112 protein-coding genes and 2 pseudogenes (1 of these 114 cut by a window edge) are annotated in these 115,343 nt (G+C 39.5%); 93 read left to right on the plus strand and 21 right to left on the minus strand.

Features of this window, described 5'->3' with window-relative positions:
* The 35 genes from dpaB to NST24_RS08615 all read left to right on the plus strand — a co-directional run.
* Positions 1 to 558, plus strand: partial view of a dipicolinate synthase subunit B gene (gene dpaB / locus NST24_RS08445; RefSeq protein WP_017367267.1) — the 3' portion only. Its footprint begins 36 nt before the window's first position; the window shows 558 of its 594 coding nt (coding positions 37-594); the start codon falls outside the window, past its left edge; it ends in the stop codon at positions 556 to 558.
* Positions 559 to 697: 139 nt separating this feature from the next.
* Complete coding sequence (gene asd / locus NST24_RS08450) at positions 698 to 1,717, plus strand: aspartate-semialdehyde dehydrogenase (RefSeq protein ID WP_017359063.1); 1,020 nt, start codon at positions 698 to 700, stop codon at positions 1,715 to 1,717.
* A gap of 92 nt (positions 1,718 to 1,809) precedes the next feature.
* Positions 1,810 to 3,024, plus strand: coding sequence for an aspartate kinase (gene dapG, locus NST24_RS08455; RefSeq protein ID WP_342462535.1), 1,215 nt, complete (start codon positions 1,810 to 1,812; stop codon positions 3,022 to 3,024).
* Positions 3,025 to 3,054: 30 nt separating this feature from the next.
* Positions 3,055 to 3,921, plus strand: coding sequence for a 4-hydroxy-tetrahydrodipicolinate synthase (gene dapA, locus NST24_RS08460; RefSeq protein WP_008344717.1), 867 nt, complete (start codon positions 3,055 to 3,057; stop codon positions 3,919 to 3,921).
* Positions 3,922 to 4,092: 171 nt separating this feature from the next.
* Positions 4,093 to 5,760: a ribonuclease J2 gene (rnjB, locus tag NST24_RS08465; protein ID WP_008344715.1), complete on the plus strand. Its 1,668-nt coding sequence runs from the start codon at positions 4,093 to 4,095 to the stop codon at positions 5,758 to 5,760.
* 121 nt (positions 5,761 to 5,881) lie between these two features.
* On the plus strand, positions 5,882 to 6,610 hold the full coding sequence (locus NST24_RS08470; protein WP_008344713.1) for a ClpP family protease: 729 nt from the start codon (positions 5,882 to 5,884) through the stop codon (positions 6,608 to 6,610).
* Positions 6,607 to 6,843, plus strand: a complete 237-nt coding sequence (locus NST24_RS08475) for a YlzJ-like family protein (protein WP_008344712.1) — start codon at positions 6,607 to 6,609, stop codon at positions 6,841 to 6,843. Before NST24_RS08470 ends, NST24_RS08475 begins: the two co-directional genes overlap by 4 nt.
* A 110-nt stretch (positions 6,844 to 6,953) precedes the next feature.
* Positions 6,954 to 9,329, plus strand: a complete 2,376-nt coding sequence (locus NST24_RS08480) for a DNA translocase FtsK (protein ID WP_342462536.1) — start codon at positions 6,954 to 6,956, stop codon at positions 9,327 to 9,329.
* A 164-nt stretch (positions 9,330 to 9,493) separates the two neighbouring features.
* Positions 9,494 to 10,219: a GntR family transcriptional regulator gene (locus NST24_RS08485; protein WP_008344706.1), complete on the plus strand. Its 726-nt coding sequence runs from the start codon at positions 9,494 to 9,496 to the stop codon at positions 10,217 to 10,219.
* 100 nt (positions 10,220 to 10,319) lie between these two features.
* On the plus strand, positions 10,320 to 11,552 hold the full coding sequence (locus NST24_RS08490; protein ID WP_342462537.1) for an MFS transporter: 1,233 nt from the start codon (positions 10,320 to 10,322) through the stop codon (positions 11,550 to 11,552).
* Positions 11,553 to 11,871: 319 nt separating this feature from the next.
* Complete coding sequence (locus NST24_RS08495; RefSeq protein WP_342462538.1) at positions 11,872 to 14,988, plus strand: MMPL family transporter; 3,117 nt, start codon at positions 11,872 to 11,874, stop codon at positions 14,986 to 14,988.
* A 145-nt stretch (positions 14,989 to 15,133) separates the two neighbouring features.
* Entirely contained in the window at positions 15,134 to 16,414 is a 1,281-nt protein-coding gene (locus NST24_RS08500; protein WP_342462539.1) for a pitrilysin family protein, read from the plus strand.
* The gene (locus NST24_RS08505; protein WP_342462540.1) at positions 16,411 to 17,703 is read left to right on the plus strand and encodes a pitrilysin family protein; all 1,293 of its coding nucleotides are present in this window, start codon (positions 16,411 to 16,413) and stop codon (positions 17,701 to 17,703) included. The genes NST24_RS08500 and NST24_RS08505 overlap by 4 nt, the downstream gene beginning before the upstream one ends.
* 151 nt (positions 17,704 to 17,854) lie before the next feature.
* Positions 17,855 to 18,331 carry a MarR family transcriptional regulator gene (locus NST24_RS08510; RefSeq protein ID WP_024720380.1) on the plus strand — a complete coding sequence of 159 codons (477 nt, stop codon included), beginning with the start codon at positions 17,855 to 17,857 and terminating at the stop codon, positions 18,329 to 18,331.
* A complete protein-coding gene (locus tag NST24_RS08515) occupies positions 18,309 to 21,428 on the plus strand; it encodes an MMPL family transporter (protein ID WP_160757680.1) in 3,120 nt (1,039 codons plus the stop codon). Before NST24_RS08510 ends, NST24_RS08515 begins: the two co-directional genes overlap by 23 nt.
* Positions 21,429 to 21,457: 29 nt before the next feature.
* The gene (locus NST24_RS08520) at positions 21,458 to 22,186 is read left to right on the plus strand and encodes an SDR family oxidoreductase (protein WP_243825291.1); all 729 of its coding nucleotides are present in this window, start codon (positions 21,458 to 21,460) and stop codon (positions 22,184 to 22,186) included.
* 72 nt (positions 22,187 to 22,258) lie between these two features.
* Positions 22,259 to 22,516: a DUF3243 domain-containing protein gene (locus tag NST24_RS08525; RefSeq protein WP_003211590.1), complete on the plus strand. Its 258-nt coding sequence runs from the start codon at positions 22,259 to 22,261 to the stop codon at positions 22,514 to 22,516.
* Between the two features lie 131 nt (positions 22,517 to 22,647).
* Positions 22,648 to 23,439: a DUF3388 domain-containing protein gene (locus NST24_RS08530; protein WP_039166619.1), complete on the plus strand. Its 792-nt coding sequence runs from the start codon at positions 22,648 to 22,650 to the stop codon at positions 23,437 to 23,439.
* Between the two features lie 23 nt (positions 23,440 to 23,462).
* Entirely contained in the window at positions 23,463 to 24,374 is a 912-nt protein-coding gene (locus tag NST24_RS08535; protein ID WP_342462541.1) for a helix-turn-helix domain-containing protein, read from the plus strand.
* Between the two features lie 75 nt (positions 24,375 to 24,449).
* On the plus strand, positions 24,450 to 25,031 hold the full coding sequence (gene pgsA, locus NST24_RS08540; RefSeq protein WP_008358030.1) for a CDP-diacylglycerol--glycerol-3-phosphate 3-phosphatidyltransferase: 582 nt from the start codon (positions 24,450 to 24,452) through the stop codon (positions 25,029 to 25,031).
* A gap of 16 nt (positions 25,032 to 25,047) precedes the next feature.
* Entirely contained in the window at positions 25,048 to 26,298 is a 1,251-nt protein-coding gene (locus NST24_RS08545) for a competence/damage-inducible protein A (RefSeq protein WP_159159630.1), read from the plus strand.
* Positions 26,299 to 26,475: 177 nt separating this feature from the next.
* Positions 26,476 to 27,519 carry a recombinase RecA gene (gene recA, locus NST24_RS08550; protein WP_007499478.1) on the plus strand — a complete coding sequence of 348 codons (1,044 nt, stop codon included), beginning with the start codon at positions 26,476 to 26,478 and terminating at the stop codon, positions 27,517 to 27,519.
* A 300-nt stretch (positions 27,520 to 27,819) separates the two neighbouring features.
* Entirely contained in the window at positions 27,820 to 29,382 is a 1,563-nt protein-coding gene (rny, locus tag NST24_RS08555) for a ribonuclease Y (RefSeq protein WP_003211958.1), read from the plus strand.
* Between the two features lie 89 nt (positions 29,383 to 29,471).
* Positions 29,472 to 30,266 (plus strand): TIGR00282 family metallophosphoesterase, encoded by a 795-nt coding sequence (locus tag NST24_RS08560; RefSeq protein WP_019744184.1) that lies wholly within the window; start codon positions 29,472 to 29,474, stop codon positions 30,264 to 30,266.
* Positions 30,267 to 30,468: 202 nt separating this feature from the next.
* Positions 30,469 to 30,729: a stage V sporulation protein SpoVS gene (gene spoVS, locus NST24_RS08565; RefSeq protein WP_003211281.1), complete on the plus strand. Its 261-nt coding sequence runs from the start codon at positions 30,469 to 30,471 to the stop codon at positions 30,727 to 30,729.
* 203 nt (positions 30,730 to 30,932) lie between these two features.
* Positions 30,933 to 33,977 carry an efflux RND transporter permease subunit gene (locus NST24_RS08570; RefSeq protein WP_342462543.1) on the plus strand — a complete coding sequence of 1,015 codons (3,045 nt, stop codon included), beginning with the start codon at positions 30,933 to 30,935 and terminating at the stop codon, positions 33,975 to 33,977.
* Between the two features lie 176 nt (positions 33,978 to 34,153).
* Positions 34,154 to 35,218 (plus strand): L-threonine 3-dehydrogenase, encoded by a 1,065-nt coding sequence (gene tdh / locus NST24_RS08575; protein WP_135008874.1) that lies wholly within the window; start codon positions 34,154 to 34,156, stop codon positions 35,216 to 35,218.
* Complete coding sequence (locus NST24_RS08580; protein WP_007499472.1) at positions 35,215 to 36,396, plus strand: glycine C-acetyltransferase; 1,182 nt, start codon at positions 35,215 to 35,217, stop codon at positions 36,394 to 36,396. The genes tdh and NST24_RS08580 overlap by 4 nt, the downstream gene beginning before the upstream one ends.
* Before the next feature lie 112 nt (positions 36,397 to 36,508).
* The gene (locus NST24_RS08585) at positions 36,509 to 37,615 is read left to right on the plus strand and encodes a DUF3578 domain-containing protein (RefSeq protein ID WP_342462544.1); all 1,107 of its coding nucleotides are present in this window, start codon (positions 36,509 to 36,511) and stop codon (positions 37,613 to 37,615) included.
* 90 nt (positions 37,616 to 37,705) lie between these two features.
* A complete protein-coding gene (gene miaB / locus NST24_RS08590) occupies positions 37,706 to 39,232 on the plus strand; it encodes a tRNA (N6-isopentenyl adenosine(37)-C2)-methylthiotransferase MiaB (protein ID WP_007499471.1) in 1,527 nt (508 codons plus the stop codon).
* A gap of 1 nt (position 39,233) precedes the next feature.
* The gene (locus tag NST24_RS08595; RefSeq protein ID WP_342462545.1) at positions 39,234 to 39,668 is read left to right on the plus strand and encodes a RicAFT regulatory complex protein RicA family protein; all 435 of its coding nucleotides are present in this window, start codon (positions 39,234 to 39,236) and stop codon (positions 39,666 to 39,668) included.
* Positions 39,669 to 39,916: 248 nt separating this feature from the next.
* Positions 39,917 to 40,462, plus strand: coding sequence for an outer spore coat protein CotE (gene cotE / locus NST24_RS08600; protein WP_007499466.1), 546 nt, complete (start codon positions 39,917 to 39,919; stop codon positions 40,460 to 40,462).
* A 124-nt stretch (positions 40,463 to 40,586) separates the two neighbouring features.
* A complete protein-coding gene (gene mutS / locus NST24_RS08605) occupies positions 40,587 to 43,163 on the plus strand; it encodes a DNA mismatch repair protein MutS (protein ID WP_342462546.1) in 2,577 nt (858 codons plus the stop codon).
* Between the two features lie 22 nt (positions 43,164 to 43,185).
* Positions 43,186 to 45,087 (plus strand): DNA mismatch repair endonuclease MutL, encoded by a 1,902-nt coding sequence (gene mutL, locus NST24_RS08610; RefSeq protein ID WP_342462547.1) that lies wholly within the window; start codon positions 43,186 to 43,188, stop codon positions 45,085 to 45,087.
* A gap of 204 nt (positions 45,088 to 45,291) precedes the next feature.
* Positions 45,292 to 45,462 (plus strand): hypothetical protein, encoded by a 171-nt coding sequence (locus NST24_RS08615; protein ID WP_167493203.1) that lies wholly within the window; start codon positions 45,292 to 45,294, stop codon positions 45,460 to 45,462.
* Positions 45,463 to 45,602: 140 nt separating this feature from the next.
* On the opposite strand, the gene bslA is transcribed toward NST24_RS08615, so the two are convergent.
* Together bslA and NST24_RS08625 are read right to left on the minus strand one after the other, a co-directional pair.
* Positions 45,603 to 46,139, minus strand: a complete 537-nt coding sequence (bslA, locus tag NST24_RS08620) for a biofilm surface layer hydrophobin BslA (RefSeq protein ID WP_024720390.1) — start codon at positions 46,137 to 46,139, stop codon at positions 45,603 to 45,605.
* 125 nt (positions 46,140 to 46,264) lie between these two features.
* Positions 46,265 to 46,666 (minus strand): hypothetical protein, encoded by a 402-nt coding sequence (locus tag NST24_RS08625; protein ID WP_201297787.1) that lies wholly within the window; start codon positions 46,664 to 46,666, stop codon positions 46,265 to 46,267.
* Positions 46,667 to 47,257: 591 nt separating this feature from the next.
* Between NST24_RS08625 and NST24_RS08630 the strand changes: the two genes are divergently transcribed.
* From NST24_RS08630 to NST24_RS08640, 3 genes are all read left to right on the plus strand, one after another.
* Positions 47,258 to 47,731, plus strand: a complete 474-nt coding sequence (locus NST24_RS08630) for a CarD family transcriptional regulator (protein ID WP_007499456.1) — start codon at positions 47,258 to 47,260, stop codon at positions 47,729 to 47,731.
* A gap of 314 nt (positions 47,732 to 48,045) precedes the next feature.
* Positions 48,046 to 48,795 carry a poly-gamma-glutamate hydrolase family protein gene (locus NST24_RS08635; protein WP_056704764.1) on the plus strand — a complete coding sequence of 250 codons (750 nt, stop codon included), beginning with the start codon at positions 48,046 to 48,048 and terminating at the stop codon, positions 48,793 to 48,795.
* 165 nt (positions 48,796 to 48,960) lie between these two features.
* Positions 48,961 to 50,109 (plus strand): Rap family tetratricopeptide repeat protein, encoded by a 1,149-nt coding sequence (locus NST24_RS08640; RefSeq protein WP_008344020.1) that lies wholly within the window; start codon positions 48,961 to 48,963, stop codon positions 50,107 to 50,109.
* Positions 50,110 to 50,198: 89 nt separating this feature from the next.
* Here NST24_RS08640 and NST24_RS08645 read toward each other — a convergent pair whose 3' ends face one another.
* Positions 50,199 to 51,524 (minus strand): S8 family peptidase, encoded by a 1,326-nt coding sequence (locus NST24_RS08645; RefSeq protein WP_342462548.1) that lies wholly within the window; start codon positions 51,522 to 51,524, stop codon positions 50,199 to 50,201.
* 583 nt (positions 51,525 to 52,107) lie between these two features.
* On the opposite strand from NST24_RS08645, the gene NST24_RS08650 reads away from it, so the two are divergent.
* Together NST24_RS08650 and NST24_RS08655 are read left to right on the plus strand one after the other, a co-directional pair.
* On the plus strand, positions 52,108 to 52,842 hold the full coding sequence (locus NST24_RS08650; RefSeq protein WP_039166578.1) for a poly-gamma-glutamate hydrolase family protein: 735 nt from the start codon (positions 52,108 to 52,110) through the stop codon (positions 52,840 to 52,842).
* A gap of 77 nt (positions 52,843 to 52,919) precedes the next feature.
* Complete coding sequence (locus NST24_RS08655; RefSeq protein WP_017367284.1) at positions 52,920 to 53,369, plus strand: OsmC family protein; 450 nt, start codon at positions 52,920 to 52,922, stop codon at positions 53,367 to 53,369.
* 45 nt (positions 53,370 to 53,414) lie between these two features.
* Here the strand turns inward: NST24_RS08655 and NST24_RS08660 are convergent, their stop codons facing one another.
* The 4 genes from NST24_RS08660 to NST24_RS08675 all read right to left on the minus strand — a co-directional run bounded on the left by NST24_RS08660 (position 53,415) and on the right by NST24_RS08675 (position 55,031).
* The gene (locus tag NST24_RS08660; protein WP_007499443.1) at positions 53,415 to 53,783 is read right to left on the minus strand and encodes a multidrug efflux SMR transporter; all 369 of its coding nucleotides are present in this window, start codon (positions 53,781 to 53,783) and stop codon (positions 53,415 to 53,417) included.
* Between the two features lie 15 nt (positions 53,784 to 53,798).
* Entirely contained in the window at positions 53,799 to 54,116 is a 318-nt protein-coding gene (locus NST24_RS08665; RefSeq protein WP_017367286.1) for a multidrug efflux SMR transporter, read from the minus strand.
* Positions 54,117 to 54,118: 2 nt separating this feature from the next.
* Positions 54,119 to 54,661 carry a TetR/AcrR family transcriptional regulator gene (locus NST24_RS08670; protein ID WP_041507251.1) on the minus strand — a complete coding sequence of 181 codons (543 nt, stop codon included), beginning with the start codon at positions 54,659 to 54,661 and terminating at the stop codon, positions 54,119 to 54,121.
* A 112-nt stretch (positions 54,662 to 54,773) separates the two neighbouring features.
* Positions 54,774 to 55,031: a hypothetical protein gene (locus NST24_RS08675; protein WP_047945888.1), complete on the minus strand. Its 258-nt coding sequence runs from the start codon at positions 55,029 to 55,031 to the stop codon at positions 54,774 to 54,776.
* A 104-nt stretch (positions 55,032 to 55,135) separates the two neighbouring features.
* Between NST24_RS08675 and NST24_RS08680 the strand changes: the two genes are divergently transcribed.
* The 9 genes from NST24_RS08680 (at position 55,136) to NST24_RS08720 (ending at position 62,009) form a co-directional block, all read left to right on the plus strand.
* A complete protein-coding gene (locus NST24_RS08680; protein ID WP_007499437.1) occupies positions 55,136 to 55,537 on the plus strand; it encodes a YmaF family protein in 402 nt (133 codons plus the stop codon).
* 68 nt (positions 55,538 to 55,605) lie between these two features.
* Positions 55,606 to 56,556, plus strand: coding sequence for a tRNA (adenosine(37)-N6)-dimethylallyltransferase MiaA (miaA, locus tag NST24_RS08685; protein WP_160757673.1), 951 nt, complete (start codon positions 55,606 to 55,608; stop codon positions 56,554 to 56,556).
* Positions 56,557 to 56,581: 25 nt separating this feature from the next.
* The gene (gene hfq, locus NST24_RS08690) at positions 56,582 to 56,803 is read left to right on the plus strand and encodes an RNA chaperone Hfq (RefSeq protein WP_003211269.1); all 222 of its coding nucleotides are present in this window, start codon (positions 56,582 to 56,584) and stop codon (positions 56,801 to 56,803) included.
* A 161-nt stretch (positions 56,804 to 56,964) separates the two neighbouring features.
* On the plus strand, positions 56,965 to 57,297 hold the full coding sequence (locus NST24_RS08695; protein ID WP_025207367.1) for a YmzC family protein: 333 nt from the start codon (positions 56,965 to 56,967) through the stop codon (positions 57,295 to 57,297).
* Positions 57,298 to 57,376: 79 nt separating this feature from the next.
* Positions 57,377 to 57,589 carry a hypothetical protein gene (locus NST24_RS08700; RefSeq protein WP_003212415.1) on the plus strand — a complete coding sequence of 71 codons (213 nt, stop codon included), beginning with the start codon at positions 57,377 to 57,379 and terminating at the stop codon, positions 57,587 to 57,589.
* A 265-nt stretch (positions 57,590 to 57,854) separates the two neighbouring features.
* Complete coding sequence (gene nrdI / locus NST24_RS08705) at positions 57,855 to 58,247, plus strand: class Ib ribonucleoside-diphosphate reductase assembly flavoprotein NrdI (protein ID WP_017359034.1); 393 nt, start codon at positions 57,855 to 57,857, stop codon at positions 58,245 to 58,247.
* The gene (gene nrdE, locus NST24_RS08710; RefSeq protein WP_017359033.1) at positions 58,207 to 60,309 is read left to right on the plus strand and encodes a class 1b ribonucleoside-diphosphate reductase subunit alpha; all 2,103 of its coding nucleotides are present in this window, start codon (positions 58,207 to 58,209) and stop codon (positions 60,307 to 60,309) included. The genes nrdI and nrdE overlap by 41 nt, the downstream gene beginning before the upstream one ends.
* A 17-nt stretch (positions 60,310 to 60,326) precedes the next feature.
* Positions 60,327 to 61,307: a class 1b ribonucleoside-diphosphate reductase subunit beta gene (nrdF, locus tag NST24_RS08715; protein ID WP_024720404.1), complete on the plus strand. Its 981-nt coding sequence runs from the start codon at positions 60,327 to 60,329 to the stop codon at positions 61,305 to 61,307.
* A gap of 84 nt (positions 61,308 to 61,391) precedes the next feature.
* Positions 61,392 to 62,009 (plus strand): hypothetical protein, encoded by a 618-nt coding sequence (locus NST24_RS08720; RefSeq protein WP_007499431.1) that lies wholly within the window; start codon positions 61,392 to 61,394, stop codon positions 62,007 to 62,009.
* Positions 62,010 to 62,064: 55 nt separating this feature from the next.
* On the opposite strand, the gene NST24_RS08725 is transcribed toward NST24_RS08720, so the two are convergent.
* Positions 62,065 to 62,823, minus strand: a complete 759-nt coding sequence (locus tag NST24_RS08725) for an N-acetylmuramoyl-L-alanine amidase (RefSeq protein ID WP_008344009.1) — start codon at positions 62,821 to 62,823, stop codon at positions 62,065 to 62,067.
* A gap of 320 nt (positions 62,824 to 63,143) precedes the next feature.
* Here NST24_RS08725 and spoVK point away from each other — a divergent pair, with 320 nt between their 5' ends.
* The 8 genes and pseudogenes from spoVK to NST24_RS08765 all read left to right on the plus strand — a co-directional run bounded on the left by spoVK (position 63,144) and on the right by NST24_RS08765 (position 71,114).
* Complete coding sequence (gene spoVK, locus NST24_RS08730) at positions 63,144 to 64,103, plus strand: stage V sporulation protein K (RefSeq protein ID WP_008344008.1); 960 nt, start codon at positions 63,144 to 63,146, stop codon at positions 64,101 to 64,103.
* 120 nt (positions 64,104 to 64,223) lie between these two features.
* Positions 64,224 to 65,486: a GTPase HflX gene (hflX, locus tag NST24_RS08735; RefSeq protein WP_041507246.1), complete on the plus strand. Its 1,263-nt coding sequence runs from the start codon at positions 64,224 to 64,226 to the stop codon at positions 65,484 to 65,486.
* An 18-nt stretch (positions 65,487 to 65,504) separates the two neighbouring features.
* The gene (locus NST24_RS08740) at positions 65,505 to 66,785 is read left to right on the plus strand and encodes an aminotransferase class I/II-fold pyridoxal phosphate-dependent enzyme (RefSeq protein ID WP_178896751.1); all 1,281 of its coding nucleotides are present in this window, start codon (positions 65,505 to 65,507) and stop codon (positions 66,783 to 66,785) included.
* Between the two features lie 91 nt (positions 66,786 to 66,876).
* Positions 66,877 to 67,287 (plus strand): MerR family transcriptional regulator, encoded by a 411-nt coding sequence (locus tag NST24_RS08745; RefSeq protein ID WP_216895987.1) that lies wholly within the window; start codon positions 66,877 to 66,879, stop codon positions 67,285 to 67,287.
* A gap of 60 nt (positions 67,288 to 67,347) precedes the next feature.
* A complete protein-coding gene (gene glnA, locus NST24_RS08750) occupies positions 67,348 to 68,682 on the plus strand; it encodes a type I glutamate--ammonia ligase (protein ID WP_007499421.1) in 1,335 nt (444 codons plus the stop codon).
* Positions 68,683 to 68,961: 279 nt separating this feature from the next.
* Positions 68,962 to 69,081: pseudogene (locus NST24_RS08755) on the plus strand (hypothetical protein); the annotation flags it as partial.
* A gap of 70 nt (positions 69,082 to 69,151) precedes the next feature.
* Positions 69,152 to 69,718 (plus strand): annotated as a pseudogene (locus tag NST24_RS08760) (hypothetical protein); the annotation flags it as partial.
* A gap of 160 nt (positions 69,719 to 69,878) precedes the next feature.
* Positions 69,879 to 71,114, plus strand: a complete 1,236-nt coding sequence (locus NST24_RS08765; protein WP_342462549.1) for a hypothetical protein — start codon at positions 69,879 to 69,881, stop codon at positions 71,112 to 71,114.
* A 333-nt stretch (positions 71,115 to 71,447) separates the two neighbouring features.
* Here NST24_RS08765 and NST24_RS08770 read toward each other — a convergent pair whose 3' ends face one another.
* A complete protein-coding gene (locus NST24_RS08770) occupies positions 71,448 to 71,657 on the minus strand; it encodes a hypothetical protein (protein WP_115139272.1) in 210 nt (69 codons plus the stop codon).
* Between the two features lie 149 nt (positions 71,658 to 71,806).
* Entirely contained in the window at positions 71,807 to 71,977 is a 171-nt protein-coding gene (locus tag NST24_RS08775; protein ID WP_202394277.1) for a hypothetical protein, read from the minus strand.
* A gap of 94 nt (positions 71,978 to 72,071) precedes the next feature.
* On the opposite strand from NST24_RS08775, the gene NST24_RS08780 reads away from it, so the two are divergent.
* Positions 72,072 to 72,680 (plus strand): hypothetical protein, encoded by a 609-nt coding sequence (locus NST24_RS08780; protein ID WP_342462550.1) that lies wholly within the window; start codon positions 72,072 to 72,074, stop codon positions 72,678 to 72,680.
* Positions 72,681 to 72,839: 159 nt separating this feature from the next.
* Here the strand turns inward: NST24_RS08780 and NST24_RS08785 are convergent, their stop codons facing one another.
* Positions 72,840 to 72,980: a hypothetical protein gene (locus tag NST24_RS08785; protein WP_342462551.1), complete on the minus strand. Its 141-nt coding sequence runs from the start codon at positions 72,978 to 72,980 to the stop codon at positions 72,840 to 72,842.
* An 83-nt stretch (positions 72,981 to 73,063) separates the two neighbouring features.
* Complete coding sequence (locus NST24_RS08790) at positions 73,064 to 73,231, minus strand: helix-turn-helix transcriptional regulator (RefSeq protein ID WP_342462552.1); 168 nt, start codon at positions 73,229 to 73,231, stop codon at positions 73,064 to 73,066.
* On the opposite strand from NST24_RS08790, the gene NST24_RS08795 reads away from it, so the two are divergent.
* The 7 genes from NST24_RS08795 (at position 73,223) to NST24_RS08825 (ending at position 78,503) form a co-directional block, all read left to right on the plus strand.
* Positions 73,223 to 73,579 (plus strand): hypothetical protein, encoded by a 357-nt coding sequence (locus NST24_RS08795; protein WP_342462553.1) that lies wholly within the window; start codon positions 73,223 to 73,225, stop codon positions 73,577 to 73,579. The two genes, NST24_RS08790 and NST24_RS08795, sit on opposite strands and share 9 nt — an antisense overlap.
* 2 nt (positions 73,580 to 73,581) lie before the next feature.
* A complete protein-coding gene (locus tag NST24_RS08800; protein ID WP_342462554.1) occupies positions 73,582 to 73,764 on the plus strand; it encodes a hypothetical protein in 183 nt (60 codons plus the stop codon).
* A 542-nt stretch (positions 73,765 to 74,306) separates the two neighbouring features.
* Positions 74,307 to 74,960, plus strand: coding sequence for an HIRAN domain-containing protein (locus NST24_RS08805; RefSeq protein ID WP_342462555.1), 654 nt, complete (start codon positions 74,307 to 74,309; stop codon positions 74,958 to 74,960).
* Between the two features lie 202 nt (positions 74,961 to 75,162).
* Complete coding sequence (locus NST24_RS08810; RefSeq protein ID WP_056704509.1) at positions 75,163 to 75,387, plus strand: hypothetical protein; 225 nt, start codon at positions 75,163 to 75,165, stop codon at positions 75,385 to 75,387.
* Between the two features lie 59 nt (positions 75,388 to 75,446).
* Entirely contained in the window at positions 75,447 to 77,177 is a 1,731-nt protein-coding gene (locus NST24_RS08815) for a P-loop NTPase fold protein (protein WP_342462556.1), read from the plus strand.
* Between the two features lie 222 nt (positions 77,178 to 77,399).
* Entirely contained in the window at positions 77,400 to 77,660 is a 261-nt protein-coding gene (locus tag NST24_RS08820; RefSeq protein WP_160757669.1) for a group-specific protein, read from the plus strand.
* 495 nt (positions 77,661 to 78,155) lie between these two features.
* Positions 78,156 to 78,503: a hypothetical protein gene (locus NST24_RS08825; protein ID WP_342462557.1), complete on the plus strand. Its 348-nt coding sequence runs from the start codon at positions 78,156 to 78,158 to the stop codon at positions 78,501 to 78,503.
* Between the two features lie 511 nt (positions 78,504 to 79,014).
* Here NST24_RS08825 and NST24_RS08830 read toward each other — a convergent pair.
* Both NST24_RS08830 and NST24_RS08835 read right to left on the minus strand, forming a co-directional pair.
* Positions 79,015 to 79,275, minus strand: a complete 261-nt coding sequence (locus tag NST24_RS08830) for a YesK family protein (protein WP_342462558.1) — start codon at positions 79,273 to 79,275, stop codon at positions 79,015 to 79,017.
* A 34-nt stretch (positions 79,276 to 79,309) separates the two neighbouring features.
* Positions 79,310 to 79,729 carry a stress protein gene (locus NST24_RS08835; protein ID WP_342462559.1) on the minus strand — a complete coding sequence of 140 codons (420 nt, stop codon included), beginning with the start codon at positions 79,727 to 79,729 and terminating at the stop codon, positions 79,310 to 79,312.
* Between the two features lie 191 nt (positions 79,730 to 79,920).
* Here NST24_RS08835 and NST24_RS08840 point away from each other — a divergent pair, with 191 nt between their 5' ends.
* From NST24_RS08840 to NST24_RS08865, 6 genes are all read left to right on the plus strand, one after another.
* Positions 79,921 to 80,760 (plus strand): SMI1/KNR4 family protein, encoded by an 840-nt coding sequence (locus NST24_RS08840; RefSeq protein WP_342462560.1) that lies wholly within the window; start codon positions 79,921 to 79,923, stop codon positions 80,758 to 80,760.
* A gap of 200 nt (positions 80,761 to 80,960) precedes the next feature.
* Positions 80,961 to 82,067, plus strand: a complete 1,107-nt coding sequence (locus NST24_RS08845; RefSeq protein WP_342462561.1) for a Rap family tetratricopeptide repeat protein — start codon at positions 80,961 to 80,963, stop codon at positions 82,065 to 82,067.
* A 571-nt stretch (positions 82,068 to 82,638) separates the two neighbouring features.
* On the plus strand, positions 82,639 to 82,809 hold the full coding sequence (locus NST24_RS08850; RefSeq protein WP_342462562.1) for a hypothetical protein: 171 nt from the start codon (positions 82,639 to 82,641) through the stop codon (positions 82,807 to 82,809).
* A gap of 670 nt (positions 82,810 to 83,479) precedes the next feature.
* On the plus strand, positions 83,480 to 84,799 hold the full coding sequence (locus NST24_RS08855; protein ID WP_342462563.1) for a collagen-like protein: 1,320 nt from the start codon (positions 83,480 to 83,482) through the stop codon (positions 84,797 to 84,799).
* Between the two features lie 360 nt (positions 84,800 to 85,159).
* Positions 85,160 to 85,513: a hypothetical protein gene (locus tag NST24_RS08860; RefSeq protein WP_342462564.1), complete on the plus strand. Its 354-nt coding sequence runs from the start codon at positions 85,160 to 85,162 to the stop codon at positions 85,511 to 85,513.
* 1,038 nt (positions 85,514 to 86,551) lie between these two features.
* The gene (locus tag NST24_RS08865; RefSeq protein ID WP_281215169.1) at positions 86,552 to 86,782 is read left to right on the plus strand and encodes a hypothetical protein; all 231 of its coding nucleotides are present in this window, start codon (positions 86,552 to 86,554) and stop codon (positions 86,780 to 86,782) included.
* Positions 86,783 to 86,914: 132 nt separating this feature from the next.
* On the opposite strand, the gene NST24_RS08870 is transcribed toward NST24_RS08865, so the two are convergent.
* The gene (locus NST24_RS08870; RefSeq protein ID WP_342462565.1) at positions 86,915 to 87,901 is read right to left on the minus strand and encodes a YhdH/YhfP family quinone oxidoreductase; all 987 of its coding nucleotides are present in this window, start codon (positions 87,899 to 87,901) and stop codon (positions 86,915 to 86,917) included.
* Between the two features lie 112 nt (positions 87,902 to 88,013).
* Here NST24_RS08870 and NST24_RS08875 point away from each other — a divergent pair, with 112 nt between their 5' ends.
* The 3 genes from NST24_RS08875 to NST24_RS08885 all read left to right on the plus strand — a co-directional run bounded on the left by NST24_RS08875 (position 88,014) and on the right by NST24_RS08885 (position 90,990).
* Positions 88,014 to 88,433: a MarR family transcriptional regulator gene (locus NST24_RS08875; RefSeq protein ID WP_317329262.1), complete on the plus strand. Its 420-nt coding sequence runs from the start codon at positions 88,014 to 88,016 to the stop codon at positions 88,431 to 88,433.
* A gap of 143 nt (positions 88,434 to 88,576) precedes the next feature.
* Positions 88,577 to 90,502 (plus strand): T7SS effector LXG polymorphic toxin, encoded by a 1,926-nt coding sequence (locus NST24_RS08880; protein ID WP_342462566.1) that lies wholly within the window; start codon positions 88,577 to 88,579, stop codon positions 90,500 to 90,502.
* A gap of 5 nt (positions 90,503 to 90,507) precedes the next feature.
* Positions 90,508 to 90,990 carry a TIGR01741 family protein gene (locus NST24_RS08885; protein ID WP_008343959.1) on the plus strand — a complete coding sequence of 161 codons (483 nt, stop codon included), beginning with the start codon at positions 90,508 to 90,510 and terminating at the stop codon, positions 90,988 to 90,990.
* A 69-nt stretch (positions 90,991 to 91,059) separates the two neighbouring features.
* On the opposite strand, the gene NST24_RS08890 is transcribed toward NST24_RS08885, so the two are convergent.
* Positions 91,060 to 91,521: a macro domain-containing protein gene (locus NST24_RS08890; protein ID WP_072367228.1), complete on the minus strand. Its 462-nt coding sequence runs from the start codon at positions 91,519 to 91,521 to the stop codon at positions 91,060 to 91,062.
* Between the two features lie 186 nt (positions 91,522 to 91,707).
* On the opposite strand from NST24_RS08890, the gene NST24_RS08895 reads away from it, so the two are divergent.
* Positions 91,708 to 92,250 (plus strand): GNAT family N-acetyltransferase, encoded by a 543-nt coding sequence (locus tag NST24_RS08895; protein ID WP_342462567.1) that lies wholly within the window; start codon positions 91,708 to 91,710, stop codon positions 92,248 to 92,250.
* 140 nt (positions 92,251 to 92,390) lie between these two features.
* On the plus strand, positions 92,391 to 92,861 hold the full coding sequence (locus tag NST24_RS08900) for an undecaprenyl-diphosphatase (protein ID WP_342462568.1): 471 nt from the start codon (positions 92,391 to 92,393) through the stop codon (positions 92,859 to 92,861).
* Between the two features lie 169 nt (positions 92,862 to 93,030).
* Here the strand turns inward: NST24_RS08900 and NST24_RS08905 are convergent, their stop codons facing one another.
* On the minus strand, positions 93,031 to 93,402 hold the full coding sequence (locus NST24_RS08905) for an iron chaperone (protein WP_017357912.1): 372 nt from the start codon (positions 93,400 to 93,402) through the stop codon (positions 93,031 to 93,033).
* A 385-nt stretch (positions 93,403 to 93,787) separates the two neighbouring features.
* On the opposite strand from NST24_RS08905, the gene NST24_RS08910 reads away from it, so the two are divergent.
* The 5 genes from NST24_RS08910 to NST24_RS08930 all read left to right on the plus strand — a co-directional run bounded on the left by NST24_RS08910 (position 93,788) and on the right by NST24_RS08930 (position 97,776).
* A complete protein-coding gene (locus NST24_RS08910; protein ID WP_096881450.1) occupies positions 93,788 to 94,441 on the plus strand; it encodes a CotZ-related putative spore coat protein in 654 nt (217 codons plus the stop codon).
* A gap of 74 nt (positions 94,442 to 94,515) precedes the next feature.
* Entirely contained in the window at positions 94,516 to 94,860 is a 345-nt protein-coding gene (locus tag NST24_RS08915) for an S-Ena type endospore appendage (protein WP_008343952.1), read from the plus strand.
* Between the two features lie 44 nt (positions 94,861 to 94,904).
* Complete coding sequence (locus tag NST24_RS08920; RefSeq protein WP_342462569.1) at positions 94,905 to 95,735, plus strand: collagen-like protein; 831 nt, start codon at positions 94,905 to 94,907, stop codon at positions 95,733 to 95,735.
* 244 nt (positions 95,736 to 95,979) lie between these two features.
* Positions 95,980 to 97,092 carry a tetratricopeptide repeat protein gene (locus NST24_RS08925; protein ID WP_096881452.1) on the plus strand — a complete coding sequence of 371 codons (1,113 nt, stop codon included), beginning with the start codon at positions 95,980 to 95,982 and terminating at the stop codon, positions 97,090 to 97,092.
* A gap of 462 nt (positions 97,093 to 97,554) precedes the next feature.
* On the plus strand, positions 97,555 to 97,776 hold the full coding sequence (locus NST24_RS08930) for a hypothetical protein (RefSeq protein ID WP_024719106.1): 222 nt from the start codon (positions 97,555 to 97,557) through the stop codon (positions 97,774 to 97,776).
* A 39-nt stretch (positions 97,777 to 97,815) separates the two neighbouring features.
* On the opposite strand, the gene NST24_RS08935 is transcribed toward NST24_RS08930, so the two are convergent.
* Both NST24_RS08935 and NST24_RS08940 read right to left on the minus strand, forming a co-directional pair.
* Positions 97,816 to 98,511, minus strand: coding sequence for a YoaK family protein (locus NST24_RS08935; RefSeq protein ID WP_008343947.1), 696 nt, complete (start codon positions 98,509 to 98,511; stop codon positions 97,816 to 97,818).
* Positions 98,512 to 98,545: 34 nt separating this feature from the next.
* The gene (locus NST24_RS08940; RefSeq protein WP_342462570.1) at positions 98,546 to 100,411 is read right to left on the minus strand and encodes a DNA ligase D; all 1,866 of its coding nucleotides are present in this window, start codon (positions 100,409 to 100,411) and stop codon (positions 98,546 to 98,548) included.
* Between the two features lie 115 nt (positions 100,412 to 100,526).
* On the opposite strand from NST24_RS08940, the gene NST24_RS08945 reads away from it, so the two are divergent.
* Complete coding sequence (locus tag NST24_RS08945; RefSeq protein ID WP_035391954.1) at positions 100,527 to 101,375, plus strand: Ku protein; 849 nt, start codon at positions 100,527 to 100,529, stop codon at positions 101,373 to 101,375.
* A 28-nt stretch (positions 101,376 to 101,403) separates the two neighbouring features.
* On the opposite strand, the gene NST24_RS08950 is transcribed toward NST24_RS08945, so the two are convergent.
* Entirely contained in the window at positions 101,404 to 101,847 is a 444-nt protein-coding gene (locus NST24_RS08950; RefSeq protein WP_007499382.1) for a DUF2188 domain-containing protein, read from the minus strand.
* 159 nt (positions 101,848 to 102,006) lie between these two features.
* On the opposite strand from NST24_RS08950, the gene NST24_RS08955 reads away from it, so the two are divergent.
* From NST24_RS08955 to NST24_RS08985, 7 genes are all read left to right on the plus strand, one after another.
* Positions 102,007 to 102,480, plus strand: a complete 474-nt coding sequence (locus NST24_RS08955; protein WP_053215847.1) for a VOC family protein — start codon at positions 102,007 to 102,009, stop codon at positions 102,478 to 102,480.
* A 48-nt stretch (positions 102,481 to 102,528) separates the two neighbouring features.
* Positions 102,529 to 102,942, plus strand: a complete 414-nt coding sequence (locus NST24_RS08960; RefSeq protein ID WP_144678744.1) for an Rrf2 family transcriptional regulator — start codon at positions 102,529 to 102,531, stop codon at positions 102,940 to 102,942.
* A gap of 135 nt (positions 102,943 to 103,077) precedes the next feature.
* On the plus strand, positions 103,078 to 103,929 hold the full coding sequence (locus NST24_RS08965; protein ID WP_342462571.1) for an SDR family oxidoreductase: 852 nt from the start codon (positions 103,078 to 103,080) through the stop codon (positions 103,927 to 103,929).
* A gap of 189 nt (positions 103,930 to 104,118) precedes the next feature.
* A complete protein-coding gene (locus NST24_RS08970) occupies positions 104,119 to 104,835 on the plus strand; it encodes a (Fe-S)-binding protein (protein WP_007499377.1) in 717 nt (238 codons plus the stop codon).
* Positions 104,836 to 104,856: 21 nt separating this feature from the next.
* Positions 104,857 to 106,281, plus strand: coding sequence for a LutB/LldF family L-lactate oxidation iron-sulfur protein (locus NST24_RS08975; RefSeq protein WP_342462572.1), 1,425 nt, complete (start codon positions 104,857 to 104,859; stop codon positions 106,279 to 106,281).
* Positions 106,278 to 107,000: a lactate utilization protein C gene (locus NST24_RS08980; RefSeq protein ID WP_342462573.1), complete on the plus strand. Its 723-nt coding sequence runs from the start codon at positions 106,278 to 106,280 to the stop codon at positions 106,998 to 107,000. The genes NST24_RS08975 and NST24_RS08980 overlap by 4 nt, the downstream gene beginning before the upstream one ends.
* A 132-nt stretch (positions 107,001 to 107,132) precedes the next feature.
* Complete coding sequence (locus NST24_RS08985) at positions 107,133 to 108,041, plus strand: DMT family transporter (protein ID WP_342462574.1); 909 nt, start codon at positions 107,133 to 107,135, stop codon at positions 108,039 to 108,041.
* Positions 108,042 to 108,054: 13 nt separating this feature from the next.
* Here NST24_RS08985 and NST24_RS08990 read toward each other — a convergent pair whose 3' ends face one another.
* A complete protein-coding gene (locus tag NST24_RS08990) occupies positions 108,055 to 108,246 on the minus strand; it encodes a hypothetical protein (protein ID WP_035391946.1) in 192 nt (63 codons plus the stop codon).
* Positions 108,247 to 108,353: 107 nt separating this feature from the next.
* Here NST24_RS08990 and NST24_RS08995 point away from each other — a divergent pair, with 107 nt between their 5' ends.
* The 4 genes from NST24_RS08995 (at position 108,354) to NST24_RS09010 (ending at position 115,320) form a co-directional block, all read left to right on the plus strand.
* Positions 108,354 to 110,570: an RNA ligase gene (locus NST24_RS08995; RefSeq protein WP_342462575.1), complete on the plus strand. Its 2,217-nt coding sequence runs from the start codon at positions 108,354 to 108,356 to the stop codon at positions 110,568 to 110,570.
* A 64-nt stretch (positions 110,571 to 110,634) separates the two neighbouring features.
* On the plus strand, positions 110,635 to 111,345 hold the full coding sequence (locus tag NST24_RS09000; protein ID WP_024719095.1) for a DUF421 domain-containing protein: 711 nt from the start codon (positions 110,635 to 110,637) through the stop codon (positions 111,343 to 111,345).
* Between the two features lie 228 nt (positions 111,346 to 111,573).
* The gene (locus NST24_RS09005; protein WP_007499369.1) at positions 111,574 to 112,155 is read left to right on the plus strand and encodes a TetR/AcrR family transcriptional regulator; all 582 of its coding nucleotides are present in this window, start codon (positions 111,574 to 111,576) and stop codon (positions 112,153 to 112,155) included.
* Positions 112,156 to 112,176: 21 nt separating this feature from the next.
* Positions 112,177 to 115,320, plus strand: coding sequence for a bifunctional cytochrome P450/NADPH--P450 reductase (locus NST24_RS09010; protein ID WP_342462576.1), 3,144 nt, complete (start codon positions 112,177 to 112,179; stop codon positions 115,318 to 115,320).
* Positions 115,321 to 115,343: the final 23 nt, after the last annotated feature.

Genomic DNA, 115,343 nt, shown 5'->3' on the forward strand with positions numbered 1-115,343 from the left:
TTAACAGGTTCTCACTGCACGTACGAAGCCGTTTTTCCGCAAATCGAATCACTCGTGAAAGAAGGGGCAGAAGTGCGTCCTGTCGTGTCATATACGGTGCAAAATACGAATACGAGATTCGGAGAAGGAGCGGACTGGATTGAGCGGATTGAGAAGCTGACAGGATTTCAAGCGATTGACTCAATCGTCAAAGCAGAGCCGCTTGGGCCTAAACTTCCACTTGATTGTATGGTCATTGCGCCTTTAACAGGCAATTCAATGGCGAAATTTGCAAATGCACTAACAGACAGTCCAGTCTTAATGGCTGCTAAGGCGACCATTCGTAATCATCGCCCTGTCGTTTTAGGCATTTCCACCAATGATGCATTAGGTTTAAATGGTACAAATCTCATGAGACTCATGTCGACAAAGAACATTTTCTTTATTCCATTCGGCCAAGATGATCCATTCAAAAAACCGACTTCCATGGTAGCGCATATGGATCTACTGACGAAAACAGTAGAAGAGGCGCTCGAGCATAGACAAATTCAGCCCATTTTAATTGGATCAAACGAATAATAGATTCACTAGAAAATCATGAAAGATTCAAAAAAGGTACTTCAAGCCTTGCTTTTCTATGGTAAAATAAAATGTAAAAAGTCATAGGATGGCCATCCGAAAGAAAAGAATCATGGATGGGTCGGAAGGAGTTTTACTGATGGGAAGAGGATTGCATGTAGCTGTAGTTGGAGCGACTGGAGCTGTCGGTCAACAAATGTTAAAAACACTAGCTGACAGAGATTTTGAAATGGATACACTTACTCTACTATCCTCAAAACGTTCTGCTGGAACAAAAGTGACATTCAGAGGTCAAGAGTATACCGTTCAAGAAGCAACACCTGAAAGCTTTGAAGGGGTCAATATTGCACTATTCAGTGCGGGAGGAAATGTTTCCAAAGCGCTAGCTCCTGAAGCAGTCAAACGAGGTGCAATTGTTGTCGATAATACAAGTGCTTTTCGTATGGACGAAAATACCCCTCTTGTCGTACCAGAGGTAAACGAAAAAGATTTGCATGACCATCAAGGGATCATTGCAAACCCTAACTGTTCAACGATTCAAATGGTGGCGGCGCTAGAACCGCTTCGTCAAGCGTATGGCATGAAAAAAGTCATTGTGTCTACTTACCAAGCAGTATCAGGTGCAGGACATGAAGCCATTGACGAACTGTACAGCCAGTCGCAAGCCATTTTAAATAAAGAAGATGTGAAACCAGAAGTCATGCCTTATCAAATTGCCTTTAATGCGATTCCGCAAATTGATAAATTCCAAGACAATGGCTATACATTTGAAGAAATGAAAATGATCAATGAAACGAAAAAAATCATGCACTTGCCAGAGCTGGAAGTAGCGGCAACATGTGTGAGACTGCCAATTGAAACGGGTCATTCAGAATCGGTTTACGTTGAACTTGAATCAAATGACGCAACGGTTGATGACGTCAAGTCCATCCTAAAAGATGCACCAGGCATCACATTACAAGATGATCCGTCTCAGCAAATTTATCCAATGCCTGCAGATGCTGTTGGTAAAAACGACGTATTTGTCGGCCGCATTCGGAAGGATTTGGATCGTCCAAATGGCTTCCATATGTGGATTGTATCTGATAACCTGCTAAAAGGCGCTGCATGGAACTCCGTTCAAATTGCAGAAAGCTTACGAGCATTAAAATTAGTTTAACATTCAATGGATGATGAGGACGAATAGAAGAGAGTTAGGCATCTTTCGCCTGCTCTCTTCTGTTACGTCAGAATGAACTTGGAGTGAAAACAGTGAAAATAATTGTCCAAAAATTTGGCGGTACATCTGTCAAAGATGATCAAGGGAGAAAAAGGGCACTTGCACATATCCTATCTGCAAAAGAGAAAGGCTATAAATCGGTCGTTGTCGTGTCTGCGATGGGACGAAAAGGCGATCCTTATGCGACAGATACGCTGCTTGGTCTGCTTTACGGCAATGCGCAGCATATGACAAACCGAGAAAAAGATTTACTCGTGTCTTGCGGAGAAAATATTTCAGCTGTTGTTTTTTCAAGTATGCTGAATGAAAACGGGCTAAAGGCTGTAGCGATGACTGGATCACAGGCAGGCTTTGTGACAGATAAAGAACATACAAATGCGAAAATTATTGACATGAAGTGTGAACGTCTTGAGGCGGCACTTTCAGAGCATGATGTGGTTGTCGTTGCTGGATTCCAAGGCGCTGCAAAAAATGGAGACGTGACAACAATCGGACGAGGCGGCAGTGATACGTCAGCTGCTGCGTTAGGCGCTGCATTGCAGGCAGATTTCATCGATATTTTTACAGATGTAGAAGGGGTCATGACAGCAGATCCCCGTATCGTAGAAAATGCAAAACCACTGAGAGTCGTGACATACACAGAAATTTGTAACCTCGCATACCAAGGGGCAAAAGTCATTCACCCTAGAGCTGTTGAAATTGCCATGCAAGCAAAAGTACCAATGAGGGTCCGTTCAACATACTCTGATGATGAGGGCACACTCGTGACATCACACTACTCAGATAAAATGAGTCATGATGTGTACGACCGCCTGATTACGGGTATTGCACATGTCAATGATGTCACACAAATCAAAGTCCCAGCTAAAGAGGGACAGTACAGCGTACAAACAGAAGTCTTTAAAGCAATGGCAAATGCCCAAATCAGTGTCGATTTCTTCAACATTACACCGAGCGAAATCGTCTATACGGTGACAGGTGCAACGACTGAAAAAGCAACGGCGATCCTAAAAGATCTGGGCTATACGCCGATTGTCACGACAAACTGTGCAAAGGTATCAGCTGTTGGAGCAGGCATTATGGGTGTACCAGGTGTCACATCTAAAATTGTATCTGCACTATCTGAGCAAAATATTCCGATCTTACAGTCCGCTGACAGTCATACGACGATTTGGGTGTTAGTGAACGAAGAAAACATGAGAGCGGCTGTTAATGCCCTTCATGAAGTGTTTGAACTTTCAAGATAAATGTGATTGAATCATGATGAGGTGAAAAAAATGAATTTCGGAAATATCGCAACAGCTATGATTACACCTTTTGATAAAAAGGGCAACATTGATTTCCAAAAGCTATCAATTCTCATTGATTACTTGTTAAAAAACGGCAGTGACTCTTTAGTCGTTGCAGGGACAACAGGCGAATCGCCAACTTTATCGACTGAAGAAAAAGTCGCTCTTTTTCAGCAATCGGTGAAATTAGCAAATGGTCGTTGTAAAATCATTGCAGGAACAGGCAGTAATAACACAAATGCGTCTATTAAACTAACGAAAAAAGCAGAAGAAGCGGGCGTTGATGCAGTGATGCTTGTCGTACCTTACTACAACAAGCCATCACAGGAAGGCATGTATGCACACTTTAAAGCAATTGCCGAGTCTACATCTCTTCCTGTCATGCTTTACAATGTACCAGGAAGAACGGTTGCTTCATTAGCACCAGAAACAACGATTAAACTTGCGCAAATACCGAATATTGTCGCAATCAAAGAAGCAAGCGGTGATCTAGATGCCATGACAAAAATCATTGCAGAGACACCAGAAGATTTTGACGTTTATTCTGGTGACGACAGCCTAACGCTTCCTGCGGTTGCGGTTGGTGCAAAAGGAGTCGTCTCTGTGGCTTCTCATATCGTAGGCCTTGATATGCAGCAAATGCTAAAAAGCTACGCTTCAGGACAAACAGCAAACGCAGCATTGATCCATCAAAAGCTGGTGCCGATTATGAACCAGCTGTTCTCAGCGCCAAATCCAACGCCTGTCAAAACAGCTCTTCAGCTGAAAGGATTAGATGTCGGATCTGTTCGACTCCCGCTTTTACCTTTATCAGAAGAAGAGAGACTGAATTTAAGCAGCGTATTAAACAGCTGATCAAAACAAAAAAATTCGTAAGCGGTCATTCTCAGATGTCCCTGAGTATGACCGTTTTTTATACATAAACACTTTCTTAAAATGTGACTTCATCTTGTTTTCTAAAATTAGATTCAGTTATAATAGCATTAAGCGATGATGGACGGGCTTGAGACTAGGAGGATAAGAATTTTGAAAAAGAAAAATACAGAGAACGTAAGAATTATTGCACTGGGAGGCGTTGGAGAAATCGGGAAAAACTTATATGTCATTGAGATTGATTCCGACATATATGTTGTAGATGCAGGACTCATGCATCCAGAAAACGAAATGCTAGGCATTGACGTGGTCATTCCTGATATCTCTTATTTAACAGAACGAGCTGATCGGGTGAAAGCAATTTTTCTTACCCACGGACATGATGAAGCAATCGGAGGCGTATTCCATTGCTTAAGCAAATTGTCTGTACCAGTTTACGGCACGAAGCTGACCCTTGCGTTACTTCGAGAAAAGTTAAAGCAATACGGCTTCAATCAAAAAGCTGATTTGCGAGAGGTTCATGCAAAGTCAGTCATTACATTTGAAACAACAAAGGTATCGTTCTTTAGAACGAATCACAGTATTCCTGATTCAGTCGGAATCAGCTTCAAAACATCTCTTGGTTCAATCGTATGCACAGGTGATTTTAAATTTGATCAAACCCCAGCGCTTAACCAAGCCTGTGACATCGGAGAGATTGCGAAAATTGGAAACAATGGCGTTTTAGCACTTCTTTCAGACAGTGCAAATGCTGAAAAACCAGGCTATACACCTTCTGAGGCGCTCGTCCAAGACGAAATCTCAAATGCGATGTACAATGCTGAAAATCGTGTGATTGTCGCTGTATCTTCATCAAATATTAACCGTGTACAGCAAATCATTAATGCCACAAACCAAAATGGCCGTAAGCTTGCAGTAGCAGGGAAAAATATGATGACAACTCTTCAGCTTGCGATCAAACTTGGTTATGTGACAGCAGACGAAGAATTATTTGTTCCAGTCCAAGAAGTGAAAAAAATGGCGAAAAACAGTGTGGTCATTCTCACAGCAGGAAGCCACGGTGAGCCTCTCGCTGCTTTAACAAAAATGGCGAAACAAAATCACAAACAGCTTCATATTGAAAAAGATGACACGGTTGTGATTGCGTCTACACCTCTTCCAGGACAAGAACTCACCTATTCAAAAACGGTAGATTTCCTTACAAGAAGCGGAGCACAAGTGATTTTTGCTCAAAAACGTGTGCATGTATCTGGACATGGCTGTCAAGAAGAGTTAAAGCTCATGCTGAACTTACTGAAGCCAAAGTATTTAATTCCAGTAAACGGCGAATATCGCATGCAAAAAGCACATTCTCGTATTGCTGAAGAAGTGGGCATGAAACGAAGCGACATTTTCTTAATTGATAAAGGGGATGTTGTGGAATTTAGAGGTCAAAACGTCAAAATCGGTGAAAAAGTACATCAAGGGAACATTTTGATCGACGGTCTTGGTGTTGGTGATATTGGGAATATTGTCTTACGTGATAGACGCCTATTGTCTCAAGATGGCATCTTAATTGTGGTCATTACGCTCGATAAACAAAAGAAACAATTAATTTCAGGACCTGAGATCATCACAAGAGGATTTGTTTATGTAAGAGAATCCGAAGAGCTGATTGTGAAAGCAACAGAAATGGTCAAAGGGATTGTGAAAGAGCAAACGGAAAACTCAATTGTTGAATGGTCAACACTGAAACAATCCATGCGCGATGTACTAAATCAATTCCTATATGAAAAAACAAAACGTAAGCCAATGATCATTCCAATTATTATGGAAGTGTGATGAGAAAAGTCCAAAGAGCACAAGCTCTTTGGGCTTTTTTGATGTGACATGATGAATGCGGATGGAATGTGACGATCTTGTTCATAATAGGAGGAGAGTTTTTAGGAAAGGATGGAGACAAATGGACGAACAGAATGAACAGCAGCCTGAGCGAAAACCAGAAGAAAAAGATAGCATTATGAGCAAAATACAACAGCTTGGTGAAACAGCCGTCCCGCAGTTGTCACAAGATACAAACATACATTGCCTGACTATTATTGGACAAATTGAAGGGCACATGCAGCTGCCGCCACAAAATAAAACAACCAAATACGAACATGTCATTCCACAAATCGTAGCAGTTGAACAAAACCCAAAAATTGAAGGGCTTCTAATCATTTTAAATACAGTGGGCGGCGATGTAGAAGCAGGACTAGCCATTGCAGAAATGCTCGCTTCTTTATCCAAACCGACTGTATCCATTGTGCTTGGCGGCGGCCACTCTATTGGGGTCCCAATCGCCGTATCGTGTGATTATTCATACATTGCCGAAACAGCAACGATGACCATTCACCCTGTACGCTTAACCGGTCTAGTCATCGGTGTTCCGCAAACCTTTGAATACTTAGATAAAATGCAGGAAAGAGTCATAAATTTTGTCACGAGTCACTCAAACATTACAGAAGAAAAATTTAAAGAGCTTATGTTCTCTAAAGGCAATCTAACAAGAGACATTGGGACAAATGTCGTTGGCCATGAGGCGGCGGAATACGGGCTGATGCATGAAGTCGGCGGCGTTGGACAAGCGATTAAAAAGCTGAACGAGCTTATTGGAGAACGGGCTGCACAAAACGAGGGGCTGATCCAATGATTTTATATACACCTATGCCTTATGAAGCCATTTACGCTGAGGAACAAGGAGAACGCAAACTCCAGCAGGTAAACATTCAGGGCGTGCCAGTGATGGTTGAAATGAAAGAAGATGAAGCGGAAATCGTTCAAGTAATGAGTACGAATCCAATGGACTTTTTGAATCAGGAGCTTGCACCAGGTAAGCGATTGAAGTTACATTTAGGCACCAATCAAACCGACTCATATGAATGATTCTATGCTATAATAAAGGGAAAACTTACAACAAGATGCAGCCAAAACCAGGCTGCTTTCTTTCTGATCTTTTCGTAGGTTATATTTTCTTTTGTAGTAAGGTGATGAGTATGGCGAAAAAGAGAAAACGTAAAACAAGAAAAAAACAAAATAAACAGCTAAAACTGAAATATGAACTAAATGGGTTAGTCTGTATTGCCATAGCGATCATTGCCATTTTACAGCTAGGTGTAGTTGGACAAACCTTTGTACATCTATTCCGATTCTTTGCAGGTGAATGGTTTATTCTCTGCCTTATCGGATTATTTCTTTTTGGTGTGACGATCTTTTGGAAAAAACAAATTCCTGATTTACTGACAAGAAGAAAAGCAGGTTTATACTGCATCATTGCGAGCATCTTGCTTTTGTCTCATGTGAAGCTTTTTCAGCATCTTTCAGCTGCAGGCGTGATAGGTTCTCAAAGTGTAATCAGAAATACGTTTGAGTTATTTTTAATGGATATGAAAGGTGAGACAGGCTCGCCCGATTTAGGAGGCGGTATGATCGGTGCCGTATTATTTGCGGCCTCCTATTTCTTGTTTGCACAAGCAGGGTCGCAAATCATGGCCATTGTGCTAATGCTGATCGGCATTGTTCTGATCACAAACCGGTCACTGCAAGAAATGGTCAAAAAAGTGACGCTGCCTGTATCACAATTTTTGGTGAAGCAGTGGAAAGCATTTATTGAAGATATGAAAGGCATAAGGCAGGCGAAAAAGAATGCACCTGCGCAGAGAACAAGTGAAAAGAAAAAACGTTCACGCATACAAGAAGAGGCCGAAGAAGATCATGATCAAATCTTGATCGAGGAAGAAGAGCAGGCTTCTGACAATCGTCAGCCGATTATCTCAAGTTTTGCTGATCGAGATGACATGCTCACACCGCCGGTTCAAAAAGATCAGCCGGTCAATGAGCCAGATCCTCTTCAAGAAACTGTACAAGGCACTCCGTCTCATGATATAGGGGATGAACCGAAAGAAGCTCCGCCTATGACGTTTACGGAGCTTGAAAATAAGGATTATGAGCTGCCATCGCTTGATATTTTAGCTGAGCCGCAGCATTCAGGTCAGCAAACAGATAAGAAGAATATTTATGAAAATGCAAGAAAGCTTGAAAAGACCTTCCAAAGCTTTGGTGTAAAAGCAAAAGTGACACAAGTTCATTTAGGGCCGGCCGTCACAAAATATGAAGTATACCCTGATGTCGGCGTGAAGGTAAGTAAGATCGTCAACTTGAGTGATGATCTAGCCCTTGCATTAGCAGCAAAAGACATTCGAATTGAGGCGCCGATTCCTGGTAAATCAGCCATCGGAATTGAAGTGCCCAACGCAGAAATTGCGATGGTTTCTTTAAAAGAGGTTTTAGAATCGAAACAAAATGACCGCCCAAATGCCAAGCTACTCATCGGACTGGGCCGAAATATTTCTGGTGAAGCTGTGCTGGCTGAAATGAACAAAATGCCGCATTTACTTGTGGCTGGCTCAACAGGAAGCGGAAAAAGCGTATGTATCAATGGCATTATCACAAGTATTCTCATGAGAGCAAAACCTCATGAAGTGAAGATGATGATGATTGACCCGAAAATGGTTGAATTAAATGTTTATAACGGCATCCCGCATCTGTTGGCTCCAGTTGTAACCGATCCTAAAAAAGCCTCACAGGCACTTAAAAAAGTGGTGAGTGAAATGGAGCGCCGTTACGAATTGTTTTCTCATACGGGCACAAGAAATATTGAAGGGTACAATGATTACATTAAACGAATGAATCAATCAGAAGAAGCGAAGCAACCAGAACTCCCTTATATTGTCGTCATTGTAGACGAGCTTGCTGATTTAATGATGGTAGCTTCCTCTGATGTGGAAGATTCCATTACAAGGCTTTCTCAAATGGCACGTGCTGCAGGGATTCATTTAATTATCGCCACACAGAGACCTTCGGTTGATGTCATTACTGGTGTCATTAAAGCCAATATTCCATCCCGTATTGCATTTAGCGTATCGTCACAAACCGATTCAAGGACCATTCTTGATATGGGAGGCGCAGAAAAATTGCTGGGCAGAGGGGATATGTTGTTTTTACCTGTCGGTGCGAACAAACCAGTTCGTGTACAAGGCGCCTTTTTATCAGATGAAGAAGTGGAACATGTCGTTGATCATGTCATCACACAGCAAAAAGCACAATATCAAGAAGAAATGATCCCAAGTGAAGAAACGCAAGATCAGCTTGGGGCTGTGGACGACGACTTATATGATGAAGCAGTTGAACTGATCATTGGTATGCAGACGGCCTCTGTTTCTATGCTGCAAAGGAGGTTCCGCATCGGTTATACCCGTGCTGCACGTCTTATTGACGCAATGGAAGAGCGCGGGGTTGTCGGACCATATGAAGGAAGTAAACCGAGAGAAGTCCTCCTCTCAAAAGAACAACATGACGAGCTCTCTTCATAATTCGAAGAGAGCTTTCCTAACATAAAGTTAACGATATATTGATTATGTTAACTGGATGTCAGACTATTTATTTATTTGCAAAAACATGATATAGTTATGTTCATCTTATCTCGGAATAGAGATTTCTCATCTTATCATTTGCATTGATTAGACGGAGGGAAAACATGTCGACCAAAACAGACAATCGCCATTTATATTTGAAAGTGATTGACCGTATTAAAGAAGATATTCAAACAGGCGTATATGCCGAAAAGGAAAAGCTGCCTTCTGAATTTGAGCTCTCAAAGCTTTTAGGCGTGAGCAGAGCGACACTTCGTGAAGCCCTTCGTATATTAGAAGAAGAGAAATATTTAATAAGAAGGCATGGTGTGGGGACTTTCGTCAACTCAAGACCGCTTTTTTCTACTGGCATTGAACAGCTGACAAGTGTTACAAAAATGATTGAACAGGTCAATATGACACCAGGTACCATCTTTTTGTCCTCACAAGAAGGGGAGCCGACGGAGAATGATGTCATTCGTTTTCAGTGTGATGAATCCGAGAAGGTTTTTTCAATGGAACGCGTTCGAACAGCAGATGGACAGCCAGTCGTCTATTGTTTAGATAAAATTCCGGTCAAACATCTTCCCGCTTCTTTTACTCACGAGGAAGAGTCGCTTTTTGAGCTGTTTGGCAGAGAACCGCACAGCGGAATTAAATATGCAGTGGCAGACATCGAACCGATTGGTTATCACGATCAGGTTTCACCGATACTAGAATGTGACCCAGAAACAGCGTTACTCTTACTGAAACAAATGCACTATGATCAAGATGATCAGCCGGTCTTATACTCGCTCAATTATTTTCGAGCGGATAAATTCAGTTTCCATGTCATACGTAAACGATTTTAACAAAGCAGTCGCTTCCATAGGCGGTTGCTTTTTGTTTGTCTATACATAAAACCCGTGAAACATGCCACACTAATACGTAACAGTATATAGAATTGGGTGAATGATGTTGGGCGAGAAAACAGTCAGTAAAAAGAATATTATTGCATTATCATCAGTGCCTCTAATCATGACGCTTGGGAACTCGATGCTAATACCCGTATTACCAGAGATAGAAAAGAAACTCTCAATCACTTCCTTTCAAGTGTCACTCATTATTACGGTATACTCCGTTGTGGCGATTTTGTGTATTCCGATTGCCGGTTATTTATCTGACCGAATGGGGCGGAAAAAGGTACTTTTGCCGTGTCTTTTAATCGCAGGACTTGGAGGAGCTGTGGCAGCTGTTGCCTCAACCATCATGAAAGAACCGTACATGTGGATTCTATTTGGCAGGGTCCTTCAAGGAGTTGGCTCAGCTGGGGCAGCACCTGTCGTCATGCCGTTTATTGGTGATTTGTTTCACGATGATGAAGAGGTAAGTGCGGGACTTGGAGCAATCGAAACCTCTAACACAGCTGGAAAGGTACTCAGTCCTATTATTGGGGCACTTCTCGCTTCTTGGTTTTGGTTTGTGCCGTTTTGGTTCATTCCATTCTTTTCAATCATCAGCTTTGTGATGGTACTGTTTATGGTTGAATCCGCAAAGAAAGAGGAAGATCCACCTACATTTAAAGAGTTTTTAAAATCAACAAAGACGATTTTTAAGCATGAAGGACGCTGGCTTTATGCCATTTTTGCTATTGGTGGTTTTATTATGTTTCTTCTTTTTGGCGTGCTCTTTTATTTATCAGATAACCTAGAGGCAGCGTATCAAATAACGGGTGTCAAAAAAGGCTTGCTGCTAAGTATCCCGCTCCTTTTCTTATCAATCAGCTCGTATATTGCGGGGAAAACAATCGGGAAAGAAAAGGGGAAAATGAGGATATTTCTCATCGTTGGTATGGCTCTTTTATCACTCTCGTATATATTTTTATGGTGGAATCACAGTTTTTACGTGTTGTTTGTCTGCTTAAGTATTGGCGGCGTAGGAATCGGCATTGTGCTTCCAGCACTTGATGCGTTGATAACAGAAGGTATTGAAAAAGAGCAGTGCGGAACCATTACGTCATTTTATAGCAGTATGCGTTTTATCGGTGTTGCTTTAGGACCTCCAATTTACGCATTTCTTATGGATAAAGGAGACGCCATCGTTTTTATTCTATCGACCATATGTAGTCTCATTTCATTATTTTTGGTCCTCTTTTTCATCCAGCCAGATGAAAAGGATGAAAGTGAACAATTGAAAACGGTTTAAACATAGAAAAAAGACGGTATTTTGCCATCTTTTTTCTTTTTTATAAATTGACATGTAAAATTTTGATAGTTAAACTAATGTATAGTAATATCTTTTAAATTATCCCAAATAGGAGGTGTTCAAAAACATTCATTTTCTGTCTTTGTTTTAAGGCAGAAATTGAGCTCGTGGCTGATGATGGATATGCGTTTCTTCAACACGAAAGGACAATTGAATAGGTCATCCTGCCATTAGCACGTTGAAGGAGACGAAGTCAGCACTTCAGACACGCTCAAAAACAGCAAATTGATTGATGAATTAGAAGGAGCTTGAAGCAGCTATGTTGCAAATAATTAAAGCAAGATGGATTGTATTAATGGTGTGGATAGTAACAGCTGTGATTCTGTTTATTACTGCGCCCAATTTAGAGGAATTAACAAGAGAAAAAGGGCAGTTAAAGGTTCCAGAGGGGACACCAACAGCTGAGGCACTTCACTTATTGGATAAGCTTTCAGATCATAATGGGAAAAAAGATACTGGTGTGATTGTATTCTCCGAACAACATTTGTTCCCTGCCAAAGAGCAGGAATTAAAAAAGGCTTTAGCTGCACTCATGACACATGCCCCAGAACTCCACATTGACGGAATTACTTCGTATTTTCATGTAGATCGTGACATTCAAAAACAACTTTTATCAAAGGATAAAAGTACACTTCTTGTTCCATTCAAATTCGACCACTACGAAACAAAAGCTGTGAAGGTTAAAGAACGAATTGAGGAAGTTTTAAAGCCCTACAACGTTTCATATGAAATGACAGGTCAAAAATTTGTGGACTCAGATGTCATTAAAAGCTCTCAACAAGGTCTGAAGAAAACTGAACTTATCACGATGATTTTTATTTTCTTTATTTTAATAATTGTATTCAGATCGATACTGGCACCTGTTGTTCCGCTCATTACGATTGGCATTTCTTATGCTGTCAGCCGGTGTATTGTGGCTTTTCTCGTAGAATATACACCATTTCCTCTGTCTAATTTCACTCAGATTTTTATGGTAGCTATTATGTTCGGTATAGGAACGGACTATTGTATATTACTTTTAAGCCGTTTTAAAGAGGAGATTGGTCAAGGGCGTGATGTCAAAGAATCGATTATCATCACGTATCAATGTGCAGGGAAAACAGTCTTTTTCAGCGGCTTAGCTGTGTTAGTCGGATTCTCAAGTATTGGTTTCGCAAAATTCCAATTGTATCAATCAGCCGTCAGCGTTGCCGTAGGCGTTGGCATCCTGCTCATTGCACTTGTCACAATCGTTCCCTTTTTTATGTCGGTTTTCGGAAAATCCCTTTTTTGGCCGTCTAAAAGAGAAAACATTCGTCATCCACAAAGTAAGATTTGGGAATGGGCTGGGCGCTTTTCATTTAAAAGACCGCTCATCAGCTTAGGTGTAGTTGCACTCATCACTGTTCCTCCGATTCTGATGTATGACGGCACTCTTTCTTATAATAGTTTAAATGAGATTGGGACAAAGTATGAGTCAGTGTCTGCATTTAATACGATATCTGAGCAATTTGGCTTTGGTGAAGCGCTGCCGCTGAATGTACTTGTCGAAAGTGACAATGAGCTCGATAATCAAGAAAAGATTGTCATGATTGAAAAACTGACCCGTAAGTTAAATGACATTGAGGAAGTGAAAGCGGTTCGCAGTGTCACTCGCCCAGTTGGAGCCGGGTTAAGTCAGCTCTACGTTACCTCTCAAGCGAAAGAGCTGGGAGGAGAGCTTGGGAAAGGTCACGAGGGCATCGGGAAAATTACAGATGGCTTGACCGAAACAAACTTAGCACTTCTCAAACAAAAACCAAAGATTGAAGAATCCGCTAAAGGGATTGATCAATTGATTGATGGGACAAAAGCCATCAAAGGCGGTATCGGAGAAGTGAGGAAATCACTCATTTCTTTAGAGGATGGTGTGAGGCGCAGTAAAGAGGGCGTAGGAACCATTCGCACTGAAATCAAACAAGCGAAAAAAGAATTAGAGCAAGAATATCGCAGAAGTGAAACCATGATTCAAGATCTTGAACGAGTCGTAAGCACACTGGAAGGTCACGCAACATCAAATGAGCAACTGATGACAACGATTAAGAAAGTGAAACAATCCTATGAAAACGTATCATTTGAAGGACTTGAAAACCGGCTTCCAGAAATCAAAGATATGAATGAATATAAAGAAATCAAAAAAGTATTCAAAGACACAAAAGGAATGCTCGATCAAGCTGAAGAGCAAATGAGCGTCTATGAAGAGGAAGCATCTGCCTTTAAACAAAAGATCAAGAAAGCAGATCAAGTCATTCAAACGTTCTCAAGCAAGCAAAAAGAAATCAAACAACAAGTAAAGGCGCTGATGACAGGTCTAGATCAAATTTATGATGGTCTTGATGAAACGAACAAAGGACAAAAACAGCTCATCAAAGAAATGCCTAAAATTGAAGATGGTGCAGATCAGCTGACCAATGGCCAAAAAGCCGTGAAAAAAGGGTTTAACCAGCTATCATCTAAACTCTCACTATTAACAGATGGATTAGATGAAAGTATTTCCGGACTTGAGCAAGTAAAAAGCGGCTTTACCGAGGCGGACAGCTACTTAAAACAGCTTCAGGAAGCACCAGATGAAGAAGTAACGGGCTGGTTTATACCAGAAGAAGTACTGAAACGCCATGAGTTTAAGAAAATATTTAATACGTATATGTCCCCAGATCGTAAATTAACAACTTTTGAAGTGATATTAAACGTAAATCCATACAGCAATGAAGCAATGAAAGGTGTTGCAAAAATCGAGGAAACCCTTGATCAATACTTACCTGTAAGTGGTTTGAAAAATGCCAATTACGGTGTATCTGGTATCTCCAGTTTAAATGTTGACTTAAAAGAAACGTCAGACGGTGACTTTATCAGAACGGTTATTTTCATGTTAATTGGTATCTTTATTATTTTAGTTTTATTACTAAGGTCAATCATCATGCCAATATACTTAACACTTTCACTCATATTAACGTATTTTACATCCATTGGCTTAACAGAATGGATTTTCAAAACATTCTTTGGCTACGATGGTGTCAGCTGGGCTGTTCCATTTTTCAGCTTTGTGATCCTTGTGACCCTCGGCATTGATTATTCGATCTTCCTCATGGATCGTTTTAATGAATGGAAGGGAGAGCATGTTCAAGCATCCATGATATCAGCGATGAGAAATATGGGGTCGGTCATTATTTCAGCAGTTGCTATTTTAGCGGGTACTTTTGCTGCGATGCTGCCCTCGGGTGTATTATCATTAGTTGAAATTGCAACGGTCGTACTCATTGGACTTTTATTATATGCTTTTGTTGTTCTACCACTCTTTATCCCGGTCATGGTTCGCATCTTTGGAAAATGGAATTGGTGGCCGTTTAGAATGAAATAACAACCTGCGTCTCTGCTTTTAGCAGAGGCGTTTTTATTTCCTATCCTTTCCTCTGATTGATATAATGACTATTAAATGGCTGTTTCACGTATATATCAGCTATGTTCTAATACATAATAAATAGGATGAACAAAGGAGGTTTCTCATGACGTACTTACAAGAGAAGACATTTGATACACCTGGTCTTCATACTCATATTGTCAAAACAGAAAAATTTAAAACCGTGACGATCCTTTTTAAAATGCTTGCGCCTTTATCCAAAGATGACGTCACCATGCGTTCCCTTTTCCCGCATGTGCTTTTAAGAGGAACAGAAAAAATGCCGAAAACGGGAGAGCTTCGTGCTTATTTCGACGAGCTCTATGGGGCGACCGTTTCCGCAGACATGGCGAAAAAAGGTGAAAATCACATCATTACCTTCCGTCTAGAAATGGCGAATGAAAAATATTTAAAGGATCAAACCCCTTTACTAGAAAAAGGGATTGCCTTACTTTCTGAACTATTATTCCACCCGTACGTGGAAAACGGAGTATTTCATGAATTGTACGTTGAGCAAGAAAAACGAACATTGAAACAGCGCATTCAAGCCGTTTATGATGACAAAATGCGCTATTCAAACTTAAGACTTGTACAGGAAATGTGTAAAGGTGAGCCATATGCACTGCACGTTAATGGTGAAATGGAAGACGTCCAAGCGATTACGTCAGAAGCGCTCTTTAAAGCATACGAGCATGCACTTCAGTCCAACCAGCTGGATCTCTATGTTGTGGGAGACGTTGATGAACAAGATATCAATCGAATGGTCTCGCAATACTTTAAAACAAGTGAAAGAGAGCCGGTCAAACAAAATACCGAATCATCAAGATCACAAATAGAGCCAAAAGAAGTCATTGATGAAGAGGACGTAAAACAAGGAAAGCTGAACATTGGCTTTCGCACACATACAACGATAGCAGATGAAGATTATCCGGCGCTGCATTTGTTTAATGGCATATTCGGCGGCTTCTCTCATTCAAAGCTATTTATCAATGTGCGGGAAAAAGCAAGTCTTGCGTACTATGCTGTCTCTAGACTTGAGAGCTTTAAAGGTTTGATGATGGTCATGTCAGGAATTGAAGTCGGTAACTATCAGCAGGCAGTAGACATCATCAAAGAACAATTTGATGCCATGCAAAAAGGCGATTTTTCTGATGAAGCAATTGAACAGACAAAGGCTGTCGTCAAAAATCAGCTGCTCGAAACCATTGATACGTCTTATGGAACAGCGGAATACTTATATCAGCATGCCGTCGTGCCAACAGGGGAGAGCCTCGATTCCTTTTTAGAAGCGTTAGACAGAGTGACAAAAGAGGACATCATCAAAGTGGGTCAAAAAATCGAATGGGATACGACCTATTTTCTTAAAGGAACGGAGGGTGCTTCATGACAGTGAAAACAATTCAATTCGACCAGCTGCAAGAAACGGTCTATCACGAAAAAATGGAGAGCGGACTTGACGTCTATGTACTGCCAAAGCAAGGGTTTAACAAAACCTATGCAACCTTTACAACAAAATACGGCTCTGTCGACAATGAATTTGTGCCGCTTGGCAAAGAAGACATGATCCAAGTGCCTGATGGAATTGCCCATTTCTTAGAGCACAAGCTGTTTGAAAAAGAAGATGGAGATGTGTTTCATACATTTAGTAAACAAGGAGCATCCGCAAATGCTTTTACGACATTTACGAGAACAGCTTACTTATTCTCAAGCACCTCAAATGTCGAACAAAACCTTGAGACACTCATTGATTTTGTGCAAGAACCTTATTTTACTGAAAAAACAGTCGAAAAAGAAAAGGGCATCATTGGTCAAGAGATTAACATGTATGATGACAATCCCGACTGGCGTTTATTCTTCGGTTTGATTGAAAACCTATATCAAGAGCATCCTGTGAGAATTGATATAGCTGGAACAGTAGAAAGCATCGCTCCGATTACAAAAGATCATTTGTATGAATGCTATGAAACGTTCTATCACCCAAGCAATATGCTTCTATTTGTTGTCGGTCCCGTTGATCCGAAGCAAATATTAGATCAAGTTCGAGCGAATCAGGCGAAAAAGCCATTTACAGACCAGCCAGAGATCAAACGAAAAGACATCAATGAGCCTGAAGATGTGTACCGAAAAGAATACGAACTTCCAATGAACGTACAAGGCTCAAAATGTATGTTTGGATTAAAAACAAAGAATCCTCATAAAAAAGGCAATGAACTGTTAAAACATGAGCTCGGAATGAATCTCATTTTAGAGACGCTGTTTGGTAAAAGCTCCTTACAATATGAACAGATGTATGAAAAAGGCTTAATTGATGAGACCTTCAGCTACGATTATACGGAAGAAGGCGGTTTTGGCTTCACTTCAGTTGGTGGAGATACAAATGACCCTGATCAACTCGCAGATGAATTAAAAGAAACGCTTCTTCAAGCAAAAAGCCTGATCACAGAAGAAAAGATTGAACTTGCTCGCAAGAAAAAAATTGGCAGCTTTTTAAAAGCAATGAACTCCCCGGAGTACATCGCCAATCAATTCACTCGATACGCATTCTTAGAAATGAGCTTATTTGATGTCGTGCCAGTACTGGAGCAAATCCAATTAACAGATATTCAGCAAATCTTAGACGAAGAAATTGATGAAGAACGAATGTCAGTTTTTAAAGTCGTACCGAAAACAAAATAAAACGAAAAAAGACAAACTCAACATATAAGAGTTTGTCTTTTTTGTGTCCAGCTAAAGAAATCGCTTTATATGCGAAGATATTGATTGACAATTGTTTCGGTAATTAGTTAAACTCTTTAATAGTTAAACAATCAAACTAAAGGAGCAGCATATGGTACAAAATAAAATTGCCCAGCTCATCCAGAGATATGCGGACGTCTATCTCATGATGGAGAAAAAAGTATCGAGTATGATCACGGAAAAGCTCGATAAAGAACTGACACTTGATCAATATTACTCGCTTCGATACATCAATTTACACCCAGGATGTACATCAACAGACCTTGCCATCGAATGTAATGTCAACAAAAGTGCTGTGACATCCATGACCAATCGTCTTTTTAATAAAGATTATATTTATCGAGAGCATGATCAAGCTGATCGAAGAAACGTTCATCTTTATGTGACACCCGAAGGAAAAGAAGTGGTCAGCCGAATGGAAAAGCAGCTTCAGGACCTTGTTCGGTCATATTTAGAAAAGTTTGATGAAAAAGAAATCGAATCATTTATTCAAACATATGAAAAGATTTATCAAATTATCATCGAAGAGGAGGCACAACATAGTAATGAGAGCAATCATAAAGGGTAGATGGCTGATCACGATCCTTTGGGTCGTACTAGCGGCTGTATTATTAATCACCGCCCCTAATATGGCGCAATTAACAAAAGAAAAAGGGCAGATTTCTGTTCCAGATGGTTATCCCTCTTCCTACGCCGATCAATTATTAAAAAACATGTCTGAAAATGGGGATACGGAAAAATCGATCGTCATTGTCTTTCAAGGAAAGGATATCGTCAAAGAAAGAGAAGCCTCTTTAAAGAAAGCGATGGAGATTTTAGAAAAGGATCAAGATCTCCATGTGGAAGACATCACTTCTTATTTTGATGCAAACAAAGATATTAAAAAACAGATGCTCTCTAAAGATCAAACAACACTTCTTGTTCCAGTTACATACGACTCGAACAAAATCAAAGCATCCGATTTTAAAGAAAGAGTCAATGAAAAGCTTAAGAGCCTGAACCTGAAATTTGAAATGACAGGGCAGCCGCTAATCGACGATGATGTCATCACAAGCTCACAAGAAGGTCTGAAAAAAACGGAATTCATTACAATTGGGTTTATTTTAATTGTTCTTGTGCTTGTCTTTAGATCCGCAGTGGCACCGTTCGTTCCTTTAGTGGCCGTGGCGCTTTCCTATTTGGTCAGCCAATCCATTGTGGCTTACCTAGTAAAGTATGTTGATTTTCCGCTCTCGACCTTTACCCAAATTTTTATGGTCGCCATCATGTTTGGGATTGGAACCGACTACTGCATCCTGTTGCTAAGCCGGTTTAAAGAAGAACTATCTCACGGAAAAGATAAGATTGAGGCGATTATTACAACATATAAGACGGCAGGTAAAACCGTTTTATTCAGCGGAATTGCTGTCCTCATTGGTTTTACGTGTATCGGTTTAGCCCAATTCCAACTGTATAAATCAGCTGTCGCCGTGGCGGTTGGTGTCGCCGTGTTAATTGTGGCACTGCTCACTGTCGTTCCATTCTTTATGGCGGTTTTAGGAAAAGTGTTATTTTGGCCGATCAAAGGCGATATTGCCCACCCGCAATCGAAAATGTGGGAAACAGCCGGTCGTTTTTCATTTAAGAAACCACTTCTCAGCTTGCTAATCGTTGCAATTATTACCCTTCCAGCGATTCTTATGTATAAAGGAACACTTTCATATAACAACCTAGACGAAATCGGCAATAAATACGAATCCGTCAATGCATTTAATACGATCTCTGACAAATTTGGACCAGGTGAAGCCCTTCCAGCAACCGTTGTCGTGAAATCATCCGATCTTTTAGACAATAACGAAGGTCTGATTGCTGTTGAAAAACTAAGCCGCGCCATTGAACAAACAGATGGCGTGAGTAAAGTAAGAAGTGCGACACGCCCTGTTGGAAAAGGACTGAATGATCTGTACGTGAAATCTCAAGCCAAAGAGCTAAATAGCGGGCTTGATAAAAGTAACGAAGGGTTGAAAAAGATCCAAGATGCTCTTACAACCATGAGTAAATCCATCGAGGATCAAACACCACAAATTAAATCATCTGGAAAAGGCATTAACAAATTGATTTCTGGAACCGAATCCGTAAAATCAGGTATTCAAAACGTCGAAAAATCGATGAGAGAACTGCAAAACGGAATTGATCAAAACAAAAAAGGTGTTTCTGAAATTAAAGAAAGAATAAAGGGTGCGAAAAAGGAATTAACAGATCAAGTCGCACAAGTGAATCAGCAAGTGGCACTGTATAAAAGCATTTCCAAAGAATTAAAAGCAGCATTGGCACAAGTCGATACGTCATCCTCTGCCGCAGCGGATGTGAAAGCTTTGATCAGTCAAGCGAATAAACAGTTCAGTACACTTGAGCAGCAAATTCCGCAAGTGAAAGAAAACCAATCATATCAAGCCATCAAAGCTTCATATAAGGAACTTTCTACTACCTTGCAAGAAGGAGCCAAACAGGCTGACAGCTATGCAAAACAAGCAAAAGAAGCAAAAAAACAGCTTGAAGCAGCAGATGCTTTTATCGCAAAAGCTTCAGAGCAGCAAAAAGTGTTTACAAATCAAATTGATGAGCTGATTGCTGGCTTAGAAGCTATTGAGAACGGGCTAGATCAAACGTCTAAAGGCCAAGGACAGCTAGCTGATAGTATGCCTAAACTTGCAAATGGAGCCGGCGACATCATTAATGGTCAAAAACAAATGAAAGAAAAAATTGGCGGCTTTGGTGACGATCTGACCAAGCTGACAGATGGTCTAAACAAAAGTGTCGACGGACTTGAGAAAATTTCAAACGGCTTAATGGGTGCAGGAGACTACTTAGATGAACTGAAAAACGCACCAGATCAAGACATGGCCGGTTGGTTTATTCCAAAAGATGTCCTGAAAAATAAAGCTTTCAAGCAAGTGTTCGATTCCTATATGTCTGATGACCGCAAGATGACAAAGATTGACGTCATCTTAGAAGACAATCCATATGGAAACGACGCCATGAAAACGATTAAACAAGTAGAGGCTTCCGTCAAACGTGCACTTCCTGAAACAAACTTAAAAGATGTTTCATTTGGCGTATCTGGTGTATCAAGTATGAACGCTGATTTAAAACAGCTGTCAGACCAAGACTTCAATAAGACGGTTTTTTACATGATGATCGGTATTTTCTTAATACTCGTGATTCTCTTCCGTTCTCTCGTGATGCCGCTTTACTTAGTTGGATCGCTGATTTTAACGTACTTTACCGCCATTGGTGTAACAGAATTTATTTTCACCCATTTCTTCGGATATCCGGGCATCAACTGGGCTGTTCCATTCTTTGGCTTTGTCATCTTAATGGCGCTTGGAGTCGATTATTCGATTTTCTTAATGGAACGTTTCAATGAATACAAAACAAAAGACATTCAGTTTGCCATGACTGAATCAATGAAAAATATGGGATCTGTTATTATGTCTGCTGCCGTCATTTTGGCAGGAACATTTGCAGCGATGCTGCCATCAGGTGTATTGTCACTCTTACAGATTGCAACACTTGTTCTCACAGGGCTTTTATTGTATGCACTCGTTGTGCTACCATTGTTCGTACCTGTGATGGTCAAATTGTTCGGATCAGCGAATTGGTTCCCATTTAAACGAAAAGAATAAGGATTCCATAAAGAAAGTAGGAACAAAGTATGAGTCGTTGGGCACTGATTACTGGTGCCAGTGGCGGAATTGGGCAGGCGACAGCCAAAAAGCTTGCCCAAGAAGGCTGCCATCTGATGCTCCATTATCATCAAAATGAACAAGCGGCTAGTCGTCTTTCCGCTGATCTCAAAGAAACATATCAAGTAGAAACGCACGTCGTTCAAGCTGATTTAGCGAAAACAGGCGGAGCAGCAGAGCTTGTCAGCCGCCTGCCGCTTGATCCAGATATTCTTGTTTTAAATAGCGGAAAGAGTCATGTTGGTTTAGTGACAGATACTGAAAAAGAAATTTTAGCCAGCATGGTGCAGCTTCATGTGACAAGTCCTTATGAGCTTACCCAATCTATTTTGCCTGCCATGATCCAAAAAAAGTCAGGTCATATTATTGCAGTTAGCTCGATATGGGGGGAAACGGGTGCCTCGTGTGAAGTACTGTATAGTATGGTCAAGGGTGCTCAAAATGCTTTCATTAAAGGGCTTGCCAAAGAGCTTGCCCCAAGTGGAATTAGAGCAAATGCAGTCTCACCAGGTGCTGTTCAAACTGATATGATGAAAAGCTTCACACAAGAAGACCTTGCGATGATGGAAGAGGAGATTCCGCTCGGCCGTCTTGCCGCACCTGAAGAGATAGCCGATGTCATTTGGTTTCTCGCCTCCAAGCAGTCAAGTTATATGACAGGTCAAATTTTATCCGTTAATGGCGGCTGGTACTGTTAAAAACGTGTATAATTCGTCACTCCATGACAAAAGCTATGGCTGTAATTCATCTTTTCGAATGGAGGAATCGACATGTCAGTACTTGAGAACTGGGACCATTGGAAAAACTTTTTAGGAGACCGTTTAAATCATGCGCAGGATAAAGGCTTAAAAGATGATACTATCAATAACCTTGCGTATGAAATTGGCGGATACCTGGCTAATGAAGTTGAAGCAAAGAATGAGCAAGAAAGAGTACTTGCTGACCTTTGGAGCGTCGCATCAGAAGATGAGCAGCGCGCAATTGCCAATATGATGGTCAAACTGGTTGAAAATAATAGCTCGCACTAAACAAAAAGAGGGGTCGTTTGTGCCTCTCTTTTTATTTTAACTGTTTCACAACATTGTGCTTTCTAAAAATGTGAAAATGCTTTATGATAAAGGAAGGTAAAAATTTGCCACAATGAAGGGGGTAATATCATTTGGCAAAGCTCGAATGGTATTTTGAATATGAGATACAGGTGAACCGTCCCGGACTTTTAGGAGACATTTCTTCTTTAATGGGGATGCTTTCAATTAATATTGTGACAATTAATGGTGTTGATGTATCAAGACGCGGCATGCTTCTTCGCTGTGACCACACAGAACAAATTAAGCGCCTTGAATCAATTTTAAATACAATGGAAACGATAAAAGTAACGAAACTAAGACAGCCAAAACTTCGTGACCGTTTAGCTGTTCGTCATGGGAGATACATTCAGCGTGATGCGGATGACAAAAAAACGTTCCGTTTTGAAAGGGACGAGCTTGGTCTACTTGTTGATTTTATGGCTGAATTATTTAAAAAAGAAGGACATAAATTGATTGGAATTCGCGGAATGCCGCGGGTTGGAAAAACAGAATCAATTGTTGCTTCAAGTGTATGTGCAAGTAAGAGATGGCTGTTTGTATCGTCGACTCTTTTGAAACAGACCATTCGCAGTCAGCTGATTGCAGATGAATACAGCCCAGATAACGTCTTTATTATTGATGGGATTGTGTCGACAAGAAGAGGTTCTGAAAAGCACTTGCAGCTTTTAAGAGAAATTATGAGACTGCCTGCTACAAAGGTTGTAGAGCATCCAGATATCTTTATTCAAAATTCAGAATATACAATGGATGATTTCGACTACATCATTGAATTGCGTAATAGTGCAGACGAAGAAATTACATACGAGCACGCTGAAGAACCACAAGTGTTTGATCATTCTGGTTTTTCTGGCTTCGATTTTTAATATGGTAATGGTAGGTGTTTGTTTTGACTGAATTGGGAAAACGGCTCGTTGAGGCCAGAGAGGAAAAAGGGATGTCGCTGGAGGATCTGATGGCGGCTACCAAAATCCAAAAGCGCTATTTGCTAGCAATAGAACAAGGAAACTATGATATCATTCCAGGTAAATTTTACGTCAGAGCGTTTATTAAACAATATGCCGAAGCCGTTGGACTGAATCCTGAACAATTGTTCGAAGAGTTTCGTAAAGATGTACCAAGTACGTATAACGATGAAGTGTCTGATAAATTATCAAATATTAAACCGCAAAGAGAGCTGCCAAAGCCTGCCTCAAAGGTACTGGAGCTGCTTCCGACGATTTTAATCATTGGAGGGATCCTTGTGGTGATCGCTATCATTTATGTGATCGTTCAAGCGGTTAATCATGATAGCGGACAGAAAAATAATCAGGCGGCTCCTCAGCAATCAGAATCAAAATACGAAGTGTCTGAGGATTCATCGCTTGCAAAGGATCAAAAGAAAAAGGATAAAGCTTCGTCAGATGATCAAGAAAAATCATCTGAAAAAGACGATTCCTCAAAGGATTCATCTAAAGACGATGAAGATGTTTCTTTGAAGGCGACGGATACAGAGGGTTCTACGACAACGTATGAAGTATCAGGTGCAAAAGAGATGGAGCTAACCATTTCTGCCTCACAAGCTTCATGGCTTCGTGTGAGAGACGAATCTGGAAAAGTGCTGAAGATGGGTGAATTGAAAGATGGCGAATCGTTTAAAACAGACTTAACTGATCTTTCCCAAGTCGATATCCGCTTAGGAAATGCAACAGGAATCGATATCAAAGTCAATGACGAAACGCTGAAGTACGAATTAGACCCTAAAAACACCATGACACAAAACATTGTGATTGTGAATAAAGGAAAGGAAAAGTCATCTTAAGCAAGTAGATGACTTTTCTTTTGTTCCTACTATTATATATACATAAAAAAATGGATTATTGGAGGATTGAAATTCATGTTTAACTTACCGAATAAAATAACTCTTTCTAGGATCGCCTTGATCCCTGTTTTTATGATCATTATGCTTGCTCCATTAGATTGGGGTGTTGCGCGCTTTGGTGACGTCAGCATTGAAGTCACTCACCTTGTTGGAGCGATCTTGTTTATTGTCGCTTCGACAACCGACTGGATTGATGGTTACTATGCACGTAAGCTCAATTTAGTCACAAACTTTGGTAAATTTTTAGATCCGCTTGCAGATAAATTGCTTGTTTCAGCGGCTTTAATTATACTTGTTCAATACAATCTCACACCGGCATGGATGGCAATTGTGATCATTAGCCGTGAATTTGCTGTAACGGGCCTAAGGCTTGTCTTAGCTGGAGGCGGTGAAGTGGTCGCAGCCAATATGCTTGGAAAAGTGAAGACGTGGGCGCAAATCATTGCGATTTCGGCACTTCTTTTGCATAACCTGCCGTTTGAACTTGTATCATTCCCTTTTGGTGATCTTGCCATGTGGGTAGCGGTGTTCTTCACTGTTGTCTCAGGCTGGGATTACTTTGCGAAAAACTGGGAAGCCTTAAAGAATTCTAACTAAAAAGGACGTGTACGCTTTGAAGTCAGAGAGAAAAGCAGAAATTATTGCAGTCGGTTCCGAACTTTTGCTAGGGCAAATTACGAATACGAATGCACAATTCATCAGCAAACAACTAGCTGAAATTGGTGTGAATGTTTATTACCACACAGCTGTTGGTGACAATCCAGAGCGTTTAAAAAGGGCCATTCAAGTGGCACAGGAAAGATCGAATTTTATTATCTTCTCAGGTGGTCTTGGACCAACGAAGGACGATTTAACAAAAGAAACCATTGCGAGTACGCTCGGTAAAGAGCTTGTGCTAAATGAAGAAGCATTTGAGTCTATTCAAGAATACTTCCGTAAAACCGGACGCGATATGTCGCCGAACAACCGTAAACAGGCGCTCGTTCTAGAGGGATCTGATGTGCTCGTAAACCGTTTCGGAATGGCACCTGGTATGTTTATACAAGAGGGAGATACGTTTTACATTCTGCTCCCTGGACCGCCAAGTGAATTGCACCCGATGTTTGAAAACGAAGCGAAGCCGCTTATTTCTGAAAAACTCGGCCTAAAGGAAAAAATCGTGTCTGTTGTCTTGCGTTTCTTTGGCATCGGTGAATCTCAGCTGGAAACAGATCTTGAAGATTTAATTGATGCACAGACCAATCCAACGATTGCACCGCTTGCAGCTGACGGGGAAGTGACGCTAAGGCTGACAGCCAAGCATGAGGATGAAAAAGAAACAGAGCGTCTGTTAAAAGAAACAGAAGCACAAATTTTAGAACGGGTCGGCGAGTACTTCTACGGATATGGTAATACATCTCTTGCCTTTGAAGCTTCAAAGGCCTTGCATGAACACGGGAAAACAGTAGCAGCGGCTGAAAGCCTGACTGGTGGTATGTTTTCAGAGTGGCTGACAGATCTCGAAGGGGCATCATCCATTTTAAACGGCAGTGTGGTTTGTTACACAAATCAAGTCAAGCAGCAAGTGCTGGGCTGTCGTGAAGAAACATTGTCTTCTCATGGTGCTGTCAGCAAAGAGTGTGCGTTAGAGCTCGCCGAAGGCGTTAGAAAACTGACGGGAAGCGATATCGGTATTAGCTTTACAGGTGTGGCAGGTCCTGAACCACACGAAGGACAGCCGGTTGGAAAAGTATTTATCGGGCTATCGACAAAAGACCAGACAGACGTGTTTGAATGGATGTTTACTGGCAGTCGATCAGGCATTCGCAAGCGTGCTGTGAAATATGGTTTGCACCACCTTATCAAATTATTAAAAGATAGTTAATTTTGTTTTTTATGAGGTTTACTCCTTTATAAAAGAGCGTTTTTTCTAATAGAAACAGCTCTTTTCTTAAATAATCTGCCAAGAAAAAATCGAATATGTGTTCGTTTTTTTCTTGGCAAATGACGTAAAACAAGGTATAGTATAGATAGTGGAATTGATAAAGGAGGAAACAATAGAATGAGTGATCGTCAAGCAGCCTTAGATATGGCTCTTAAACAAATAGAAAAACAGTTTGGTAAAGGCTCTATTATGAAACTAGGAGAGCAAACAGATACACGTATTTCAACAGTACCTAGTGGTTCGTTAGCACTTGATACTGCGCTTGGAATAGGTGGATACCCTCGCGGCCGTATTATTGAAGTATATGGTCCAGAGAGTTCTGGTAAAACGACAGTAGCACTTCATGCGATTGCTGAGGTTCAGCAGCAGGGAGGACAAGCTGCATTTATCGATGCGGAGCATGCGCTAGATCCAGTTTACGCTCAAAAATTAGGTGTCAACATTGATGAGTTGTTACTTTCTCAGCCGGATACAGGAGAACAAGCACTTGAAATTGCAGAAGCACTTGTTCGTAGTGGTGCAGTTGATATTGTTGTCATTGACTCAGTAGCTGCTCTTGTACCAAAAGCAGAGATCGAAGGAGACATGGGAGATTCACACGTTGGTCTTCAAGCACGTTTGATGTCTCAAGCACTTCGTAAACTATCTGGTGCTATCAACAAATCAAAAACAATTGCGATCTTTATTAACCAAATTCGTGAAAAAGTAGGGGTTATGTTTGGTAATCCTGAAACAACGCCTGGTGGACGTGCACTTAAGTTCTATTCATCTGTTCGTTTAGAAGTACGCCGTGCTGAACAGTTGAAACAAGGGAACGACATCATGGGGAACAAAACGAGAATTAAAGTTGTGAAAAACAAAGTGGCACCGCCATTCCGTATTGCCGAAGTAGACATTATGTACGGTGAAGGTATCTCGAAAGAGGGAGAAATCATCGACCTTGGAAGCGAACTAGATATCGTACAAAAGAGCGGGGCTTGGTATTCTTATCAAGAGGAACGTCTTGGACAAGGACGTGAAAATGCGAAGCAATTCCTAAAAGAGAATAAAGACATTCTTCTTATGATTCAGGAGCAGATCAGGGAGCACTATGGTTTGGATACAAACGGAGTGAAATCAACTGACGAAGAAGGACAAGAAGAATTGGAATTGAATGACTAAAAAGACGCTGAAAAGCGTCTTTTTTTTACAATTACATAACAGCTAGCGGGTCAAAAGTTCTGTCTTTGCTTGAAATAACGACTTACGCCTTAGTCTGACTAGCTTGACAAGTATTTCCGACACAATTACAATGGGAATGTATCACTTGTTTTTCTTAACATGATTGATAACTAATTTAAACTTGACAAGGGCAGTGAGGATCTCATTCCCTGTGAAGGCCCTGTATGTTGAGACACAAAACAATGTACATGCCGACACTTTATTTGTAAAACCAAGTTCATAGCAAGAGGAGGTGAAAATATGTCGCCTACGATGTTTACGATCATCTCCATTTTGCTGAGCCTAATCTGTTTAGTTGTTGGCTACTTTGTTCGTAAAACCATTGCAGAAGCAAAAATATCCGGCGCAAGAAACATGGCCGAACAAATTGTTGAGGATGCAAAGCGTGATGCGGAAGCATTGAAGAAAGAAGCGCTCTTAGAAGCGAAAGATGAAATTCATTCGTTTCGTGTAGAGGCGGAGCAAGAAGTTCGTGAAAGACGTAATGAGCTTCAAAGACAAGAAAACCGTTTACTTCAAAAAGAGGAAAACCTTGATCGCAAGGACGAATCTTTAGATAAACGGGAGTCCCTGTTGGAGAAGAGAGATCATTCTCTGAATGAACGACAACAACATATTGAAGAGATGGAAAGCAAAGTGGATGATATGATTCGTTTGCAGAAAGCTGAGTTGGAGCGTATTTCTAGTCTAACTCGAGATGAAGCGAAACAAATCATTCTGGATCAAGTTGAAAATGAGCTTTCCCACGACATTGCAGTCATGACGAAAGAATCTGAAAACCGGGCGAAAGAAGAGGCTGATAAAAAAGCGAAAAACATTCTTTCACTTGCGTTACAGCGTTGTGCAGCTGATCATGTAGCTGAAACAACAGTATCTGTAGTCAATCTTCCAAATGATGAGATGAAAGGTCGTATTATCGGACGTGAGGGACGAAATATCCGTACGTTAGAAACGTTAACAGGTATTGACCTGATCATTGATGATACACCTGAAGCTGTCATCTTATCGGGCTTTGATCCGATAAGACGTGAAACAGCGAGGATAGCTCTGGACAAGCTAGTCCAGGATGGACGTATTCATCCTGCACGAATTGAAGAAATGGTGGAAAAATCACGCCGTGAAGTCGATGATTATATCCGCGAGATGGGTGAGCAAACGACATTTGAAGTCGGAGTTCACGGTTTGCATCCGGATCTCATCAAAATTCTCGGTCGCTTAAAATTCCGTACAAGTTATGGACAAAATGTCCTGAAGCATTCAATTGAGGTTGCACATCTTGCAGGTCTCATGGCTTCAGAGCTTGGAGAAGATGCAAAGCTTGCAAAACGAGCAGGTCTTCTGCATGACATTGGAAAAGCCATTGATCATGAAGTAGAAGGAAGCCACGTGGAAATTGGCGTTGAGCTTGCGACGAAATATAAAGAGCATCCTGTTGTCATCAACAGTATTGCATCTCACCATGGTGACCAAGAACCGACATCTATTATCGCTGTTCTTGTTGCGGCAGCCGATGCATTATCTGCAGCACGCCCTGGTGCAAGAAGTGAGACGCTTGAAAATTACATTCGGAGACTTGAGAAATTAGAAGACATCTCTGAATCTTATGAAGGTGTTGAAAAATCGTTTGCGATACAAGCTGGACGTGAAGTGCGTATTATGGTGAAGCCAGATTCAATTAATGATCTTGAAGCTCACCGTCTAGCAAGGGATATTCGTAAGCGGATTGAGGACGAGCTCGATTACCCTGGTCACATTAAAGTGACAGTTATTCGAGAAACTCGCGCAGTAGAGTATGCAAAATAGAGCGGTGCGCTTAGCGCCGCTTTATTTTTTTGTGTAAATATGCAACACTGATAAGAAGATCATTTTATAAGAGAAAGGGTTCAAAACGTATGAAAATATTATTTGTTGGAGATATCGTTGGTTCACCTGGCAGAGATACACTGAAAGAATACTTGCCAAAGCTAAAGAAAAAATATCAGCCACACTTTACGATTGTCAATGGAGAAAATGCGGCTCATGGGAAAGGACTCACAGAGAAAATCTATCACGAGCTGCTTCAAGCTGGGGCTGATGTGCTCACGATGGGGAACCATACATGGGATAAAAGAGACATTTTCGATTTCATCGATGATGCACCCCATATTGTTCGTCCGGCAAACTTCCCGCAAGGTACACCAGGGAAAGGGCTTACTTTTATTAAAAAACAAGGTAAAGAACTAGCTGTCATCAACTTGCAAGGCCGCACATTTTTACCTCCGATTGACTGCCCATTTCAAAAAGTAGATGAGCTCATAGCAGAAGCTTCAAAACGTACACCGTTTATTTTTATTGATTTTCATGGTGAAGCCACAAGTGAAAAGCAAGCAATGGGCTGGTATACAGACGGCCGTGCATCATGTGTCGTTGGAACGCATACACATGTTCAAACAGCAGATAACCGCGTCTTGCCAAAAGGAACTGCTTATATTTCGGATGTTGGCATGACTGGTCCTTATGACGGTATTTTAGGTGTTGATCGGGAAACGATTATTAAACGATTTAAAACGAGCCTCCCTGTCCGTTTTGAAATTGCAGAAGGCCGCACGACATTAAGTGCAGTGATCGTAGAAATTGACGAACCGTCGAAAAAAGCTGTCAAAATTGATCGAATTTTGATAAATGATGACCATATTTTCTTTGAATAAATATTCACATATTTATTTCAGAAAAATATTAATCAGAAAGAAGGAATATGCGCCCTCTATCGTGAATATAGTAAAAATGGTAGGTAGCCTGCTATTTTTGAAAAACATTTTGGGGATGGATTTTCAAAAAAATAGCAACATCTAACAAAGATTGTTCTAATGAACACTCACTTATCCATTGTAAATTTAAGGGGGAGCAAAAATGGAAATTTTAAAAGTTTCAGCAAAGTCAAATCCAAATTCAGTAGCAGGAGCATTAGCCGGCGTTTTACGTGAACGCGGTGCAGCGGAAATACAGGCTATCGGCGCTGGAGCACTGAATCAGGCGGTCAAGGCTGTCGCCATTGCAAGGGGATTTGTTGCGCCTAGCGGAGTGGATTTGATATGCATTCCAGCCTTTACTGACATTCTTATCGATGGAGAAGAAAGAACAGCAATCAAACTGATTGTTGAACCACGATAATTCTAATTTTATTATTTTCAACCTGCTTACATCATGTAAGCAGGTTGTTTTTGTTTACCGCTATACATTTCTCATATAACATATTTCTTTCACAAAATAGATAGAAAATGACATATTAGAGCTTGCATTTTTTCACCATGATGATAAATTAAGATTAAGTTGAAAATACTTCATCAAAAATAAATATTTAAGTAGGTGAAATAATGATCGAAGCTTTTTTAAAAAGAGGAAAGCTTGTTTTTATTTTATTTTTTATCGTTCTCATTGCTGGAGGTTATTTGTTTACACAGCTTCCTAAACGAGAACTGCCAGAGTTTCAAGCAAATATTGTAACCATTTCGACTGTTTTCCCTGGTGCTGATGCAAAACAGGTAGAAAGTGATGTCACCAATAAGCTCGAGTCGGCTATTTCTGATATCAATGGTGTAGAGAAGACAAGCTCTGTTTCTGCTATTGGTTTCTCAAATATTGTGCTTGAAATTGATGATCAAGCCGATTTTCAAAAGGTGGCAAGTCAAATCAAGAGTGAAACCACAAATGCGGCCTCTTCTTTTCCAGATGGTGTGATGGAGCCAGATGTAAAGGATGAGTTTGGCAACGTGCCAGTTGGTTCTTATATGATTGTAGCAAGTAACTCATCTGATTTAGCAAAAAGTCAGGAATCGCTGCGTGCGTTAAAAGAAAAAGTGGAGGACATCAAAGGTGTTGATGGTGTCGTCATCAAAGGGTTCAATGACAAACAAGCAATATTGAACTTGGATTCAAGTAAACTGGAGGATAACGGGTTAAACGTGACCGATGTCACAAATGCCATCAATCAAGAATTTGACACATCCCCTCTAGGTGACGTCCAGGCAGATGGAGAAAAGGTCAAGCTGTCCATTGATGTCTATGATCGTTTAGATCAAATGAAAAAGATTGAGATTTTCTCAAAAACGAGCCGAGAGCCTGTTACAATCGGTGAGCTTGGTCGTTTAAAAGAAGTAGAAAAAGAGAAAAGTGATATCGTTTCATATAACGGAAAGCCAGCCTATTCATTTACAGTCAATATTAAGCCAGGACTGGATATTCCTAAAATGTATGACAAAGTCAGTGCGGTCATTGAAAAAGAGAAAGAGCTGCCAAATGGTGTGGATTGGATAGACTACTATTCACAAAAAAGTGAAGTAGATGCCATTTTTAACGATTTAATCAAAGAAGCGATCGTGGCCGTCATCGCCGTCATTGTCGTCACCACACTTGGTCTAACTATTGGTGGTGCGTTTATCGTTTCACTTGCGATTCCGCTATCCATAACGATCGGAACCATCCCGCTGCCGTTTTTACAAGTGGACCTTAATCAAATTTCAATTATTGGCTTTATCATTGCGCTAGGGATACTTGTGGATGACGCCATTGTCGTCAACGATAATATTTTAAGGCAGATGAAAAAATACGAAAGTCCGCTTAAAGGAACAATTGCAGGTGTAAAAGAAGTGGCTGGATCCATTTTGACGTCAACACTAGCTGTTGTCTTTGCCTTCTTGCCGCTTGTTTTCCTTTCTGGTGCGAACGGTTCATTTATTCGAGCGTTACCGTCTGTTCTAGTCACAACTGTACTTGCGTCAATGGTCATTTCATTGACACTTGTGCCAGTGTATCAATATACAGCAAACCGAAAAAGAAAGAACAAGAAGATTCAAAAAGAACCTGGTTTCTTAGGCAAACAATTAAAAAGGTTAGCCGATTTTTATGCAGATCGAGTACTGACAAACATCGTGAAGCGACCACTTCTCATTGGATTAAGTGGTTTGCTCGTTGCCACACTTGCCTTTTTGCTTATTTTCGCCACACCATTTGAGTTTTTCCCTGCGGCGAATAAGAAAGAGGTGGTTGTCACTGTGACACTGCCAAGTGAAACAACCTTAGATAAAACGAATGACACATTAGAGAAAATAGAACAAGAGATCAAACAGCAAAAAGGCATTGAAGAGACGGCCATTTTTGCAGGCGGCGGTGTGCCGAACTTGTTTAATGAAAGTATCTCAAACGCAAGTGATCATACGGGTCAGGTTGTTGTCAGAGTAGACAATGAACAGATGACAAGCAAAGCATTGATCGATCGTATGACAGAGCCATTGCGAAAGAAATTTAAAGATGCTGATATCTTTATGAAAACCATTGTTCAAGGACCGCCAACTGGAGCGCCTGTGACCGTAACCATTGCAGGAGAACAATTTTCAAAGCTCGTGGATGTGAAAGAGAAGCTCACAAAAGAAATGAAAGAAAGTGGAGCGAGCCTGATCACAGACGATGTCAATCAACCGGTGAAAACCATCTCATTTGAATTGAATCGTGACCGAATGGCAGAGGATGGGCTCACTGCTCAGTTTGTCAGCAGACAGCTTGGCCTAGTCACAGAAGGAATTCCATTAGGCACCTTTAAACAAGGAACAGATGACATCGACCTCGTAGTGAAACAAGACATGAGCACACATCAAAACGGACTGAAGCTAAAAGACATCAAGGTGCCTGTGAGTACAAATGAGGGGGGAATGCCTCAACTTGAGCCGCTTAGCCGATATGTAAAGGAAAAAGAAACAGAGCAGTATGAAAGCATTCCGCATGAAAACGGGATGCCGACGATCACGTTAAAGGCATATCCTGGCACATCAGATACGTTTAAAGACGATATGACAGAAGTTGTAAATGAAGTTGGGGAAAGCGATGCAGCGAAGAATTTGACCATTTCTCAGGGCGGAGAAAATGAAGATCAAACCCAATTCTTTATTGAAATTAGTCTCTTATTTGGGGTAGTCCTGCTGCTCATTTATGTGACCATCGCTTTCCAGTTCAATTCACTCATGCTTCCGCTTTTAGTTCTTGGAACGGTTTACTTAGCGATATCCGGAGCCATTATTGGACTATTTGTCACTCAAACGCCGTTTAGCTTTATGGCCACAATGGGGATTGTCTCATTGGCAGGTATTGTTGTCCGAAATGCGGTCGTTTTGTTTGAATTTATTGAACAGAGGCGCAAGCAAGGTCTCGATCAACGAACAGCTGTGATTGAAGCGGGGAGGGCAAGGATTAGACCTATTTTGCTGACAGCATTTACAGCACTTGTCGCTCTTATGCCCGTTGCTTTAAGTAATGACCCACTCTTTAAGCCGCTAGCGATCTGCATCGTATCAGGTGTCTTTTTCTCAACGATTCTGACACTACTGATTGTGCCGGCTTTATATGTAGCCGTTTCAAAAAAACGCTGACGACTTAAAAGCAAATCTCCGAATAAAAGGAGATTTGCTTTTTTTTTAGAAAAATATCTAAAAAAATATGTGGAGTGTTCATTTGTCTCCTCCTGAAAGACAGTGGTATTTACGTCTAAAATAAGACATGATAAGATCTGATTGGGAGAAGTTTTTTAACAAAGGGGTTGTACGTCATGTGTGGAACGATGAAAGCTATTGTTAAAAAAGAAAGCGCTTACGGGGCGGCGATGATGGAAATGCCGATTCCAGAAATAAGTGATCATGAAGTGCTCATCCAGGTAAAGGCTACATCGATATGCGGAACGGATGTGCATATTTATAATTGGGATGATTGGGCGAAGGGGAGAGTCCAAGCACCGTACATTTTTGGTCATGAATTCACAGGGGAAGTTGTCAAAACGGGGAACCAAGTCTCACGAGCAAAAGTAGGGGATTTTGTATCGGCTGAGACGCATATTGTCTGTAATCAGTGTTATATGTGTTTAACGGGTCAGCAGCATTTGTGCAGCGAAACGAAAATTTTAGGGGTAGACATTGATGGCTGTTTTGCTGAATATGTCAAAGTACCAGAACAAAATGTGTGGCATAATCCAGCTCAAATGCCAGTGGAACTTGCATCTATTCAAGAACCGCTTGGAAATGCTGTTCATACAGTTCTGCATACACCTGTTTCAGGAAAGTCAGTGGCGATTTTTGGCTGTGGTCCCATTGGTTTAATGGCGATTGCGGTTGCAAAAGCCTCCGGGGCTGTCCAAGTGTTCGCTGTTGATAAAAATGAATACAGACTGGATCTTGCCCGTAAAATGGGTGCAGATCATATCGTGGATATCGGAAAAGATGATCCTGTTGCCATGATTAAGCAGCTCACGCGGATGGAAGGGGCAGACGTGATGTGTGAGATGTCAGGACATCCCGTTGCGATTAATCAAGCACTCGAAGCTTGTGCAAATGGAGGGAAAGTGAATATACTAAGTTTGCCAGAGCGGCCGGTAACCATTGACATTACGAATCAAATTGTTTTTAGGGGATTAACCGTGCAAGGGATCACGGGGAGAAAAATGTTTGAGACGTGGCGTCAAGTATCCGAACTTTTAAGAACGAATACTATTGATGTACAGCCGGTTGTCACCCATACGCTGCCATTTGAAGATTTTGAAAAGGGATTTGAACTCATGAGAAATGGTACGTGCGGGAAGGTCGTACTGATCATGCCATCATATCAAAGGGGGACGAAATGATGAAAGAATTTACGTATTTACAAGATGAATTGGACACAATGAAGCAGCAAGGCACCCATCAAACACTGAAAGAAATCGATTCCAAACAATCTTCCACGGTGACATTAAATGAACAATCCGTCATACAACTCTCTTCAAATAACTACTTAGGTCTCACCTCACATCCAAGGCTGATGAAAGCGGCAAAAGAGGCGATTGATGAATTCGGTGCTGGAACAGGATCTGTACGAACCATTGCTGGAACGATGACAATGCATGAACGGCTTGAAAAAAAGCTCGCAGCTTTTAAAAAGACAGAGGCAGCCCTCGTATTCCAATCAGGCTTTACGACCAACCAAGGGGTCTTATCCAGTATTCTCACAAAAGATGATATTGTCATTTCAGATGAGCTGAACCATGCCTCAATCATCGATGGGATTCGCTTAACAAAGGCAGATAAAAAAGTATATGCTCATTCTAATATGGAAGAGCTTGAGAAAATTTTAAAGAAATCGATGAATTACCGCGTCCGTCTTATCGTGACAGATGGTGTGTTCTCAATGGATGGAGATATTGCACCGCTTCCTGAGATTGTAAGACTTGCAGAAGCATATGATGCCTTTGTGATGGTAGACGATGCCCATGCGTCTGGAGTACTTGGTGAAAATGGGCGCGGAACAGTGAATCATTTTCAACTTGACGGCAGAGTGCATATTCAGGTTGGCACACTTAGTAAGGCAGTTGGTGTGCTAGGCGGTTACGTCGCTGGTTCTGCCGTTTTAATCGACTATTTAAAGCATAAAGCAAGACCGTTTTTATTCAGCACCTCACATCCGCCGGCTGTCACAAGAGCCTGTGAAGAAGCCATTGAAGTGCTGTTAGACGAACCGGAGCGCATTGAAACACTTTGGGAGAACGCGGCCTATTTTAAAGAAAAAGTCATCGGTCTTGGATTTGAGGTGGCACCAACAGAAACGCCTATTATTCCGATGATGATTGGAGACGAGGCACTCACTTTCCGTTTTTCAAAAGCATTAATCGAGCGCGGCGTTTTCGCTCAAGGCATTGCTTTCCCAACTGTAGCGAAAGGAAAAGCGAGAATTAGAGCCATCATCACAGCAGAGCACACAAAAGAAGAGCTTGACCGTGCACTGACAATCATTGAAGAAGAAGCAAAAAAACTGAATATACTTGATTGAGAGAGCTGAGGCTCTCTTTTCTTTTGCGCTAATCTTTCCATATTTCATCAAATCTACCGTTTGTTATGTATAATGTATGTAAAAAGATCTATTGAGGTAAGTGGTGAGACAAATGTTATTTAATAAAGAAGATTTTTATGAACAATTTTTAGATTATAAAAAGAATACAAATACGGATAAAGATCACCCTTTTCACAACTTATTTAACAAAGAAATTCCAAACAATCTTCGTCAAGAATTACAAAAACTTGGTATGAGAAATTTGGATAGAATTGATATTAAGGCATCTACAGGACATGGGAAAGTTGCAGAGTCTATTTGGATCGCATTTCTAGACAAACTTTTAACTTTGAACCATAAAACAAACAGAACAACAACACAAAAAGGATTATATATAGTCATTTTATTTGCTAATAACGCAAAGGACTTTTATTTATCCATTGGATTAGGTACTGAAAATTTATCTCTGGAAAAGATTAAAGGTGAAGCGGATATATGGCGAGAGCGACTAAGACCTCAATTGAAGCATAGTCCTAATTTAAATGGGTTTGAAACAGGTGACTTTTACCTAGGAGAGTCTGATAGACCAATAAAGTATGCAGCAGGTTCATTGGTATTTAAAAGGTATAACATCGATACACTAAATCACCAAGAATTTTTAAAAGATATATACACTTTGAATGAATTTTTTTATGATTTTATTTTCGAAGTATACTCTAATCCGGATATTGTGATGGACACAAAAGATAAAAAAAGCAAAAAACGAAAAAGAATCATTCATAGAGATGTTTATAAACAATTAAGAGAAGAAAGAGCAAAGCAAAATGAAGAGACAGGTAGAATAGCAGAAAAATTTGTTTATCATAAGGAAATAGAGCAATTAAAAGCAGTGGGACGGGAACAATTAGCGGAAGCTGTCGATTGGGTAGCTGAAACAGAAGATGGTCATGGATTTGATATCAAATCTTATTACCCCGATGGAAAAGAGAAGTTTATAGAAGTAAAAGGATCTAAACTGACTCACCATGACTTTCCATTCTTCTTATCTGAACAAGAAAGAATCGTAGCAGAAGAAGAAAAAGAATCATATGTAATTACTTTAGTTGAGAGTGTCGGTACACAGCAGATGAAGATTGTCAAAGAAATACAAAATCCTTTAGGAAAAGACGATCTCCATCTGAAGCCTACTCAATATTCATGTAAAATTCGTGTGGATTGAAAAGTGTGGACACATATGAATTTATTTTCAATTCACGACAAAATAGTCTATACTGTAGGGTGGAGCTTGGTTTGAAAGGAGTACAAATTCATGAATGAAGAGCAGAGAAAAGCGAGCGGACAAGTAAGTTCATCGGACAAAAAATCCGAGAAGGACTACAGCCAATATTTTGAAGCTGTGTACATTCCGCCTTCCTTAAAAGATGCAAAAAAACGGGGTAAAGAAGAAGTCGAATACAATCAATTTCAAATTGACGAGCGGTTTCAAGGATTAGGGAACGGCCGCAAGTTTTATATTCGCACATATGGCTGTCAAATGAATGAGCATGACACAGAAGTGATGGCTGGTATTTTTATGGCGCTTGGTTATGAACCAACAAATTCGACTGAAGATGCGAATGTCATCTTATTAAACACTTGTGCCATTCGTGAGAATGCAGAAAACAAAGTGTTTGGAGAGCTTGGTCATTTAAAAGCATTAAAGCGTGAAAAGCCAGATTTAATCTTAGGCGTCTGCGGATGCATGTCGCAAGAAGAATCTGTCGTTAACCGTATTTTAAAGAAACACCCATTTGTTGACTTGATTTTCGGTACCCATAACATTCACCGGCTGCCAGAGCTATTATCTGAATGCTACCTTTCAAAAGAAATGGTCATTGAGGTTTGGTCTAAAGAAGGCGATGTGATTGAAAATCTTCCGAGAGCCCGCCAAGGAAAAATTAAGGGCTGGGTGAATATTATGTACGGTTGTGATAAATTCTGTACATACTGTATCGTCCCTTACACGCGCGGTAAGGAAAGAAGCCGCCGTCCGGATGAAATTATTCAAGAGGTCAGACGTTTAGCGGCAGAAGGATATAAAGAAATTACCCTTCTTGGTCAAAACGTGAATGCGTATGGAAAAGATTTTGAAGACATGGAATATGGTCTTGGTCACCTCATGGATGAGCTGCGTAAAATCGATATTCCACGTATCCGTTTTACAACAAGCCACCCGCGTGACTTTGATGATCACTTAATTGAAGTGCTTGCCAAAGGCGGAAACCTTCTCGACCATATTCATTTGCCGGTTCAATCAGGAAGTTCTTCTGTGCTGAAACTCATGGCAAGAAAATACGACCGTGAACGTTACCTTGACCTAGTGCGCAAAATCAAAGAGGCAATGCCAAATGCTTCATTAACAACGGACATTATCGTTGGGTTCCCAAATGAAACAGATGAGCAGTTTGAAGAGACGCTTTCCCTCTATCGTGAGGTTGAGTTTGATGCGGCTTATACGTTCATTTACTCTCCAAGAGAAGGAACACCAGCAGCCAATATGAAAGACAACGTGCCAATGCGTGTAAAAAAAGAACGTCTGCAGCGCCTGAATGCACTCGTAAATGAAATTTCTGCGAAAAAAATGAAGGAATATGAAGGGCAGACTGTCGAAGTATTAGTAGAGGGTGAAAGTAAAAACAACCCTGAGATCCTAGCCGGATATACAAGTAAAAGCAAGCTTGTGAATTTTAAAGCACCAAAAGAAGCGATTGGCAACATCGTCAAAGTGAAAATCACACAAGCCAAAACTTGGTCTCTTGACGGAGAAATGGTTGGAGAAGCTATCGAGGTGAATTAAAATGACGCTTTATTCAAAAAAAGAGATTGTCGAGCGCGCAAGAGAGCTCGCGAAAATGATTTCTGAAACAGAAGAAGTTGATTTCTTCAAAAAAGCAGAAGCGCAAATCAATGAAAATACAAAAATTGCAGCGATCATTAATCAAATTAAGGCGCTTCAAAAGCAAGCTGTGAATTTAAAGCATTATGGCAAACAAGAAGCCTTAAAACAAGTGGAAGAAAAAATTGATGCCCTGCAAGAAGAACTGGATGAGATCCCAGTGATTCAAGAATTCAAAGAATCACAAACAGAGGTTAATTCCCTGCTTCAGCTTGTAGCGCACACGATTTCTAATCAAGTAACGGATGAAATCATTCTTTCAACCGGCGGTGACCTCTTATTAGGAGAAACCGGTTCAAAAGTGAAAAACTCATCCCCAAGTTGCTCCATTAAATGAGAAAACCCCGCAGATGCGGGGTTTTTTGTTTTCTGATGTAAGAATTGCATACCTTCTTTCTCCTTCAGCTTCCATCAACCCCAATCTCTCACTCTCCAACTTTTCCAATTTTCAAGGCAAGTTTATGGGCGACCATGCATACACTGAAACAGAAATGAATTTAATTGAACATGAGACTCAAAATCGTGACACACTAGACGAATGCCCAGCATAAGATAAAACGATCAAGAACAAGGAGGCATGCCGGAATGTCTGAATACAGAGAAATTATTACAAAAGCGGTGGTTGCAAAAGGGAGGAAATTTACCCAAAGCACACACACCATTTCTCCATCGCAAAAACCAACCAGCATCCTAGGCGGTTGGATCATTAATCATAAGTATGATGCTGAAAAGGTCGGTAAAACAGTTGAGATTGAAGGTACATTTGATATTAACGTGTGGTATTCTTACGCAGACAACACGAAAACCGAAGTGGTCACAGAACGTGTAAAATATGTAGATATCATCAAACTGAGATATAAAGATAAAAACTTCCTTGATGATGAGCACGAAGTGATTGCGAAAGTCTTACAGCAGCCCAATTGCTTAGAAGTCACCATTTCTCCAAATGGCAATAAAATTGTCGTTCAAGCAGAGCGTGAATTCATTGCTGAAGTAGTAGGGGAAACCAAAATTGTTGTAGAAGTCAATTCAAGCTGGAAAGAAAAAGATGATCACGAATGGGAAGAAGAAGTGGATGAGGAATTAGAAGATATTCATCCAGAATTCCTCGCGGGTGATCCAGAAGAGTAATTGATGACTAGGGCGCATATCCCCCTAGTTTTTTTGTGCCTTGATCTAGGGAAAAAAGGTGAATTTTTATGCTATAATGAAAGATGGTATGAATTCGAAAGTAATATAGTGAGGGATTAGAAATATGGCAAGTTATACGCCCATGATACAGCAATATTTAAAGATCAAGGCAGATTACCAAGATGCCTTTTTATTTTTTCGCTTAGGCGATTTTTATGAAATGTTTTTTGATGATGCAAAAGAAGCAGCACAAGAATTAGAAATTACGTTAACAAGCAGGGATGGCGGAACGATTCCAATGTGTGGTGTTCCATATCATTCTGCGTCTGCATACATAGAACAACTGATAGAAAAAGGCTATAAAGTCGCCATTTGTGAGCAGGTGGAAGACCCTAAAACGGCAAAAGGTGTGGTCAAAAGAGAGGTCGTTCAACTGATTACACCAGGTACGGTCATGGATGGCAAAGGACTGAATGAAAACGAAAATAACTTTATCGCGTCTGTTTCCAGCTTTCAAAATGGCTACGGTCTTGCGCTTTCCGATTTATCAACAGGTGAAAACATGGCGGCTTTCATTGAACGGTTAGATGAAGTTGTGTCTGAAATTTATTCTGTCGGTGCAAAAGAGATTGTGGTATCAAAGCAGCTCGATGAAGAAACAGTGAAAACCCTGAAGGAACGCTGCCAAGCGACCATCTCATACGAAGATAGCGATGAATTAATAGATGAAGCTGAACGACTCGTTTCTCATCTTGACGAACATCTGAAAATGGCATTTTTAACACTCTATGCATACTTAAGAAGAACGCAAAAAAGGAGTCTTGATCATCTTCAGCAAGTTCAAGTATTTGAGCTTGAACAAACGATGAAAATTGATCTTTACTCAAAAAGAAACCTTGAATTAACAGAAACCATCCGTTCAAAAAGCAAGAAGGGTTCTTTATTATGGCTCTTAGATGAAACAAAAACGGCAATGGGTGGAAGATTGCTGAAGCAATGGATTGATCGTCCGCTCATCCGCCTTTCACAAATCAAAGAACGCCAGGAAATGGTGCAAATTTTGATGGAACATTTCTTTGAGCGAGAGGATCTGCGAGAACGTTTAAAGCAAGTGTATGATCTTGAACGTCTAGCAGGCCGTGTGGCATTTGGAAATGTGAATGCCCGTGATCTTATTCAATTGAAAGAATCTCTCAAGCAAGTGCCGGCTATTAAAGAGCTTGTCCATTCTCTCCCGGAGGGTATGGCGAAATCTAGAGCAAATGACATTGATCCATGCGTTGATTTACTTGATTTATTAGAAGATGCTCTTTATGAGAATCCGCCGATGACGTTAAAAGAAGGCAATTTGATTAAAGACGGCTACAATGCAAAATTAGATGAATATCGTGATGCGAGCCGAAACGGGAAAGATTGGATCGCTCGTCTTGAACAGCAAGAAAGAGAATATACAGGCATTCGATCGTTGAAAGTCGGCTTTAATAAAGTGTTTGGCTACTATATCGAAGTGACCCGTGCAAATACGCATTTATTAGAAGAAGGCCGTTATGAAAGAAAACAAACCCTTGCCAATGCAGAGCGGTATATTACACCTGAATTGAAAGAAAAAGAAGCCCTTATTCTTGAGGCGGAATCAAATATTAGTGAATTGGAATATGAACTATTTTCTGCGCTTCGGGAACAAGTAAAAGCCTATATTCCTAGATTACAGTTGCTCGCAAAACAAATGAGTGAGCTTGATGCGCTGCAATGCTTTGCGACTGTGAGTGAAAAGCGGCGTTATGTCCGCCCAGAATTTTCATCAGATGAAGTGGAAGTCATTGATGGTCGTCATCCTGTTGTTGAAAAAGTGATGGATCATCAAGAGTATGTGCCGAATGACTGCCAAATGGGCAAAGGAAGACAAACCTTGCTCATTACTGGTCCGAATATGTCAGGGAAAAGCACATATATGAGACAAATGGCATTGATCTCGATTCTTGCGCAAATTGGCTGTTTTGTGCCAGCATCAAAGGCAACACTTCCGATTTTTGATCAAATCTTTACACGTATTGGGGCGGCAGATGATTTGATTTCTGGTCAAAGTACTTTTATGGTAGAGATGCTCGAAGCAAAAAATGCGATGGTACATGCGACAAAGAACAGCTTGATTTTATTTGATGAGATTGGACGCGGGACAAGCACTTATGATGGAATGGCTCTTGCACAGGCAATCATTGAATTTGTGCATGATCATATTGGAGCCAAAACCCTTTTCTCTACCCATTATCATGAACTGACGGTACTTGAATCCCAATTAAGCGAACTGAAAAATGTCCACGTACGAGCAGAAGAGCATGAAGGAACAGTTGTTTTCTTACATCAAATCAAAGAAGGAGCAGCGGATAAAAGCTACGGCATCCATGTAGCGCAGCTTGCTGAACTGCCTGATGCGATCATTGATCGAGCCCAGACCATCTTAACAGAGCTTGAGAGCGGATCACATGAAGTGATTCCGCGCGTCTCTAAAGCCCCGAAAAAAGAAATGGCTGAGGAAAAACAGCAGCTTTCTTTCTTTGAAGTGGAAGAAAAACCGCAAACAAAACCTGTGCTGAAAAACAAAGATCAAGCAGTGATCGAAGAATTGAAGTCATTTAATTTAATGGATATGACACCGCTTGAAGCGATGACAAAGCTATATGAATTGCAAAAGAAATTATAATGTAAGGTGAGGTGAGCAAGAAATGGCAAAGATTATTCAGTTATCCGATGACCTATCAAATAAAATTGCAGCTGGTGAAGTGGTCGAACGTCCGGCTTCTGTTGTGAAGGAGCTCGTGGAAAATGCGATCGATGCTAGTAGTACTGTCATTGAAATCGATGTAGAAGAAGCAGGACTTTCTTCTATTAGAATTATTGATAATGGGGTGGGAATCGATGCTGAAGATTGTAAGCTCGCCTTTCAGCGTCATGCGACGAGTAAAATCAAAGATGAAAATGATCTGTTTCGTGTCAGGACGCTCGGTTTCAGGGGGGAGGCGCTGCCAAGTATTGCCTCCGTCTCTCACTTAGAAATGAAGACAAGTACCGGTGAAGGTGCTGGAACACACTTAGCTCTCCAAGGCGGGAAGATCATTTCGGAGAAAAAAACCTCTGGCCGTCGCGGCACCGAAATTGTGGTCACCAATTTATTTTATAATACGCCAGCCCGTCTAAAATACATGAAAACTGTTCATACGGAGCTTGGCAACATCTCTGATGTTGTGAACCGAATTGCACTTGCTCATCCAGAAGTGTCGATTCGTTTGCGACATCAAGGAAAAGTGCTGCTTCAAACAAATGGAAACGGAGATGTGCGGCATGTGCTTGCGGCCATTTATGGAACGGCAGTGGCCAAAAAAATGCTGCCACTACATGTACAATCACTTGATTTTGAAGTAAAAGGCTATATTTCCTTACCAGAAGTGACAAGGGCATCACGTAATTATATGTCTTCTGTTGTCAACGGTAGATATGTCAAGCATTTCCCACTGGTGAAAGCCATTCATGAAGGATACCATACACTGCTCCCGATCGGACGCCATCCGATTACATTTATTGAGATGAAGATGGACCCAATTTTAGTCGATGTGAACGTACATCCTTCTAAACTTGAAGTCAGACTAAGTAAAGAGCAGGAACTTCATGAGTTGATCAAACAAGGGATTAAAGACGTCTTTCAAAAGCAGCAGCTTATTCCAAGTGCTTCAGTGCCAAAAAAAGCACCAATGCCAGCAGTGAAAAATGAGCAGCAGTCTTTATCTTTTGATTCTAAACAAACAATGAAAAGCCGAATGGAAACACCTGCTTCCTATGAGCCGGACTCGCTCGAATCGGCTGTATACGAGACCAGTCAGAACGACACATACGGGGTGCGTGAACCGGAAAGTACGGAAGCGACTTTACCAGCATCGTCTAAAGAAACGTTTGACCATGTATATGTAGAGGAATCTGCAGCTTCGCATGAACAACATGACGAAGTGATACTGGAAGACAGTGCAGCCCAGCATCAGGCTGAAAGTGAACGTGTCCCTGTGATGTATCCGATTGGACAAATGCACGGAACGTATATTTTGGCTCAAAATGAACGCGGTCTTTATATCATCGATCAGCACGCTGCCCAAGAGCGAATCAAGTATGAGTACTTTCGTGAAAAGGTAGGAGACATTGAACAGGAAGTGCAAGAAATGCTTGTTCCATTAACCTTTCACTACTCAAAAAACGATATGTTGATTATTGAAGAGCATATCGATATTTTAGCAAAAGTAGGGGTCTTCTTAGAGCCATTCGGATCAGGCAGCTATATCGTTCGATCGCATCCGCAGTGGTTTCCTAAAGGAGAAGAGGCTGAACTCATCGAAGAAATCATTCAGCAAGTACTTGATGAAAAGCGTGTGGATATCAAGAAACTGAGAGAAGAAGCGGCGATCATGATGAGCTGTAAAGGCTCGATTAAAGCAAATCGTCATTTGCGTCACGATGAAATCAAAGCCTTATTAGATGAACTCCGGCAAACACAAGACCCATTTACATGTCCGCATGGCCGGCCGATTATGATTCATCATTCCACATATGAAATGGAGAAGATGTTTAAGCGGGTGATGTAGCTAGGTTTGAGATGGTGGGTGAATCGGTTTGCCCACCAATTAATTTTTCAATCCGATAGTCTGTTTCGTGTTTTTGTGATGTGAAGATAAACATCCGCTGTCATGTTGTAAGGATAACCCCTTTCCTCAAATGGATAGGGGTTTTTGTTATTTGGTTATACGATTAGGTGAAGCGTGATATGATTGTAAAAAGGAGGGAATATGATGACATTCAAAAAAGCGTTCAATATAGGTTACTTTGTTTTGCTTTTATCTTTTTTTGTCGTATATTTTTTGCTTCCAGTCGATCAACTATTTACCGCAATTATGATCCTAACCTTACTATTTGGCGTATATCAATTTGTGATTTTTAAAAAACTAAAAGAGCAAAAATAACAATAAAAAACGCCATATATGGATTTGCCAACTAAATGATGACAGACCATCATGAGATATGGTGTAACAATTATATGCAGTAAGCACAGCGGCAAGAGATATGATAAATGAGAAAAAGCGCTCTAAGAGCGCTTTTTTGTTTAGCATCCGCAAGGATTTGGCGGTGTGACGACAACTGGTCGTTTATTAATATCAATCGTATCCTCTGCATAAAATGTGGAACCGATGCTGATCGCACGATTTTCTGCGCGGAACGTATATGTACCTGCAGCAGGAAGTACTTTATGAGAAAGTTGTAATGTATATTGGGAACTTCCGAATAAATCGAAACGAGCTGGAATGCGAACAGTTTTTCCATTGTTCAAAATGTAACTGTCTTTTAAAGCTTTTCCATTGATAATATCCTTTGTTGTGGCTTGAAAACCTGCTGGTAAAGTAAATTCGACTGCACCAATACTTAGAACAGAATTTGGACGGTAAGTCAGGTCAATGTCAGAAAAAGACCATTCTTGTTTACTAGCTCCTGTGATTTTTGCATAAAGGGCAGCTGGCCTTGCATTCGTTGAAGCTTTACTTTCCTCTGTTTTAGCCCCTTCAGCTGATGCGGCTAGCGGTACTGAGAGTGCCATGACCAATGTAAGCATCCCCATCATAATCATTGTCCATGTTTTCTTCATTTTTTCCTTCCCCCTTGGTTGATTATAGGTAAATAATAGATGATTACATCCATTATTTACCTATAAGATTACCATATTCCTATATGTCATTAAATGGTATTTTATACCCTTATTTTGCTTGTTTTTTAGTAATAACGGGGGAGGAATGCATTTGGTTGGTTCATTCCGTAAGCATTTCCTGTCATATGATGATTTGCAGGCATCATCATCTGCATATCATGATAGCCATATGGCTGGTAGGGAGCCATACCATAACCGCCGTAGTGACCGAAGTGATGGTGATCGTTCATCTGTACATTTGAATAGGGTTCATACTGCTTCGTAAAAGGGGAATAGGCTGAATGATGATGCGGGTGGTGTCCGCTATAAGCATCTTTTTTACCGGTATGATAATGATTTGGCATATTCATATGGTCATGCATGTTTGGTGCGATCATATGCTCATGATTGGCTGTATACACATTTTCAAACGTGTGATAGGGATTTCCTTGATGGTAATGGTTGGTTTGGTTATTCATATTATTCATTTTGTATCTCATCCTTTTTTTTCAGGTTGCCATATCTTATGAGCTGCACCTGTTTCATGAGCCTATCCATATGAAAGAAAAGAACGACATGTAACAAAAAAACCGGCTTTTCAGCCGGGAAAACAAAAAGCAGGTGCAGCGTCAAACACTAAAATGAGAAGCTATGTCTTTTTCTGCGACGCTTCTTACATCTGTTGCAGACACTTTTAGGAAAATAATGGGGATCGTAGCTTCTTGACGTATCCCAAAAATCGCTCTCAAACCAATCATCTTTTTTATGATAAAACTTCTTTTTTTCACACGGATCAATATGGTGATGATCGTCATGCTTTTTATAGCATTTTGAGTGGGAATGTTTGCTCTTGCATTTGCACATTGTCATCCCTCCTAAATGTGACTCAATGCTAGTATATGCAAGAAAGGTGTACGAGGACTGGATGGTGGCGCTCCTTTTGTAAAAAAAGGCTAATTCTTTAAAAACTCAAATAAAAAGAATTGACTAGTGCTAAATTAACATGATAAAATATAAATTTTTATCCTCTGCTGAAATGTGTTATAATGATATTGTGAATACTTTCGGAGGTGGCGGATTTGTTTCAAATAGGTGATAAAATTGTTTATCCAATGCATGGAGCCGGTGTGATTGAAGGAATGGAAGAAAAAGAGATTTTAGGTAAGACGCAGGAATATTTTCTGATTCAAATGCCGAATATGCAGATGATGGTCCCAAAAGGCAGAATCAATCAACTAGGTATACGTCCGGTAGCTGATCAAGCTACGCTGAAAGTTGTGATGAACAATTTTGCAGAAGAAACAAACGACGACACGCTTACTTGGAAGCAAAGATATGATGAAAATCTGAAAAAGCTAAAAACAGGTTCGATTGAAGATGGCGCAGACGTTGTCAAAGATCTGATGAGACGTAATCAGAAAAAAGCCTTAAATTCTAGTGAAAAGAAGATGCTTGAAGATGCACGGGGCATGTTAGTGAGCGAAATTTCACTTGCACAAGGCATGTCGCAAGATGAAGTGCTGACAGCATTAGAGAATGAATTGAGAGTTTAATGCTGGATATACAGAGACTGGCTGTAAACAGAAGGAGATATTCCTTTTGTTTACAGCTTTTTTATTTGAAAAAAGATGAAAATTCCCAATTTTGTAGGCGTTTTTGACTAAAACTAAAATGAGGTCATAGGATTTAGTTTTTACTTGCACATGAACCGTTTTAAAGAAGCCGAAAATACCTAGGGCAACATAAAAAAACAGGTAAGTACTCCTGATTCATGAAAAGGAGCCGGACATTCTTTGAATTCTTTTAGCGATTGATAGTAAAATAATGCGATAAGATGACATCGAAGAGAATGAAAAGGAGCGGTGAAATGAAAAGACTACTCATATGTGGATTCATCTTTCTCATCCTGTGTGCTCTTTTAATGGTGAAATGCAGCCATTCTATCCAAGAAAATAAAGAGCAAAAACAACATCATGAAGAAGTAGAAAAGTATAAGAAAGAGCGAAAAAAAGGGGATCAATATGAAAGTTTTAAACAGCTTATACGGCATGAAAGAGACGGCTATGAGATAGAGTTTCATGAAAAAGGGGGAAGTGACTTACTTGTCTTTTCTCCTCACGGCGGCGAAATTGAACCAGGAACAAGTGAAATTGTAGAAGCATTTGAAAAGAAGTACTCTACGTATTTATTTGAAGGGACAAAACAAGATAACAATCGTGACTTGCATATCACTAGTACAAAATTCGATGAACCGATTTTGGTTCAAATGATTAAAACATATCCCTTTTCTATATCTATCCACGGCTATAAAAGTGATAGAAGACATACACTTGTGGGCGGGACAAACGAAAAAATGCAAGAAGCGGTTGTGAGAGAACTAAAAGACCGGGGCTTCTCCGCAGAGCTCGTGCAAAAAGGCGAGCGCCTCTCTGGAACGGATCCAAACAACATTAATAATCAAAATGCCAGTGGCGAAAGTGTCCAATTAGAAATTAGTACGGCGCAGAGAAAAGCTTTTTTTGACAACTTTGATACGAGAAAAGGAAAGAAAAAAGCATTTAGTCGCTATGTCAGTGGTTTAAAAGAAGTGCTTAGAGAATTCGACCCTTCTTCGTAGAAAAAAGGTTTTGATGGGCAAAAGTACTCTCTTTAAACTTGGTAAAAAAGATAGAAATGTGCAAAATCAACATAAAATATGAAATAAATGACAATTTGCCTTAAAATCATAAATTATGTAAAATAATAGTTATCAGTTTGATATGATAGAATGGGGCTGAAGTGGATGGCACACAAAATACCATCTTCCGAAGTAGGTGTAAAAATCAATCAATGGTACACACATATTTGCAAATTTGAAGTTGATCAGGCAAACGATATGAAGCGTCTTGTTGAAGAAGACATTCATGAGATGGAAGAAGATCAAGATTTATTACTCTATTATTCTCTCATGGATTTTCGCCATCAAATGATGCTTCAGCACTTAACGCCAGTCCATGCAGGGAATGAATCGCTTCAAGCCGTCTCTTTTCCAAAAGACATTGAAGAGGCAGAAGATGAGATGACGGGTTTATTGGGCTATTACTTTCATTTTTTCCATGGAATGTATGCATTTACCCAGCACCGGTATATCGAAGCCATTTCCTATTATAAGCATGCGGAACATCAGCTGATCTTAGTGACAGATGAGATCGAAAAAGCGGAATTTTATTATAAAATTGCTGAAGTATACTATCATATGAAACAAACCTATTTTTCTATGCATTATGCGAAAAAAGCGAGAGACATCTATAAGAAACATCAGCTTTATGGAAAAAGAAGCATTCAATGCGATTTTGTGATGGCAGGTAATTGGATTGATGTAAGTCAGCATCAAAAAGCGCTCCCGTATTTAGAAAAAGCTTTAAAAGTGTGTGAAGCAATGGAAAGAAAAGAATGCACATCTTATTTTAAGGCGATGGCCCTTAATAACTTAGGAACTTGTCATTATAGTATGGGAACCTATCATACAGCGACTGTCTTCTTTGAACAAGCCATTTCACTTTATCAAAAAGATCAAGCTGCAACGATGATCAAATCATTGTTTTCACTGGCTCTTACTTGTTTTAAACTCGAAGATATGGAGCGAGCGAGTGAGGCTATAAAGGAAGGCATGAATCAGGCCTCTATATTGGGAGATGAAATTTATCAATTGAAATTCCAATTTTTACAGGCACTCTATATAGAAACAGACAGCTCTGAACAATTGAGATCAGCCCTTTTGGGACTACGAAACAAAAAAATGTTTGCTGATTTAGAGGAATTGGCACTTGATGCGGCTAATTATTATAAGGAACGCGACATGTACAAGGAATCTTCCACTTTTTTTGAAATTGTGATCGAAGCGCGTACGCACATTCAAAAAGGAGATGAGATGTATGAGAACGAAGCATAACATGTCAGCTGCTCAAGTAGAAGAAAGACTTCACACATAAAAACAGACAAAACAACACCCTTTACGAAAAACGTAAAGGGCTTTTTTATTTATTCTTGGATTGCTTTTTCTGCGTCGATGGCACCTGTTCCGTAAATCATTGGGTCCTCTCCAGACCACTTGCTTGTATTTTCTTTTAATAAGGCTTTGACTTCATCAGGTGTTAAATCTGGTGAATGCTCTAATAATAGTGCGCAGATACCGGCACAAATGGGTGTCGCCATCGAAGTGCCGGATAACGTCGTATAATCATCATCGACTCTACTTGATTTATCTAGTTTATCTAGGAATGATCTTGGTGATCTAAGAGAGACGATATTGACTCCTGGTGCGAGGAGGTCAGGCTTTGTTTCACCGTAGACCGTTGGACCTCTGCTCGAAAATGGTGCCACGACATCGTCACTTGATTCTGGCGTATTTCGATCATCATAGGCTCCGACCGTAATGACTTTTTGACTCACGGCAGGGCTTGCGATCGTTTGACTGTTAGGACCAGAGTTCCCAGCAGCAACGCATACGACAATCCCTTGATCCCAAGCTGCATTGACAGCGCGCACCATCGGATCGTCTTGTTCGTCATCATAACGCTGTGCATCGCCGCCTAGTGACATACTGATGATGTGAATTGGGTCATCAGGATGGTCTTCGTTGAACTGTATGCACCACTCAACACCTTCTATAATAGTAGAAAGTGATCCAGCGCCTTGTTTATTTAACACTTTTACCCCAATGATATTGGCTTTTGGAGCGGGTCCTTTGTATAAGCCGTCTGAAGCAGCTCCGTCTCCAGCCACATCCCCAGCGCAATGCGTTCCATGACCGTTATCATCATAAGGTTTCGTTTTTTGTTTGACTAAATCTACAAAGTCGCGAATTCTTCCATCTAAGTCCTCATGTGGGTATACGCCTGTGTCAACGACCGCAACCGTAATGCCTTCACCGGTTAAGGTCGTGCCATTTCGGACGACTTCATCCGCATGACTTGATTGTGTTGCCACATCCAGCAGTGCATGTACCTGTCTGTCTAAATATATTTTGCGAATATGCTCCCCATTTGCTAAGAGTTCCTCTAAAGCAGCAGGGGTAAGATCAGCTGCGCAGCAGTTAATATGTGAAAAATGTTTTTTGATGTTTGTTTTTCTGCTTTTTTTCATTAGCTGCTTTGTGCTTTGAATACCTGCTTCAACTGCATCTTCTTTAAATTCAATGATGACCCGAAGCTTCTTGCTCTTCTTTAACCTTCCTTCAAAAAAACGATGAAGAAAACAAGGCGTCCACTTAAAAGGCTTATAGAGGTGAAGGACGGTCTCTCTTAAAGGCTGATCCAATTTACTAGCATGTGTTCTGACCATTTGTACCATGGAAAATCCAAACATGTGATGCCCTCCATTCTAGCTATCCATTCTCGTACACTCTTACGTTATGAACATGACAGCATCTTTGTTCGGATTCTTGTCCCTTCTTTTGTTCATATTGGCGGCTGACTCATTCCCTTTAAAAAGAAAAGCGCTTACATTTTGTAAAATAATAGAAAAAGGTGGAAATCATATCAAAACTGCCGATGATAGGTGGGAGAGTTCTTCTTAGAGAACCAGTAAAACAGAGGATTCTGCAGAAAAAAGGGGGTTCTAGACAGGGTCAATGCTCATACAAATGTGATTCATTCCAGATGAAAAAAATCAAATTCGCATAAAAAAAAGACGAATTAAAGAAAACAGACTGGGTAGAACTAGGTCATTTTAAACATAACTTCATTTGTTTGTCATACTATTCTAACTCTGTTTTCAATCAGGAGAGGCGTTTCTGTGTATATAAATGCAATTATCTTATTTTTGAGGAATCTCATGATCTAGAGTGTTATGATCAAATTTGAAGAGAAAATGTGGAAAAAATGAAAAGAAATGATGATTCAATATTAATCATAGAAACGGCTTAGAAATCTGTTAAAGGAGAACGGGAATGAAGAAGTTTTTTGCTTTGCTTCTCCTGCTTGTCATCGGATGGGGCGTCTATTATACCATGCAAGCACAGGAACATGATGAGCCAGTGTCATCAGGTGGAGAAGACGAAAGCGGTTCAAATGATATGTATCGCAATTTTAAAGAACTGGAAGAGAATGAATCAACAGATCATTATCAAATTACATCCAATCCAGTGCCCGGCAGCCGTCTTCTAGTGATGTCGCCTCATGGCGGGAGAATCGAAGGCGGCGTTAGTGAGATTGTCCATTTTTTTGATAACGATTTTTCTACGTACTTATTTGAAGGTTTGAGAGAAAATGCATCAGAACTTCATATTACAAGTACAAACTTCGATGAACCAATCGGAGTCGCACAGGCAAAAGCACATGATTATGTCTTAGCTGTTCATGGTTATAAAGGGGAGCCGGGAATTGACCACACCCTTGTTGGCGGAACAGACTATGATCGTGCAGAGAAAATTGTGAACTCATTAGAGCGGAATGGATTTTCTGCTGAACTGGCTGTCGCACACGCAACCCTGAGCGGAACAAGCAATCATAATATTAATAATCTTACAAAAACAGGGCAAAGTGTACAGCTAGAGATTAGTAGAAGTCAGCGTGAAGCTTTATTTGACAGTTTTGACTTTCGGCGGCGGTCCAGTACAAAAAACGAGACGTTCTACCGGTATGTCAGGGCGATTCGGACAGTGCTTGATGAGGAATATACATAAAAATGGTGCACATGTTAAGACAAGCAGCGTGAATTCTTGTTACACTATAAAAAGTGATAACAAAAGGAGAGACAGATATGGCGCGTCATCATTTTCATCTTCAGGCAAGCTGGCCTGGTCTGCGTAACGATGTGGGGACAATCGAATGTGAACAGTTAAAGACGGAGATTTCCATTCCAAAAGAAATGGATGGACCGGGTATTGGAACAAATCCAGATGAGATGCTCCTAGGTGCAGCGGCCACATGTTATATCATTACACTTGCAGCCATGATGGAGCGGAGTCAATTAGAGAAAGAGGATTTATCGATGAGCTCTGAGGCAGTTGTCGATGTGACAAACGGTGTGTTTACATATGAGAAAATCATTCACCGTCCTGTCATCATTCTCAAAGAGTCGGCTACAGCACAGGACATAGAACGAGCTCGTAAGCTTGCACATAAAGCTGAAAGCTCATGTATGATCTCTAGAGCTGTGCAAGGGAATGTCCATATTTCCTTAGAAGAAACCATCAAAGCTGGTTATTAAGTAAAAAAGTCATTTTCTCTTGATTAATGGAGAAAATGACTTTTTTTATGACGTCCATTCGGTTTGATCGAATGGTTCTTTCTTTTCTTCTTTTTGTTTTTTGGATTGATTTAAGACAATGACGCCGCATATGACAAGTGCAAGACCAATGAATCCTTTCATATGAATGGTTTCGTTAAATAGCACGAGGCCCACAAGAGCAGTAAGTGCTGTACCGACGCCAGACCAAGTGGCATATGCAGATGACAACTCAATTGTTTTGAGTGCCAAACTGAGAAAGGTAAAGGCACACCCAAATCCGATTAGCACCCCCATACTCGGCAGCACCTGTGTAAAACCTTGCGAAAGCTTCAGCATCGTACTGCCAAAAACCTCTGTCAAAATGGCTCCTGTTAAATAAAGCATTCCTTTCATATCACTTCACATCCTTTAAGACATATTTAATAGTACGACCCCTGAAACAAGCATCGCCATTCCAATAAGTGCTTGACGGTTCAAGGTTTCTTTGAAAAAGAGCACGCCAAAAAAAGCCGTGAGGACGGTACCGACCCCAGACCAAGTGGCGTAAGACATGCTAAGTGGAATGATATTAAGGGTCAATGACAACATGTAAAAAGCAAGTGTGTAGCCAGCGACAACGACAGCGCTAGGTTTAAAGCGTGTGAAACCATTTGATAGTTTCAGCATCGCTGCCCCGATTGCTTCTGAAAAAATGGCGATAGCCAAAAAAAGATATCCGAGGATCATCATCATCCCTCCTCTAAAATGTGTAAAATCCGATGAAGTAAAAGGGTTTTTTCCTCTCGATTCAATGGTTCAAGCTGAAACATTTCTGAAAACCATATACCATCACAGGCAAGACGGATCAGCTGGCTAAGTGCAGGGTCATTGATTTCCTCGGTTGCTTTTTCTTTAAATTCCGCATAAAAATGACGCCAAGGATTTAATAATGCTTCATCAAATGACATGGTAGCCAGCATGCTTGTACATAGCTGTGTGGTGTTTTGTCTATCAAGGTCATTTAATGTGGCCAATATATAGGCACGTACATAAGGTGCCTTTTCGTTTTTGTATGTTTCCTGATACGTGTCAAGCTGCTGACGAAAAGAGGCAACCGCATGCTCATTCATTTGCTGGATCAGGTCTTCCTTGCTCGAAAAATGATACAGTAGCCCGGCTTTGGTCATATTTGCATGTTCTGCCACCTGCTGAAGGGTGAGCTGACTCAATCCTTCTTTTAGAATGGTGTGAGCTGCTGCCTCAAAAATTTGTTCTTTTTTCGTTTTAGACATAAAAAAAACACCTACTTTACTGAACGGTCGGTAAAGTAAATGTTAACCTATGAAAAACAAATGTGTCAATCGATTCATTTTATAAGAGGATGTTTTCACTAAATCGTCATATTTAATAATAAGGGTATGGTCCATATGGCGGGTATGGCGGTGGATAAGGATAACCATAGCCATATCCTGGAGCAAGAAGCGACCCAGCTAAAAGCCCTCCAGCAAAACCACCTAAAAATGGCGGTCCAAAAAATCCAGGTCTCCCATAGCCAAAACCAGGGCGCCCAAACCCAGGTCTTCCAAAACCAAATCCAGGGCGTCCAAATCCAAAAGGTCTTCTCATCTCATCTTGAACAAACGGTGCGTCAAAATAATTCATAAAAAAAGACTCCTTTCACATAAAATCACTGTAACTGACATCAGTGTATTCGAGTGGCCCACTTGTGTTTGGGTGAATGCCTAAAATAAGGAGGAATGTAAAAAATGGGCCTGTATCCGTCTGATTGGGCTAAATGTCCACCTCATGCACATGCTTATAAAGCGCGAACGGATGTAACAGAAGAACATTATCATTTAATAGAAGGTATTTCTCAGCCTGTGAATGGAAGCAGTACCGACAGACATACTCATTATTACCGGGGGATCACGTCATTTGAAAGAGGGCATTTTCATAGATATTATGGCGTCACTGGACCTGCTATCCCAAGAGTGGACGGGACGCACTACCATGAAATTGAGGAAGTCACGTTTTCTGCCTATACCGACTCTGTCCCGATTCCATACGGGGGAGTCGTTTACAGTCCAGATGAAGAAAGGCCAACGCATAAGCACCGTTTAAAAGGAAAGACATATGAAGTGGTCGGGAATGAACCACTTGGCTGGTGACGGGAGGATATAGGAGAGAAAGAGAAGTTATGCTATACTGTAGGCAGTTTGTAAAAGAGAGTGATGTTATGAAAAAACAACCAGTGATTGTATTAGTAGGTCCGACGGCTGTCGGAAAAACAAAGCTGAGCATTGATATAGCGAAAGCATTTAATGGAGAAATTATCAGCGGAGATTCCATGCAGATCTATAAAGGGATGGATATTGGCACAGCGAAAATCACCCCTGAAGAAATGGATGGCGTACCGCACCATTTAATCGATATTAAACAACCGGATGAATCGTTTTCTACAGCTGAATTTCAGCAGCTTGTCCGCTTAAAAATCAAAGAGATTGCTGCGAGAGGGAAAACGCCCATGATTGTTGGTGGAACTGGGCTATATATTCAGTCTGTTTTATATGATTACACGTTTACTGATGAGAAAAGTGATCCTGCTTTTAGAGAAGAGATGACGCTGTTTGAACAGCAGCATGGACCGATCAAGCTGTATGAAAAGCTAAAAGAAGCCGATCCTGACGCTGCAAAAGCGATTCATCCGAATAACGTCCGCCGCGTGATAAGGGCGCTTGAAATCATCCATACAACAGGTCAGAAAATGTCTGATATGCAAAACGGGCATCAAGAAGTTCCTCTTTATGACACTGCCTTCATTGGGCTGAAAATGGACCGAGAGCTTTTGTACGAGCGCATTCATCAAAGAATTGATATGATGTTAGATGAAGGCTTAATTGAAGAAGTGAGCGCACTTTATCAATCTGGTTTGAAAGATTGTCAGTCTGTTCAAGCGATTGGTTATAAAGAGTTGTATGCCTATTTTCAAGGCGATTGCTCACTTGATGAAGCCATCCAGCAATTAAAACAAAATTCCCGCAGATATGCGAAGCGTCAGTTTACGTGGTTCCGTAATAAAATGGATGTCACCTGGTTTGATATGACACCACCTTGCCACTTTTCGGACAAAAAAGAGGAAATTTTCGCATATATAGCAGGAAAGCTTGGACTTAAAGCGAAACTGTAGTTATCAGAATCAAGGAGGACGAAACATGAAACCGATTAATATTCAGGACCAATTTTTGAATCAGATCCGCAAAGACAATACATTTGTCACAGTATTTTTACTGAATGGCTTTCAGCTTCGCGGTCAAGTAAAGGGATTTGACAATTTCACGGTGCTGCTTGAGACAGAAGGGAAGCAGCAGCTTATTTATAAACATGCGATTTCAACATTTGCACCTCAAAAAAATGTAAATCTTGAATTAGAATAAACACCCGTTTTCACCAATAGCCCCATGCAGCTGCGAATAAACCGGCCGAAACCCGCTACGTTTTTTGTCAGTGCAGAGGGGCTATTTTGTATGCCATGAAACTTTTCTGTCCAAGTTGCGTATAAATCCTTATTGGACATTTAAAAGGTGAGGGGATTTATATGGAAAATGCAGAGCTTGAATTGAGAAGGATTCGAGTGATCCTTCTTTTGATTGGAATCGTTGTCTTATTTGGATCATGCGCCATCTCGAACATCGAAACGAGACAAGAAAGTTGGCATAACCATTCTGGTGAGCATGATGGAAGCCATGTTGATGGTCTTTTACCATCATCTGTTGCGCTAAAAAATAATCACATTGCTGTTGTGAAAGATGATGAAGTACATGTATACCGGTTTGATGAAAAAGAAGGAGAGCTGACGCTCATTACGACAAAGTACATAGATGAATGGGATGAAGATGATGGTGATAGTGAAGACTTTGATGAAGAGTAAGCACGTAAATTTACAAATGAATGTGAAGTCGCTACACTATAAACATGCATCAGACATCTAGACAGAAAAGGATGAGTTCATGACACACAAAATTAAAATTAATCATTGGGAACAAACTTGTGAAGATGACTCCTGTTTCGAATATGGAACAAGCGTTTCTGTAAACGGGAAAGAGTTAGTAAGAGAAGCCTCGATCGTCTCTGCGCTTGAAGCGGTGCTCAAAGAATTAGGTGTTGAAGTGGAAATAACAGAAGTGTCAGAAGATTTACAGTGCGATGCCTACAAAAAATAAAACAAAAAGTCTAGTCTACTAAGCGATTTTTTTTCGTGTTATGATAGATTTCGGTTTCAGTTGAATAGGGAGTAGGGCAGTCTATTTTTAGAACCTGCTCTGCTCTATTTATTTGAACGTACGAGTTCGGCTATGAATGTTCGGCCGGGTTGGTTGATTTTTTTCGTTTTGAGTATCTATATATTGTGTTTTGAAAAAACATAGTATACTATATATAGTGAATAACGAAATGATCAACAATACTAAAAACTAGGTCGTGATGGAATTGATTCAAATCGTATTTGATTCAAAAACAGGAAATGTTCAACGCTTTTTGGACAAGACCCCTTTTACAGACAAACGAAAATTGACTGGAGAAGAGTTTTTGGATACGCCGTTTATTCTCGTCACCTTTACGACAGGATTTGGACAAGTCCCTGGTACCACTCAGTCATTTTTAGAGAAAAATGCGCACCTTTTACTAGGTGTAGCGGTGAGTGGGAACAAAGTGTGGGGAGATAACTTTGCCAAAAGCGCCGATACGATTTCTAAACAATATCAAGTTCCTATTTTGCACACCTTTGAACTAAGCGGAACAAAAAGGGATGTTGAATTGTTTACACAGGAGGTAGAAAGAATTGTCACAAAATCAGGTTCCAAAGTGGATACAATTAAATAACGAGATTATGATTCAAAAAGAAGGAAAGTTTCAGTTCGACAAGGACAAAGAAGCTGTACATAGTTATTTCGTAGATTATATTAATCAAAACACGGTCTTCTTTCATAATCTAGAAGAGAAGATTGATTACTTAATAGAAAACGACTACTATGAGGAAGAATTTTTAAGACAATACAGCATGTCAGATATTAAAGAAGTATTTGAAGCTGCATATGCCAAGAAATTTAGATTCCCATCATTTATGAGTGCGTTTAAGTTTTACAATGACTATGCACTGAAAACAAATGACAAAAAGAAAATCCTTGAACGCTATGAAGACCGCATTTCAGTTGTGGCTCTTTTCTTTGCGGGCGGAGACAAAAAGAAAGCACTTGAGTTTGTGGAACTGATGATCAACCAAGAGTATCAGCCAAGTACACCAACATTCTTAAACGCAGGCCGTAAAAGACGTGGTGAGCTGGTGAGCTGCTTCTTGCTTGAAGTGAATGACTCATTAAACGATATCTCAAGAGCCATTGATATTTCCATGCAGCTGTCTAAATTAGGCGGCGGAGTCAGCTTGAACCTTTCAAAGCTTCGTGCGAAAGGTGAAGCAATCAAAGATGTTGAAAATGCGACCAAAGGTGTCGTAGGCGTCATGAAACTTCTTGATAATGCATTCCGATATGCAGATCAAATGGGACAAAGACAAGGTTCAGGCAGTGCCTACCTGAATATTTTCCACAGAGATATTAATGATTTCTTAGATACGAAAAAAATCTCTGCGGATGAAGATGTTCGTGTAAAAACACTTTCGATCGGTGTCGTCATCCCAGATAAATTTATCGAGCTTGCTAGAGAAGATAAAACAGCTTACACATTCTATCCTCATACAGTTTATAAAGCTTATGGACAGCATCTTGATGAGATGGATATGGAAGAAATGTATGACGAGCTTGTAGAAAACCCGAAAGTCAAAAAAGAAAAAGTCAATCCGAGAAAACTTCTTGAAAAATTAGCTGTTCTGCGCTCAGAATCAGGCTATCCATATATCATGTTCCAAGATAATGTGAATAGAGAGCACGCTCTGAACCATATTTCACGTGTGAAATTCTCAAACCTTTGCTCAGAAGTACTTCAAGCTTCAGAAGTCTCTTCTTACACGGACTATGATCAAGATGATGAGATCGGACTTGATATTTCTTGTAACCTTGGTTCTTTAAATATCATGAACGTGATGAAAAACAAATCCATTGAAAAAACAGTCAAGCTTGCAACGGACTCACTTACACTTGTGTCTGAAACAACAGATATCCGCAATGCACCAGCTGTTAGAAAAGCGAACAAAGCGATGAAGTCAATTGGACTTGGTGCGATGAACCTTCACGGGTATTTAGCTCAAAACCAAATCGCTTATGAAAGTGAAGAAGCAAGAGATTTCGCTAATACGTTCTTTATGATGGTGAACTATTACTCCATTAAGCGTTCAAGTGAGCTTGCAAAAGAAAAAGGGGAAACATTCCACCGTTATGAGGGCTCTGGTTATGCAACAGGAGAGTACTTCAATAAATACGTAGAAAATGATTTCACTCCAAAAACAGAAAAAGCAGCTGCGCTATTTGAAGGCATGCACATTCCAACAAAAGAAGATTGGGCAGCACTCAAAGATTTTGTAGCGGAAAATGGCATGTACCATAGCTATCGATTATGTATTGCGCCAACAGGTTCTATTTCGTATGTTCAATCGGCAACAGCGTCTGTGATGCCAATTATGGAACGTATCGAAGAAAGAACATACGGAAACAGCAAAACGTATTATCCAATGCCAGGACTTTCAGCACAAAACTGGTTCTTCTATAAAGAAGCATACGATATGGACATGTTTAAAGTGGTCGATATGATCGCAACCATTCAGCAGCACGTCGATCAAGGAATCAGCTTTACATTATTCCTAAAAGATACGATGACAACGCGTGACTTAAATCGCATCGATCTTTATGCACACCATAAAGGCATTAAGACACTTTATTATGCAAGAACGAAGGATACAGGGCAGGAAGGCTGTCTTTCTTGTGTTGTTTGATTAAAGGAGAGTTTAACGTGACAAAAATTTATGATGCAGCCAACTGGTCAAAACACGAAGACGATTTTACACAAATGTTTTACAACCAAAACGTCAAGCAATTCTGGCTTCCAGAGGAGATTTCCTTAAACGGGGATCTCTTAACGTGGAAATATTTAGGTGAAAAAGAGCAGGATACGTACATGAAGGTACTGGCTGGACTGACGTTACTTGATACAGAACAAGGAAATACAGGAATGCCGATAGTGGCTGAACATGTGGACGGTCATCAGCGTAAAGCCGTGTTAAACTTTATGGCCATGATGGAAAATGCAGTGCATGCAAAATCATACTCAAATATCTTCATGACACTTGCACCGACTGAAACGATTAGTGAAGTATTTGAATGGGTCAAGAAAAATAAATTCTTGCAAAAGAAAGCAGATATGATTGTAGGTCTGTACCGTTCCATTCAAAAGGATGACCCGATTTCCTTATTTAAAGCAATGGTTGCTTCAGTGTATTTAGAAAGCTTCCTATTCTATAGCGGCTTTTACTACCCGCTATATTTCTATGGTCAAGGAAAGCTCATGCAAAGTGGTGAAATCATTAACTTGATTTTGCGCGATGAAGCGATTCACGGTGTGTATGTTGGATTATTAGCACAAGAAATTTACAACAAACAAACACCAGACGTGCAAAAAGAGCTTTATGATTTCTCTATCGATCTGCTTAATGAGCTTTATGAAAATGAACTTCATTACACTGAGGATATTTATGACCAAGTCAATTTATCGCATGATGTGAAAAAGTTCATTCGTTACAATGCCAATAAAGCGTTAATGAACCTTGGATTTGCCCCTTACTTTGAAGAAGAAGAGATCAACCCAATTGTATTGAACGGACTCAATACAAAAACAAAGTCACATGACTTCTTCTCAATGAAAGGGAACGGCTACAAAAAGGCAACAGTTGAGCCGTTAAAAGATGACGATTTCTTCTTTGGAGATGAATCATAATTAAAACGCAAAAGTCAAAACGCATCACTCGTTTTGGCTTTTTGCCATTTCTAACAATGTGTTACATACTGGAGGTTACCGAACATGGGAAAAATGGACGAAATGATTTTAGTTGCACCGCGCGCACGCGTGTTCCAAAACGAAACACTTGCGTTTAATGGTGTGAATAGTGAAGAGAAAACAATCAGCACCATTATGAAAGAAATCGAAGAACACTTCGAGCAGATGCGAAGAGGCGATGCAGAAGAAAATCCTGACTTCAAACAGCCGATACCTTATGTCGTGATTAAGCGTGAGGACGAAGTGTATGTATATGAAAGACTTCAAGGCGGGGGAGAGACTCGCTTACATCATAAGTTATCTCTTGGCTTTGGCGGTCATATGAATTTCATTGAAGGAAAAAAATTTGCTGAGATTCTAAAAGAAAATACCGATCGTGAACTGGACGAGGAACTTTCGATTCAAGAGGAAGACAAACTTGAGATGAAAACCCTTGGACTCATTAATGATGATGACAACAGTGTCGGCCGTGTGCACATCGGACTGTTATCAGCCCTTGAATTATCGCCAGGTGCTCATGTAGAAGTAAAAGAAACAGATCAAATCTCAGGAAAATGGATGAAAGTAACAGATTTGAAAAAGCCTGAGTACTTCGATCGTCTTGAAACATGGTCTCAATTTGTCGTGAACATTTTAGCATAATTGGATAGACAACAAACCGGCTCTAAAGATGACTTGAGCCGGTTTGTTTTTTAGATTATTGAAAAACGAATGCGTCGTGACCGGCCTGCTTTAATCGAGCGACGAGGTCATCTGCATTTTGCTTTGAACGGAAAGCGCCAGCTTGGACTCGGTACATGCCGCTATCCAGTACGACCAGCGCTTCAAATCCTTTGGATCTGAGTGTAGCTGCTAGTTCATCCGCATTGGCTTTGACCTTGAAAGCCCCTGCTTGCACTTTATATAGGTTACTTGCTTTTTTTTTCAATTGAAGGGCTTTTTCTAATCCAGTGGCATGAGCACGAGCGATCCCTTGAAGGAAAGTAGCGTTACGGAGCTTATTTGCATCAGCTACCGTATCAATGAAACCGTTTTCAGTTAAAATGGCAGACATAGAAGTTTCCCGCAGAACGTGGAAGTTCGCCGTTTTCTTGCCGCGGTCGGCAAAATCAACGGAGCGGACAATCTCATCATGAAGGGCATTGCGATACGTGGTGGTTGGTGCTGAAACGCCAGGGTACACATAACTTTCAAAACCTGTGCCTCCGCCAGCATTAATATGAATAGACACGAAATAGTCAGCTCCCCAGCTGTTTGCCGCATTCGTACGCTGGGATAACGTGACGGATTGGTCAATTGAACGACTTAAGCGGACGGAAACCCCATCATATTCACTAATCAACATATCTCTCAGAAAAAGCGCAATTTGCAGTGTGATATTTTTCTCCAAAAGTCCATTAGCAGCAGCTCCAGAATCTGTTCCTCCGTGGCCAGGATCAATAAAAATTTTCACCATCTATTCATCACCTCGTCTTTATTTTATGAGGAAATAGAAAAATTGCCTGTACAAAATGCGGAAATCATCGAGACTCTTTTCTGCACAATTTGTGATGAAAAAGCGCCATTTTTCTAAGAAAAAACAAATTGTTGGTTTGTCCGCCCGAAATGGATGAATACAATGGAAATAGCACATCATTTCCTGGGAAACCGCACAATCCCCTACAATAACCGGTATCTCGGGTCATTTTGACAGTAAACCGATGCTAGTGCGGGCGATTGTCACGATTACAGCTCCACCCGAATAGATTAAAGAGAGAAGAGCGAGAGGTGAATACGTTGGAGCGAGCTGTCACATATAAAAATAACGGCCAAATCAACATTATACTTAATGGACAGAAGCAAGTATTGGTTGATGCAGATTCAGAGGCAGAATACCTAGAGGCCTTGCAAAAAAATGAGGCCAAACACAGCATCTTACGAGAAATAGAACGAGAAATGAACAGCCTTGTCGGGATGGATGAAATGAAACGAAACATAAAAGAAATTTATGCTTGGATTTTTGTCAATCAAAAAAGACAAGAACAAGGATTAAAGGTAGGAAAACAAGCGCTTCATATGATGTTTAAAGGAAACCCCGGCACAGGGAAAACAACGGTTGCACGGCTTGTCGGGAAGCTTTTCTTTGAAATGAATGTTCTTTCAAAGGGGCACTTAATTGAAGCAGAACGAGGAGATCTGGTTGGAGAGTACATTGGACATACAGCTCAAAAAACAAGAGATTTGATTAAAAAATCACTAGGCGGCATTTTGTTCATCGATGAAGCCTATTCTCTTGCCCGCGGAGGAGAGAAAGATTTTGGGAAAGAAGCGATTGATACCCTTGTAAAACATATGGAGGATAAGCAGCATGAATTCATCCTCATCTTAGCTGGATACTCCAAGGAAATGGATCATTTTCTTTCTCTAAACCCTGGTCTGCAATCGAGATTTCCGATCAATATCAACTTCCCTGATTATACGGTCGATCAGCTGATGGATATTGCAAAACGGATGATGGCCGATCGGGAATATGTCTTTACCCAAGAGGCAGAATGGAAACTGCGAGACTATTTAATGCACATCAAGAGCACAACGAGTCCTGCCAAATTCAGCAACGGCCGTTTTGTGCGAAACACCATTGAAAAAGCGATTCGAACTCAGGCGATGAGGCTGCTTCTTGTGGATCATTATGATAAAAAAGACTTACTTACGATTAAAAGCCATGATCTGCAAATGAAAGAGGATACGCCTTCTTGAAATGGCGTATCCTTTTTGTAAAGAGACAAGAAATTAAACCTTCCGAATGGTGGTATACGTGTGGTGTGTTTGGTATGATGGTACTACTGAAACTTAAGTACAGAAAGGAAACAACTGACGTTGAATGAACATGAAATGATCGAAAAAGCGATCCTTGTCGGCTGTCAACTGCCGCATATAACGGATGAACGCTTTCAATATTCTATGGAAGAATTAGCTTCCTTAACCAAAACAGCTGGCGGTGAAGCTGTCAGCATCATGACGCAAAAAAGAAATAGACAAGACAGCGCGACTTACATCGGGAAAGGGAAAGTGGAAGAGCTTGAAGTGCTTTCCGACGAGTTAGACTGTGACGTTATTATTTTTAACGACGAGCTTTCGCCTAGCCAGTTAAAAGCTTTGGCGACTGCCTTAGATGTGAAAATTATTGACCGTACGCAATTGATTCTAGACATCTTTGCCAAAAGAGCCCGTACAAGAGAGGGGAAGCTGCAAATAGAGCTTGCCCAGCTTCAGTATGCCTTGCCGAGACTGAGTGGACAAGGGATCAGCCTTTCAAGACAAGGCGGCGGAATTGGCGCAAGAGGTCCAGGTGAAACAAAACTTGAAACAGACAGACGTCATATTCGAAACCGCATACACGAAATTCACGGACAACTGTCTGCAGTCAAAGAACATCGCACGAGATACCGGGAACGACGGAAGAAAAATGGCGTATTCCAAATCGCTATTGTCGGGTACACAAATGCCGGGAAATCAACATTGTTTAACCAGTTAACAGAAGCGGATAGCCATGAAGAAGATTTGCTGTTTGCCACACTTGATCCAATGACGCGTAAAATGACACTTGAATCTGGCTACAGTGTACTGATTTCCGATACAGTTGGTTTTATTCAAGACCTTCCAACCACACTGATTGCAGCATTTCGTTCCACTCTTGAAGAAGTAAAAGAAGCAGACTATTTGCTTCATGTGATCGATTCTTCGAATGAGGATTATGAAGGGCATGAACGAACGGTTCATAAGCTTTTAGAAGAATTAGAAGCTGACCGTATTCCGATGCTGACTGTCTATAACAAAAAAGACCAAATCCGGCCGGATTTTATCCCTTCCTCAAAGCAGCGCCACATTTTAATCAGTGCTAGGCGCGAGGAAGATGTGAAGCGGTTAAAAGCGGATATCATGGCTGAACTGAAAAAAGATTTTTTAAAGCCATATCATGTAAGGATTCCGGCATATGAAGGGAAACTCATATCTGCCTTAAAGTCAGAAACCTTGGTGGAATCACTGGAATTTCAAAAGGAAGCAGAGCTTTATGACATCACTGGATTTAGTGGTGAGGAGCAAACCATATTAGGACAAATCAAGAAGTATATGTTGTAGGAAAGGAATTAAATCACGATGTTTCACACTTTAAAACATGGCACCATTTTAGAAAAAATAGCAGCAGAAGCAGAACAAGACATTTCACAAATACATCAGCAAATTGATCGAAAGAGCGAACAAAATGAGTGGCGGGTTCTTGAAAGCTACCGGAAACATAAAGTCAGTGACTCTCATTTTAACCCGACAACTGGTTATGGATACGATGATATGGGAAGAGACACGTTAGAAAAGATCTATGCGGATGTATTTGGAGGGGAAAGCGCTCTTGTACGCCCGCAGATCATTTCTGGAACACATGCCATTTCCATCGCCTTATTTGGTGTGCTAAGACCTGGTGATGAATTGATCTACATGACGGGGAAACCTTACGATACCCTAGAAGAGATTGTCGGGATTCGCGGCAAAGAAGGGACAGGCTCATTGAAAGATTTTCAGATCGATTACAAAGCCATTGATTTGCGTCAAGATGGATCTGTCGATTTCGACAAAGTCAAAGAATCTATTTCCAAAAAAACAAAAGTCATCGGGATTCAGCGTTCTAAAGGCTATGCGTCAAGACCATCCTTTACAATAGAAGAAATTGAACAAATGATTTCATTTGTGAAAGACATCAATGAGGACATCATTGTTTTTGTTGACAACTGTTATGGTGAATTTACTGAATTACAAGAGCCGTGTCATGTTGGCGCGGACCTTATGGCAGGTTCTCTCATTAAAAACCCAGGCGGCGGCCTTGCCAAAACGGGCGGCTACATCGTCGGAAAAGAAAAATGGGTAGAGGCTTGCTCTTATCGAATGACATCTCCAGGCATCGGCAGTGAAGCGGGTGCATCGCTGTATGCGCTTCAGGAAATGTATCAAGGATTTTTCTTAGCACCGCATGTTGTTGCACAAAGTTTAAAAGGCGCCGTGTTTACAGCGCGTTTTCTTGAAAAACTCGGGTTCCAAACAAACCCGTCGTGGAATGCGAAAAGAACCGACTTGATTCAATCTGTAGAATTTGGAGACCCTAAAAAAATGATTGCATTTTGTCAGGCGATTCAATATGCATCACCGATTAACAGTCATGTCACACCGCATGCAAGCTATATGCCGGGATACGAGGACGATGTTATTATGGCAGCGGGCACATTTGTCCAAGGAGCCAGCATTGAATTATCAGCTGATGGTCCGATTAGACCGCCTTACACAGCCTATGTTCAGGGCGGTCTCACGTATGCCCATGTGAAAAATGCCATTTGCAGTGCTGTAGACGCCTTATTAGAGCAAGGTTTTATTGAAGTGCCTGCTCGATAAAAAAATCCATGTTAATATTCCTAACATTTCGTTGACACATAATATAACATGACATATAATAAATTTAAGCAAAGAGGAGGAGACAGTTGAGATGAGTGATAACATTCGCCGCTCAATGCCTTTATTCCCAATTGGGATTGTCATGCAGCTAACAGAATTATCTGCAAGACAAATTCGCTATTATGAGGAAAATGGTTTAGTATTTCCAGCTAGAAGTGAAGGGAATCGCCGATTATTTTCTTTCCATGATGTTGATAAATTACTAGAAATCAAAAACCTCATCGAACAAGGTGTAAACATGGCAGGAATCAAAAAACTTTTTGCCAAAGCTGAGGCAGAAAATCCATCGTCTGAAACAAAGACAGAGGAGAAAACCACAGCGAAGCACAACTTGACAGATGATGAACTCAGGAAGCTACTGAAGAAGGAACTCATTCAGGCTGGACGTTTCCAACAAGGAACGACCTTTAGGCAGGGGGATATGTCAAGGTTCTTCCGTTAACCAATTAGCAAAAGCATTGCTATACACATTTTACCTTTTGTAGGGGAGGAGTTTTACGAAATGGCAAAGTACACAAGAGAAGATATCGTAAAATTAGTAAATGAGGAAAACGTAAAGTACATCCGTCTGCAATTTACAGACATTCTCGGAACAATTAAAAATGTTGAGATTCCTGTGAGCCAGTTAGAAAAAGCTCTCGATAACAAATGTATGTTTGATGGTTCATCTATTGAAGGGTTTGTACGTATCGAAGAATCAGATATGTACCTATATCCAGATCTAAACACGTTTGTTATTTTCCCTTGGACAGCAGAAAAAGGTAAAGTTGCACGCTTTATTTGTGACATTTATAAGCCAGACGGAACACCATTTGATGGAGACCCTCGTAACAACTTAAAGCGTATCTTAAAGGAAATGGAAGAACTAGGATTTAGTGATTTCAACCTTGGACCTGAGCCAGAATTCTTCTTATTTAAATTAGACGAAAAAGGCGAGCCAACGCTCGAACTAAACGATAAAGGTGGATATTTTGACCTTGCACCAACAGATTTAGGTGAAAACTGCCGCCGTGACATCGTGCTTGAGCTTGAAGAAATGGGCTTTGAAATTGAAGCTTCTCACCACGAAGTAGCACCTGGTCAGCATGAAATTGATTTCAAATATGCAGGCGCCATCCGTTCTTGTGATGACATTCAAACGTTCAAGCTTGTTGTGAAAACAATCGCTAGAAAGCACGGTCTTCATGCGACATTCATGCCAAAACCATTGTTCGGTGTAAACGGATCTGGTATGCACTGTAACCTATCATTATTTAAAAATGGTAAAAATGCATTCTTTGATGAGAAAGCAGACTTACAATTAAGCGAGACGGCTAGACACTTTATCGCAGGTATTGTGAAGCACGCAACTAGCTTTACGGCGGTCACAAACCCAACGGTGAACTCTTACAAGCGTCTTGTACCTGGCTATGAAGCACCTTGCTACGTAGCATGGAGTGCACAAAACCGCAGCCCATTGATTCGTATTCCAGCATCACGCGGCATTAGCACACGTGTAGAAGTACGCAGTGTAGACCCATCTGCAAACCCATACCTTGCACTAAGTGTATTACTTGCAGCAGGTCTAGACGGAATCAAAAACAAACTAGACGCACCAGCGCCAATCGACAGAAACATCTATGTCATGGACAAAGAAGAGCGCCTTGAAAACGGCATCGCTGACTTACCTGCAACACTTGCAGAAGCACTTGAGCTGCTCAAGTCAAACGAAGTCATGATCAACGCACTAGGCGACCACTTATTCGAGCACTTCATCGAATCAAAAGAAATCGAATGGGATATGTTCCGCACCCAAGTACACCCATGGGAACGCGATCAGTATATGTCTCAGTATTAATAAAGAAAACCCCTTGGAGCCATTGGCTTCAGGGGGTTTTTGTTTTTGTGGGGGTTTCTATAAGCGAGTGTTGGAGGCGGATCCTTATGTATATTATAATCACCTTTTTTAACCGGCGCCACAGGTGCAACAGGAGATACAGGAGAGATGGGACTTACTTCAACTTGATATCAAATTCTCGAAAAGAAAAATCTCAATTGTAAGAGTGTTTAAAGCTCGATACAGAAGCGATAGAACAGTTGATACAAATATATCTTGAAGCAGATAACGTGGCTTTAGACTTTTGCTAAAAAAGGCGAACAAGTTACAGTTCATTACTTAATTGAAGTAAAAGCGGAAACAGTTGAAATCAATGGTAATAAATTCTCTGAGAACTATTACTTAGAACTACATACACTTAATTTGAAAGATATATGAATATTAAATGTGAAGCATTAAATGCCAAAAGGACACCGTTTGAGTTATTTTGATGAACGGTAAGATTAGTGATATAAATAAACAGCTTTCTGAGTTCACCAAGTTTATTAATTCAAACATGGAATAAATCGACAAGTCTATCTCTAACAATTTGATTGATAAACTTAAAGAGGCTTCAAATGCTCTCGGTGTTGTCGTTAAGGGTAATACAACTGGACAAAAGATCGCTCGTTTTAAGACTGGTGGATCAGTTGGTAAAGTACCAGCACAAGGCGCTTTAGCTGTAGTAGATGATGGAGAAATTGTCCTCAATAAACAAGACTCAGTTAACATGCTTAAAGCTGTTGAGCTACTTAGAGAAACAAAGATAGAAGATCGAAGTATGGGAGTGATAGCAAAGAGCTACGAGTCAATACGCAGTATGTTTAATAACGTTGTTTCTTCAGTATCTATCCCTAAACTTTCTGTTCCAAAATTTGAAGTGTCAGAGAGTAAGAAGGTTACCCACAATTATTCAGTGAATATGCACATCAATAAAATGGTCGCTGATGAAAAAGGGGCTAATAATGCACTGCAAGCAATTCGCCAGGGATTAAAACAAATGAAAGGTAAGGTCTAATAGGTGTATAGACTGTATTCTATATACCTTTTTTTGTTTGTTTTTCCCAAGATTTTGAGAGATAATTGAAATTGAAAGTTTTTGTTTTCATCGAGAGTTAATGAAGATATAGGAATTTTTATAAAATCATTCTTTTCTTTAGAAAGAGGTATAAAAGGCTATGTTGCCAAAAATAAGGACATTAAGCAAACTTCAAAAAAAGTTTATAGGGAAATTTCTAAATATTATTGAACATAATAGCGATTATATAAAATTTTTTGAGGAAAATAACCTGACGATTAATGAGGTATCGGCTATTAGTAAAATTAAATTTTATGATCTGTTTGATAATTCTCAATTAAATAAGTTAATCAGAAGAATTGGAAGCTTAAACAAAACAGAATATGACGTTGATCTTGCAATGAATTTTAGAAAGACAAGAGAGTTAAACTATTTGTCAATGCAGTACGATTACACAAGCAGATCCTTTATAGGAAAAGTTTTTATTAAAGACGATTTATTTGTTGATAAAATAGAGATTGCATTTACTCAAATAAATAATAATGAAGTTGTAGTAGAATTTAATTTTTCTTTTAAAGAAATTATGACTCATGGACTCTGGATTGAATTTTTAAAAGATAATAAGGATTTGCTGCTTGGTAAGCGGTTCTTTGATTACTATGATATTGAAAGAAATGTTGAATTAAATCAATTTGATTCTATACATAATTCATTTACTAAGGTCAGAAACTCAACATTACAGGCAAAGTTGTCAAATATCTTTCACTTGAACTTAGGAAAAACATATTCTTTGCCCCAGTATAACTTAATCAATATCCCTGAGGAGTATTTGAATGAATGTGAATTCATCGACACATTCCTAACTCAAACTATAGCTGTTGAACAAGGTAACTATATTTTAGTTGATTTAACAAGTGCTCAAGGGTTTGAAATGAATTTATACTATTCGTGGAATTATCCATCAATAAATTTATTAGAACTATTTGCAACATATCGCATGGATTTTTATTATTTTCTTTTTGAAAATATTGAGCGGTTTGAAATACGTCGACGGATAAATAAGTATTTTTTGAATACTTCAAAAAGAATAGCATTAAGAGATTACAGATGGTTGATTAATAAAATACGGTCATTAAAAGATAATACATTATTTAAAGAACAATATGAAACCAATAAATTAATTGATGGTTGGACTTCTTATTATCATGGACAAGAAGTACCTTTGGGTTTTGAAGATGGACAGTTCACTAGGAAGTATAGTGTTATCTACTCTGAGTGTTTTGATCATATTAAAATGGCATACTCTATCCAAAAAGAAAATTTAGTTATATATATAGCGACTGGTTCATTTGTAGCTGCATTGGCAGGAGTAATTATAACTATAGCATTAAGTTGAATGGGAGAGGTCTGCGAGACGTTGATCTTTTATATTTTAAATAAAAGAAGTATTTTGAAGAGAGTAGGAGAGGGATTAATATGAAAGTTTCTTTAAATGATGTTAGACCAGGAATGTGAGAAAACGAACCCTATAATTTTGGGGTTCTTTTTCATTTTTAAAATTTTTTATATTTGTACATTAGGTGTGAGGCGAAATCATAAAACTCTTTTGAAGCCATAACTTCTTTAAAGAATTTTTCTACTTTTGGTGTTACCTGTGTAGTAATCCTATAGTTCTCGATTGTTTCTTTTCTCTTCTTTGGCTTGTTTTCGTGGTGTTCGCTCATGTTGATTAACCTCGGTAAAATTTAGATTCCATACGTGCTTCTTTTATGATTATGTTTGCTAATTCTTGATAGAATTCTTCTTCTGTCAGTGTTCCATAAACTTGGGGGAATATTGCTATTGAGTAGGGCTTTACTGAAAAAGTTAATGTTTCTGTAGTATTCTTCTTGGCATGTTCAAAGATTTCCTTCCAATTTCCTCTATTAGTTTTGACCACAATAAATCTCCTCTAATTGAATTTCTAAAATTAATAATAAGAAGAATAGAGGAGGAGGTCTATATGTAAATGATGGTATTAAAAACCACCTACACATCAATGTAAGTGGTCATTTGTACAACTACCTAATAGTATTCACTTCAATCCCATTAAGTAGAGTCATTGTTTGCTCGTTTTCTAGAAACGATGTTTAGAACAAGCATGAATATAAACAATATACCTCCAACTATCCCTGTGATTATTTCATCTTTTGAAGCAAAGTTCACAATGGTGATAATTAAAATGGCGATTGCACCTAGTAAGGATAAGTTATTTTTCATAAAAAAATCCCCTTTCTGAAACATATTGTACTATAGAAATATTTTTACATAAATGGTAAAATTATATCAATATTGATATATTAGGAGGAATAGAATGAGAAAACTAAGAAATTACATCTACATAATGGTGTCCGTCTTTTTATTTTCAATGGTTGCGCCAAGTTTTGCAAGTGCCATTGATACTAGTGATGCAGCTCCCACTAAAAATGAGCGTTTAGCTGACAGTGAGATGTTTGATCAAACCGAGAATGTCCTTAAATCAATTGAAAAAATCCCCAATGCTGTTTTAGGTAAGGGGATAGAAGCTACTGCTGAATGGTTTGAGAAAGAAACAGGTTTGTTCGTGTCTATTTATTACAGAGAAGGGGAAGGCTTTTTGAAGATTGGAGAACAAGACCCTAATGTAATTAGAACTTCTAATGTTGCAGGTTGCGTTACTGCAGTTGGCATTGCATTAGTAAACAATGCTTTTTCATTCACTAAAATTACTAAAATAAAGTCTGCTCTAAAGGCACTCGGTGGGACAACTAAAGCTGTAAAAAAGATAAAAAAGCACTATGATGAATACCGATACGGTGGTTTTTCAAGATACAAAGCTATGGATAAGGCTTTACATGATGCATCAAAAGGTTTGAATAAAGATGTTAAAGACGCTCTTCTAGATTTCTTTAGCTTGACTGGTATCGTCGCAAACTGTTTTTAAAGAAAATTATCTTAAAAGTATTCTCAAACAAGCGAGTTATTTCTCGCTTGTTTTATTTTGCTTTATATTCAATTCGTGTCAAAGAAGCCTCGATCTTTTCTAAGTGTGTATAGACATTTTCAAAGCCTTCATGCAACTCATTAAGTACGTTCGGTCAATTCAATTCACCTCTGACCAATTATAATACTGCTCATTTTCTTCCAGCTTGGTGACTGTGGATTTAATTTCTTTCACATCTTGTTTAATGATTGATACGTCCGCAGCTAATTGTTCAATCAACTGGAATAGTTTTTCGTCCATTTTGCATACCTCTAATTTATTTGTATAACCATTGCAATTGTTTTGTTTAACGAATTTCAAAAAATAAAAAGCAATACTTTTGCTTAAGAGTCTTCTTTTACAAATTCAACAACTTCTTGAATGGGACAATCTAGGTATTCACAGATTTTATGGATCACAGATAATGCAACGTATTCGTTTTTATTAAGTTTAGCTACTAAAGCGAAACATGATTCACAAAAATGAATGATGAGGGTGATTAATTGAAACATATCAAAATCGTTCAAACGGAATTCAACACACAGGAAATTAACAACCTTTACTCAGCAATCATCGTTAAAGAAGGTTATGCAGTAGGGGAGTGTGATGGCCAGATTGTTTTAGCTGAAATCACTCAACGAACCGACGGTAACTACGATGAGGAAACGATCTGGTATATAGGAAGAAACGTTCCGTATGCAGATTTAGAAACGCTTGCTGAGTTCGTTACGCATCTATTGAAGCAAATTACGCTTTGGGAAGTCTTAACTGATTTGAGGATATTAGAACCGAAGAATCAAGAAATAGAATTTAATTGCATTATCCTTGATCCAACTAAACTAATTACAAAGGAGAAATGAACATGTTAAACAATATTAATCCAAACTGGAAGCTATCTGTAGGTCAAAGAGTACTAAACTTATACGGTGAGGTTGGAACGGTGGTTGAAGTACATAATAATGGACAATATAGCGTAGAGGATGATGATTATAATTTGCTTGAGATTTATGATCGTGGTGAGTTAGCTGTAGTGGGGTTAATTTAATGGGGAAGCTGTTTAGAAGGTTCATAGATGAGTTACTATTTGTAACAATCATGAGCTTAACAGGAATATTCCTATTGCTCAGGATCGTCATTTCTAGCTGATTAGAAAAGTGTTGGCGCACTATCTAATTTGATGGGTTGGTACAAATCCCATGATACCAGCCCATTCTAACTTATTTTTAATCTGTATTCAATATATCGCATTACGACCTCATTTAAACATAGGTCGTGGATTTTGTGAGGTAAGTAAAGTTTACCTCACTTAATTGAATAGAATCAGTCTATGCTCCTGAATCAAGGTGTTGTCTTTAGTGATGCCAAATTTGAGGGTAAGACTGTCGTGGAATGCGCTAACACACGTTAAACTTGAAAGGGCAGTGACTCAGCCGATGCGATAAATGAGGATAGGATACCACTATGCTTCCCTATTTGCACATAATATGTGAAATTAACACGCAACTCAGTATAAAATTGTAAACAAAATGGGAATTATGCCGATAATATAATAACTATTTAAATGAAGAACTTTTGGAGGGTGAGTAAGTGAGTTTATGGAATACTATTAAGAATATGATTTTTAAACAAGAAGCAAAAAGTACTGTGAATACTTTAGAAGAGATAGCTGATCCGCCCTTGAAAATTGGTGAATATCCAAAGTTTGTGAGTGAAACCTCATACTCAGTAAAGTATGAAGAAGAGTCTGCATTTTTTGAATACATTACCTTCAAAGTTGCTGGAACATCTCATTATCAAAAAGAAATTAAAAAAGCAATTTCTAAAGAGAAGAACGACGGCTTCAATTTTGAAGAAAAATATGATGGGATGACAAACTCTGAAATATTAGAAAACACTTATGACGAACCCATTTTCATTCATCATAAAGAATTTTTCTCTGAATGTGAATTTCAGCTTGAAGAGAACAATGAACATGACGCAAAAGCCATTGAAGTTTATGTAAACGGCTATAAAGTGGGTCACGTTCCACGAAAGAATTATAAAGAAGGACAAGACTTTATATTCAAATACTTAAAACAAGGTATATCATATCCCATTTCCGCAATGCTATATGGAGGAAAATATAAAATCAACCGAAACGATAGTTCAGTTGATACTGGTGAAACTGATTACAAGATTGAATGTGAAGTAATTATCAAGACAGATAAACAGGTAGACAAAGTGATTAATCCAATAAAATGATGTTTTAAATGTAAACCAGGAGCTGATGCTCCTTTTTTCTTTGGAATGTCAGATAGTAAAATTACACATTTCAACCGAAAAATTTTTTGAATTGAGTACTGAATGTGAAATTCAGATCATATGAAAGGGAAATAATTGAAAAAACTGGTGAGTATTGATTATCCATATGATAAAATAATCCTAATGATAAAGGAGTGTAGTGATGAATTTAAATACGATTATTTTTGGCGGTGGATTTGCAGTTTGGTTGGTATTCATCCTATTCGGGCCAATAATGGGTGTACCAGTAATGTTTGTATACATGTATGCTATCTTCAATAAAATAACCGGTGGAAGACAAGCGCAAAACCAACAGTATGAAGAGTACATTGCTGAATTAGAAGAAGAGAATAGAAGATTAAAAGAGAGACAAAAGTTTTTCGAATGAAATCATTCTTTTAATAGGATATTAATACGTATCGTATTAATATTTGATCGGAGGACAAAATGATTGCAGATAAAATTGAACAAGTGCTAAATCAATTAAGTCAGTCGAACTATGATAGAGTAATTTTTGATGGTCACTGGGGAATTGGAAAAACTAAGCATGTTAAAGATTTCACCGAGGCTAATTCGGAAAATTCATGCTACGTTTCTCTGTTTGGGAAAAAGAGTTTAAAGGATATTATTGAAGAAATATATTTCAAATCATTGCAAGACGATGCCAAAGGTAAGTTTAAAGAATATTTAAGTAAATCTGCTAAAAAATTTGAAGGTGTCGATTTTTCATACCTGGGTATCACTCTTTCAATTCCTTTATTAAATGATACCTATTCTAGGATGTTTTCGGAATTAGAGGAGAAGCAATCATACATAATAATATTTGATGACTTGGAAAGAAAAAATGACGAATTAGGACTAAAAGAATTCTTGGGGTTAATTGATCACCTTGGGAACATAAAAGGAATCAGAGTTGTGCTAGTTGCTTTTTCGGATAAATTCAATGAAGTTGACATGCAGGTGTTTAATGATTTTAAAGAAAAATCAATTGATCGTATTTACTGTATTGATAAATATTCTAAAAACGCTCCTTTTAACATTCTTGAAACAGATAAATGGTTTGCAATTAAAAATATTGCTTCTTTGCTAGATTTTAAGAACCTGAGAGTATTTCGGAAAACAAAGCTTTTCATAGAAGAGGTTCTAAGTGAACTGGGGAATGACGTATTCAGTGATAAATTCACAAAAGATGATGTTTGTAAAATGTGTTTTGCTACAATAGTTTATTTCGATGAGCATAATGGAAAAAAGCTTTTATTGGATGAGGATATTAGAAATAGCGTAAATACAGAAAGTGATACAGCTGATTATATTGACGGATTCATAATAAAAAACACTTTAGATAATACGATGAGTAAAAGTATTCTAGTTCATATTATTAATTGGTATCGAACTGGAGAATATGACATTAAAGTAATTCAAAATGAAATTAAACTTATAAATTCTTTTATGCATGAAGAGCCTGTCAATCATTTGTCCTCAGAGCATGAGGTTTTAAATGTAATTCAAAAAGCAAAGTGTTTTTTAAAAGATATCAAAGGCCAAGAGGATATTGAAGATGTAATTCAAATGATAAATATTGTTGTAGATTGGGCTGATATAATTCGAGTCGAAGACGTATTCCAAAAAGAAGATTTGCTTCAAAAGATCAAGCCTAATATATCGAATCATGTTAATATCAAAAAGCCTGTATTCGTAAATGAAGTAATGCTGAGAAGTTTTGGTTCAACAAGAAAAAATAAAGCATCTGAAATAATTTCGTTAATTAATCAAAATATTTTTTATGAGTTTTATGATCAGTTAACAGATAAAATAATTGACTGTTTGAATGAAAAAAAATACAGTTCCAAGAAGTACCTTAAACACCTTTACGAATCCGTATATTCACTTCGAGATTACCACACTGATGTGTGGTGTAATATTATTAAAAAAATTGAAGAAAATGATTATTTTTTTCCTTTGCCGATGGGCAAGGTCACTCAGGATCATTGGGACTGGTGTCTAATATGTAATGAATTAATTAAGAGAATCGATGAAAATTTTAAAAAGGGCTTTTACGAAGACTACCAAAGAAATGTTAAGAATAGGTCAAATGAATATCAAGACTTAATGTTGCAGCACAGAATCAATTTATTTCGTTGGGATGCAAAAACACCTGTTTTTACAACTATTCAATAGCTAGGTATACTAATATTCACAGTTAGTTTTGTAAATAAAAGAAGTATTTCATTAAACAAGCTCAATTTGCAGACAGGGAGATGTTACCTGTCTGCTTGTTTTAATTAAATACTAATGAAGTTTATTAAAAACAAAGGGTGGGGCATGATGCTTGCACCTTATTCGTCGTTCTGTAATTTTTAAATTGTCGTAATTAAAATAAAAAATGAAAGTAGGAATTAAATGTTAAACATCAAAATTGATGAAGAAGAAGTTAGAAAACTTTACATAGATGAATTGGCGAAACACTTAAATAAGCTCGACAATGAAAAACTGTTTTGGAATACTAAGGAGCTAGAATATCAGACAAGTATGTGTATGAACACTATGCAAAAAGAGTTTTTCTTTGATAAAGATTTCCCCAAAAGAAAGATAGGGAACAAGTGGTATTATCCTGTAGCCCAAACTAAAGAATTCTTATTAAAATGGATTAATAATCAGTAAATCAATGGGGCTAATTTCAATGTGATTTTGACCACCAAATTGACCACCATTTGACCACCAATGGATAATTTAAGATGAGTTAAGATGAGGGATGTATCTGTCAAAACGTTGATTTAGCAGGGTTAATAAACTACAAATAACACATATTATAATGCAAAATATGTTTAGAACCCAAGTACACCCATGGGAACGCGATCAGTATATGTCTCAGTATTAATAAAGAAATCCCCTTGGAGCCATTGGCTTCAGGGGGTTTTTATTTTTGTGGGTGTTGCAAAATAAAGCAGGCATCAACCCACAATTCACCCACAAAAAAGTGATAAAAAAATCACTGTTGAAAAATGATGTAGTTGACACCAATTGTCTTTAGAATCAGAAAGTACCAATATATGGACACTAAAAAATTCGTTGTGTGGAAATCAAAATGTGTAATGGAATGAATACTGATTGAATACATTCATTTAAATATCATTACATTGTGAGAAGGTGAGTAACATGGACAGCAAGTTGTTTTTAGTATTATGTAATCATCGGTCTGGATCTAGTGCTGTAGCTGGGGTGTTGCATCATTTAGGTATACATATGGGAGAACAGTTAATCGGCCCATCTAGCTCAAACCTGAAGGGGCATTTTGAGAATATTCATTTTGTCATGATGAATGACAAGATATTGGAGTCATTAAACTCTTTTTGGTTTGCGCCTCCTTCACGATCAAGTGTCCTTTCTAACCAATTTCCTAAAGATCAAATTCGCTCTTTTCTTAGTCATCAAGTAAAACCAGTGTGGGGAGTAAAAGATCCTCGTACAGCACTAACTTTCGATATTTGGAAGCCTTTTTTTTGAGGAAATTTCTGATATCACTTTTATATTTGTTTGGCGTCCTATTGAAGAATCTGTTTCTTCACTTGCTTTAAGAGAGGGTTTTGGTGAGCGAACTGCCGATTTTATTTTAAAAATATATGAAGATAACCTTAAGCGAATTCGAAAAGAGCTTGAACATAAAGAAAATGACATAATTGATATAAATTTCAGTGATCTATTGGGTAACCCAGAACCTTTTGTAAAAGAGGTCAATTTTAGATTGAATAAAAAAGAGGATCAAAATGTCGAAAATGTTAAGGAATTTCTTGATGGAAAGTTAAAGCACTTTTAAATAATTTGAGATGTTTTTCGAAAAATGTGAGAAAAAGAAGCAGCAGTTCTAGTACCCATCTCTTTCAGGAAACAGATTGATAAGGATGTACAATAATGCCCCTTTTCGATACTTTTTATGGATGGAAAAGATATACTGGATATCTTTGAGTACTATAAAGATTAAAAAGTAAGCAACTTCTGAAATTGAAGTTGCTCTATGTTATTTACTACTAGAATAACTCAAGATGGCATTTATAATTAAAGTGATCACGGATGCAACCAGTAAAGATATACTGATTGCACCCAATCCTAAACCTTCCCACTTTCCTACGAAAAAACTTATTAATAATAAGATAATACTTATGAGAATGAGAATCGATGGTATTTCATACTGTAAAGGAGCATTCTTTCTTTTAAAGATCAAAGAAACACCCAATATAACAATCGTAATAATAACTGTTAGCAGCCAAAATGATGACATTTATTGACCTTCCTTCTTTTAAAAATATATGAAATTATTTTATTTCCTCATCCATTACTTTCTTATACTTTTCAAATTCAGAATCTTTCATTTCACCGTTCATTTGTAATAAAAAGTTTCCTTTTGAATAGGTGTGAGAGAAGAACATAGATCCAGCATTTCCTAACTCATCATAATAAGATTTCGCCTGCTGTAAATCAGTTTCATTTCCAAATTTAAAAATCCTTCCACCAGCATTTTCACCTAAGGAAGGAACGAGAATTCTTTTTCCTTCTTCTCTTATATTTCCAAACTCTTTTTGTTTAAGATCAGATGGTTTTTCTGCTTCAAGCCCAGCACTTTTAAAAGCTTCAATAATATTGCCTGTCGTGAGCTGTTTTTCATTTGATGCTGCGCTACTGCAAGCTGTTAGCATCATGAAACAAATAAAAATGAATATAGATAATTTCTTCATATTGGATCCTCCTGATTTTTAGGTGCAAAGGAAATTTTACATGAAGTACCTTCTTTTTACTATCGTTTCGACAAAAATAGACAGCGTGAATGACTAAGTAACTAATATTCTTCTTTTATTTTGCCTGAATTGTTAAATATACTCAGCAAGATGGTATACTTATGTGCATATTTTACTAGGAGGCATTCATCTTGAAATCATTTTGGGAAATAGACGAGGAAGGTTACTATACGTTAAAAAAGATCAACGAAGCAGAAATAGCTAAAGCTGAAAAGAAACTTGGTGTCACTTTGCCAGATACATATAAAAAGCTCATATTAGAGCAAAATGGTGGTTATACCATTCATAATGCTTTTCCAACCACTCACTCTAATTCATGGGCTGAGGATCATATTCAATTTAATTACCTGCTGGGAATTGCTGAAGATGAAGGAATTATGGATAGTGCCTATTTGATAAAAGAGTGGGAGCTGCCAGAAGGGCTTGTTTTGATCAACGGGGATGGCCATACTTGGGTAGCGATGGATTATCGAAAAACGAAAGAGAATCCTACAATTCATTATTTTGATGTTGAGATGGAAGAAGACTTTAAATTAGCAGATTCCTTTGATAAATTCATTGAGGGGCTTTATACAGCTGAGTACACTGTTGATGAGGAAGCAACAGAGGGTGAATATGAGCTTCCTGAAGAGCATTTAAGTAAAGAAGAACTTAAAGCCATATTTGAATTGGACGTCCTTGATGAAGATAATCTGTATAAAATTCAATATTATCCGATGGTTGATTTAAACGAAATTGAATGGTTTTTTAAAAAGATGCAATATCACATTGAAAAAACAAAAGATGAAGATGCGCTTTATCAAGTAGGTGATACGATTCTCTGCATTTTCTTATTAAATCAAAATATGCCCATCAACGAAAAAATTAGTGAGATTCTTCATCAAATAGCTGAATTCTTAGAGAAAAATGATGATCCACTATTAGTGAATCTCGGAGAAAATATTGCTATGGAAACAAGTTTCCTTTATTAAGCTTTGAACACTCAAAGACAGGTCATACTGGTGAAAGGTCGATTTGGGATAGTATTAAATAATAAAGGCATATAGGAGAGGCGAATTCGTCTCTCTTTTTTTGTTCTTTTTTGCGGTTTCTTTTCGGTGTGGAATATTCAAACGGATGATAATATATGTAATTATAGGGAAAATAAAGGAATGGATAGGGGGAGGTTTATTTGGGAGAAAAAGTAGCAAGCCCATTTGTTGCTAAAATGATCGGTGATTGGTACGGATATATAAAGAAACAGGACATTCTAAAGGCTGAAAATAAGAGAAAAGAGATCGTAATAGCCTTTGAAAATATGGAAGAAGATCAAAATGTCTTATTATACTTTAACTTGATTGATTCCAGATACAAAATGTTGGCGCAGGAGTTTGAGGGATCAAAAGATATATTGAATCAAATAGACATTGAAGAGAAGCAGAAAACGGATGACATGATTCAGTATTATTATTTCTTCTTCAATGGCATGTATGAGTTTTATAAAAAGCGCTTTTCAGACGCTATCAACTATTATCATATTGCAGAGACCCGACTTCGAAACGTTCCTGACGATTTAGAACGTGCTGAATTTAATTATCAGCTTTCGATTGCATACTACGAAATCGCACAAAATCATTTCTCCATTAACCACGCCAAAAAAGCTTTAGAAAGCTTTAAATCAGCAGATTTACAAGAGAGTCGGGTTGCTACTACTCTAATGGTAATCGCATCAAATAAGATGGATTTAAACCAATTTGTACAAGCTGAATCCACCTATAAGGATGCTATCAATTTAGCAGCAGAATCTAAAATTGATTTTCCACAAGCGCTAGGGTATTTCAATCTTGGAATATGTTATGAGCGTCAAGGAAAGCTTCAGCTAGCTTTAGAATGTTTACAAAATGTCTGTTCGGTTGAATTAAAAAAGCCACACAAACCACTGTATATGAGAACAAATTACATGTTAGCGCGTGTACTCTTCCAGTTAGATAAAAAAGCTGAAGGGCTGGATGCACACAACGAGTCACTCATGTTAGCGAATGAATTAGCTGACAATGCGTATATTGCTAAGTTAAATATCATACATTCAATATATGTAACAGATGATGAAATTCAGCTCGACGCAGCTCTTGATGTACTGAAAAATCAAAAACTTTGGACAGATGCCGCAGAATTGTCAATTATGGCAGCAAGATTTTATAAAAAGCAGGATAATTACAAACTGGCATCAAAATACTTTGATGAAGGTTTGGAATCACAGGCCAAAAAATTGACATGGATGGAGGAGGAAGCTGAATGAAGCACCTGAAAGTTATGATATTAAGCCTTACCTTATTAATGGGGATCACAACCACTATACATATAAATTCCTCAAATGATTTTCAAACCGCAGAAAACGGCTACTTTGGTTAAGCATGAAGTCTATTAGTAAAAAAGCCCTTTTCAGGGCTTTTTATATTTGAACATTATCTACTATTTTCATTGCTGTTTCAATTGATCAAAACACAACTTCTCAAAACGTATAGGCAAACTTAAAACCGGCCCTGCAAGGTCAGTTTTTTCATGGGGACGGATAGGGCTAATCATTACTATAGTTTCCGTTAGATTAGGAGTTCCCTATACGTTTTATTGCTTTACCAAAAGTTTCTTTTTTCTCTTTATAGTCAATACTTTCTATCAAAAATCCACAATTACACTTTACTTTATTTAGGGAAGTTTTGAAAATCGGATGGGAACAAATGTTTGATTAACGATTTGGATTTCGTTATAATAAGAATAAGATTGACCCCTTCATGAACCTGGCTGATATTCAGTCAGGTCATTTTTATATCTACTGGTAAACTCGTTTTTCTTGCAGGAGGTGATTTGATATGAAAGTCAAAATCATTGAAGGACCAAATGTTGACGCACGTATTAATGATTGCTATAACTATTTGATTAAGTGGTGGAGGAAGGAGTTAAAACGAGATAGTAATTTACAGGAGAATATTGTCTGTCAAAGTTTAAGCAATAAAAGGGTAAGGGATGGGGAGCTTGATTGAAGCATATTTGAAGAAATTAGGAACGGTAATTCCATTAAAGAAGGTTTATCAGTTTTTTCTAATTAGACTTCGCAATAAAATTAAAACAGACCTAAAGGGTCTGTTTTATAGATAGGATTTGTTATGTTTTATCAAACTAGGTTTATAATGAATTCCCATTCTTTTAGGAAACACCCACAAAACGCCCACGAATCACCCACAATTTAAAAATATTTTATGATTTTGTATTATTTTTTTAAGTTGAAAATCTCTATAAATCAACGTTGATGATTAACTAAGACATGTAAAGACAGTATAGGTTATAATTAGAACCCAAGTTCACCCATGGGAACGCGATCAGTATATGTCTCAGTATTAATAAAGAAACCCCCTTGGAGCCATTGGCTTCAGGGGGTTTTTGTTTTTGTGGGGGTTTCTATAAGCGAGTGTTGGAGGCGCATCCTTATGTATATTATAATCATCTTTTTCATACGTCCAAATAAAAATATAGTGCATTGTTCTCAAACTCGTAAGAATCATTTCACTTCACCTGAGAAAAAATCTCCTCTCAAATTTATCAAGGTTAAAGAAGGTTCAGTAATTTAACACCTAAAATTAGGTTTTATTATCATTGTTTTTAAGAAAACACCAAATAGTACAAATTACATAAAATGAGAAAGAGGTGATTGATGTGAAAAGATGCCGGTATTGTGGGAAATCGTGTACATCTAACTCGCATTATAACAAACGAGGAAGATGGTATGATTCTTATAAGGATGACGGCTGGGAATGTGATAGTTGTAAGAAAGGTAAGTCAGGAAAACCAGTAAAAAATCTATGCTGCGGAAAAGATCCTTGTGTTTGTGTCATTCAAGGACCGCCAGGGGGAAGAGGAAGAAGAGGCCCAGCAGGTCCTGCGGGTCCAGCAGGAGCCACTGGTGCAACAGGAGCGACTGGCGTAGGTTTAACAGGCATCGTGGCATTTGATCCAGAGGTAGCCCCAACCTATCCAGTAGATCAAGTGGTGACATTCGATGGAAGTACGTATGTAGTGAATTCAGCGTCGCCAACAGGTACACCAGGTACGTCTCCAGATTATACCTTGTTAGCAGCTGCAGGAGATACAGGCGCCACAGGTGCAACAGGCACAGGAGCAACCGGAGTAACTGGTGTAACTGGAGATACTGGTCCAACCGGAGCCACTGGTGTAACAGGAGATACTGGTCCAACCGGCGCCACTGGTGTAACTGGAGATACCGGACCAACCGGAGCCACTGGTGTAACTGGAGATATCGGACCAACCGGCGCCACTGGTGTAACTGGAGCTACAGGTCCAACCGGCGCCACTGGTGTAACTGGAGATATCGGACCAACCGGCGCCACTGGTGCAACAGGAGCTACAGGTCCAACCGGCGCCACTGGTGCAACAGGAGCTACAGGTCCAACCGGCGCCACTGGTGTAACAGGAGCTACAGGTCCAACCGGCGCCACTGGTGTAACAGGAGATACCGGACCAACCGGCGCCACTGGTGTAACAGGAGCTACTGGTCCAACCGGAGCCACTGGTGCAACTGGACCTACGCAAAGTATGCTCGTTGGCTTGTTCACAAGAACATCACAAGACACAGCTCCTCCTTCGGTGATTACAATGAATACACCAATACCGCTCGTCAATATATCACAAAACATTCCTGGTTCTTTTACTTTGACAAATAATGTTGTAACCGTTAATCAAGCGGGATATTACTTGATTGATGCAAGGTTAAGAGTGGCCGCTGACAGCTCTAGTAGCAACTTTCGAATCCAAAACCTAACCAGTAATATTCTTACTATTTCCTCAACGGTAGCAGTTCCTGGTCAAACCGCCGTCATATTCGCGTTCAGTCAATTGAATGCTGGTGATCAAATAATATTAGTTCCGTTTAATGCTGATGTGGAAGTGGATATGACTCAAATTGTCCAGGCAATGTCCGTCAATACAGAACTACGCTTAACCAGAATTATTGAATAGCATGAGCCTTTAGTAGTTGAAAAGTATCCTTACCGTCACAATTCGGTATAGCTCGATAAAGTACGCAATAAACTGGGAAATTAAATCGGAAATAAGTAGGCGTACCTCATTATGGGGAGCGCCTTTTTACGTTCAAGCCATTCTTTCAGCGGATTGCCTCAGACGAAAAAGAAGAAAAAACAAATAAACTCATGTCATATTACTTCTACTTTTATAATGGGATCTATCATGACTACTTGCAAGATTATGATAAGGCATTAAGCTACTTCAGCATGGGTTTTCTAGAAAGCAAAAAAGAAAATCTAGAAGAACCATCAGCACTATTTAGGCGCACGTTGAATTATAAAGAGGTAGAAAATATTGAAGATGAGATGTCTATATGAATTTTCTAGAATAGAAATCTCAAGTCAAAGTAATGATGCGATTGAATGGATTGATCAAGGCATTTCTTTACCAGAACAAGTCAACCATACTATTTTTCAAATAAAATTTAAATTGTTAAAAGAACTATTGTATGAAAAAAATCAATCTCAATTGAACAATATAAACAATCTGTGTTTAGAGCTTGAAGAGAAAAGAGTATGGGTTGATTTAGAGGAGATTCTGGTTGATGTGGCGAAATATTTAAAGGGGAGAGGCTTGCTGAAACAGTCATTAAATTACTATAAAAGAACCTTACTCGCAAGCCAGTATGTAGGAAAAGGAGTGAATTAATTGAAGAAGTCGGTTTTTATTACATTTTCACTAGCTGTGGTAGCTCTAGGTACACTTTTCTTTACAAACGGTTTGACTCAACCTCTACATGAAGATGTCCAAACAGTTGCATCAAGAGGTAGCTCTGGAGGTTAATTGGTTAAAAAACGATAAAGTGGATTAAAGTGTCAGGCTCCTTATGGTATTCTGGTAAAAGAATATGCCATAAAGGAGTCTATTTTATATTAGGTGCTCCATTTGCTTTGATGGCAGCGTATAGAGATACTAAAAAAACAAATGAATTAATTAAGATTTTTGAAGTGGAAAATTTCAGTGTCCCTTAGAGGAACTTTGGGTATTACCCAATTTCACTGTATATATTTATGCGAGAGCTGTATAAAGCATGGGATTCTGAAAAAAACGAAAAAAATTTATGAAGAATTTCAGGATGTTTTTATGAAGAAAGAGAAGAAAACAATTTGAGATAAAAATAAATATAGTACATACTTTCAATTTTGTTACTTAAATCCTAAATATGGAACTGACTGTAGAATGTTAAGACTGATTGTTTTATAATTTCACGGTAACATAACGTAATTAAAAGTATAAAACGTAAGTGAAAGTATATCGGGGGATTTGGATGATAAAAAAAGAAGTTTTTCAAATAGTTTTGTTTACAGTCCTTTTGGCAATTTTTCTTTATCAAGGTGTACAAAGAGATTTTCCTTTTGAATATCTGATTACCTTAGTTGTGTGCTATGTTGCTGTAATAGTTTATAGAATTATAAAAGTAATGAAATATAAAAAGGAGCAAAGTACAGTTAAGTAGTATGAGCTATTTTTGTTTGCGGTGTCCGCAATCACTTTTGGGATCAGACGTTTGAGGTCATGGCTCTTTGGCCTGTTGACATTATGAATTATATAATGAACTAAATTTAATTTCGGAGGTGCTTTTATCTGTCTATTCAAGCGGATGATGATGTTTTAGAGATGTGTAATATATATGCTCAAGAAACTCATCACAGAGAAGCATTGATTTTAGGAAACAGGAAGGGTCTATTGGAATTAAAAAATGCGATAGATATGGCTTTAAAAACTGGTAGTGCTGTTGCAAATTTATACCCATCTGATTTTGAAGGGTATGAAACTTGTATTGCTCTAGTGGATGATGAAAAGCAGTTTAAGAAATTAATTACTCCTTATGTAGAGGAATATACACAAGATGATGATGCGATTGATCCAATTGATATTATTAAAGAGTACGATTCCAAAAAAGAAAAACCCTTATAATAGGGTTTTTCTTTTATTATTTAGTGGAGTATAGTTTCACCTTTTTTAGCTTTGTGTTTACTTGGTATTGATGCATGGGGTATATGGATTGGTAGTCTTGAATAATATAGTTCAAATAGAGTTTGTGTTATTTTAATATTTAATAATTGTTCTTCCTAAATGTTGGCCATTTTTAATGGATTCAATTGTTTCAGGTAACGTATCGAGAGTAATCTCATTGACTAGAGTCGTTTGGGCGATATTCCATTCGTTTGCTATCTCGTTCCAAATGACTTTGCGTTTATTGATTGGTACATTTACAGAATCGATCCCTAGAAGGTTGATCCCTCTTAAAATAAAAGGTAACACAGTTGTTGTTAATTTAATTCCACCTGCATTCCCGCACATGCTCATGCTTCCACCATAAGAAATTTGAGGTATTATGACAGAAGCCACATCTCCTCCTACGGTATCTAAGACGAAGTCAAATTTTTGCTTGTTTAATGGTTTTTTGAGCTCTCCTAACTCGTTTGCAAAAATGACATCAGTTGCTCCTAAAGATTTTGCAATGTCGACTTGATGATCTTTACGCACTAAAGCATTAATATTTTTATACCCAATTTTAGATAATAATTGTATCGCGATGCTACCAACTCCACCAGTTGAACCTGTAACGAGTATATGAGGTTGATTTTTTGTATTCATCCCATTTTCCTGTAAAGCCATGATCGAAAGAGCGGCTGTAAAGCCTGCTGTTCCAAAAATCATTGCTTCTTTTAAAGTCAAGTTATTTGGCAAAGGAACAATCCAATCCGCAGGTACTCTAGCATATTCAGAAAAACCTCCAGTGTGGCTCATGCCCATAGCGAAACCTGTGACAATAACATGTTGACCCTCTACAAAACGATGATCTGTTGTATGAACGATCGTTCCACTTAAATCAATTCCGGGAATCATCGGATAGTTACGAATAACACCTCCATTTTTTTGAACAGCCAGCATATCTTTATAATTGATTGAAGAATATGCTACTTTAATTAATACTTCTCCTTCAGATAGATCATTCACACTTACATTTTGAAGATCATAATTCACTTGATCATTTTGTTCTGTCACTAGTATCGCTTTAAATGAATCCATTATTTATCTTCCTTTCTAAAAATATATTATCACAAAACATTTCTGGTGCAAAAGTGTTTCAATTAAAAAACTACCATGATATTATAGGTAAAGTCAATGTGGGGGAGATAAAATGGAATTATCAGAGTGCATAAATTTTTTACTAAGTGTTAGTCAAAATAAAGTGTTTAAGTACTTTAGTAAGCTTTTAGAGGAATGTGATTTGACACCCGCTCAATATGGTGTGTTGAACTGTTTGTGGAGAGAGGGCCAGCTATCTCCTAAACAAATTGGAGAACTCGTGTATTTAGAAGCCTCAACAGTTTCTGGAATTTTAGATAAAATGCAAAAAGCGGACTTAATTGAACGCACAATAGATCCAAAAAATCGAAGAAATATTTTAGTAGAGGCGACTCAAAAATCTTTAGACATTAGAGATAAAGTTGAAGCAGCAACAATTGAGCTGAACAATACAGCGCTCCAAAACTTGTCAAATGATGATAAGGTTGTGCTAAAGAAAGCATTGTATACAATTATCAATAACTTTCAATGATGGATTTCTTTAAAACAAGTTACTTATGTATCAAGAGGTAGCTTTGATAGATAATTGGTTAAAAAACGATAAAGTGGATTAAAGTGTCAGGCTCCTTATGGTATTCTAGTAAAAGAATATGCCATAAAAGGAGTCTTTTTTATATGAAAATATTAGATGCTCCATCTTTACTATCAGCTGTAGAACAGAGATCAAAGGCCTATCATGAGCTTCAAGAAGAAATGAAACTTGTGAAAAAAGCATTAAAAAGTGTGTCGGGCTTAGGTGATGAATTTACTGGAAAAGGTGCAGACAATATCAAATCTTTTTATGAGGATCTTGCGCTGTACACAGACATATATCTTGATTTTATCGATATGCAGAAAGCTTTTTTAGATGGGGTGAAAGGAAAGCTTGATGATGAATCATTAGGCGGGAGTACTTTTATTGATGAGCACTTTTTAGACACTCAATTGAAACAAGGGATTCAGAACAATAAAGATATGGTCAAAGAACAAAAAGAGGCTCTTTCCACTATTTTTGACGATATCAGTGATTTAATTGAATTACATATTTTTTCAAGTAAAGAGGTCAATGAACATTTAGATGATGCGAACAAAAAAAGAAAAGAGACCATTGAAGTTTTACATCAAATAGACAATGATTTAAAAACGGAATACGCAAAGTCAGAAGCGGTTGAGAACCACCTCAACACTTTTTATGCAAAGATGATGGCTGCTACTGGAAAAGGAAAGAATGCGCAGCCAATGTATTATGATGCAAAAGCATTTCATGAGACAGACGTGTACAAGAACCATGATCAGATTGATGCTCAAGTGAAAGCCTATTTAAAGGTGAAAAAAGATGAAAAAGAAAAACGAAGAATCAAAGAACTGAAAGAAAAGCTCAATGATCCTTCGTGTCTATCAGAAGCGAAGTACTTTGAGATTGTAGATGAGATCGGTTATGAGAATCTCACATATGATCAAAAAATGTATTACAGCCAGCTTATCCAAATCAAAGCACAGGAAGAAGCATCGGAGGTATTCGTTGATAGTGTAAAAGGTGCTGCAGTGGGTCTATATGATGTGGCAAAAGATACAGTGACGGGAATCTATGATCTTGTCACTGATCCAGGTGGGGCTGTGGAATCAGTCGTAACGGCTGTTTCACATCCAATTGAAACATCGAAAGCGATTGGAAAATCGATTTCAGACTCATTCCAAAAAGAAGTCATAAATGGTGACGCGTATTCACGGTCACACTGGTTCGCCTATGCGACTGGTTCTCTTGCAGAAATTGTCTTTGGTTCTAAAGGGGCAGGAGCCATCACAAAAACAGGGACAACAGCTGCCAAAACAACAGTGAGGAAAGGCCTTGAACAAGGGGCAAAATCAATCGGTAACGTCACCATTCCGAATTTATTGCCATACTCACCAAAGTTTCAAATGGCTGGTGGCCCGAAGCTGCCGTATAACGTGTTTGACGGAGAAAATCTCAAAAATAAACTCATCTCCATGGCAAAGCGTCTAGACAACAACTCAGGATACGGTATCTCTCAGACAGGCAGAAGATTACCAGCACCCAAATCACCACCGACCGTTGTCAGTTACGGAGAGCACTATGTGCGCTGGAAACGCAAAAAGGTATTAAAATCGAATGTCGTTTATTCAACAAAGCAAGGTTACACCTACACAACAGATCACTATGGCCGCATTGTCAAAGTCGAAGCAAGTGATTTAAAATACGGAGAGGTCAAAAGAAATCAATATGCTCAATCCAATTCAGGTAAGCCGGATCGATTGCTGGATGATGATGGAGGGCATTTAATTGCATCTATTTTTAAAGGGTCTGGGGATATTGATAACCTACTTCCGATGAATTCCCAGATTAATCGTAGTGGCGGGAAATGGTATAACATGGAGCAGGAATGGTTGGCTGCACTCAAAGAGATTCCACCTAAACATGTAGAGGTAAGTATTGAGCCTATTTATCAAGGTGATTTGCTAAGACCTGATAGTTTTTTTGTGGAATATAAAGTAGGAAAAAGTTATGTTCAAGAATTTATCAAGAATCAACCTGGAGGTTAAAGATAATGGAATCAATAGAACACTATTATAAAAAGATAGCAGAATCAATTAATGAATTAATACCATATGATTGGGATAAAGTTTGGATGTATGCAGAAATCCTTGATGATTCGGCTGGAATTACATTTTGTTTCAACGAGACTAATAGTGAAGAGTATGTTTATGGACATGAAATTCCACTTAAATATAATGTAAGTAAGTCAACATACATTCATTTATTATACGAACTAAGTAAAACTTTTGAAGAATTGAAAAAAGCATATATACAAAATGATTTAGGTGCTTGGACAACAGCTACCCTACAATTAGATAAAACAGGGAAATTCTCGATTGATTATGGCTATGAAGATATTTTATCTATAGGGCTTTATGGTATCCAGAGAAGAGCCGTATGGGAGTATAAAACGTTCGGGTTTTTACCAGAAGACGAGAAAGATAAAGAAGCTGTGCTAAATTATTTGAAAAATAAAGAAGAAAATAGCAAATAGCAAATGACCCTCCAAATGAATGAAGGAGGGTTTTTGTAATATTTGTTTCATAAGAATTTCTCATTTTACCTATTTAAACCGATAAACCGTCACTTCACACTCACCAAGGACCTCTTCTATCATCTCTCGAACAACCGTCCAATCGCCACCTGCCAAGCCGCAGCCGATCCCATAAGGAATGGCGATAGAATGAAGGGGATTCTCTTCATTTAGATTTGTCACTGTCTGTTTTAGATGTTCAAAGCAGCTGCGTAATGCGTCGTCATCTGTTTGTTTTGTTTTTCTTCCGTATCCAACTTGGGCGAATAAGTTGGCAATGGTTTTTCCGTCGCTCGTTGTGATGAACTGGACGGAGCTTAATAAATCATCTCCTTGTTCTGCACATAAACGTTTATAGTCTTTATACACATTTGGGTATTTGCTTTTGATTTGCTTTGCTAATCCTGCTCCCATGACACCCTTACAGTTCACTTGGTGACAGATGATATCTTCTTCTGCGTCTAAGATATTGCCTTCTACCGTTTTGATCATTTCAAGTCATCCCTTTTCAATAAAATGCAAACTTATGTTCTATTATATCAGTTTTGATGACATTATTTCATTACAAAAAGCGCTTGGAGTTTAAAAAATGGATACGTCCATGCGATCAAATGATCAAAAACAGTCCATGACATCTAAAATAGTGAAAGATAAAGAAGAAATAGTAAGGAGACCCTTATGGATAAAATAGAAACAAAACGGTTAATTCTTAGAACATTTCGCGATGAAGATGCACCTGGAATGCTTGCATACTTATCTCATCCAAGAGTAAATTGTTTTCTGGATGATCAAATCTCTACATTAGAAGAAGCGGTCGCTAAGGTGCAAAAAAGAAAAGCAGATCACTCTTATATGGCGATTTGTTTAAAAGAAAGTCAGTTGATTATCGGTGAACTGTTTCATTTAAAATATGAGCCTGACACGTATTCAATTGGCTGGAATTTTCATGCGTTATATGAAGGGAAGGGATATGCCCGTGAAAGTGCAGAAGCTCTCTTGTCATATCTATTTGTCAATCAAGGAGCAAGGCGCTTATATGCATATGTAGAAGATGACAATGATCGATCTCAAACATTATGTGAGCGTTTAGGCATGAGGAAAGAAGGCCTCTTTCTTGAGTTTGTTTCATTTACTACAAATGAGGATGGCACCCCTAAATATGACAACACCTATCAATATGCTTTGCTGAAAAAAGAATGGGAGCAGTTTCATTCTAAATAGTGCTTTGTTTCTTTGTATCCGGATGACAACGAAGTGACAAAAATGTGAGATGATCCCTTTATTTTGTTCGCTCGATCGATGTCACGGGCTTCTTTTTTCATTTATCCTTTTCCTAAACGAAGCAAAAGGAATGAAATGAGATGCAGGAGTTTAATAAACGGGTATTTCGGTCGATTAATCAACTTAGTATGAATCACGATGTCTTAAATCCAGTTCTTATTGGATTGGCTGAATATTCAGTGATGTTCATTGCGATCATGTTTTTGATCATGTGGTTTCAAAATCGGAGCAGAAGAAACAGATGGATGATGATATCTGCTGGGTTGACCTTTATCTTGGCAGAGATGTTAGGGAAAGTCGCTGGGCTCTTTTATTCCAATCAACAGCCCTTTGCAGAATTGAATCAAGTCAATCTTTTAATCGAAAAGGAAGTGAACAACTCTTTTCCGAGTGATCACACCATTTTTATTTTTTCCATTTGTATAGTCTTTTGGCTTTTCCACAAGCGTCGTATTTATTGGCTTTTCATTGCCTGCGCTGTAGGCTTTTCAAGGATTTGGGTAGGTGTTCATTATCCATTTGATGTGTTGGTAGGTGCTATGATCGCCTGATTAACGGCGGGAACCGTTGTTTATTTGCCGCTATTCCAAAAGGGCGTTAGCCTGCTTCTGTCGTGCTATGAATGGGTGGAGCAGAAATGGGCAGGAGAGAGAACCAAATAGAATGTAAATCCCACGAAAAAACACCCCAATCTGTTATGACATCAGATCGGGGTGTTTATTACTTTCGCCAAAATGTAGTACAATCTGCTTTGTCTTCAATGTTAAATTCGATGATTTTTTTTAGCAGAGGATAGTCAATCGGTAAGCTTTCTTTCATCCGAAACATCTTTTTTCCATGGTCATAACCAGCTTGTACAATATCTGCTGAAAAGTGATCAATCCCTTTTCCTTCTGGTGCGACAGAAATGTGGTGTTTTGCGACGCTAAATCCGATAATAAATGTGCCATGATCTGTGAACATGGGCTGATTCCAAGCAATTCTTGGCTCTAATTGAGGGAATGTGTCTGAAATCCATTGTAAGATGTCTTGCATGCGCTGTTTCAGCTCTGGATGACCGATATTGCTTACATATTCTTCAAAAACCTGCATTGTTTTCATCCTCCATATTCATCAAGCCTCAGACGGGATTCGAACCCGCACTCCTTTCGTAAGCATAGGCTAGGGGGCAACACGCTTCCCTACGGAATTTCACCGACAGGAGTTTCACCTGTCTCAGCTCATTTGCTTTTCGGTGCTTCTGAAACCCTTGCCTTGCGACCCGCTAGCTACAATTGTTTTACGGCGCTCTTCCCTTCTAGAGCTACTGAGGCACGGAAAGTTCTTGTTCATATTATATAGAGAAACTTGAAAAATGAAAAGCTATGCTCATCATCTAATCCAATCGCACAAAATAGTCAAAGGCACATATGATAAAAGACCATATAGTTATGTATACAGCATGGAATTGGGCTGATTGTAAGTGACAAACCTGTTGATGAGTAAACTAAAAGAGATAAACAATCAAACAAAATTAGAAGGCTTTACTCACAAACGTTCGATGAGTTCTCCCTTTTTGCTCACCATGGAAGATGGGGAACCTTTTTACTCATGGGTGTTTTTTGAAAGAAGTGTGTTTAAGACTTGCTATTTTTCTTTGAGTTCTATCAATGAAAAGCAGAATTGTGTGGTGTTGGAACTTCTTGTACCGTGTTGCAATAGATCAACATGCTGTCAAAAAGTTTTGTATCGATCCAGTTCGAAAATTCTTGTAGATCTTTCTTTTTTATGTGGAATCATTGAAGTAGGGCTTCCTGTATATGATGCGCTTATTTTAAAAAACATAGAATCTCACCACATCTTTCTTTGTTTTTCCACAACGCCCAGTTCGGTGGAAGTATGGCGGAATGGAACAAAATTTCTCAATACGGCAACTGTTGTGTTGCATCATCAAGATCATCAGGATGTACCAGTCGCAATTAGGATTCACACTGGTACATTTTGTTATGATCTTCTTGTCCAAAAAGGAGAAAGTCGTGCGATTACTGTGAAAGATGTGAAATTTATCTTGAAATCTCCATCAACTGAAAATGTGCAAGCACGATTAGACATGCAAATCAACATGGTGCAAAGAAGAAAAATAAAGCTTTGAAGCTGTGATAATCGCACAATCATCCAATATCAATGGATCATAGTCTATCAAGACTAGGTTGAAGGAGGGTTAAAATGGCTATTTTAGGCGGATGTAGTAATGAACAAGCGGGCTTTGTAAATGATGCAGTATGCTTCACACTTGATTTAGCAGCAGCAGCTGATGCAGTTGTCGTCTGGACAGATGGAACACCTTATGTCATAAACGGAACCATCATGGTGGAAAACAATGGGATTGTGGCTGTAGCACCTACTGTGGCTTTAGAGGTAAACGGTACAGCTGTTCCTGATTTCACGGTACCGCCAGGAGAGAGTCGATCCATTACGCTCAGTGATCTGAACTCGATTGGGATTTTAGCTACTGGTGGAACCTCGACTGGAAGTATTGTCGTTTCGTTTTCTCTCAATTATCAGTATTAGTGTGTATGTCTTGAAGATTCCACAGTTTGAAAGTAGTGAGAGACATGTGCGCCCAACTTAATATGTGTGGAGGAATAACCGGCCCGACTGGAGCCACGGGTTCAACAGGAGTAACCGGTGCAACTGGAGCCACGGGTTCAACGGGAGTAACCGGTCCAACCGGCTCAACAGGAGTAACTGGTCCAACTGGAGCCACGGGTTCAACAGGAGTAACTGGCCCAACGGGAGCCACAGGTCCAACCGGTGCAACGGGCACAACAGGTGACACAGGTCCAACGGGAGCCACAGGTTCAACAGGAGTAACCGGTGCAACTGGAGCCACGGGTTCAACAGGAGTAACCGGCGCAACCGGCTCGACGGGTCCAACGGGATCCACAGGTTCAACAGGAGTAACTGGTCCAACGGGAGCCACGGGTTCAACAGGAGTAACGGGCACAACTGGAGTCACAGGTCCAACCGGTACTAGTTTAACAACTAACTCGATGTACGCATCCAATACGTCGGGAAGTACGGTGCTGGTTGTTTTAGGCGGAACGGCAGTGACGCTGCCTAATAACCAAAGTTTAGATGGATTTACCGTAAGTGGTGGTAATACGGTGTTTACGGTACCTGTTTCAGGGCGGTATTTTATCACGTATCAAGTAAATACAAGCGCTGCACTTCTGGCAGGAACAAGGGTGATTAACAACGGAACACCCATAGCAGGGTCTATTTTAACACCTGCTTTATCTACATCTACCTACAATGTATCTCTCATTACAACACTTGCAGCAGGGAATCAAATTTCTCTTCAAATATTCGGTTTAGTCGCAACCGTAGTATTACTTGGCGGGGGATCTGTTGGAGCGGCATTAACCATTATCAGATTGGAATAAATCCAAAAAGCCCAATAAGGGCTTTTTTTCAATTCAACCGTGTCCTTTAATAGAAAAAAGACGGAATTTTTAGTGTATACATCATTGACTAGGAGAAAGAAACGCAATAACAAAGGAATCGGTTATTGAAGATTCAAGTGATTCATATTAAAATGATGTCAAATGGACGAATTAGCAATTGCTAATAGAAGTTCCATATTTAGTGAAATCATGTGGTGTAGCTGAAGGTGATTGGGGGTGTAGAATGAGCAAAGTTCCTGTGGCGGAATTGGCATCACTATTAAATGACTGGAACATGGAAATCAAAAAAGATCATGCAGATGAGGCAGAACGGCTATTTGCTAAAGCGAAACAGGCAGTAGAGGAAATTGATGATAATGACATCCTCATGTATTATTCTCTTCTAGAGAAAAGGCATCATATTCTGATGTACAATTTAAGAGGGCAAAAGGGCAATGTTTCAACGAAAAGTATAGAAGGCCATTATGGGAAAAAAGATGATGATTTGTCTAATCGCCTTGCTTATTATTTTGATTTTTATGAGGGTGTGTATGAACAGCATCAGGGGAATTATGAGGTTGCATTACAGATGTATCAAAGTGCGGAAAAGCTCTTAGATAAAATTCCAAGTGAAATCGAACGCGCTGATTTTGATTTTAAGGTCGCGTGGCTTTACTATCGCCTGAGTCATATTATGCTTTCATTAAGTTATATTCGTAGGGCTCTACACGTCTATAAACGTCACAAGCACTATGAAAGAAGAACTGCACTTTCATATTCTCTTATTGCAGCCAACCTTACAGAGATTGGCAGGTACGAAGAAGCGCTTGAGAATTATCGTTTAGCGGAAGAGGTGTTGACTAGCGAACAGGATGATTTTATGCTGGCTCAGCACCACCATAATGTGGCCATTTTATATTCATTTTGGAATAAACCGAAAGAATCTATACGACATCTTGAAAAAGCATTGTCTCATCAAGAGTATTATGATTCAGATTTCTTTTTCCATTCTACGTATCTGATCAGCCGGGAACTCTGTGTGATTGGTGAAAAGCAGCGTGCAAGCCAGTATATAGAGGCTGCATATGCCCGAATGAAAGAAGCTTCTCATGAAGTGTTTCAGCTCAAAATAGGCATCGTACATGATCTTTACTTAACGAATGTGCCACAAAGATTTCAGCAAATTAATGAGAAATTAAGAAAGTTAGAAGAAAAGAATGAATATCATGAAGTGAAAGAGCTTTCTCACTTTGCTGCAAAGTATTGTGAAAATCAAGCACTATATGAGCAGTCTGTTTTTTACTTGAATAAAAGTTTAGAAGCGGATTTACATATGAAAAGAATGGGGTTGATATAAGATGAAAACAGGATTAAAAGTATTATTCGTTGTAGGTTTAGCGGTCGCTGCGGCTGTTTTAACTGAAAATGTAGCGGGTTCTTTCGAAGTAGCAGAAAAAATCATTGGTGGTTAATCACCCAATCATATCTCGCCCTTGTTGATGATGATCAGCAAGGGTTTTTTATATGGGTGAAAATAGGCTCTTCTTATTAAACGCTGCAAGAACGTTTAATAAGAAGAATTCGCAACAAAGGGGGTGTGCAAATTTGTTACCTGCTCCATTATTCTAAATAAACATAGGGCAGAGCAACAAGTTAAAAAGGTCACCTTTCTTTGCTTAATTTAATTTTTTGCAGGACTTTTCATTCAAATTTCATCAAATTGGTCTATTGTACATAGAAATTGTTACAAAAGAGGGAACACCGCTCCATTTGTCACGCATATGATGAGATGAGGTGTAAGTTGAAGGCAGGTGATTGTATGGATTCACGGGTGTATGGAGGCTTTCATGGCGGCGGTTTTAGCGGCGGAGCAGTGGGACCCCATATTGGCTTTGGCGGGTATTATGTGAGCCCTGGCGTGTTCTCGGGCTTAGGAGGTTACCCTGGATATGGGGGGTTCGGGACGTTTTCTGGATATTCTCCATATGGCTCCACATTCATTATGGGGCGTCCTCCTGGTTTTTATGTAAGAAGTTATTAATGTTTCATCACAGTGATTGAAATAGCCATCTAAGATTGGCTATTTCAATTGGTGAAAGTGCTTAAATGTAGCTGTGATCACAATAACCCCTAGGATGCAAATAGGCAGCCAAATGATGATAAACGGATCGTACGCATCTGTATACGCAGCTAAAGCAGCTCCTAGGCAGTAAAAGACAATAGAACCGATTCGCAGCAAGCTCACATGTTGAATAGGGGCTTTTCTTTTTTCCCGATTTGATAAGCGTTGCGCCAAATCTTCAAATAAGTTAGCAAGTGTACTCGTTAAAACTGTTGTAGAAATGCCAGCGACATTTAATTTGCGTGCGGCCGCCGTTTGCATGCCCATCGCCATACTTAAAAGGATAATCAGCATAAAATAAGCACCTTGCGTATAAGGAAAAATGGTCATAAGAGCAAATAGAAGCAAGATGATGACTTCTATGATAAAGATGCGTGTAACGGCTTTTGGCCAAAATGTTTTTTCTTGTTTTCCACCTATGACAACAGCTAGTAAAACACCTAGAACAAATCCGCTAAGTGCCGTGATGGAATGAAGAGCGGTTAACTGCAATGAACTGCCTGCTGCAATGCCAAGCAGTACTATATTTCCCGTCATATTTGCTGTAAACACGTGCCCTAGGCTTAAATAGCCAATAACATCCACTATTCCTGCGGTAAGACATAAGAACATCAGGGCAATGTTTCGTATTGAGTGTGCGGTCAAAATGGTCATCCCTTTCTTTCTCTCTAATGAATAAGTGTAACGCTTAATGACCGCGTATGTCCATTTTATGAGCTGGTAACATGTCCTGCAGCTGATATAAAACTTGTCGAAAAGAATCATCATTCACATGGTGCCTCATTTGCCGGAATGGGTCGCCTTTTTCCTTTAGACGTTTCATAACAGCCGGCATCGTAAATAAAGAAGGGTGACATTCTTCGCTGTTTAATTCTTCCCATTCAATCGGTGTTGCAACAAGTCCGAGCTCGTTTCCTCTCGGGGAATACGGGGCGATGATTGTTTTTCCAGCATCATGTTGAAGGTAGTCTAAATATAAACGGTTGCCGCGGTTTTTCTTTAGACGCTCTAGCGTAAACAGCTCGGGTGCTTGTTCACATAAAAATTGGCAGATGAACGCAGTGAATTGTCTAGTTTGTTCATATGTGAAGGCATTTTTCTTCAATGGGATATAAACTTGCAGCCCTTTCCCACCACTTGTTTTAATAAATGCGGTGAGAAAGAGTCCATCTAAAATGACCTTGATTCGTTTGGCTGCTTCTATTGCTAGGTGAAACGCTTTAACAGAAGGCGGATCTAAATCAAATACAATTTCTACAGGTCGATCTGTATCTCTCGTTTCAAAAGGAATATGAAATTCCATCGCCAGCTGGTTACCAAGCCAAAGCAACGTGTTAGGATCATTACAGATTGTGTAAGAAATATCGTGCGCTTGATCTGTCTCAACAAAATCAGGCGCATAATCGGGCGTTGCCTTTTGATAAAAAGATTCTCCACCAGTGCCATGAGGAAAGCGTATTAACGTAAGACGTCTTTCACGTAAAAAGGGTAATAAATAGGGAGCGGCTTGCCTCAAATAAAGTAAGTAATCTGCCTTTGTGATATGAAGGGCAGGTACAACCGGTTTCTCTGGGTGGGTGATGTCAATCAAAGCTGGGAGCGGATAAAGCTGTTTGAGCATGTGTTGAAAGGTACACGTTGCTGGGTCTGCATCGAATAAAAACGAAGAAAACCGGGGCTCTCGCAAGGCTGATCCATCAAAAGAGATACAGGCAATCTTTGCGACAATGGATGGTGGGATTTCATAATGTGATGCTCCAGTCATTTGACCTTTGGTTAGAAATAAGGTGCGCAGGGTTTGTTCTTCTTCTTTAGAAAAACCATGCTTAAATTGGACAACCTCTATGAGATTCGTTTCTTGATAAAGACATCCTTGAAAATAGCCATTGTCTTTATCAAAACGAGTCACGATGACAGATACATACCGCCAATTTTTGATTTTGAGCCATTCTTTCGAGCGGGTATGCTCCTGCCATTTACTCATCTTCTTTTTAGCAACTAATCCTTCCGCTAAATAGGTCAGCATGATTTTTTTCATGTCATCAGGGCTGCTATCGGTTTGGATGATTTGAAGAAGAGAGGGGTGATTCAACTGAACGGAGGGAGGAAGATTTGCTTCTTGGAACACCTCATGCAGCTCAGCTTTTCTTTCAATCAGCGGTAAATCAACGAGGGATTTCCCTTTAAATCTCAATAGATCAAATGCAATCAAATGACATGGAAACCGCTTAGCCTGGCGTTGAATGGTTTCTGTGTTTTTCAGCCGGCCTCTTTGCTGAACCTTTGTAAAGTCGCTTTCTTGTTCACTCAGTAAAAAGACCAATTCTCCATCTAGGGTCAGCGGTAAAAAAGGTGCAAGCTGCTTTGTTAGTTGCTGGCACTGATCAATGACTTCAGGAAATTGTTCATTTAATCGCTTTCCGGCTCTGCTCTCTAAATGGATGGTGTCTTTTTCCCAAATAAGAATGGCCCTGAAGCCGTCATATTTTAATTCATACAGCCAGTCTGCTCCAACAGGAATATCATGTGCAGACGTTAAACGCATCGGTTTCATTGTGTTTTTCACTTCCTTACATCATGTGTTCTTAGAGTGGGATGAAATTTTCATAAACATACATAACTCTGATGAAAACATTACATAGTAAGGAGAAAAGAACGGAGGCGTTACGATGCATACAGTATGGAAGGGTGGCATTAGCTTCGGACTGGTGAATATTCCAGTCAAGCTGTTTACCGCTACAGAAAACAAAGATATTAAATTAAGACAGCTTCATAAAGAATGCCATACGCCGATTAACTACAAAAAGGTTTGTGCTAACTGCGGCGAGGAGGTAGCGCCAGAGCAAATTGTAAAAGCGTACGAGTATGCCAAAAATAAATTCATTGAATTGGATGAGGAAGAACTCGAAAGGCTGAGAAAAGAAAATGAAGAAAAAGCCGTCGAAATCATTGATTTTGTGAAGATAGAAGAGATCGACCCCATCTATTATGAAAGAAGTTATTTTCTATCTCCAGATACCGGCGGAGCAAAGGCTTATTCATTATTAAGAAAAGCGTTACAAGAATCAGGGAAAATCGGTGTAGCCAAGATCATGATTCGCTCAAAGGAGCAATTAGCGATTGTTAGGTGCTACGAACATATTTTACTAATGGAAACCATTCATTTCCCTGACGAAATTAGGCAAGTATCAGACGTCCCGAATATCCCGCAAGAGGAAAATATCGTGAAGAAAGAGTTAGATACAGCACTCCTTTTAATTGAGCAGCTGACCACCACATTCGATCCAGCCGCTTATCGGGATGAATACAGAGAGCAGCTGATGAATGTAATTGGAGACAAAATCTCCGGAGAACATACCGTTCAACCAGAAACGACAGGTAAAAAAGAGGCTTCATCCAATGTCACTGATTTGATGGCCGCTTTGCAGGCTTCTATCGATCGATCAAAACCAGAAAAAACGAAAAAAGCAGCACCTAAGAAAAGAAAAGCACCCGCTAAAAAAGAAAAGAATGCATAAAGAAAAGACCGCTCGCCAAAGGGCGGTCTTATTTTGGCTTCACCACATCCTGAATCGTCCCGTCTGTTCGGTGGATGACAACTGCTGTTCCTTTTTTAGATGAAATCTCTTTCGCGCGGTCGATGGCTTCCTGTTTCGTTTCTTTTACCTCACTTGCACGCTTCGCTTTTTCAGTTTGAACCGCCCAGCCTTCATCATGTTTCACGACATGCTGCGCATGATCCATGAGCTCAGGTCGTGCAGAGCTGCTTTTCTTAGAAGGAGTCACAGAACCATGAGAGTGAAAGTCCTCCATTTCTTTTTCCGTCGCATTCTTTTTCCACTCTTTCGCTTGATTGATCGCAATTGGAATCGCTCTACCTTCTTCATAGCCTTCCTGCACCATTTTGTTGGCAATCTCAAGTGCTTTTTTTCGAATGACTTTGTCTAATGATTGGAATGAAGCTGGATAATCTTCCATTGTCCAAGGCATATTGAACGCTCCTTTCTTTTATTTGAACACCTTCCCCCATATGCAATGGATCAAACATTTAACCATCTCAATCCAATGGCTTGGTTGAAATACATCGTTTTGCTGAGGAAGAATGTTTTCAATTCCTGCACAATAGAAGATAGTAAAGGAGTGATTGAAATGATGTTGAAAGGTTTGTATGAAGCGCATTTGCCTGTGAGTGATATCAAGGCATCCATTTCATTTTTTGAAAAGTTGGAATTAACACTTGCTTATGAAAATGAAAGAGTGGCCTTTTTATGGATTGAGAAAGGAAAGAGCTGGCTTGGCATATGGAAAGCGGATATGTCCACTATTCCATATCATCCAGCGACTCGGCATGTTGCCTTCCAAATGGAAACATCCAGCATTGCACAGATCAAAGAATGGCTGATAGAAAAAGGGATCAGCATACATCCGATGTTTGGCTTTTCGGAAGAGCAACAGCCTTTAGTACTTGATAATCCACCACAATTTCATGCCGCCATTTATTTTCTTGATCCCGATGGAAATCTGCTTGAATGTATTGCACCGCTAGAAATTGATGCAGCAGAACATCATGAGATGATGACATTTGAAGATTGGGAAAGAAAGAAAAATCCGTTTATTGATTGACAAATCCATTCATTGTCACTATATTGGTTACAACGGTGGTGAAGGAATGTGAAACAAATTAGCAGCAGGTATACCATTGCTGTTCATATTTTGTCATTTATTGCGGGTGTTTCAAAAGAGTGTACAGGGGATTTTATTGCGGAAAGTGTCAATTCAAATCCTGTCATTATACGAAAAATGATGGCTATGCTGAAAAAAGCGGATCTCATTGAGATTCGCCGCGGAGTAGGCGGTGCTTCCTTAAAAAGACCGGCAGAGGACATCACACTGCTAGATGTGTACCGGGCTGTGGATGTAATCGAAGATGAAGAGTTGTTTAATTTTCATCAACCAGTCATTGCGTGTCGAATTGGTCAAGCCATGGATACGAGACTGCGGAAAGAACTCAAAGAAGCACAGTCTGCACTTGAGCATCATCTTAAACAAGTGACAATTAAGCAATTATTAATCGAGGCGAAGTAGAAAAAGCTCATACATAGAGCTTTTTTTACCCCTTAGTTGTAACCGTTTTGATTATAACGAATGATCTGATGCAAGAAACCAGCTGCTTCATACATGAAACATCACCGTTGAACGAAAAATGAGGAGGTCAAATTAATGAAATTATTAGTGACAGGTGCAACAGGACAACTTGGATCGCTCGTCGTCAAACATTTGCTCGCAAAAGTACCACCTGAACAATTGGCGGTCAGTGTTCGAAATCCGCAAAAAGCAGTACATCTAAAGGAAGCTGGGGTGGATGTGCGCAAAGGAGACTTCACACAGCCGGATACACTTCAATCAGCGTTTCAAGGGATTGACCGTCTTTTGATCATTTCGTCTGGGGATGGAGAACGAGTGAAGCAGCATCTAAATGCCATCGAAGCAGCGAAAGCAGCGAATGTATCATTTATTGCTTATACAAGTGTTGTCAATGCAAGAGAAAGTCAGCTTAACCTAGCACATGACCATGCAAAAACAGAAGAAGCGATTTTGGCCTCTGGCATCCCCCATGTTTTTTTAAGAAACAATTGGTATGTGGAAAATGAAAAAGATACGATTCTGGCATCAGTCAACGGAGCGCCGTTTATCAGCCCAATTGGTGAAGGTAAAGTCGGCTGGGCAACAAGAAATGACTATGCAGAAGCAGCAGCAAATGCGTTAACACTGCCGGCACATGATCAGGAAATCTATGAATTGTCAGGACCGCTTCGTACACATACTGAACTTGCACAAATGGTTAGCAACGTGAGCGGGAAAGAAATCAAAGTAGAACACATGGATGTAGATACATTTGGAGAATTTTTAGCGTCAAATGGTGTACCGAAAGAAGCTGTTCCATTTGTCAAAGCGATGCAAAGCGGAATTCGCGATGGGGCATTAGCAGTCGAAAGCCATGATTTCGAAAAACTATTAGGCCGTTCTTTAACACCTCTTGAAGACGGAATACGTGAAATGATTTCAAAATAAACATGTCAAAACGCCCTGTAAAAAGGGCGCTTTTTTTATGTACCTTCACAAACATGATGTCCAAATTTTAGACAAATCCGTTCATTGAAATTTCAGAAATTTGGGATTAAAATGAAATGAAGGTCCATTATTTAGTCATCAGATGACCAGACATAAATCAAGGTGCAGCAAAAGAAAGGAAGTTCGCCGATGAGAGTCAGTTTATTTGTCACCTGTTTAATTGACACGATGCAGCCACATGTAGGAAAGGCGACTGTCGAGGTGTTAGAGCGGCTCGGTGTTGAAGTAGAATTCCCTGAAGCACAAGTGTGCTGCGGGCAGCCCGCCTTTAACAGCGGCTATACAAAAGAAACAATCAAAGCGGCCAAAAATATGATGAAAGCCTTTGAATCAGCTGAATATGTCGTCACACCATCAGGTTCTTGTAAGGCCATGTTTTTAGAATATCCGCACCTTTTTAAAGAAGACCGAGCGTGGTTCGCCCGTGCTCAGGCACTTGCTGCGAAAACATATGAATTAACGGAATTTATTGTTGATATATTACATGTAACAGATGTAGGAGCGAGTTTGAAAGGAAAAGCCACCTATCATACCTCCTGCCATATGACGAGACTGCTTAGAATTAAGGAAGCGCCTTTCACACTGTTGTCAAATGTCAAAGATTTGGTGATGGAACCATTACCTCGCGCTGAAAATTGCTGCGGATTTGGAGGAACTTTTTCAATCAAAATGACACCCATTTCTGAGCAGATGGTCGATGAAAAAGTACAAAGCATAGAGGAGGCAGGCGCTGAATATATCATAGGTGCTGACTGTGGATGTCTGCTCAATATCGGAGGAAGGCTGAATCGTCTTCATAAGCCAGTTAAAGTGATGCATATCGCAGAAGTGTTGAATAGCCGCTGAAGCTAAGAGGGGGAACGGCACATGAGTATGAAAATTGGAGAGAAGGCTTTTAAAGAGCGGATCGGCGAAGGATTAGAAGACGCTGTGATGAGAGGAGCTGTTTCCTCAGCACAGGAGCGTCTGTATAAAAGGCGGATGACTGCAAGTGAAGAGCTTGGAAACTGGGAAAAGTGGCGTGAACTTGGAGAGGACATCAGGCAGCATACACTTGCCCATCTTGATGACTACTTATATCAATTAAGTGAGAGCGTGAGTAGACGTGGAGGTCATGTGTTTTTTGCAAAAACAAAGGAAGAGGCATCGGCGTACATCCAAGATGTAGCACAAAAAAAAACAGCAAAAAAAATCGTGAAATCAAAATCAATGGTCACAGAAGAAATTGAAATGAATGAAGCGCTAGAAGAGATTGGCTGCGAGGTAGTTGAAAGCGATCTTGGAGAATATATTCTTCAAGTTGATGACCATGAACCACCTTCACATATCGTGGCACCAGCCCTTCATATGACGAAAGAACAAATACGGGAAGTTTTTCACGAAAAGCTTGGATATGATATGTCAGAGACTCCTGAAGAAATGACCAAATTTGTAAGAGCTTTGTTACGAGAAAAATTTCTTGAAGCAGATATTGGTGTGACGGGCTGTAACTTTGCTGTGGCTGACACAGGATCGATTTGTCTTGTGACGAATGAAGGGAATGCGGATCTTGTCACGTCCATTCCAAAGACACATATCGCAGTCATGGGGATGGAGCGGCTTGTACCAACGATGGAAGAGCTCGATGTCCTTGTCGGTCTATTGTGCAGAAGCGCAGTCGGTCAAAAGTTAACAAGCTATATCTCTGTCGTGGGACCAAAAGGAGAAGGAGAGGTCGATGGACCAGAAGAGTTTCATTTGGTCATTGTGGATAACGGACGGTCAAATATATTAGGGACGGAATTTCAGCCAGTTTTGCAATGTATTCGGTGTGCAGCCTGTATCAATGTGTGCCCCGTTTACCGGCATGTTGGCGGTCATTCGTACGGATCAATTTACCCGGGTCCGATTGGCGCTGTTCTTTCGCCGCTACTTGGAGGATATGACGACTACCAAGAGCTTCCTTTCGCCTCAAGTTTATGCGCAGCCTGTACAGATGCTTGTCCAGTGAAAATTCCACTTCACGAATTATTAATCAAACATCGACAAGTCATCGTTGAAAAAGAGGGGAGAGCGCCTAAAGCGGAAATGATGGCAATGAAAATGTTCGGAATGGGCGCATCCACTCCTAGAATGTATCGATTTGGAACAAAAGCAGCCCCTGTGCTCTTGAAACGTATGGCTTCAAACGGACAGATTTCAAAAGGGGCGGGTCCTTTAAAGAATTGGACAGAAATTCGTGACCTCCCAGCGCCAAGCAAAGAAAGGTTTCGGGATTGGTTTAAAAAGAAACAAAAGGAGGAGCGGCAATGAAAGGTACCATTTCTCATCGAGATCCATTTTTAGCACATATCCAGCAACAATTAGGCAAAAGCTCCTCCAAGCCTGCATCTATTCGGCGTCCGGTTTGGAAGCATCGAGTCAATTGGGAAACAAATGAAGGTCTGTCGAAAGAAGAATTGATAGAGCAATTGAAGGTGCAATGTCAGCAAATTCATACGAGAGTGGTAGAAACAACGCCAAAAGAAGCACCCTCAACGTTACGATTATTGATGAAAGAGTATGGAGAAGGTCCTGTGATGACTTCGAGCGATAGACGTTTTGCACAATATGAATGTCATCCTATGTTTCAAGCTTTGCAGAAAGAAGGAATCTCAGTCACTAGCTGGAATGCAGATACATCAAGAGAAGAAAATATAAGGCAGGCAGAACAAGCGAAATATGCAGTGGTATTCAGTGATTACACACTTGCAGAATCCGGAACGGTTGTTCTTTCCTCCCATCAAGGTCAAGGGAGAGCACTTCATTTTTTACCGATGATGTATATCGTATGTATTGAAAAAAGCACAATTGTCCCGCGGATGATTCATGCTGCTTCAGCTCTTCATCGCTTAGTAGAAGAAGGAGAGCAGACGAAAGGCGCCATTCATTTTATATCAGGTCCAAGTAATTCTGCCGATATTGAAATGAATTTAGTGGTTGGTGTTCATGGGCCGGTGCGGGCTGTTTATGTATTAATAGATGAGGAATGAGGCTTTCGTGAAGAAAGCCTTTTTTATGTAAACATTCTTAAAATTCATCTTGCCTCTAGGCGAATAGTCATAGTAAGATGACGTCATACAAGATGAGAAGCTCATCTACTGCTGATGTAAAGGAAGCTGCTAATGGAAATGAAGACAAATGCTCCAAAGAAGTCGATTGCGGTGCCGCTTGTGATCTCCATCATTGCGATTTCGTTTTCGGCCATTATTGTGAAGTGGTCAAGTGCGCCTGCTGCTATTTTAAGTATGTATCGAATGATATTTGCGGCGGTTTTGATGCTTCCGTTTATTCTGCCGCGTCAAAAAGAGCTTGTCTCGTTAAAGCGGAGAGACTGGTTTTTCTTATGTATGTCAGGTTTCTTTTTAGGGCTCCATTTTGTTTTGTGGTTCGGCTCATTGAAGCTCACCACAGTGGCGAGCTCTACAATCATCATTGCACTTCAGCCGATGGTGTCATTATTAGGCGGATTTCTCATTTTTCGTGAACGAACAACGAAGTCAGCCATTTTCACAATGTGTGCGGCGATTGTTGGTGCGCTCATGATCGGATGGGGGGATGTCGGACATAGCCAAGACGCCATTATAGGAGACATTTTATCCTTTTTCAGTGTAATCGCTGTTGTTTGTTATTTATTAATCGGTCAACAAGCTGTGAGAAAGATATCTCATTGGATTTATAGCTTTTGTGTATTTGGTTTTGCCGGCCTTTTTTTAATTTTATTTAACCTTATACAGCAAACGCCTTTTGTAGGCTATTCGGGTAAAGAATGGGGGATTTTCTTACTGCTCGCCATTATCCCTACCATGTCCCATGTCATTAACAACTGGCTGTTAACCTATGTGAATGCGACAACTATTTCAATGAGTATTCTAGGCGAACCTGTTGGGGCAACGATACTCGCTGTTTTACTGCTTGGAGAGAAAGTCACGCTGCTGCAAATGTTAGGTGGTCTTCTTGTCCTTTTAGGTGTCTTTTTCTTTTTGATGCAGCAGCGACAAGGAATCGTGATGACAACAAAAAAATCCGGTTAACTCCCGGATTTTTTTACTCTTTTAAATGATTTTTTTCAATTACTTTGTTTAATCTAGCCTCGACTTTCTTCAATTCCACTTGTTTTCTTCTTATCATTCGAATCGCGATGACAACGATGGTCACGATCAATGCAATGAATAGAAGAGAAAATACTTGAAATACGATATCCCCAATGTTGAATGCAGTATTCGCTTCATTAGGCATGTGTAACCCTCCTTATATCTATATATTACCATAATCAATAAAAGATTGAGATTTATCCATAATTTATCTATAATAGGTAAAATATCACTCATTAAAGGAGAACCATTATGAGAACTTTAGTCCTTTTACGAGGTCTCCCAGGTGCAGGTAAATCAACTTGGATCAAAGAACAAGGCTTAGAACCATATACATTATCAGCGGATCAAATCCGTCTGTTAACCCAGCCTCCGCAGTTATCAGTCAATGGGAAACCGGAAATTTCAAGCACACATGATCATAAAGTCTGGTCTTTATTATTTGAACTCCTCACAGCCCGAATGGAACGAGGAGACTTTACTGTCATTGATGCAACACATGTCACAAGTAAGTCCATTTCGCAGTATAAATCATTAGCTACTTCATACCGCTATAGAGTGTATGTCGTCGATTTTACGCAAGTGCCTCTTGAAACATCCCTGCTGCAAAATCGAGGTCGAGAGCCGCACAAAGTAGTGAAGGAATCTGTGTTATATCAAATGAATGAACGGTTAAAGACAGAGAAGGTGCCTTCATGGGTAACCGTTTTGACGCCTGAGGAATATCCAGCCATTATGACTTATCAGCCCAGATCTTTTGATCAGTATGAGGCCATTCACGTATTCGGTGATATTCACGGCTGTTACACAGCTCTAAATACTTATTTGCAAGGAGACTTGAAAGAAAACGAGCTTTATATCTTTGCAGGTGATTTGCTTGATAGAGGAATAGAAAACAAGGAAGTTTTAGAATGGATGCTGGCACATAGAGAATGCCGCAATGTGATCGTCATTGAAGGAAATCATGATCAGCATCTTTACAAATATGCACATGAAGAAAAAGTGAGAAGTAATATGTTTAACCGTCATACTGCGCTTGAAATTGCGGAAGCAGGTTTTGACCTAAAAGAATTAAGGAAGTTTGTCAGAACTTTTCATCAGCTCACCTATTTTACGTATCATGGTCAGACATTTCTTGTCACCCATGGTGGGCTTGCCCATTTGCCAGAAGAGCTTCTGCATGTCTCAGCGCAGCAGCTTATTCACGGAGTAGGTGAATATTCAGATGACATTGACCACTTATTTGTGCAAAATACTTCTGGATTAGATATCATTCAAATTCACGGTCATCGCAATTTATATAGACTGCCTATCCAAGCGTCGGAAAGATCTTATAATCTCGAAGGTCAGGTTGAATTTGGCGGACAGCTGCGTGTGTTAAAAATCACAGCAGGCGGGATTGAGACACATGAAATTGACAATCCTGTCTACAGAGCTTCTGAAAACAAGCAACCGGTCTTTGTTCAGCCCAATGTGACGCTGGATGATTTTTTAGCCCATTTAGATCAGCATGAATATGTACAAGAATTAAAGCTACCACACGATATTTCATCTTTTAATTTCACCAAAAAAGCATTTAGTGAAAGACAATGGGATGAAATAAATGTCAAAGCAAGAGGGTTGTTTATCAATATGACTTCAAAGCAGATTGTGTCTAGAAGTTATAATAAGTTCTTTAATATTGATGAACGTCCTGAAACCAGAATGCAGCATCTAGTGAATCATTTTCAATTTCCTGTGACGGTCTATGATAAAGCAAATGGATACTTAGGCACGGTTGGGTTTAATGACATAAAAGATGAGCTGGTGTTTACGTCCAAATCGTATACGTCACATGTGAAGCAAAATCAGCATGCTGCTTGGGTCGAAGAGCTATTTTATGCGACCTTTGACGATGTGCAGGTCGATTACATCAAATCATACGTACGCGACAACCATGTATCCCTTGTATTTGAAGTCATTTTGCCAGAGAAAGACCCGCATATTATCACATATGATCATGATCAACTCATTTTACTTGATATCGTGAAGCGTCAGCTGAGCTATGAAAAAGAACCATTTGCTGAAGTGAAAAGGCTCAGTGAACAGCTTGGCATGCGGTGCAAACAGCAAGTGGCAGTGTTTCATGATTGGACCTCTTTCTATAAATGGTATCAATCTGTATCACATGATGACACAATCAAAGAAGAAGGCTATGTCATTGAGGATAACAGCGGCTTTATGACCAAGTTAAAGCTTCCTTATTATCAATTTTGGAAGCAAATGCGATCCATTAAACAGCGTGTTGCAGATAAGCGCTCCACCCAAAAATATATGCAGGCTTTGCAAACAGCAGAGCAAGCAAGATTTTATACATGGTTGCTCGAGCAAGATCCAGTAAACGTGAGAAACTGCTCAATCATTGAGCTGCGTTCACAATTTGAGCAAACGGAAGCGGGCCATTTGAATAATGACGGAATAAATGCATAGTCTAACAAAGAGTCTTTTCTAAAGAAAAGGCTTTTTTTCATGAAATCGAAAGGTGGAAGCTGAAATGCCAGATCATATTGAAGTCATTCTTCGAACCATATTTGCTTTTGCTATTTTATTCGGCGGTGCCCGTCTTCTTGGAAAGCAAACCATTGCGCAAATGAATATTTTTGATTTCATTGCAGCGATCAGTCTAGGTTCAATTGCGGCGAACCTGGCGTTTAATACTACGCTTCCGCTTCATCACACAACCATTTCTTTTGTGACACTTGTGATCATTATTTATGTCATTTCTTTACTTGCTTTAAGAAGCCGGAAGATGAGAGGATTTATGGCCGGTAAACCAACGCTTGTGATTCAAAATGGCAAAATCCTTGAAGAGAATATGAAAGGAATGAGGTATACACTTGATTATTTAAATCAACAGCTCAGAGAAAAGAATGTGTTTGACATTAGTGAAGTTGAATTTGCAATGATTGAAACAGATGGGCATATGTCAGTGAAAAAATACCCTTCATTTGATTATGTCACGCGAAAAGATCTTAACCTGTGGAAGCAGGCAGAGCGTTACATGCCCATTGAAGTCATTATGGACGGAAAGCTCATTTTGAAAAACCTTCAAGAAAACCAATTAACGGAGCAGTGGATCTATGAAGAACTTCAAAAAAGGCAGCTGTCTTTAAAAGACATTGTTTATGCGGTTCGTTCAAGTAATGGCAGTTTATATATTGATACATATGACGATCACATCCATTCTCCAATTGACCAAGAATGAACATATAGTTCAGACGACACCCACGCGTCACAGAACTGCCAATATTTATAAGTCATTTGGATGTCATATGACTAGGTATCATTTCTCAATTATTATTATTTTCAGAAAATGTAGTGACGGAGAAAAATAAGTATGTTTAAGTATAAATAGAAGAATTTAAAATATTAATATAATATACATCAAGCGGAATGAACATTCATTCCTAATAAAATGACAGGAGAGGATGAAATGCCCGCAGCAACTACTGATAAACAGGAGCAGATTATGAAGGCTTCTCTGGACTTATTTATTGAACGGGGTTTTGACGGTACAACGATGCCGATGATTTCGAAAAGAGCCAATGTTGGAGCAGGAACTATTTATCGTTATTTTGATAGTAAAGAAGCTCTTGTGAACATTTTATACCAGCGTAGCCTGACTGCATTTATCGACAAGGTGAATACAAACAGTCCAGACCCTAAAGCAAGCATCAGGGCTTATTTCAAACATGTCTTTTATTGCTTAGTGCTCTTTACAAAAGAGAATCCAAGTGGTCTGTACTTCTTAGAAATTGACAAACGCTCACACTATTTAGATGAGACAAGTAAAGAGAAGATGCAGCAGCTATTAAATGAGCTATTTCATATTTTTGAAGAAGGCAAAAAGGATGGAATTCATCCGAATCTTTCAGGGAGAACGATTTTATCCATTGTATTTGGAGCGTTCGTTCAGCTTCATAAACAGATTCTAGCAGAGGAAATTGAGCCAACGATTGAATTTTTAGAAGATATTGAGCAATGCTTATGGCGTGCCATTAGCGTTGCATCATAAAGAAATAAAGGGAGTGGGCACATGCAACAAACATCAATCATTCCAAAACCAAAAACATACGGACCTTTAAAAAATATTCCTCATATCAAAAAAGGAGAGCTTTCTCAAACCTTTTGGCGGCTGGCAGATGAATTAGGGCCGATCTTTCAGTTTGAATTTTCAAAAGCAACAAGTATTTTTGTTTCCAGCCATGAACTTGCCAAAGAAGTATTTGATGAGAGGCGTTTTGATAAATTCATTGGAAGCAGTCTCAATAAAGTGAGAACATTTTCAGGGGATGGGTTATTCACTAGTTGGACAGAAGAGCCGAATTGGAGAAAGGCTCATCACATCTTGATGCCGGCGTTTAGCCAGCAGGCCATGAAGGGCTATCATGAGATGATGCTCGATATTGCCACACAGCTTGTACAAAAATGGCAAAGAACGGGTCGTGATGAAGAAATTGAAGTAGCAGAGGATATGACAAAGCTCACTTTAGATACGATCGGGCTATGCGGTTTTGATTTTCGATTTAACAGCTTTTACAAAGAAAATCAACATCCATTTATTGAAAGCATGCTGAATGGCTTAAATGAAGCGATGGATCAAGCAAGCAGATTGCCGGTCGCAGATAAATTAATGATCAAAAGAAGAAAAGAATTTGAACAAGATGTTGAATTTATGAAGCAATTAGTAGATGACATTATTCAAGAACGGAAAAAACAAGATAAAACGGGCAATGATTTACTTTCTCTCATGCTACATGCAAAGGATCCTGAAACAGGTGAACGCCTGTCAGATGAAAATATCCGTTATCAAATCATTACCTTCTTAATAGCAGGTCATGAAACAACAAGTGGATTGTTGTCATTTGCGATTTATTTTTTACTAAAAAATCCAGACAAATTAAAAAAAGCCGTACAAGAAGCAGACGACGTGCTACAAGGCGGACTGCCGACATTTAAGCAGGTTCAAAAACTAAGTTATACGCGTATGGTCTTAAATGAAGCACTTCGCCTCTGGCCGACGGCGCCTACGTTCTCTCTTTATGCGAAAGAGGATACAGTCATTGGAGGGAAATATCCGATCAAAAAAAACCAAAGTGTCAGTGTGCTGCTTCCTAAAATACATCGGGATCAAGCGGTTTGGGGGGAGGATGCAGAAGAATTCAAGCCTGAACGTTTTATGCATCCTGAAAAAATTCCACAGCATGCCTATAAACCGTTCGGAAATGGCCAGCGTGCATGTATTGGGATGCAATTTGCCCTTCATGAAGCCACGATGGTTTTGGCGATGGTTCTGCACAACCTTGAACTGATTGACCATACGTCGTATGAACTGGATTTAAAAGAATCTCTGACGATTAAGCCGAATGATTTTAAAATCAAAGTGCGGCCAAGAAAGCAGCAATTCTTTATGGCGCCTCCGAAAGAAGAACCAACAAAAAGCACGGCATCTGCTGAAGTGAAAATAGCGAGTCATGGAACACCGCTATTGGTCTTGTACGGATCAAATTTGGGCACAGCAAAGCAGATGGCAAACGAATTTGCTGAAGACGGGAAAGCAAAAGGGTTTGACGTGACAACGGCACCGCTTGATGATTATACTCGGAAGTTACCAGAGTCAGGCGCAGTTTTAATTGTAACGGCTTCATACAACGGGCATCCGCCTGATCATGCGAAACAGTTTGTGGATTGGGTGACGCAAGATGAGGAGCAGGATCTATCAAACGTGACATTTGCAGTCTTTGGGTGCGGGGATCGAAATTGGGCGAGCACGTATCAGCGTATTCCTCGTCTGATTGATGAAGCACTTGAAAGAAAAGGGGCGAAGCGTGTAACGGATATTGGTGAAGGCGATGCGGGCGGTGATATGGATGAAGATAAAGAAACATTCCAGAAGACAGTCTTCGATGAGCTTGCAAAAGAATTCAATTTAACCTTGCAGGAGAAACGCCAAGAAAAGCCAAACCTATCCATTGCATATACGAATGAGCTAGTGGAACGTCCTGTAGCTAAAACATACGGTGCCTTTTCAGCTGTTGTATTGAAAAATCAAGAATTACAATCTGAAAAAAGTACCCGCCAAACAAGGCATATCGAACTTCAATTACCTGAAGGCAAGCACTATAAAGAAGGAGATCATATCGGAATCGTGCCAAAAAATAGTGCAACACTCGTTCAGCGAGTGACCGATCGTTTCAAGCTGGATCCAGAGCAGCACATGATACTCTCTTCGGAAAAAGAAGCAAGTCATTTACCTTTAAATCAGCCAATTCAAGTCGGAGAATTGCTGGCGTCACATGTAGAGCTGCAAGAGCCTGTGACACGTACTCAGCTAAGAGAACTTGCAAAATATACGGTATGCCCACCTCATCGTATTGAACTTGAACAAATGGCGGGAGACATTTATCAAGAAGCTGTATTAAATAAGCGTGTGACCATGCTGGATTTACTAGAACAATACGAAGCATGTGAACTGCCATTTGATCATTTCTTAGCCCTTTTACCAGGATTGAAGCCTCGTTATTACTCGATCTCCAGTTCGCCAAAGGTGGATGAAAAGAGGCTTAGTATCACAGTAGCTGTTGTGAAAGGAAAATCATGGAGCGGACGCGGTGAATATGCAGGCGTCGCATCAAACTATTTATGCGGACTGCAAGAAGGAGATGAAGTGGCCTGCTTCCTTCATGAAGCTCAAGCAGGATTCGAATTGCCGCCTTCTCCTGAAATACCAATGATCATGATTGGACCAGGAACAGGTATCGCCCCGTTTAGAGGGTTCATTCAGGCAAGGGAAGCATGGCAAAATGAAGGGAAGTCGTTAGGTGAAGCCCATCTTTATTTTGGCTGCCGCCACCCGCATGAAGATGATCTGTATTATGACGAAATGCAGCTTGCACAAGAAAAAGGAGTCGTCACCATCCACCGTGCTTACTCTCGCTACGAGGAGCAAAAAGTGTATGTCCAGCACTTCATTAAAAATGATGGAGCCAAGCTCATTGAATTGCTCGACAAAGGCGCCTACCTGTATATTTGTGGGGATGGAAAGGTCATGGCACCAGATGTCGAGGCAACGCTTATTGAACTGTATCAGACTGAGAAACAGTGTGCGAAAGAAACAGCTGAACAATGGCTGACATCTCTAGCCAATGACAACAGATATGTAAAAGATGTATGGAGCTGATCATGTTGAAAAGAAGACAAAGG

This window comes from Bacillus sp. FSL R5-0286, from assembly GCF_038593245.1.
Lineage (GTDB): Bacteria > Bacillota > Bacilli > Bacillales > Bacillaceae > Bacillus > Bacillus altitudinis.

Excerpts from the sequence above, each read along its gene's own strand:
- asd (WP_017359063.1), top strand. The coding sequence starts at position 698 with ATGGGAAGAGGATTGCATGTAGCTGTAGTTGGAGCGACTGGAGCTGTC.
- dapA (WP_008344717.1), top strand. The coding sequence starts at position 3,055 with ATGAATTTCGGAAATATCGCAACAGCTATGATTACACCTTTTGATAAA.
- NST24_RS08470 (WP_008344713.1), top strand. The coding sequence starts at position 5,882 with ATGGACGAACAGAATGAACAGCAGCCTGAGCGAAAACCAGAAGAAAAA.
- NST24_RS08475 (WP_008344712.1), top strand. The coding sequence starts at position 6,607 with ATGATTTTATATACACCTATGCCTTATGAAGCCATTTACGCTGAGGAA.
- NST24_RS08480 (WP_342462536.1), top strand. The coding sequence starts at position 6,954 with ATGGCGAAAAAGAGAAAACGTAAAACAAGAAAAAAACAAAATAAACAG.
- NST24_RS08485 (WP_008344706.1), top strand. The coding sequence starts at position 9,494 with ATGTCGACCAAAACAGACAATCGCCATTTATATTTGAAAGTGATTGAC.
- NST24_RS08490 (WP_342462537.1), top strand. The coding sequence starts at position 10,320 with ATGATGTTGGGCGAGAAAACAGTCAGTAAAAAGAATATTATTGCATTA.
- NST24_RS08495 (WP_342462538.1), top strand. The coding sequence starts at position 11,872 with ATGTTGCAAATAATTAAAGCAAGATGGATTGTATTAATGGTGTGGATA.
- NST24_RS08500 (WP_342462539.1), top strand. The coding sequence starts at position 15,134 with ATGACGTACTTACAAGAGAAGACATTTGATACACCTGGTCTTCATACT.
- NST24_RS08505 (WP_342462540.1), top strand. The coding sequence starts at position 16,411 with ATGACAGTGAAAACAATTCAATTCGACCAGCTGCAAGAAACGGTCTAT.
- NST24_RS08510 (WP_024720380.1), top strand. The coding sequence starts at position 17,855 with ATGGTACAAAATAAAATTGCCCAGCTCATCCAGAGATATGCGGACGTC.
- NST24_RS08515 (WP_160757680.1), top strand. The coding sequence starts at position 18,309 with ATGAGAGCAATCATAAAGGGTAGATGGCTGATCACGATCCTTTGGGTC.
- NST24_RS08520 (WP_243825291.1), top strand. The coding sequence starts at position 21,458 with ATGAGTCGTTGGGCACTGATTACTGGTGCCAGTGGCGGAATTGGGCAG.
- NST24_RS08525 (WP_003211590.1), top strand. The coding sequence starts at position 22,259 with ATGTCAGTACTTGAGAACTGGGACCATTGGAAAAACTTTTTAGGAGAC.
- pgsA (WP_008358030.1), top strand. The coding sequence starts at position 24,450 with ATGTTTAACTTACCGAATAAAATAACTCTTTCTAGGATCGCCTTGATC.
- recA (WP_007499478.1), top strand. The coding sequence starts at position 26,476 with ATGAGTGATCGTCAAGCAGCCTTAGATATGGCTCTTAAACAAATAGAA.
- rny (WP_003211958.1), top strand. The coding sequence starts at position 27,820 with ATGTCGCCTACGATGTTTACGATCATCTCCATTTTGCTGAGCCTAATC.
- NST24_RS08560 (WP_019744184.1), top strand. The coding sequence starts at position 29,472 with ATGAAAATATTATTTGTTGGAGATATCGTTGGTTCACCTGGCAGAGAT.
- spoVS (WP_003211281.1), top strand. The coding sequence starts at position 30,469 with ATGGAAATTTTAAAAGTTTCAGCAAAGTCAAATCCAAATTCAGTAGCA.
- NST24_RS08570 (WP_342462543.1), top strand. The coding sequence starts at position 30,933 with ATGATCGAAGCTTTTTTAAAAAGAGGAAAGCTTGTTTTTATTTTATTT.
- tdh (WP_135008874.1), top strand. The coding sequence starts at position 34,154 with ATGTGTGGAACGATGAAAGCTATTGTTAAAAAAGAAAGCGCTTACGGG.
- NST24_RS08580 (WP_007499472.1), top strand. The coding sequence starts at position 35,215 with ATGATGAAAGAATTTACGTATTTACAAGATGAATTGGACACAATGAAG.
- NST24_RS08585 (WP_342462544.1), top strand. The coding sequence starts at position 36,509 with ATGTTATTTAATAAAGAAGATTTTTATGAACAATTTTTAGATTATAAA.
- miaB (WP_007499471.1), top strand. The coding sequence starts at position 37,706 with ATGAATGAAGAGCAGAGAAAAGCGAGCGGACAAGTAAGTTCATCGGAC.
- NST24_RS08595 (WP_342462545.1), top strand. The coding sequence starts at position 39,234 with ATGACGCTTTATTCAAAAAAAGAGATTGTCGAGCGCGCAAGAGAGCTC.
- cotE (WP_007499466.1), top strand. The coding sequence starts at position 39,917 with ATGTCTGAATACAGAGAAATTATTACAAAAGCGGTGGTTGCAAAAGGG.
- mutS (WP_342462546.1), top strand. The coding sequence starts at position 40,587 with ATGGCAAGTTATACGCCCATGATACAGCAATATTTAAAGATCAAGGCA.
- mutL (WP_342462547.1), top strand. The coding sequence starts at position 43,186 with ATGGCAAAGATTATTCAGTTATCCGATGACCTATCAAATAAAATTGCA.
- NST24_RS08615 (WP_167493203.1), top strand. The coding sequence starts at position 45,292 with ATGACATTCAAAAAAGCGTTCAATATAGGTTACTTTGTTTTGCTTTTA.
- bslA (WP_024720390.1), bottom strand. The coding sequence starts at position 46,139 with ATGAAGAAAACATGGACAATGATTATGATGGGGATGCTTACATTGGTC.
- NST24_RS08625 (WP_201297787.1), bottom strand. The coding sequence starts at position 46,666 with ATGAATAATATGAATAACCAAACCAACCATTACCATCAAGGAAATCCC.
- NST24_RS08635 (WP_056704764.1), top strand. The coding sequence starts at position 48,046 with ATGAAAAGACTACTCATATGTGGATTCATCTTTCTCATCCTGTGTGCT.
- NST24_RS08640 (WP_008344020.1), top strand. The coding sequence starts at position 48,961 with ATGGCACACAAAATACCATCTTCCGAAGTAGGTGTAAAAATCAATCAA.
- NST24_RS08645 (WP_342462548.1), bottom strand. The coding sequence starts at position 51,524 with ATGTTTGGATTTTCCATGGTACAAATGGTCAGAACACATGCTAGTAAA.
- NST24_RS08650 (WP_039166578.1), top strand. The coding sequence starts at position 52,108 with ATGAAGAAGTTTTTTGCTTTGCTTCTCCTGCTTGTCATCGGATGGGGC.
- NST24_RS08655 (WP_017367284.1), top strand. The coding sequence starts at position 52,920 with ATGGCGCGTCATCATTTTCATCTTCAGGCAAGCTGGCCTGGTCTGCGT.
- NST24_RS08660 (WP_007499443.1), bottom strand. The coding sequence starts at position 53,783 with ATGAAAGGAATGCTTTATTTAACAGGAGCCATTTTGACAGAGGTTTTT.
- NST24_RS08665 (WP_017367286.1), bottom strand. The coding sequence starts at position 54,116 with ATGATCCTCGGATATCTTTTTTTGGCTATCGCCATTTTTTCAGAAGCA.
- NST24_RS08670 (WP_041507251.1), bottom strand. The coding sequence starts at position 54,661 with ATGTCTAAAACGAAAAAAGAACAAATTTTTGAGGCAGCAGCTCACACC.
- NST24_RS08675 (WP_047945888.1), bottom strand. The coding sequence starts at position 55,031 with ATGAATTATTTTGACGCACCGTTTGTTCAAGATGAGATGAGAAGACCT.
- NST24_RS08680 (WP_007499437.1), top strand. The coding sequence starts at position 55,136 with ATGGGCCTGTATCCGTCTGATTGGGCTAAATGTCCACCTCATGCACAT.
- miaA (WP_160757673.1), top strand. The coding sequence starts at position 55,606 with ATGAAAAAACAACCAGTGATTGTATTAGTAGGTCCGACGGCTGTCGGA.
- hfq (WP_003211269.1), top strand. The coding sequence starts at position 56,582 with ATGAAACCGATTAATATTCAGGACCAATTTTTGAATCAGATCCGCAAA.
- NST24_RS08695 (WP_025207367.1), top strand. The coding sequence starts at position 56,965 with ATGGAAAATGCAGAGCTTGAATTGAGAAGGATTCGAGTGATCCTTCTT.
- NST24_RS08700 (WP_003212415.1), top strand. The coding sequence starts at position 57,377 with ATGACACACAAAATTAAAATTAATCATTGGGAACAAACTTGTGAAGAT.
- NST24_RS08720 (WP_007499431.1), top strand. The coding sequence starts at position 61,392 with ATGGGAAAAATGGACGAAATGATTTTAGTTGCACCGCGCGCACGCGTG.
- NST24_RS08725 (WP_008344009.1), bottom strand. The coding sequence starts at position 62,823 with ATGGTGAAAATTTTTATTGATCCTGGCCACGGAGGAACAGATTCTGGA.
- NST24_RS08740 (WP_178896751.1), top strand. The coding sequence starts at position 65,505 with ATGTTTCACACTTTAAAACATGGCACCATTTTAGAAAAAATAGCAGCA.
- NST24_RS08745 (WP_216895987.1), top strand. The coding sequence starts at position 66,877 with ATGAGTGATAACATTCGCCGCTCAATGCCTTTATTCCCAATTGGGATT.
- glnA (WP_007499421.1), top strand. The coding sequence starts at position 67,348 with ATGGCAAAGTACACAAGAGAAGATATCGTAAAATTAGTAAATGAGGAA.
- NST24_RS08765 (WP_342462549.1), top strand. The coding sequence starts at position 69,879 with ATGTTGCCAAAAATAAGGACATTAAGCAAACTTCAAAAAAAGTTTATA.
- NST24_RS08775 (WP_202394277.1), bottom strand. The coding sequence starts at position 71,977 with ATGAAAAATAACTTATCCTTACTAGGTGCAATCGCCATTTTAATTATC.
- NST24_RS08780 (WP_342462550.1), top strand. The coding sequence starts at position 72,072 with ATGAGAAAACTAAGAAATTACATCTACATAATGGTGTCCGTCTTTTTA.
- NST24_RS08785 (WP_342462551.1), bottom strand. The coding sequence starts at position 72,980 with ATGGACGAAAAACTATTCCAGTTGATTGAACAATTAGCTGCGGACGTA.
- NST24_RS08790 (WP_342462552.1), bottom strand. The coding sequence starts at position 73,231 with ATGTTTCAATTAATCACCCTCATCATTCATTTTTGTGAATCATGTTTC.
- NST24_RS08800 (WP_342462554.1), top strand. The coding sequence starts at position 73,582 with ATGTTAAACAATATTAATCCAAACTGGAAGCTATCTGTAGGTCAAAGA.
- NST24_RS08810 (WP_056704509.1), top strand. The coding sequence starts at position 75,163 with ATGAATTTAAATACGATTATTTTTGGCGGTGGATTTGCAGTTTGGTTG.
- NST24_RS08815 (WP_342462556.1), top strand. The coding sequence starts at position 75,447 with ATGATTGCAGATAAAATTGAACAAGTGCTAAATCAATTAAGTCAGTCG.
- NST24_RS08820 (WP_160757669.1), top strand. The coding sequence starts at position 77,400 with ATGTTAAACATCAAAATTGATGAAGAAGAAGTTAGAAAACTTTACATA.
- NST24_RS08825 (WP_342462557.1), top strand. The coding sequence starts at position 78,156 with ATGGACAGCAAGTTGTTTTTAGTATTATGTAATCATCGGTCTGGATCT.
- NST24_RS08830 (WP_342462558.1), bottom strand. The coding sequence starts at position 79,275 with ATGTCATCATTTTGGCTGCTAACAGTTATTATTACGATTGTTATATTG.
- NST24_RS08835 (WP_342462559.1), bottom strand. The coding sequence starts at position 79,729 with ATGAAGAAATTATCTATATTCATTTTTATTTGTTTCATGATGCTAACA.
- NST24_RS08850 (WP_342462562.1), top strand. The coding sequence starts at position 82,639 with ATGAAAGTCAAAATCATTGAAGGACCAAATGTTGACGCACGTATTAAT.
- NST24_RS08870 (WP_342462565.1), bottom strand. The coding sequence starts at position 87,901 with ATGGATTCATTTAAAGCGATACTAGTGACAGAACAAAATGATCAAGTG.
- NST24_RS08875 (WP_317329262.1), top strand. The coding sequence starts at position 88,014 with ATGGAATTATCAGAGTGCATAAATTTTTTACTAAGTGTTAGTCAAAAT.
- NST24_RS08880 (WP_342462566.1), top strand. The coding sequence starts at position 88,577 with ATGAAAATATTAGATGCTCCATCTTTACTATCAGCTGTAGAACAGAGA.
- NST24_RS08885 (WP_008343959.1), top strand. The coding sequence starts at position 90,508 with ATGGAATCAATAGAACACTATTATAAAAAGATAGCAGAATCAATTAAT.
- NST24_RS08890 (WP_072367228.1), bottom strand. The coding sequence starts at position 91,521 with ATGATCAAAACGGTAGAAGGCAATATCTTAGACGCAGAAGAAGATATC.
- NST24_RS08895 (WP_342462567.1), top strand. The coding sequence starts at position 91,708 with ATGGATAAAATAGAAACAAAACGGTTAATTCTTAGAACATTTCGCGAT.
- NST24_RS08900 (WP_342462568.1), top strand. The coding sequence starts at position 92,391 with ATGCAGGAGTTTAATAAACGGGTATTTCGGTCGATTAATCAACTTAGT.
- NST24_RS08905 (WP_017357912.1), bottom strand. The coding sequence starts at position 93,402 with ATGCAGGTTTTTGAAGAATATGTAAGCAATATCGGTCATCCAGAGCTG.
- NST24_RS08910 (WP_096881450.1), top strand. The coding sequence starts at position 93,788 with ATGAGTAAACTAAAAGAGATAAACAATCAAACAAAATTAGAAGGCTTT.
- NST24_RS08915 (WP_008343952.1), top strand. The coding sequence starts at position 94,516 with ATGGCTATTTTAGGCGGATGTAGTAATGAACAAGCGGGCTTTGTAAAT.
- NST24_RS08920 (WP_342462569.1), top strand. The coding sequence starts at position 94,905 with ATGTGCGCCCAACTTAATATGTGTGGAGGAATAACCGGCCCGACTGGA.
- NST24_RS08925 (WP_096881452.1), top strand. The coding sequence starts at position 95,980 with ATGAGCAAAGTTCCTGTGGCGGAATTGGCATCACTATTAAATGACTGG.
- NST24_RS08930 (WP_024719106.1), top strand. The coding sequence starts at position 97,555 with ATGGATTCACGGGTGTATGGAGGCTTTCATGGCGGCGGTTTTAGCGGC.
- NST24_RS08935 (WP_008343947.1), bottom strand. The coding sequence starts at position 98,511 with ATGACCATTTTGACCGCACACTCAATACGAAACATTGCCCTGATGTTC.
- NST24_RS08940 (WP_342462570.1), bottom strand. The coding sequence starts at position 100,411 with ATGAAACCGATGCGTTTAACGTCTGCACATGATATTCCTGTTGGAGCA.
- NST24_RS08945 (WP_035391954.1), top strand. The coding sequence starts at position 100,527 with ATGCATACAGTATGGAAGGGTGGCATTAGCTTCGGACTGGTGAATATT.
- NST24_RS08950 (WP_007499382.1), bottom strand. The coding sequence starts at position 101,847 with ATGCCTTGGACAATGGAAGATTATCCAGCTTCATTCCAATCATTAGAC.
- NST24_RS08955 (WP_053215847.1), top strand. The coding sequence starts at position 102,007 with ATGATGTTGAAAGGTTTGTATGAAGCGCATTTGCCTGTGAGTGATATC.
- NST24_RS08965 (WP_342462571.1), top strand. The coding sequence starts at position 103,078 with ATGAAATTATTAGTGACAGGTGCAACAGGACAACTTGGATCGCTCGTC.
- NST24_RS08970 (WP_007499377.1), top strand. The coding sequence starts at position 104,119 with ATGAGAGTCAGTTTATTTGTCACCTGTTTAATTGACACGATGCAGCCA.
- NST24_RS08975 (WP_342462572.1), top strand. The coding sequence starts at position 104,857 with ATGAGTATGAAAATTGGAGAGAAGGCTTTTAAAGAGCGGATCGGCGAA.
- NST24_RS08980 (WP_342462573.1), top strand. The coding sequence starts at position 106,278 with ATGAAAGGTACCATTTCTCATCGAGATCCATTTTTAGCACATATCCAG.
- NST24_RS08985 (WP_342462574.1), top strand. The coding sequence starts at position 107,133 with ATGGAAATGAAGACAAATGCTCCAAAGAAGTCGATTGCGGTGCCGCTT.
- NST24_RS08990 (WP_035391946.1), bottom strand. The coding sequence starts at position 108,246 with ATGCCTAATGAAGCGAATACTGCATTCAACATTGGGGATATCGTATTT.
- NST24_RS08995 (WP_342462575.1), top strand. The coding sequence starts at position 108,354 with ATGAGAACTTTAGTCCTTTTACGAGGTCTCCCAGGTGCAGGTAAATCA.
- NST24_RS09000 (WP_024719095.1), top strand. The coding sequence starts at position 110,635 with ATGCCAGATCATATTGAAGTCATTCTTCGAACCATATTTGCTTTTGCT.
- NST24_RS09005 (WP_007499369.1), top strand. The coding sequence starts at position 111,574 with ATGCCCGCAGCAACTACTGATAAACAGGAGCAGATTATGAAGGCTTCT.
- NST24_RS09010 (WP_342462576.1), top strand. The coding sequence starts at position 112,177 with ATGCAACAAACATCAATCATTCCAAAACCAAAAACATACGGACCTTTA.